The sequence below is a fragment of the Sphingomonas sp. Root710 genome (assembly GCF_001429065.1).
Lineage (GTDB): Bacteria > Pseudomonadota > Alphaproteobacteria > Sphingomonadales > Sphingomonadaceae > Rhizorhabdus.
In genome coordinates, this window is the sequence record NZ_LMIB01000012.1 from 676910 (window position 1) to 791561 (window position 114652).

104 protein-coding genes and 1 tRNA gene (2 of these 105 cut by a window edge) are annotated in these 114652 nt (G+C 66.3%); 53 read left to right on the forward strand and 52 right to left on the reverse strand.

The annotated features are described in order from the left end of the window. The 3 genes from ASE00_RS13145 to ASE00_RS13155 all read right to left on the reverse strand — a co-directional run. On the reverse strand, positions 1–112 hold the 5' end (the start) of the coding sequence (locus ASE00_RS13145; RefSeq protein WP_056381663.1) for a DsbA family protein. The gene continues 650 nt to the left of window position 1, outside the view; the window shows 112 of its 762 coding nt (coding positions 1–112); the start codon lies at positions 110–112; its stop codon lies off the left edge, out of view. Between the two features lie 5 nt (positions 113–117). Then, positions 118–1497, reverse strand: a complete 1380-nt coding sequence (locus tag ASE00_RS13150; protein WP_156405415.1) for a M48 family metalloprotease — start codon at positions 1495–1497, stop codon at positions 118–120. An 82-nt stretch (positions 1498–1579) separates the two neighbouring features. After that, positions 1580–4207 (reverse strand): Rne/Rng family ribonuclease, encoded by a 2628-nt coding sequence (locus tag ASE00_RS13155; protein ID WP_200957924.1) that lies wholly within the window; start codon positions 4205–4207, stop codon positions 1580–1582. A 467-nt stretch (positions 4208–4674) separates the two neighbouring features. Here ASE00_RS13155 and ASE00_RS13165 point away from each other — a divergent pair, with 467 nt between their 5' ends. The 8 genes from ASE00_RS13165 (at position 4675) to ASE00_RS13200 (ending at position 16697) form a co-directional block, all read left to right on the forward strand. Then, entirely contained in the window at positions 4675–5919 is a 1245-nt protein-coding gene (locus tag ASE00_RS13165) for an N-acetylmuramoyl-L-alanine amidase (protein ID WP_056380924.1), read from the forward strand. Between the two features lie 132 nt (positions 5920–6051). Further along, a complete protein-coding gene (locus tag ASE00_RS13170; RefSeq protein ID WP_056380926.1) occupies positions 6052–8526 on the forward strand; it encodes a penicillin-binding protein 1A in 2475 nt (824 codons plus the stop codon). A gap of 178 nt (positions 8527–8704) precedes the next feature. Then, the gene (gene prfB, locus ASE00_RS13175) at positions 8705–9832 is read left to right on the forward strand and encodes a peptide chain release factor 2 (protein ID WP_056380928.1); all 1128 of its coding nucleotides are present in this window, start codon (positions 8705–8707) and stop codon (positions 9830–9832) included. Positions 9833–9976: 144 nt separating this feature from the next. Then, positions 9977–10255: a hypothetical protein gene (locus ASE00_RS13180; RefSeq protein ID WP_235538659.1), complete on the forward strand. Its 279-nt coding sequence runs from the start codon at positions 9977–9979 to the stop codon at positions 10253–10255. Between the two features lie 181 nt (positions 10256–10436). Then, a complete protein-coding gene (locus tag ASE00_RS13185; protein WP_200957938.1) occupies positions 10437–11594 on the forward strand; it encodes an efflux RND transporter periplasmic adaptor subunit in 1158 nt (385 codons plus the stop codon). 10 nt (positions 11595–11604) lie between these two features. Beyond that, positions 11605–14751, forward strand: a complete 3147-nt coding sequence (locus ASE00_RS13190; protein WP_056380934.1) for an efflux RND transporter permease subunit — start codon at positions 11605–11607, stop codon at positions 14749–14751. Continuing rightward, positions 14748–16202, forward strand: coding sequence for an efflux transporter outer membrane subunit (locus tag ASE00_RS13195; RefSeq protein WP_056380936.1), 1455 nt, complete (start codon positions 14748–14750; stop codon positions 16200–16202). Before ASE00_RS13190 ends, ASE00_RS13195 begins: the two co-directional genes overlap by 4 nt. A gap of 99 nt (positions 16203–16301) precedes the next feature. Further along, on the forward strand, positions 16302–16697 hold the full coding sequence (locus ASE00_RS13200; protein ID WP_056381667.1) for an EF-hand domain-containing protein: 396 nt from the start codon (positions 16302–16304) through the stop codon (positions 16695–16697). Positions 16698–16828: 131 nt separating this feature from the next. Here the strand turns inward: ASE00_RS13200 and ASE00_RS13205 are convergent, their stop codons facing one another. The 4 genes from ASE00_RS13205 to ASE00_RS13215 form a co-directional block, all read right to left on the reverse strand. Beyond that, a complete protein-coding gene (locus ASE00_RS13205) occupies positions 16829–18916 on the reverse strand; it encodes a malate synthase G (protein ID WP_414819855.1) in 2088 nt (695 codons plus the stop codon). A gap of 237 nt (positions 18917–19153) precedes the next feature. Then, the gene (locus ASE00_RS23500) at positions 19154–19366 is read right to left on the reverse strand and encodes a hypothetical protein (protein WP_156405416.1); all 213 of its coding nucleotides are present in this window, start codon (positions 19364–19366) and stop codon (positions 19154–19156) included. Positions 19367–19470: 104 nt separating this feature from the next. Further along, positions 19471–20163 carry an anti-sigma factor family protein gene (locus ASE00_RS13210; RefSeq protein WP_056380940.1) on the reverse strand — a complete coding sequence of 231 codons (693 nt, stop codon included), beginning with the start codon at positions 20161–20163 and terminating at the stop codon, positions 19471–19473. Beyond that, positions 20160–20651: an RNA polymerase sigma factor gene (locus ASE00_RS13215; RefSeq protein ID WP_056381669.1), complete on the reverse strand. Its 492-nt coding sequence runs from the start codon at positions 20649–20651 to the stop codon at positions 20160–20162. Before ASE00_RS13215 ends, ASE00_RS13210 begins: the two co-directional genes overlap by 4 nt. Before the next feature lie 153 nt (positions 20652–20804). Here ASE00_RS13215 and ASE00_RS13220 point away from each other — a divergent pair, with 153 nt between their 5' ends. From ASE00_RS13220 to ASE00_RS13230, 3 genes are all read left to right on the forward strand, one after another. Next, complete coding sequence (locus tag ASE00_RS13220) at positions 20805–22055, forward strand: S8 family serine peptidase (protein WP_235538660.1); 1251 nt, start codon at positions 20805–20807, stop codon at positions 22053–22055. A gap of 216 nt (positions 22056–22271) precedes the next feature. Further along, complete coding sequence (locus tag ASE00_RS13225) at positions 22272–23153, forward strand: hypothetical protein (RefSeq protein WP_056380943.1); 882 nt, start codon at positions 22272–22274, stop codon at positions 23151–23153. Between the two features lie 215 nt (positions 23154–23368). Further along, positions 23369–23632: a hypothetical protein gene (locus ASE00_RS13230; protein WP_056380945.1), complete on the forward strand. Its 264-nt coding sequence runs from the start codon at positions 23369–23371 to the stop codon at positions 23630–23632. Here the strand turns inward: ASE00_RS13230 and ASE00_RS13235 are convergent. Genes ASE00_RS13235 through ASE00_RS13245 form a run of 3 tightly spaced genes read right to left on the reverse strand, consistent with a single transcriptional unit; the run spans position 23629 to position 26070 of the window. Beyond that, entirely contained in the window at positions 23629–24198 is a 570-nt protein-coding gene (locus tag ASE00_RS13235) for a Smr/MutS family protein (protein WP_056380947.1), read from the reverse strand. The two genes, ASE00_RS13230 and ASE00_RS13235, sit on opposite strands and share 4 nt — an antisense overlap. Further along, positions 24173–25423 carry a murein transglycosylase A gene (locus ASE00_RS13240; protein WP_056380949.1) on the reverse strand — a complete coding sequence of 417 codons (1251 nt, stop codon included), beginning with the start codon at positions 25421–25423 and terminating at the stop codon, positions 24173–24175. Before ASE00_RS13240 ends, ASE00_RS13235 begins: the two co-directional genes overlap by 26 nt. Further along, positions 25420–26070 (reverse strand): Tim44/TimA family putative adaptor protein, encoded by a 651-nt coding sequence (locus ASE00_RS13245; RefSeq protein ID WP_056380951.1) that lies wholly within the window; start codon positions 26068–26070, stop codon positions 25420–25422. The genes ASE00_RS13240 and ASE00_RS13245 overlap by 4 nt, the downstream gene beginning before the upstream one ends. 228 nt (positions 26071–26298) lie before the next feature. Here ASE00_RS13245 and secB point away from each other — a divergent pair, with 228 nt between their 5' ends. Together secB and murJ are read left to right on the forward strand one after the other, a co-directional pair. Next, a complete protein-coding gene (gene secB, locus ASE00_RS13250; protein ID WP_056380952.1) occupies positions 26299–26799 on the forward strand; it encodes a protein-export chaperone SecB in 501 nt (166 codons plus the stop codon). A 143-nt stretch (positions 26800–26942) separates the two neighbouring features. After that, positions 26943–28520 (forward strand): murein biosynthesis integral membrane protein MurJ, encoded by a 1578-nt coding sequence (murJ, locus tag ASE00_RS13255; RefSeq protein WP_056380954.1) that lies wholly within the window; start codon positions 26943–26945, stop codon positions 28518–28520. Between the two features lie 4 nt (positions 28521–28524). On the opposite strand, the gene ASE00_RS13260 is transcribed toward murJ, so the two are convergent. Continuing rightward, the gene (locus ASE00_RS13260) at positions 28525–28863 is read right to left on the reverse strand and encodes a hypothetical protein (protein ID WP_056380956.1); all 339 of its coding nucleotides are present in this window, start codon (positions 28861–28863) and stop codon (positions 28525–28527) included. Between the two features lie 204 nt (positions 28864–29067). On the opposite strand from ASE00_RS13260, the gene trpS reads away from it, so the two are divergent. Next, entirely contained in the window at positions 29068–30063 is a 996-nt protein-coding gene (trpS, locus tag ASE00_RS13265) for a tryptophan--tRNA ligase (RefSeq protein ID WP_056380958.1), read from the forward strand. Positions 30064–30170: 107 nt separating this feature from the next. Here trpS and ASE00_RS23505 read toward each other — a convergent pair whose 3' ends face one another. From ASE00_RS23505 to plsY, 6 genes are all read right to left on the reverse strand, one after another. Further along, complete coding sequence (locus ASE00_RS23505; RefSeq protein WP_156405417.1) at positions 30171–30311, reverse strand: hypothetical protein; 141 nt, start codon at positions 30309–30311, stop codon at positions 30171–30173. Further along, complete coding sequence (gene topA, locus ASE00_RS13270) at positions 30312–32855, reverse strand: type I DNA topoisomerase (protein WP_056380960.1); 2544 nt, start codon at positions 32853–32855, stop codon at positions 30312–30314. A 90-nt stretch (positions 32856–32945) separates the two neighbouring features. Further along, positions 32946–33719 carry a methyl-accepting chemotaxis protein gene (locus ASE00_RS13275; RefSeq protein ID WP_056380962.1) on the reverse strand — a complete coding sequence of 258 codons (774 nt, stop codon included), beginning with the start codon at positions 33717–33719 and terminating at the stop codon, positions 32946–32948. Continuing rightward, on the reverse strand, positions 33716–34135 hold the full coding sequence (locus ASE00_RS13280) for a globin family protein (RefSeq protein ID WP_235538661.1): 420 nt from the start codon (positions 34133–34135) through the stop codon (positions 33716–33718). The genes ASE00_RS13275 and ASE00_RS13280 overlap by 4 nt, the downstream gene beginning before the upstream one ends. A gap of 104 nt (positions 34136–34239) precedes the next feature. Then, on the reverse strand, positions 34240–35340 hold the full coding sequence (gene dprA / locus ASE00_RS13285) for a DNA-processing protein DprA (RefSeq protein ID WP_056380964.1): 1101 nt from the start codon (positions 35338–35340) through the stop codon (positions 34240–34242). After that, positions 35340–35927 carry a glycerol-3-phosphate 1-O-acyltransferase PlsY gene (gene plsY / locus ASE00_RS13290; RefSeq protein ID WP_056380966.1) on the reverse strand — a complete coding sequence of 196 codons (588 nt, stop codon included), beginning with the start codon at positions 35925–35927 and terminating at the stop codon, positions 35340–35342. The genes dprA and plsY overlap by 1 nt, the downstream gene beginning before the upstream one ends. A 160-nt stretch (positions 35928–36087) precedes the next feature. On the opposite strand from plsY, the gene murI reads away from it, so the two are divergent. After that, positions 36088–36882: a glutamate racemase gene (gene murI / locus ASE00_RS13295; RefSeq protein WP_056380968.1), complete on the forward strand. Its 795-nt coding sequence runs from the start codon at positions 36088–36090 to the stop codon at positions 36880–36882. A gap of 116 nt (positions 36883–36998) precedes the next feature. After that, positions 36999–38213: a 5-aminolevulinate synthase gene (gene hemA, locus ASE00_RS13300; protein WP_056380970.1), complete on the forward strand. Its 1215-nt coding sequence runs from the start codon at positions 36999–37001 to the stop codon at positions 38211–38213. A gap of 228 nt (positions 38214–38441) precedes the next feature. On the opposite strand, the gene ASE00_RS13305 is transcribed toward hemA, so the two are convergent. Together ASE00_RS13305 and ASE00_RS13310 are read right to left on the reverse strand one after the other, a co-directional pair. After that, positions 38442–39992, reverse strand: coding sequence for a methyl-accepting chemotaxis protein (locus ASE00_RS13305; protein WP_056380972.1), 1551 nt, complete (start codon positions 39990–39992; stop codon positions 38442–38444). Further along, positions 39989–40291 carry a hypothetical protein gene (locus ASE00_RS13310; protein WP_056380974.1) on the reverse strand — a complete coding sequence of 101 codons (303 nt, stop codon included), beginning with the start codon at positions 40289–40291 and terminating at the stop codon, positions 39989–39991. Before ASE00_RS13310 ends, ASE00_RS13305 begins: the two co-directional genes overlap by 4 nt. Positions 40292–40557: 266 nt before the next feature. Here ASE00_RS13310 and rimP point away from each other — a divergent pair, with 266 nt between their 5' ends. The 6 genes from rimP to rbfA are packed head-to-tail and all read left to right on the forward strand — an operon-like array spanning position 40558 to position 46682. After that, complete coding sequence (gene rimP / locus ASE00_RS13315) at positions 40558–41082, forward strand: ribosome maturation protein RimP (protein WP_056380976.1); 525 nt, start codon at positions 40558–40560, stop codon at positions 41080–41082. Positions 41083–41089: 7 nt separating this feature from the next. Continuing rightward, a complete protein-coding gene (nusA, locus tag ASE00_RS13320; RefSeq protein ID WP_056380978.1) occupies positions 41090–42688 on the forward strand; it encodes a transcription termination factor NusA in 1599 nt (532 codons plus the stop codon). Positions 42689–42693: 5 nt separating this feature from the next. Beyond that, positions 42694–42924, forward strand: a complete 231-nt coding sequence (locus ASE00_RS13325) for a tautomerase family protein (protein ID WP_056380981.1) — start codon at positions 42694–42696, stop codon at positions 42922–42924. Next, positions 42911–43651, forward strand: a complete 741-nt coding sequence (locus ASE00_RS13330; RefSeq protein WP_082594672.1) for a DUF448 domain-containing protein — start codon at positions 42911–42913, stop codon at positions 43649–43651. Before ASE00_RS13325 ends, ASE00_RS13330 begins: the two co-directional genes overlap by 14 nt. A gap of 21 nt (positions 43652–43672) precedes the next feature. Next, positions 43673–46225, forward strand: coding sequence for a translation initiation factor IF-2 (gene infB / locus ASE00_RS13335; RefSeq protein ID WP_056380985.1), 2553 nt, complete (start codon positions 43673–43675; stop codon positions 46223–46225). A 58-nt stretch (positions 46226–46283) separates the two neighbouring features. Then, positions 46284–46682 carry a 30S ribosome-binding factor RbfA gene (gene rbfA, locus ASE00_RS13340; RefSeq protein ID WP_056380986.1) on the forward strand — a complete coding sequence of 133 codons (399 nt, stop codon included), beginning with the start codon at positions 46284–46286 and terminating at the stop codon, positions 46680–46682. Between the two features lie 134 nt (positions 46683–46816). Here the strand turns inward: rbfA and ASE00_RS13345 are convergent, their stop codons facing one another. Further along, entirely contained in the window at positions 46817–47548 is a 732-nt protein-coding gene (locus ASE00_RS13345) for an HPP family protein (RefSeq protein WP_235538662.1), read from the reverse strand. A 154-nt stretch (positions 47549–47702) separates the two neighbouring features. Here ASE00_RS13345 and ASE00_RS13350 point away from each other — a divergent pair, with 154 nt between their 5' ends. After that, positions 47703–48299 carry a thymidine kinase gene (locus ASE00_RS13350; RefSeq protein ID WP_056380988.1) on the forward strand — a complete coding sequence of 199 codons (597 nt, stop codon included), beginning with the start codon at positions 47703–47705 and terminating at the stop codon, positions 48297–48299. 12 nt (positions 48300–48311) lie between these two features. Here ASE00_RS13350 and ASE00_RS13355 read toward each other — a convergent pair whose 3' ends face one another. From ASE00_RS13355 to ASE00_RS13405, 11 genes are all read right to left on the reverse strand, one after another. Further along, a complete protein-coding gene (locus ASE00_RS13355) occupies positions 48312–49334 on the reverse strand; it encodes a sensor histidine kinase (protein WP_056381674.1) in 1023 nt (340 codons plus the stop codon). A gap of 83 nt (positions 49335–49417) precedes the next feature. Further along, positions 49418–49915, reverse strand: a complete 498-nt coding sequence (locus tag ASE00_RS13360) for a CcdC protein domain-containing protein (protein WP_056380990.1) — start codon at positions 49913–49915, stop codon at positions 49418–49420. A 257-nt stretch (positions 49916–50172) separates the two neighbouring features. Further along, positions 50173–52527 (reverse strand): polyribonucleotide nucleotidyltransferase, encoded by a 2355-nt coding sequence (gene pnp, locus ASE00_RS13365; protein ID WP_056380992.1) that lies wholly within the window; start codon positions 52525–52527, stop codon positions 50173–50175. 203 nt (positions 52528–52730) lie between these two features. Then, positions 52731–53000 (reverse strand): 30S ribosomal protein S15, encoded by a 270-nt coding sequence (gene rpsO / locus ASE00_RS13370; RefSeq protein ID WP_056380993.1) that lies wholly within the window; start codon positions 52998–53000, stop codon positions 52731–52733. Next, positions 52997–53917 (reverse strand): tRNA pseudouridine(55) synthase TruB, encoded by a 921-nt coding sequence (gene truB, locus ASE00_RS13375; protein ID WP_056380994.1) that lies wholly within the window; start codon positions 53915–53917, stop codon positions 52997–52999. The genes rpsO and truB overlap by 4 nt, the downstream gene beginning before the upstream one ends. Before the next feature lie 59 nt (positions 53918–53976). Next, complete coding sequence (locus ASE00_RS13380; protein ID WP_056380996.1) at positions 53977–54942, reverse strand: MBL fold metallo-hydrolase; 966 nt, start codon at positions 54940–54942, stop codon at positions 53977–53979. Positions 54943–54956: 14 nt separating this feature from the next. Continuing rightward, entirely contained in the window at positions 54957–55292 is a 336-nt protein-coding gene (locus ASE00_RS13385) for an STAS domain-containing protein (RefSeq protein ID WP_056380998.1), read from the reverse strand. Between the two features lie 68 nt (positions 55293–55360). After that, a complete protein-coding gene (locus ASE00_RS13390) occupies positions 55361–55990 on the reverse strand; it encodes an arylesterase (RefSeq protein ID WP_056381676.1) in 630 nt (209 codons plus the stop codon). Between the two features lie 50 nt (positions 55991–56040). Further along, entirely contained in the window at positions 56041–56628 is a 588-nt protein-coding gene (locus ASE00_RS13395) for a M23 family metallopeptidase (RefSeq protein WP_056381001.1), read from the reverse strand. Between the two features lie 24 nt (positions 56629–56652). After that, positions 56653–57579 (reverse strand): L,D-transpeptidase family protein, encoded by a 927-nt coding sequence (locus ASE00_RS13400; protein ID WP_414819856.1) that lies wholly within the window; start codon positions 57577–57579, stop codon positions 56653–56655. Positions 57580–57854: 275 nt separating this feature from the next. After that, complete coding sequence (locus ASE00_RS13405; protein ID WP_056381006.1) at positions 57855–59438, reverse strand: peptide chain release factor 3; 1584 nt, start codon at positions 59436–59438, stop codon at positions 57855–57857. A gap of 30 nt (positions 59439–59468) precedes the next feature. Here ASE00_RS13405 and ASE00_RS13410 point away from each other — a divergent pair, with 30 nt between their 5' ends. Then, on the forward strand, positions 59469–60656 hold the full coding sequence (locus tag ASE00_RS13410; protein ID WP_056381007.1) for an NAD(P)/FAD-dependent oxidoreductase: 1188 nt from the start codon (positions 59469–59471) through the stop codon (positions 60654–60656). On the opposite strand, the gene ASE00_RS13415 is transcribed toward ASE00_RS13410, so the two are convergent. Continuing rightward, on the reverse strand, positions 60602–61762 hold the full coding sequence (locus ASE00_RS13415; protein ID WP_082594673.1) for an acyltransferase family protein: 1161 nt from the start codon (positions 61760–61762) through the stop codon (positions 60602–60604). The genes ASE00_RS13410 and ASE00_RS13415 overlap by 55 nt on opposite strands. Before the next feature lie 181 nt (positions 61763–61943). Between ASE00_RS13415 and ASE00_RS13420 the strand changes: the two genes are divergently transcribed. The 4 genes from ASE00_RS13420 to ASE00_RS13435 all read left to right on the forward strand — a co-directional run bounded on the left by ASE00_RS13420 (position 61944) and on the right by ASE00_RS13435 (position 65434). Next, positions 61944–63767, forward strand: coding sequence for a DEAD/DEAH box helicase (locus tag ASE00_RS13420; protein ID WP_056381012.1), 1824 nt, complete (start codon positions 61944–61946; stop codon positions 63765–63767). Between the two features lie 175 nt (positions 63768–63942). Further along, positions 63943–64494 carry a GbsR/MarR family transcriptional regulator gene (locus ASE00_RS13425; RefSeq protein WP_056381014.1) on the forward strand — a complete coding sequence of 184 codons (552 nt, stop codon included), beginning with the start codon at positions 63943–63945 and terminating at the stop codon, positions 64492–64494. Positions 64495–64577: 83 nt separating this feature from the next. Continuing rightward, positions 64578–64949, forward strand: coding sequence for a hypothetical protein (locus ASE00_RS13430; protein ID WP_056381015.1), 372 nt, complete (start codon positions 64578–64580; stop codon positions 64947–64949). 29 nt (positions 64950–64978) lie between these two features. Beyond that, entirely contained in the window at positions 64979–65434 is a 456-nt protein-coding gene (locus ASE00_RS13435; RefSeq protein ID WP_056381017.1) for a hypothetical protein, read from the forward strand. 34 nt (positions 65435–65468) lie between these two features. Here ASE00_RS13435 and ASE00_RS13440 read toward each other — a convergent pair whose 3' ends face one another. Genes ASE00_RS13440 through ASE00_RS13450 form a run of 3 tightly spaced genes read right to left on the reverse strand, consistent with a single transcriptional unit; the run spans position 65469 to position 70725 of the window. Further along, positions 65469–67259, reverse strand: coding sequence for an acyl-CoA dehydrogenase C-terminal domain-containing protein (locus ASE00_RS13440; protein WP_056381019.1), 1791 nt, complete (start codon positions 67257–67259; stop codon positions 65469–65471). Between the two features lie 17 nt (positions 67260–67276). Next, positions 67277–69583, reverse strand: a complete 2307-nt coding sequence (locus ASE00_RS13445; RefSeq protein ID WP_056381021.1) for a 3-hydroxyacyl-CoA dehydrogenase/enoyl-CoA hydratase family protein — start codon at positions 69581–69583, stop codon at positions 67277–67279. A gap of 5 nt (positions 69584–69588) precedes the next feature. Continuing rightward, the gene (locus ASE00_RS13450) at positions 69589–70725 is read right to left on the reverse strand and encodes a thiolase family protein (protein ID WP_056381023.1); all 1137 of its coding nucleotides are present in this window, start codon (positions 70723–70725) and stop codon (positions 69589–69591) included. Between the two features lie 165 nt (positions 70726–70890). Here ASE00_RS13450 and ASE00_RS13455 point away from each other — a divergent pair, with 165 nt between their 5' ends. The 8 genes from ASE00_RS13455 (at position 70891) to ASE00_RS13490 (ending at position 80517) form a co-directional block, all read left to right on the forward strand. Further along, positions 70891–71295, forward strand: coding sequence for a DUF2147 domain-containing protein (locus tag ASE00_RS13455; RefSeq protein ID WP_056381025.1), 405 nt, complete (start codon positions 70891–70893; stop codon positions 71293–71295). A 32-nt stretch (positions 71296–71327) separates the two neighbouring features. Then, entirely contained in the window at positions 71328–72638 is a 1311-nt protein-coding gene (locus ASE00_RS13460; protein ID WP_056381027.1) for an OmpP1/FadL family transporter, read from the forward strand. 22 nt (positions 72639–72660) lie between these two features. Further along, positions 72661–74388: a long-chain-fatty-acid--CoA ligase gene (locus tag ASE00_RS13465; RefSeq protein ID WP_056381029.1), complete on the forward strand. Its 1728-nt coding sequence runs from the start codon at positions 72661–72663 to the stop codon at positions 74386–74388. A 3-nt stretch (positions 74389–74391) separates the two neighbouring features. Then, positions 74392–74802: a MerR family transcriptional regulator gene (locus ASE00_RS13470; protein WP_056381031.1), complete on the forward strand. Its 411-nt coding sequence runs from the start codon at positions 74392–74394 to the stop codon at positions 74800–74802. Positions 74803–75181: 379 nt separating this feature from the next. Further along, the gene (locus ASE00_RS13475; protein ID WP_056381033.1) at positions 75182–77860 is read left to right on the forward strand and encodes a TonB-dependent receptor plug domain-containing protein; all 2679 of its coding nucleotides are present in this window, start codon (positions 75182–75184) and stop codon (positions 77858–77860) included. 91 nt (positions 77861–77951) lie between these two features. Further along, positions 77952–79562 carry a flavin monoamine oxidase family protein gene (locus tag ASE00_RS13480; RefSeq protein ID WP_056381034.1) on the forward strand — a complete coding sequence of 537 codons (1611 nt, stop codon included), beginning with the start codon at positions 77952–77954 and terminating at the stop codon, positions 79560–79562. Further along, positions 79562–79981 (forward strand): c-type cytochrome, encoded by a 420-nt coding sequence (locus ASE00_RS13485; protein WP_056381037.1) that lies wholly within the window; start codon positions 79562–79564, stop codon positions 79979–79981. Before ASE00_RS13480 ends, ASE00_RS13485 begins: the two co-directional genes overlap by 1 nt. A gap of 17 nt (positions 79982–79998) precedes the next feature. Beyond that, complete coding sequence (locus ASE00_RS13490; RefSeq protein ID WP_056381038.1) at positions 79999–80517, forward strand: RidA family protein; 519 nt, start codon at positions 79999–80001, stop codon at positions 80515–80517. 125 nt (positions 80518–80642) lie between these two features. On the opposite strand, the gene ASE00_RS13495 is transcribed toward ASE00_RS13490, so the two are convergent. From ASE00_RS13495 to ASE00_RS13505, 3 genes are read right to left on the reverse strand one after another with little or no spacing between them, the layout of a single operon-like run. Beyond that, positions 80643–81152, reverse strand: coding sequence for a L,D-transpeptidase family protein (locus ASE00_RS13495; RefSeq protein WP_056381040.1), 510 nt, complete (start codon positions 81150–81152; stop codon positions 80643–80645). Further along, complete coding sequence (ribA, locus tag ASE00_RS13500) at positions 81149–82210, reverse strand: GTP cyclohydrolase II (RefSeq protein ID WP_056381042.1); 1062 nt, start codon at positions 82208–82210, stop codon at positions 81149–81151. The genes ASE00_RS13495 and ribA overlap by 4 nt, the downstream gene beginning before the upstream one ends. After that, complete coding sequence (locus ASE00_RS13505) at positions 82207–82998, reverse strand: exodeoxyribonuclease III (protein WP_056381043.1); 792 nt, start codon at positions 82996–82998, stop codon at positions 82207–82209. Before ASE00_RS13505 ends, ribA begins: the two co-directional genes overlap by 4 nt. Positions 82999–83096: 98 nt before the next feature. Here ASE00_RS13505 and thyA point away from each other — a divergent pair, with 98 nt between their 5' ends. The 9 genes from thyA to nikE all read left to right on the forward strand — a co-directional run bounded on the left by thyA (position 83097) and on the right by nikE (position 93213). Beyond that, a complete protein-coding gene (gene thyA, locus ASE00_RS13510; RefSeq protein WP_056381044.1) occupies positions 83097–84026 on the forward strand; it encodes a thymidylate synthase in 930 nt (309 codons plus the stop codon). Continuing rightward, positions 84023–84511, forward strand: coding sequence for a dihydrofolate reductase (locus ASE00_RS13515; protein WP_056381047.1), 489 nt, complete (start codon positions 84023–84025; stop codon positions 84509–84511). The genes thyA and ASE00_RS13515 overlap by 4 nt, the downstream gene beginning before the upstream one ends. 198 nt (positions 84512–84709) lie before the next feature. Then, entirely contained in the window at positions 84710–85651 is a 942-nt protein-coding gene (locus tag ASE00_RS13520; protein ID WP_056381048.1) for a bifunctional riboflavin kinase/FAD synthetase, read from the forward strand. Between the two features lie 136 nt (positions 85652–85787). Continuing rightward, entirely contained in the window at positions 85788–88709 is a 2922-nt protein-coding gene (gene ileS, locus ASE00_RS13525; RefSeq protein ID WP_056381050.1) for an isoleucine--tRNA ligase, read from the forward strand. A gap of 135 nt (positions 88710–88844) precedes the next feature. Beyond that, positions 88845–89357: a signal peptidase II gene (gene lspA / locus ASE00_RS13530; protein WP_414819857.1), complete on the forward strand. Its 513-nt coding sequence runs from the start codon at positions 88845–88847 to the stop codon at positions 89355–89357. After that, positions 89347–89778: a DUF3035 domain-containing protein gene (locus tag ASE00_RS13535; protein ID WP_056381055.1), complete on the forward strand. Its 432-nt coding sequence runs from the start codon at positions 89347–89349 to the stop codon at positions 89776–89778. The genes lspA and ASE00_RS13535 overlap by 11 nt, the downstream gene beginning before the upstream one ends. 117 nt (positions 89779–89895) lie before the next feature. Continuing rightward, entirely contained in the window at positions 89896–90816 is a 921-nt protein-coding gene (locus ASE00_RS13540; protein WP_056381057.1) for an ABC transporter permease, read from the forward strand. A gap of 67 nt (positions 90817–90883) precedes the next feature. Further along, on the forward strand, positions 90884–91666 hold the full coding sequence (locus ASE00_RS13545; protein ID WP_056381058.1) for an ABC transporter permease: 783 nt from the start codon (positions 90884–90886) through the stop codon (positions 91664–91666). Next, positions 91663–93213 carry a nickel ABC transporter ATP-binding protein NikE gene (nikE, locus tag ASE00_RS13550; protein WP_056381060.1) on the forward strand — a complete coding sequence of 517 codons (1551 nt, stop codon included), beginning with the start codon at positions 91663–91665 and terminating at the stop codon, positions 93211–93213. The genes ASE00_RS13545 and nikE overlap by 4 nt, the downstream gene beginning before the upstream one ends. Positions 93214–93274: 61 nt before the next feature. Here nikE and ASE00_RS13555 read toward each other — a convergent pair whose 3' ends face one another. Continuing rightward, positions 93275–94027 (reverse strand): TorF family putative porin, encoded by a 753-nt coding sequence (locus tag ASE00_RS13555; protein ID WP_056381062.1) that lies wholly within the window; start codon positions 94025–94027, stop codon positions 93275–93277. Between the two features lie 315 nt (positions 94028–94342). On the opposite strand from ASE00_RS13555, the gene ASE00_RS13560 reads away from it, so the two are divergent. Further along, positions 94343–94723, forward strand: a complete 381-nt coding sequence (locus ASE00_RS13560; protein ID WP_056381064.1) for a hypothetical protein — start codon at positions 94343–94345, stop codon at positions 94721–94723. A 72-nt stretch (positions 94724–94795) separates the two neighbouring features. Here the strand turns inward: ASE00_RS13560 and metC are convergent, their stop codons facing one another. Continuing rightward, positions 94796–95992 carry a cystathionine beta-lyase gene (gene metC / locus ASE00_RS13565; protein ID WP_082594674.1) on the reverse strand — a complete coding sequence of 399 codons (1197 nt, stop codon included), beginning with the start codon at positions 95990–95992 and terminating at the stop codon, positions 94796–94798. Further along, the gene (gene sseA / locus ASE00_RS13570) at positions 95965–96828 is read right to left on the reverse strand and encodes a 3-mercaptopyruvate sulfurtransferase (RefSeq protein WP_056381679.1); all 864 of its coding nucleotides are present in this window, start codon (positions 96826–96828) and stop codon (positions 95965–95967) included. The genes metC and sseA overlap by 28 nt, the downstream gene beginning before the upstream one ends. Before the next feature lie 183 nt (positions 96829–97011). Here sseA and queF point away from each other — a divergent pair, with 183 nt between their 5' ends. Beyond that, positions 97012–97458: a preQ(1) synthase gene (gene queF, locus ASE00_RS13575; RefSeq protein WP_056381066.1), complete on the forward strand. Its 447-nt coding sequence runs from the start codon at positions 97012–97014 to the stop codon at positions 97456–97458. Next, positions 97455–98804: a chromate efflux transporter gene (chrA, locus tag ASE00_RS13580; protein WP_056381068.1), complete on the forward strand. Its 1350-nt coding sequence runs from the start codon at positions 97455–97457 to the stop codon at positions 98802–98804. Before queF ends, chrA begins: the two co-directional genes overlap by 4 nt. 5 nt (positions 98805–98809) lie before the next feature. Here the strand turns inward: chrA and ASE00_RS13585 are convergent, their stop codons facing one another. Together ASE00_RS13585 and ASE00_RS13590 are read right to left on the reverse strand one after the other, a co-directional pair. Beyond that, the gene (locus ASE00_RS13585) at positions 98810–100318 is read right to left on the reverse strand and encodes a S10 family peptidase (RefSeq protein ID WP_056381070.1); all 1509 of its coding nucleotides are present in this window, start codon (positions 100316–100318) and stop codon (positions 98810–98812) included. Positions 100319–100406: 88 nt separating this feature from the next. Beyond that, on the reverse strand, positions 100407–101357 hold the full coding sequence (locus ASE00_RS13590) for an isopenicillin N synthase family dioxygenase (RefSeq protein WP_056381073.1): 951 nt from the start codon (positions 101355–101357) through the stop codon (positions 100407–100409). 178 nt (positions 101358–101535) lie between these two features. Here ASE00_RS13590 and ASE00_RS13595 point away from each other — a divergent pair, with 178 nt between their 5' ends. Continuing rightward, complete coding sequence (locus ASE00_RS13595; RefSeq protein ID WP_056381681.1) at positions 101536–103014, forward strand: ATP-binding protein; 1479 nt, start codon at positions 101536–101538, stop codon at positions 103012–103014. Between the two features lies 1 nt (position 103015). Here the strand turns inward: ASE00_RS13595 and ASE00_RS13600 are convergent, their stop codons facing one another. The 5 genes from ASE00_RS13600 to ASE00_RS13620 form a co-directional block, all read right to left on the reverse strand. Beyond that, positions 103016–103675: a glutathione S-transferase gene (locus ASE00_RS13600; RefSeq protein WP_082594675.1), complete on the reverse strand. Its 660-nt coding sequence runs from the start codon at positions 103673–103675 to the stop codon at positions 103016–103018. Further along, positions 103638–104594 (reverse strand): rhodanese-related sulfurtransferase, encoded by a 957-nt coding sequence (locus tag ASE00_RS13605; protein WP_056381075.1) that lies wholly within the window; start codon positions 104592–104594, stop codon positions 103638–103640. Before ASE00_RS13605 ends, ASE00_RS13600 begins: the two co-directional genes overlap by 38 nt. 27 nt (positions 104595–104621) lie before the next feature. Then, the gene (locus tag ASE00_RS13610; protein ID WP_056381077.1) at positions 104622–106205 is read right to left on the reverse strand and encodes an ABC-F family ATP-binding cassette domain-containing protein; all 1584 of its coding nucleotides are present in this window, start codon (positions 106203–106205) and stop codon (positions 104622–104624) included. A gap of 126 nt (positions 106206–106331) precedes the next feature. Beyond that, the gene (locus ASE00_RS13615) at positions 106332–106595 is read right to left on the reverse strand and encodes a hypothetical protein (protein ID WP_056381079.1); all 264 of its coding nucleotides are present in this window, start codon (positions 106593–106595) and stop codon (positions 106332–106334) included. 175 nt (positions 106596–106770) lie between these two features. Beyond that, positions 106771–109143, reverse strand: a complete 2373-nt coding sequence (locus ASE00_RS13620; protein ID WP_056381081.1) for a DNA translocase FtsK — start codon at positions 109141–109143, stop codon at positions 106771–106773. Positions 109144–109412: 269 nt separating this feature from the next. Between ASE00_RS13620 and ASE00_RS13625 the strand changes: the two genes are divergently transcribed. Then, positions 109413–110633: a UbiH/UbiF/VisC/COQ6 family ubiquinone biosynthesis hydroxylase gene (locus ASE00_RS13625; protein ID WP_056381686.1), complete on the forward strand. Its 1221-nt coding sequence runs from the start codon at positions 109413–109415 to the stop codon at positions 110631–110633. Here ASE00_RS13625 and ASE00_RS22985 read toward each other — a convergent pair. From ASE00_RS22985 to ASE00_RS13635, 3 genes are read right to left on the reverse strand one after another with little or no spacing between them, the layout of a single operon-like run. Beyond that, on the reverse strand, positions 110630–110800 hold the full coding sequence (locus ASE00_RS22985) for a Trm112 family protein (protein ID WP_082594676.1): 171 nt from the start codon (positions 110798–110800) through the stop codon (positions 110630–110632). The genes ASE00_RS13625 and ASE00_RS22985 overlap by 4 nt on opposite strands. Further along, complete coding sequence (locus tag ASE00_RS13630; RefSeq protein ID WP_056381082.1) at positions 110797–111423, reverse strand: LON peptidase substrate-binding domain-containing protein; 627 nt, start codon at positions 111421–111423, stop codon at positions 110797–110799. Before ASE00_RS13630 ends, ASE00_RS22985 begins: the two co-directional genes overlap by 4 nt. A 2-nt stretch (positions 111424–111425) precedes the next feature. After that, positions 111426–112322: a tetratricopeptide repeat protein gene (locus ASE00_RS13635; RefSeq protein ID WP_056381084.1), complete on the reverse strand. Its 897-nt coding sequence runs from the start codon at positions 112320–112322 to the stop codon at positions 111426–111428. Between the two features lie 177 nt (positions 112323–112499). On the opposite strand from ASE00_RS13635, the gene ASE00_RS13640 reads away from it, so the two are divergent. The 3 genes from ASE00_RS13640 to ASE00_RS13645 all read left to right on the forward strand — a co-directional run bounded on the left by ASE00_RS13640 (position 112500) and on the right by ASE00_RS13645 (position 114384). Beyond that, positions 112500–112574 (forward strand) — tRNA-Gly (locus ASE00_RS13640). A 222-nt stretch (positions 112575–112796) separates the two neighbouring features. After that, positions 112797–113021: a helix-turn-helix transcriptional regulator gene (locus ASE00_RS22990; protein ID WP_082594677.1), complete on the forward strand. Its 225-nt coding sequence runs from the start codon at positions 112797–112799 to the stop codon at positions 113019–113021. A 388-nt stretch (positions 113022–113409) separates the two neighbouring features. Next, complete coding sequence (locus ASE00_RS13645) at positions 113410–114384, forward strand: DUF4118 domain-containing protein (RefSeq protein ID WP_056381085.1); 975 nt, start codon at positions 113410–113412, stop codon at positions 114382–114384. A 12-nt stretch (positions 114385–114396) separates the two neighbouring features. Here the strand turns inward: ASE00_RS13645 and ASE00_RS13650 are convergent, their stop codons facing one another. Then, positions 114397–114652, reverse strand: the 3' end of a protein-coding gene (locus ASE00_RS13650) for a LysR substrate-binding domain-containing protein (protein ID WP_056381086.1). Its footprint extends 623 nt past the window's final position; only the last 256 of its 879 coding nucleotides appear in the window; its start codon lies beyond the right edge, outside the window — the gene reads right to left on this strand; its stop codon occupies positions 114397–114399.

The window sequence follows — 114652 nt, forward strand, 5'->3', positions numbered from 1 at the left end:
CGGGGCGGTGCAGCGACAGCGCCGCCGCGATGCCGACCAGCGCCGCGGAACCCGCACCGATGGTCACCGCCGTGCGCCGGTGGCGCTGCATGAACGTCTTGATCTTGGTCATCGGCATCATTTGCGACGATCGCTCGCCGCACCGCGCGCCGCAAGCGCGATATCCTCGGCGCGCAGATAATCAGGCGTGCCGCGCGGGATGCGCGCCATCGCCGCCTCGGCGCTGGCCATCGCCTGACGATTGTCGCCGATCAGCGCATAGCGCTCGGCGGTCGCCAGCTGGGCGCGCGGCTCGTCACCCAGCCGCGCATAGGCCATACCGAGCGTGTACCATGCGAAGGGGTTGTCGCGATCACGCGCCACCGCGACCTTGAGGACGTCGCGCGCCTCCGCAAGATTGGCCGGATCCTCGGTCGCGACCAGCGCGTGTCCGAGCAGCGATGCGATCAGCGGAGTGCCGCGTGACCCCCGCACCGCTATGCGGAGCGGCGCGAGCGCCTCCTTAGGCTTGCCTGATTCGAGCAAAATCTGTCCCTGCAATTCGCGGAAATAGGGGTCGTTCGGCGCGGAGGCGACCAGCTTGTCGACCTCCTCGATCGCCTTGTCGGGATAGGCGCCGCGATGCCAGGCGTAGGCGCGGGCATAATGGGCCGACGGGCTCTGGTCGGTCTCGGGATATTTGCGCAGCGCCGTCGTCGGATCATCCATGAAACCGATCAGCTTGGCCTTGATCCGCTTGAACTTCACGTCGAGCGCCGGATCGGTCTTCTTGTTGTAATTGGGCGATTTGAGCACGTCCGCCGACAGCGCCGCCTCACGGTCGCCCGACAGCGGGTGGGTCTGCATGAAGGGATCGATCTCGGAATAGGAAGAGATATAACGATACTCCTCCTTGCGCATCTTCAGGAAGAAACTGAGCATCCCCTTGCCGCTGATCCCGGCACGATCGAGGAATCCGATCGCTGCGGCGTCGGCGCTCGCCTCCTGTACGCGGTTGAAGGCGAGGAATTTGCCGAGCGCGGCTTGTTGCCCCGCCATCATCACCCCCATCGCCGCCTCGCCCGCGCCCGCCGCCATCGCCGCGGCGCCAAGCAACAGTGACAGCAGTGAGATGCCGGTCGCCGCCTTCGCACCCTGGCCAGAGGTGATGACATGGCCGCCAGTGATATGGCCGAGTTCATGGGCGATCACGCCCTGGATCTCGTTGCTGTTGTCGGCGGCTTCGATCAGCCCGCTATGGATATAGACCGCCTGCCCGCCGGCGACGAAGGCGTTGATGGACTTGTCGCCGATCAGGATGATGTCGAGCTGATTGGGCTGGAGCCCAGCCGCGGCTATGATCGGCGCGGCGATTTCGTGGAGATAGGCTTCGGTTTCGGCGTCGCGGAGGATGCTCTGCGCCATCACCGGCTGCGCAGTCATGGTCAGCGCCAGCGCCGCGACGAGCAACGCGCGCGCGGCCCGGCGCAGCAATAGTGACAATGGGGCAGGACGCATGATCATCGATCCTCACCGGACCCAACTTAACCGCGCGTGAAGCGATGCGGCGGGCCGAACAACGCCGGCCCGCCCATCATTCCTATGCGCCGAAGGTCCGCTGCCACCAGCCACGGCGCGGCGGGCCGTCCTCATCTTCCGCTTCGCCCTCGGCGGGCGCGGGCTCGACAGGCGCGGCGGTCACTTCGACCGTCTCGCCGGGCGACGCCTTGGCACGGGTCCGGCGCTTCTTGGGCGCGGGCTCGGCGGCGACTTCCTCAGCGACCGGCTCGGCGGCGGCGGGGGCTTCGGCCACCGGAGCCTCGACCGGAGCCGCTTCGGCCTCGACCTTCTTGCGGCGGCCGCCACGGCGCGGCTTGGGCGCCTCTTCGGCAGGCGCTTCGGCGACCTGCTCCGCCACAGGCTCCGGCGCGGGCGCGCTTTCCTCGGCCGGAGCGGCTACCGCATCGGCCTTGCGCGCGCGGGGACGGCGGCGGGGCTTGGGCGCTTCCTCTGCGGCCGCTTCCTGGATCACCGGCGCCGGAGCAGGCAGCTCCTCCGCCATGATCGCCTCGGCCTGCTCGGCGGGAGCGTCCTCCACGGACGCGCCCTCGGCAGCACCCTCGCCGCCACGGCGGCGGCCCGAGCGGCGGCCACGGCGGCGGCCGCGGCGCGGCTCGCCTTCGCGTTCCTCCCCAGCATCATCGCCATTGGCTTCGACGGGTTCGGCGCTTTCCTCACCCTCAGCAGCGTCGGTGCCCTCGCCTTCGCCCTCGGCGGCTTCGCCATGACCTTCCTGGTCGCGGCCACGGCCGCCACGGCGGCGACGGCGACGGCGACGGCGACCACGCCCTTCGCCACGCTCGCCGTCCTCGCCCTCTTCACGGTCGCGACCACGGCCCTCGGCCTCAGCTTCCTCCTCTTCGTCCTCGATCTCATCCTCGACGATATCGTCATCGTCGTCGGCTTCGATCAGGACCGGCGCGGGCAGGCGCGGCGCATGGCTGGGCGGCGGGCCGCCGGCCTCGACGCTCATACGCGCGCCTTCGAGTGTGCCGTCCGACAGGATCTCGATGACGACGCCATAGCGGTCCTCGATCTCGGCGAGTTCGGCGCGCTTGCGGTTGAGGACGTAAAGCGCCGCTTCCTGGCTGGCGCGCAGCATGAGCCGCGAGCCACGGCCGCGCGCAGCCTCGTCTTCCAGCATGCGCAGCGCCGAGAGACCGGCCGACGATGCGGTGCGGACCAAGCCGGTGCCCTCGCAATGCGGGCACTGCCGGGTCGAAGCTTCGAGCACGCCGGTGCGCAGCCGCTGGCGGCTCATCTCGAACAGGCCGAAGCTGGAGATACGGCCAACCTGAATGCGGGCGCGATCGTTCTTCAGCGCCTCCTTCATCGCCTTCTCGACCTTCCGGATATTGGAGTTGTTCTCCATATCGATGAAGTCGATGACGACGAGGCCGGCCATGTCGCGCAGGCGCAGCTGGCGGGCGATCTCGTGCGCGGCCTCGAGGTTGGTCGCGGTTGCGGTCTGCTCGATATTATGCTCGCGGGTGGAGCGGCCCGAGTTGATGTCGATCGAGACGAGCGCCTCGGTCGGGTTGATCACCAGATAGCCGCCCGACTTGAGCTGGACCAGAGGCTGGTACATCGCCGCGAGCTGATCCTCGACGCCAAAACGCTGGAACAGCGGCACGGCGTCGGCATAGAGCTCGACCTTCTTTGCGTGGCTGGGCATCAGCAGCTTCATGAAGGCGCGCGCCTGGCGATAGCCGTCCTCGCCCTCGACGATCACCTGATCGATGTCGCGGTTATAGATGTCGCGGATCGCGCGCTTGATCAGGTCGCTGTCGCCATAGATCAGCGCGGGCGCCGAGGAGCCCAGCGTGTTCTCGCGAATCTCGTCCCAGAGCCTGGCGAGATAGTCGAAGTCGCGCTTGATCTCGGTCTTGGTGCGCTGGAGGCCCGCGGTGCGGACGATGCAGCCCATCGTCTTCGGCAGGTTCAGGTCGGCCATGATCGTCTTCAAACGCTTGCGATCGGCCGCGTTCGAGATCTTGCGGCTGATACCGCCGCCATGACTGGTGTTGGGCATGAGCACGCAATAGCGGCCGGCCAGCGACAGATAGGTGGTCAGCGCCGCGCCCTTGTTGCCGCGCTCTTCCTTGACGACCTGGACCAGCAGCACCTGCCGCCGGCGGATCACGTCCTGGATCTTGTAGCGGCGGCGCAGGTTCATCCGGCGCTGGCGCAGATTCTCGACATCGTCGGACCCGCCGACCGATTCGCGGCGCGGGCGCGGCTTTTCCTCGCCCTCCCCGTCATGGTCGTGTTCATGGTCATGATCATGCTCGTCATGATGGTCATGGCCATCATCGTCGATCTCTTGATCATGATCGTCATGTTCGGCTTCACGGGCGCGCAGCGCCTCTTCCTCGGCGGCGTGCTCGGCCTCCTCGCGGAGGAGCGCCTCGCGATCCTCCTTGGGGATCTGATAATAATCGGGGTGGATTTCCGAGAAGGCAAGAAAACCGTGGCGGTTGCCGCCATAATCCACGAACGCCGCCTGAAGCGACGGTTCGACCCTCGTTACCTTGGCGAGATAGATATTCCCCTTGAGCTGCTTCCTTTCAGCAGACTCAAAGTCAAATTCCTCGATCCGGTTCCCCTGGACGACCGCCACGCGGGTTTCCTCCCGGTGGCGTGCGTCGATAAGCATGCGGGTTGTCATTCAAAGCTCTCCAGGCGCGTGGGCCGGCGGCAAGGCCGGGCCGGCACGCGCGATATGCTGACGAAACGCCCCCCGGCGGCGCGGCAAGCCGCATCGCGCCCGGAAGCGTCATCAAAGGTGGAAAAATATGGGTGTTCGCAGCCGTCGCATCGTCACATCCGGCGCGATGCGCCGGATAACAGGCGCCAATCCAAGCGCCGCCAAGATTCTGGCAGCGTTCGAACTGGTGCGAAAAATGACTCATGCGATCGTCAACCTGTTACACCGCCGCGAAATCACGGCGGCCGGCCCGGAACGGCGCTGGCGATCCGCGCATAGGGCGCACATCGGCCGTGTTCCGGACAAGCGGTGCTAGCATCCGATGCTCGCGGGAGCAAGCATCACCACACTGGACAAGAGCGGTCCAGCTTTGGTTAAGTATCAGCGCTGTCGGCGTTTCGGGACCGGCGGGGTATCGCGGGGCCATTTTGCCAAGATCATCTTTCTGCCAGCGTCTCGCCCTTTGCCTGTGCGCGATCCTGCTGCTGTTCGCCCCCTCGATCGCCCGCGCCGCGGCGTCGATTTCGGCGATCGACATCGGCGACACCAGCGTGACGATGCGGTTCGACCAGCCAGTCGCGACCGCGTCGGCCTTCATGCTGGCGGCGCCGCAGCGCATCGCGGTCGATCTGCCCGGCGCGCGGATGGGGCGGATCGCCGCATCGGGCGGCATGATCTCCTCAACCCGCCATGGCCAGTACGACCCCAACACCGCCCGGGTGGTGTTCGAGCTCAACAAGCCCGCGGTCGTCTCCGATGCCAGCTTCTCGCCCGATCACAGAATGCTGACGCTGACCCTGAAGCCGGTCAGCGAGAATCTGTTCACCCGTGCGGTGCGCAAGGGCCGCCAGCTGTTCGGCCTCGACACCGCCGCCAGCAAGCCGGTCGACGCCCGCGCGCCGCAGCGCGGCGGGATCACCGTGCCGCTCGACCCGCCCAAGCCGCTCACTGTGCCGCCGGTCACGGGCGCGCGCGGAACCAAGCGGCCGCTGGTCGTCATCGACGCGGGCCATGGCGGACATGATCCAGGCTCGCAATCGACCGATGGCAGCCAGAAGGAAAAGAATATTGCGCTGGCGATCGCGCGGGAGATACGCGACGAACTGGTCGCATCGGGCCGGGTGCGCGTCGCGATGACCCGCAATGACGACCGTTTCCTGGTTCTCGGCGAGCGCCGCGAGATAGCGCGGCGGCTGAAGGCCGACCTGTTCATCTCGGTCCATGCCGACAGCGCGGTGAACACCACCGCGCGCGGGGCGAGCATCTACACGCTGTCCGAAGTTGCGTCCGACCGGGTCGCGGCCCAGCTAGCCGCCAAGGAAAACCGCGCCGACATCCTCAACGGCATCGATCTGGGCGGCGAGAACAACGAGGTGTCGTCGATCCTGCTCGATCTCGCCCAGCGCGAGACGATGAACATCTCCTCGCAATTCGCGACGCTGCTCCAGCGCGAGATGTCGCCGACCGTTAAGTTCAAGGACGATGCACACCGCTTCGCCGGGCTGATCGTCCTAAAGGCCCCCGACGTGCCGTCGGTGCTGCTCGAGACGGGCTATATCTCGAACAATGACGATCTCGCGCTGCTGCTGTCGAAGGAATATCGCCGCGACATCGCCGTGGGCGTGCGCAAGGCGATCGAGATACACTTCGCGCGGCGGCTGGCAGGCGAATAGCTTGTTCACCCTCTCCCCCCGTCATTCCCGCGAAAGCGGGAATCCATCGACGGCGGCCCGCAGGAGCCTCTTGTCCATCTTGTCCGTGGATTCCCGCTTTCGCGGGAATGACGGGTTGTATAGAGCCGCCCGGTGCTGAAGCTCCCCGCCATCCACAACCCCTTTCCCGGCTGGCGTGCGCATGCCCGCTATCTGAAGCAGTATCGGGTCTGGCGCTGGTCTGGCTATGTGCTGTGGTCGGCGGCGGCGTTCATGTTGCTGATGTGGGCGCTCTTCGCGCGCGGACTGCCCTCGGCAGACGCGCTGCTCGCCTATCAGCCGCCGCTTCCCACAAACGTCCGCGGCAATGACGGCGAGCCGATCGCCGACTTCGCGCGCGAGCGGCGCGTGCAGCTGTCCTATGGCGAATATCCGCCGATGCTGATCAACGCCTTCATCTCAGCGGAAGACAAGACCTTCTTCAGCCATCCCGGTATCGACATCGGCGGCCTGGCCGGCGCGATGTGGGACTATGCGACCAAGGTCGGCAGCGGGCGGCGCGCCAAGGGAGGATCGACGATCACCCAGCAGGTGGCCAAAAACCTGATCGTCGGCGACGATTATTCTATCGCGCGCAAGGTGCGCGAGGCGATCCTGGCCTTCCGGATCGAGGACGCGCTGACCAAGCACCAGATACTCGAGCTCTATCTCAACCAGATATTCCTCGGCCGGAACGCCTATGGCGTCCAGTCGGCCAGCCGCGCCTATTTCCGCAAGGATGTCGGCGACCTGACCCTGCCCGAGATCGCCTATCTGGCGATCCTGCCCAAGGCGCCGTCCAACTATACGGTCGAGCGCCACGCCGACCGGGCGATCGAGCGGCGCAACTATGTGCTGCGACAGATGCAGGAGAACGGCTTCATCACCGCGGCGCAGCGCGAGGAGGCGAGCGCCGCGCCGCTGGGCATCGTGCCACGCTATGCACCCCGGCCGAGCGTCGGCGGCTATTTCATGGAAGAGGTCCGCCGCCAGCTCATCGAGCGCTACGGACAGACCGCCACCGATGGCCCCAACGCCATCTATTCGGGCGGGCTGTGGGTGCGGACCTCTTATGACGGCAAGGTGCAGGATGCCGCCGAAGGCGCGCTGCGCGACGGACTGGTTCGCTTCGAGGCCGCCGCGGGATGGCGCGGGCGGCTCGGCAAGATCGACATCGACGACAATTGGCCGCGCAGCCTGTCGAGCATGAACATCGGCGCGGGCTATGCCAACTGGTACCCCGCCGTGGTGCTGTCGCGCGATGGATCGGCGGCGGAGATCGGCTTCGAGAACGGATCGCGCGGCATGCTGCCGAGCTGGGGCGCGACCCAGCCCAAGGCTGGTGTCGGCGGCCGCGCATTCGATTTCCTCAAGCCCGGCGACGTGATCGTCGTGCGGCGCGAGGGCGATGCGTGGCAGCTGCGCAGCATCCCCAATATCTCGGGCGGCATGGTCGTCCAGAACCCGCACACCGGGCAGGTTCTGGCGATGCAGGGCGGCTTCGATTCGCGCGGCTCGTCCTTCAACCGCGCCACCCAGGCGCAGCGCCAGCCGGGATCGACCTTCAAGCCGTTCGTCTACGCCGCCGCGCTGGACAATGGCATGACCCCGGCCTCGATCATCATCGACGGCCCCTTCTGCGTGTTCCAGTCGGCGCGGCTCGGCCAGAAATGCTTCAAGAATTTCAGCGGGGCCAATGCCGGGCAGCAGACGATGCGCTGGGGCGTCGAACAGTCGCGCAACCTGATGACGGTGCGGACCGCCAGCCAGATCGGCATGGACAAGGTCGTCCATACCGCCAAGGCGATGGGGGTCGGCGACTATCCGCCCTATCTCGCCTATTCGCTGGGCGCGGGCGAGACGACGGTACTGAAGATGGTCAACGCCTATTCGATGTTCGCCAACCAGGGTCGCGCGCTGACGCCGACGCTGATCGACTATGTCCAGGATCGCAACGGCAAGATCATCTGGCGCGCCGACAAGCGGCCCTGCGAAGGCTGCAACATGGCGAAGTGGGACGGCCGGCCAATGCCGCGCCCGCGCGTCCGCGCCAAGCAGGTGATCGACGCGATGACCGCCTATCAGATGCTGCACATCATGGAAGGCGTGGTCGAGCGCGGCACCGCGACCGTGCTGCGCGACCTGGGCAGGCCGATGTTCGGGAAGACCGGTACTTCGTCCGGGCCGACCAATGTCTGGTTCGTCGGCGGATCGGCCGACATGGTCGGCGGCCTCTACCTCGGCTACGACAATCCACGGTCGATGGGCGGCTATGCGCAGGGCGGTACGATCGCCGCCCCGATCTTCCATGCCTTCGCCGCCAAGGCGATGAAGGACATGCCGGTCGTCCCCTTCCAGGCTCCAGCCGGCATCCGCATGATCCGCATCGACCGCAAGACCGGCCGCCGCGTGTTCGGCGCCTGGCCCGATGGCAGCTATTACAGCCCAGTGATCTGGGAGGCGTTCAAGCCCGAGAGCGAGCCCCGCCGCACGATCCGCCGCGACGAGATTGCCAAGCGCGCGGCACAGGCCCCGGCGCGGGCAACCACCGACAGCGAATTCTTGCAAAGCCAGGACGGTATCTACTAGGGCAGCGCATCATGTCCCCTCCCGCTCATCCTGAGGAGGAGACTGAGCGAAGGCGAAGGCTCCGTCTCGAAGGATCCTTCGAGACGCCACTTCGACAAGCTCAGCGGCTCCTCAGGATGAGCGGGTGTTTTTGGGTTGGGCGCTACCGCCCGCATCATATGTTCGAGAGGTTCCGATTATGCGCGCCGAAGCGCAAGCCAGTGTCGATCAGATCAACCAGGCGATGGCGCTCGTCCGCCGCTTCCTGGACTGGGATCGTGCACTCCGCCGGCTCGACGAGCTGAACAACCGCGTCGAGGACCCCAAGCTGTGGGACGACGCCAAGGCCGCGCAGGAGGTGATGCGCGAGCGCCGCCGCCTCGACGAGGCGGTCGCCGCGGTCAAGTCGATCGAGCAGGAGCGCGACGACACGGTCGAGCTGATGGAGATGGCGGAGGCCGAGGGCGATGACGGCCTGGTCAATGACGGCGTCGCCGCGCTGGCCGCATTGGCGGAGCGCGCCGAGAAGGACAAGATCTCCGCGCTGCTGGCAGGCGAGGCTGACGGCAACAACAGCTATATCGAGGTCAACGCTGGCGCTGGCGGCACCGAGAGCCAGGACTGGGCCGGCATGCTGCAACGCATGTACAGCCGCTGGGCCGAGCGCCGCGGATTGAAGGTCGAGCTGGTCGATTACCATGCCGGTGAACAGGCCGGAATCAAGTCAGCCACGCTGCTGATCAAGGGCGAGAACGCCTATGGTTATGCCAAGACCGAGAGCGGCGTGCACCGACTGGTCCGGATCAGCCCCTATGATTCGGCGGCGCGCCGCCACACCAGCTTCGCGAGCGTCTGGGTCTACCCCGAGGTCGACGAGGACATCGACATCGAGGTGCTCGAAAAGGACCTGAAGATCGACACCTACCGCTCATCCGGCGCGGGCGGGCAGCACGTCAACACCACCGATTCGGCGGTGCGCATCACCCATATGCCCACCGGGATCATCGTCGCCTGCCAGAACCAGCGCTCGCAGCACAAGAACAAGGCCGAGGCGATGAAGCAGCTCAAGGCCAGGCTGTACGAACGCGAGTTGGCGATTCGCGAGGCCGAGGCGATGGCGGGCTATGCCGCCAAGACCGAGATCGGCTGGGGCCACCAGATCCGCTCCTATGTCCTGCAGCCCTATCAAATGGTGAAGGACCTGCGCACCGGGGTCACCTCGACCGCGCCTTCGGACGTGCTCGACGGCGATCTCGACAGGTTCATGGCGGCGGCACTGTCGCAGCGCGTGACCGGCGAGACCGTCGACGTCGAGGATGTGGATTAAAAAAGGGCGCGACGTCGCCCCTGTTTTTGCCGGGATGCCCAGGTGTTAACCTGTATCCCAGATGAAGGACGCGTTCAGCGGAGCGAATTCATCCGTCGCCTATTCATCTCTCACCCGTGGGGCCGGGCGAGAGGAGAATGTGTGATGAGGATGAAGACTTTGTTCGCCGCCATTGGTCTGGCCGTTGCGGCAATGGGCGTAAGCGGTGCGGCCGAGGCGCGTGACCGCTGGGACGATCGGCGCTGGGAAGATAATCGCCGCTGGGACCATGACCGGCATTGGGGCCACGATAATCGGCGTTGGGACAATGACCGGCGCTGGCATAACAGCCGGCACTGGAAGAAAGACCGCCGCTATTACCGCCACAATAATCGTTGCTGGAACGAGTGGCATTACGGGCAGCGCTATCGCGTCTGTCGCTAACGAAGCCGCCATTCCACGTTGCAATGCGTCAAAGCTCCCTCCCTTCAGCGGGAGGGAGCACCGCAAATGTTGCAATTCTGACATCGAAAAAACTTCGCAACCGCACAGTCCGACGATTGTTTAAACCGGTCGGTACGGCTAGCACCACGCTATGCCGCAAACCTTTTGCGAAGATTCCGACATGCGCAACCTGCCGACGGGCCGTCTTTCTCTGGTCGTCCTTGCCACTGCCCTGACGCTCATGGGCTGTTCGAAGGAGAAGCCCTCTCCCCCCACGCCCGAGGCGGGCTATGTGGTGGTGAAGACCGAGTCGGTACCGCTGCTCGTCGAGCTGCCGGGCCGCACCGCCGCCTTTGAGATGTCCGAAGTCCGCCCCCAGGTGAGCGGCATCGTCAAGGCGCGGCTGTTCACCGAGGGCAGCATCGTCCATGCGGGCGAGACGCTCTACCAGATCGATCCAAGCCTCTACCGCGCGGCGCTGAACCAGGCCGCCGCCAATCTGGACAATGCCCGCGCCCAGCGCGAAGCCGCCGCCGCGCGCGCCGCGCGTTTCAAGCCGCTCGCGCAGATCGAGGCGGTCAGCAAACAGGACTATACCGACGCCGCGGCCACCGCGAAGCAGGCTTCGGCCGCGGTCGCGCAGAACGCCGCCCAGCTCGAGACCGCACGGATCAACCTGCGCTTCACCCGGGTTCCCGCGCCGATCAGCGGGCGGATCGGCCGATCGCTGGTCACCACCGGAGCGCTGGTGTCCGCCGGGCAGGCCGATCCGCTGACCACCATCCAGCGGCTCGACCCGATCTATGTCGATATCCAGCAGTCGAGCGCCGACCTGCTCGCGCTGCGCCGTCAACTCGCGGGCGACCAAGCGAGCCCATCGGCGGCGACGGTGCGGCTGAAGCTGGAAGACGGCAGCGATTACGGGCTGGAAGGGCGGCTGCAATTCTCGGAAGCGATGGTCGACCCGGCGACGGGCTCGGTCACCCTGCGGGCGCGCTTCCCCAATCCGCAGGGCATGTTGCTGCCCGGCATGTATGTCCGCGCCTCGCTCTCGCAGATCACCAGACGGGATGCGATCCTGGTGCCCCAGGCCGGGGTGAGCCGGAACCCCAAGGGCGAAGCGACCGTGCTGGTCGTCGGCAAGGGCGACAAGGCCGAACTGCGCCAAGTGACCGCGGACCGCACCGTCGGCGACAAATGGCTGATCACGGCCGGGCTGAAGCCGGGCGACAAGGTGATCGTCGAGGGGCTGGGCAAGATCAGGCCCGACAAGCCAATCCGCCCGGTTCCCGCCGGATCGCCGCCGCAAGCGCCCGCCGCCCCCGCGAAGGCCGGTTGAGCGCCAGCCGATGATCTCGCGTATCTTCATCGATAGGCCCATCTTCGCATGGGTGATCGCGATCGTGATCATGCTGCTGGGCACGGGCGGGCTGCTGAGCCTGCCGGTGTCGCAATATCCGAACATCGCTCCGCCGTCGGTCAATATCCGCGCCAATTATCCCGGCGCGTCGGCCGAGACGGTCGAATCGAACATCACCCAGGTGATCGAGCAGCAGCTGTCGGGGATCGACGGGCTGCTCTATTTCTCCTCCTCGTCGACATCGGCGGGCCGCGCCGAGATCAACGTCACCTTCGAAAAGGGCGTCGACCCGGACATCGCCCAGGTCCAGGTGCAGAACAAGGTGCAGCAGGCGCTGCCGCGTCTGCCCCAGCAGGTCCAGCAACAGGGCCTGGTCGTCACCAAGTCGAACAGCGACTTCCTGATGGTCGTCGCGGTCTATGACGAAAGCAATCGGTCGACCAACCTCGACGTTGCCGATTTTCTGTCGTCCAACCTGCAGGACGGGATCAGCCGGCTGCCCGGCGTAGGCGACGTCAACGTCTTCGGTGCGCCCTATGCGATGCGCATCTGGCTCGACCCCTATAAGCTGGCCAGCGTCCGGCTGACGCCCGAGGACGTGACCGCCGCGATCCAGGCACAGAACGCGCAGATCTCCGCCGGGCAGATCGGCGGCGTGCCGTCGTCCGACGAACAGATGCTCAACGCGATCGTCACCTCGCGGTCGCGGCTGACCTCGGTCGACCAGTTCCAGAAGATCATCGTCAAGACGCAGAATGACGGATCGCAGGTGCTGCTGCGCGATGTCGCGCGGGTCGAGATGGGCAGCGAAAGCTATAATGTCGTCGGGCGCTTCAACCGCCACCCGGGCGCCGCGCTCGCCGTGCTGCTCGCCCCAGGAGCGGACGCGCTCAAGACTGCGGAACTGGTGAAGGACTATGTCACCAAGGCCGAAGACCGCTTCCCGCCCAACTACACCTATCGTTTCCTGAACGACGCGACCGCCTTCATAAAATTGTCGATCGAGGAAGTCGTCATCACCCTGTTCGAGGCGATCCTGCTGGTCGTGCTGGTGATGTTCGTCTTCCTGCAAAGCTGGCGCGCGACGCTGATCCCGGCGATCGCGGTGCCGGTGGTGATGCTCGGCACCTTCGGCATTCTTGCGGCGGCGGGCTTCTCGATCAACACGCTGACGCTGTTCAGCCTGGTGCTGGCGATCGGCCTGCTCGTCGACGACGCGATCGTCGTGGTCGAGAATGTCGAGCGGGTGATGGAGGAGGACCCCGACATCAGCCCGCGCGAAGCGACGATCAAGTCGATGGCGGAGATCAACACAGCGCTGATCGCTATCGCGCTGGTGCTGTCGGCGGTGTTTCTGCCGATGGCCTTCTTCGGCGGATCGACCGGGGTGATCTATCGCCAGTTCTCGATCACCATCGTTTCGTCGATGGCGCTGTCGGTGCTGGTCGCGCTCGTTCTGTCGCCGGCATTGGCCGCGACGCTGCTCAAGCGCACCGACAAGGAAGCCCGTGCCGCTGGAACCGGGCTGATCGGCAAGGCGCATCATTTCGGCGACCGCTTCAACATCTGGTTCAAGCGGACGACCGAGCGCTATCGCGACGCGGTCGAAAAACTGTTCGGGCGGACTCGGACCGCGATGATCGTCTTTCTGGTGGTCGTGGTCGCGCTGGGCTTCGTCTTCATGCGTCTGCCGACCGGCTTCCTGCCGAGCGAGGACCAGGGCCTCGCCCAGGTGCAATATCAGCTGCCGCCCGGCGCCACCCTGGTGCGTACCAACGCGGTGGCACAGCATATCGAACAATATGTCGGCGAGAGCCAGCCGAAGAACGTGACCTCGATGGCCGTGATCTCAGGCGTGGGCTTCGGGGGCCAAGGTCAGAATATCGGGCGTGGCTTCATCGGCTTAGCGCCATGGGACGATCGCAAGGGCAAGGAAAATAGCGCCGAAGCAATTTCAGGCGAGCTGACCAAGGGCCTTTCGTCGGTCCGTGATGCGCAGATCTTCATCCTGACGCCGCCAGCGATCCCCGGCTTCGGGCAGACGTCGGGCTTTTCCATGGAGCTGCTCAACACCGGCAATCTCAGCCGCGCCGAGTTCAAGGCACGGCGCGACCAGTTGCTCGCCGCCGCCGCCGCCGATCCCGATCTCGCCAATGTCCGCATCAATACCCTCGACGATTCCGCCACGCTGGCGGTCGATATCGATTCGGAGAAGGTCGGCGCGCTCGGCCTGAGCCAGGCGTCGGTCAACCAGACGCTTTCGGCGGCGTGGGGCGGCTTCTATGTCAACGACTTCATCGACCGGGGCCGGGTGAAACGGGTGTTCGTCCAGGGCGACGCGCCCTTCCGCAGCCGGCCCGAGGACCTCGCCTCCTGGCATGTGCGCTCCTCCACCGGCGAGATGGTGCCCTTCTCCGCCTTCGCCACGACGCGCTGGGTCCAGTCGCCCGCCGCGCTGACCCGGTTCAACGGCACACCCAATTTCTCCATTTCGGGCCAGGGCGGCCCCGGCAAAAGCTCTGGCGACGCGATGAAGCGGATATCCGAACTCGCCGCCGAGATACCCGACGTGTCGGTCGACTGGTCGGGCCTGAGCCTGCAGGAGCGGTTGTCGGGCGGCCAGGCGCCGCTGCTCTACGGCCTGTCGCTGCTCGTCGTGTTCCTGTGCCTGGCCGCGCTCTATGAAAGCTGGTCGATCCCGCTCGCGGTGATCGCGGTAATCCCGCTCGGCCTGATCGGTGCCACGCTGGCGGTGCTGCTGCGCGGGCTGGAGAATGACGTCTTTTTCCAGGTCGGCCTCGTCACCACCATGGGATTGAGCGCCAAGAACGCGATCCTGATCGTCGAGTTCGCCGAAATGGCCGAGAAGGAAGGCAAGACCCCGATCGAGGCCGCGCTGGAGGCCGCGCGCATCCGCCTGCGGCCGATCCTGATGACAAGCTTCGCCTTCATGTTCGGCGTGCTGCCGCTTGCCATATCGACCGGCGCGGGCGCCAAGGCGCGCGTCGCGATCGGCACCGCGGTGCTGGGCGGCATGGCGACCGCGACGCTGTTCGCGATCTTCTTCGTGCCGCTGTTCTTCGTGCTGGTGCGCAAATATCTGGGCCGCAAACATCGTGCGGAGGACGCGGCATGAACCGCCGCCTCGTCCTGCTGCTGATATCTGCAACGGCGCTGAGCGCGTGCAGCTTCGAGCCGGCCTATCGCCGCCCCGCGCCCGCGATCCCGGCGGCGTTGCCAGCCGAGGGCGCGCAGGCTGAAGCGCCCTATGCGACGCTCAGCTATCGCGACGTTTTCCGCGACCCGAATCTGGTCGCGCTGATCGATCAGGCGCTGGCGAACAATCAGGACCTCAAGGCCGCGCTCGCCAATGTCCAGTCGGCGCGCGCGCTGTCCACCATTGCCCGCGCCGATCTCTTCCCGCAGGTCGACGCCTCGGCGGGGCTGACCACCGGTGACAGTTCGAACCAGAACTCGTCCGGCGCGGGCAATGCCGGGCGCGGACGGCGGACCAGCTACAGCGCCGATCTGGGCGCGAGCTGGGAAATCGACCTGTTCGGGCGGCTGCGGAGCCTGAACAATGCGGCCTTCAACCAATATCTCGGCAGCGAGGCGGCGCAGCGCGGGGCGCGGCTGGCGCTGATCGCCCAGGTCGCCAATGTCTATCTGGCGCTCGCCGCCGACCGCAGCCTGCTTAAGATCGCCGGTGAGACCCGCGCCAGCGCAGCGAAGAGCGTCGACCTGACCCGCGCGCTGCTCAAGGGCGGGGTCGCGCCGCGTACCGACCTGCGCCAGGCCGAGACGGTGCTGGCCCAGGCCGAAGCCGATCAGGCGGCGCTGGAAACCGCCGTCGCACAGGACCGCAACGCGCTGCAGCTGCTGATCGGCGCACCAGTCGAAGAGGCGCTGCTGCCGGCATCGATCGAGAGCGTCGACGGGCTGCTTGCCGAAGCCCCCGCCGGGCTCGACAGTTCGGTCCTGCTGCGCCGACCCGATGTGGTGGAAGCCGAATATGGCCTGCGCGCCGCCAATGCCCGGATCGGTGCGGCGCGCGCCGCCTTCTTTCCGCGCATCGGGCTGACCGCGCTGGCAGGGTTCGCCAGCACCGCGCTGTCGAGCCTGTTCGACGGCGACGCCTTCACCTGGAGCGTGTCCCCCTCGGCGACGCTGCCGATCTTCGACGGCGGCGCGAACATCGGCAATCTGCGCTATTCGAAGGCGCAACGCGACCTCGCCCTCGCCACTTATCAGAAGGCGATCCAGTCGGCGTTCCGCGACGTGGCCGATGCGCTCGCCCGCCGTGCGACGATCGACCGCCAGCTGGGCGCGAGCCGCCAGCTCGATGCCTCGGCGCGCGACTCGCTGTTCCTTGCCACAGCGCGCTATCGCGAAGGGATCGATCCCTATCTCAACACGCTCGACGCGCAGCGCACTGCCTATTCGGCGGCGCGCACGCTGGTGAACACGCGGCTGGTGAAGGCCCAGAACCTCGTCACGCTCTATCAGTCGTTGGGCGGCGATCAGCTGGTCGATACGCTGCCGCCGGCCCGTGGCGGCAACAAGGCAAGGGCTGCAGACGCGCAATAGCCCGTCCGCGCCGCGATCGACCCGCCGCGAAACCCATTCAGCCTGTCGTCAGTTGTCCCCGGCTAGGTGCAGCCGCCTTTGTGCAATGGGACCGAATCGATGACCAGGACCATGATTTTTGCTTTGCTTTCCCTCACCGCCGCGAGCGCGGCGCAGGCCGGGCTTCAGCTCGGCGAGCGGCCGATCAGCCGCAGCGAGGTAATCGCCACCGTCAAGAAGCAGTTCGCGGTGATGGACCTCAACCATGACGGCGGCATCAGCCCCGACGAGTTCGAGGCCTATCGCGAGAAGCAGGCGGCGATGCCCGACCAGGGCCGCGGGCTGACCCGGATCGGCCGCAGCTGGTTCGAACGCAGCGACGTCGACGGCGACGGGCGGGTGACCCTGTCCGAAGCGCAGGGCCGCCCGCTCGAGCTGTTCGACATGGCCGACGCCAACCGCGACGGCGTGGCGAGCGTCGCCGAGCAGTCGGTGGCGGCGCTGTTCGTGAAGTAAATCTTAGCCCTCTCCCGCATTCGCGGGAGAGGGTTGGGTGAGGGTCTTCTTCTTTCAGAAGACCACCCGCGACTCTCTACGTCATTCCCTCACCCCGGCCCTCTCCCGCGTGCGGGAGAGGGGAAGAAGGGTTAGCCCTTCACCTTCTGGCGGAACTTGTGCAGCAGCGGCTCGGTATAGCCGTTGGGCTGCTCGATCCCCTCGAACACCAGCGCGCGGGCAGCCTGATAGGCGAGGCTCTTGTCCTCATTGCCCGCCATCGGGCGGTAGAGCGGGTCGCCCGCATTTTGCGCGTCGACCTTCACCGCCATCCGCTTGAGCGCGGCGTCGGCCTCGGCGTCCGAGCAGACGCCGTGGAGCATCCAGTTCGCCATATGCTGCGAGGAGATGCGCAGCGTGGCGCGATCCTCCATCAGGCCGACGTCATGGATGTCGGGCACCTTTGAGCAGCCGACGCCCTGATCGACCCAGCGGACGACATAGCCGAGGATGCCCTGGGCATTGTTGTCGAGCTCGGCGCGGACATCGTCGGGTGACCAGTTCTGGCCCTGCGCGACGGGGATCGTCAGCAGGCGATCAAGGCTGGCGATCGGCTCAGCCTTGCGCTCCTGCTGGCGGGCGAAGACGTCGACCTCATGATAATGGGTCGCGTGCAGCGTCGCGGCGGTCGGCGAGGGCACCCAGGCCGTGTTGGCGCCGGTCTTCGGATGGCCGATCTTCTGGACGAGCATGTCGCCCATCTTGTCGGGCGCGGCCCACATGCCCTTGCCGATCTGCGCCTTGCCGGAGAGGCCGCAGGCGAGGCCGATCTGGACGTTGCGATCCTCATAGGAGGTGATCCAGTCGCTGGTCTTCATGTCGCCCTTGCGGATCATCGGCCCGGCGCGCATCGAGGTGTGCATCTCGTCGCCGGTGCGATCGAGGAAGCCGGTGTTGATGAACATGATCCGGTCCTTCACCGCCGCGATGCAGGCGGCGAGATTGGCCGAGGTGCGGCGCTCCTCGTCCATCACGCCGACCTTGAGCGTGTGGCGCGCAAGGCCGAGCAGGTCCTCGACCGCGTCGAACAGGCTGTTGGTCAGCGCGGCTTCTTCGGGGCCGTGCATCTTCGGCTTCACGATGTACACCGAGCCGGTGAGGCTGTTGCGGTACTTGCCGAGGCCCTTGATGTCGTGGACCGCGATCAGGCTGGTGACGATGCCATCGAGGATGCCTTCGGGAGCCTCCGAGCCATCGGGCAGCAGCACCGCGGGATTGGTCATCAGATGGCCGACGTTGCGCACCAGGCAGACGCTGCGTCCCGGCAGGGTGAAGGCGCTGCCGTCGGGCGCGGTATAGGCGCGGTCGGGGTTGAGGCGGCGGGTCATCATCTTGCCGCCCTTCTCGAAGCTGTCCTCGAGATCGCCCTTCATCAGGCCGAGCCAGTTGGCATAGGCCGCAACCTTGTCCTCCGCGTCGACCGCGGCGACCGAATCCTCGAGATCGCAGATCGTGGTGAGCGCCGATTCGAGAATGACGTCGGCGATCCCGGCGGGATCGTCCTTGCCGATCACATGGGTGCGGTCGATCACCACCTCGATATGCAGGCCGTTGTGACGGAACAACAGATTGTCGCCCGCGCGGCCGACGAGCTGCGCCGGATCGGCCAGCACGGGCTCGCCGCCCTGCCAGTCCGCCCAGCTGCCCGACGCCAGCGGCACCGCCTTGTCGAGGAAATTCTTCGCCCAGGCGATCACCTGCGCGCCGCGCGCTGCGTCATAGCCCTTGCCCGCCGGAGCACCAGGGATCGCATCGGTGCCGTAGAGCGCATCATAGAGGCTGCCCCAGCGCGCATTGGCAGCATTGAGCAGGAAGCGCGCGTTGAGGATCGGCACGACGAGCTGCGGGCCCGCCGTGGTCGCGATCTCGGCGTCGACATTGGCCGATCCGACCGTGAAGGGTGCGGGCTCAGGAACGAGATAGCCGATCTCGCTCAGGAACGCCCTATACGCCGCCATGTCGAGCGGCTTGCCCGCCTGCGCGACATGCCAGGCGTCGATCTTCGCCTGGAGATCGTCGCGCTTGGCAAGCAGACGGCGATTCTCGAGGGTGAAGCGCGCGAAGATATCCGCCGCGCCCTGCCAGAAGGCCTCGGCGCCCAGGCCCGTGCCGGGGAGCGCCTTATCCTCGATGAAGCGGACGAGCACGTCCGCGACCTTGAGCCCCGCCTTGTCGATCATCGCCGTCATCGCCGCCTCGCAGAAAATGGAAGGCGGCCCGCTTAGCGCAGATGGCCATTCGACACTATAAAGATAATATTTGAAGCATCTGTTCTTTTTGGGAATAAATGCTGCGACGAGCGTTCAAAATTTCCGTCATCCCCGCGCAGGCGGGGATCCATATTCTCAAAGGCTCGAACCTCTTGCAGTTCGGAGGTTATGGATTCCCGCCTCCGCGGGAATGACGATCGGGGGAGGTCAGCCCCCCATTTGCCCGGTGCGGAACCAGCGGCGGGACGCTCCAAGCCGCATCAGTTCGCAGCCGCAATGGCGGCACACGGCGTGGACGACGCCGTCGATTTCGACTTTAGAGCGGGTGATCGCCGAGTGGCGCCCATTCTCGCATCCGACGGCGGTGAGTTTTATCGGCGTGCCTTGCGGCGTAGTCTGACGGGCCGGCTGGAGCGGCATGGCGGAATCCTTCCGCAGGGTTGGCGTACAACCCCTGTCGGCCCGCTCTTTTGCTCGAATATTTCAGTGCTGAAACCAAATGCCTTATCTGCGACAGCTTCGGTTCATCGGCGCCATCCGCGCGCCGCCGCAGACCGCTCAGCCGCAGCGTCGAGCGGGTCCCCGGCCATCATGTCCTGCGCGGCGGCAAGAATGTCCGCTGAGGCGCTGCCCGCCTGACGATAGGCTCCGCTGGACGCACCCGGCGCGCCCGCGACGAAACGCTCCAATGTCCAGCCGCCCTCGCCATGGCAGCCGATTCCGGCTCCGGCCCGCCCGGTAAAGGTGCGGCAATAGCGCTGGCCACCGTCGCGGAAGCTGACCCCGATACGGTAGGAACCGCTATTATCTGAGGCTAATTGGGTGTCGAGCGCGCGAGCGAGATCGCCCTGCGCCACGACTGCCCCGCCCTTCTCGCCAATCGGCCCGGAGGGCGCAAGCGACAGGAATTGCCCCGCGACCAGCCCGGCGACGAGCGACGCCGTGATCGCGGCATAGCGCCCGCCCTGGCCGAACCCGCCGCTCTTCCGTTTCGCCGGGAAGGCGACGACATTGCTGTCGAGCAGCGCGGTCAGCTTCGCGGGCAAGGGCTCCGCCGCGACCGGCGCGAAATGGCCGCCGACCAGCGCGCGCAGCTTGCGGTGCCGCTCGACCTGCGCGGCAAGCGCGGGATCAGCCTCCAACGCGCGTTCGAAGCGCAGCGCCTCGATCGGGCCAAGTTCGCCGTCGACATAGGCGATGATCTGTTCCTCGGTCATGCCGCTTCTCCCAGCAATTCCATCAGCGCCTGCCGCCCGCGCACCAGCCGCGAGGTTATGGTGCCCATCGGCAGGTCGAGCAGGTCGGCGGCCTCCTTATAGGCCATCCCCTCGACCAGGATCAGCGCGATCACCTCGCGCTGCTCGGGCGGCAGCGCCGCCATCGCACGGTCGACGTTGCCCAGCTCGACCCGCGCCTCGATCCGGCGGTCGTCAGCCTCGCCGACCTCGACGCCGTCCTCTTCGGCGACGAACGTCTCCGACCGGCGCTTGCGCATCCGCACCTCGTCGATCCAGCAATTGCGCATGATCCTGTACATCCACGAATCCAGTCTCGTTCCCGGCTCCCATAGCGCTTCGGCCTTCAGTGCCTTTTCCAGCGCGACCTGGCACAGATCATCGGCATCGGCCGCGTCGATCGCCAATGATCGGGCGAAGCGCCGCAGCCGGGGCAGCAGGTCCAGCAATCCGCGTTCGAATGGGGTCAAGCCGACCTCGTCCTTTCCGCTTTTTACCGCCCTTGTGGATGAAACGGGCGACACCGGGCGTTTAATCCCACGAAAAGTCATGAGATGCGATAAGCTGATCATGAAGGCCATGAAAGGATGCCGGTCCCGATGCTGAAAGGCGGCAGATATCTCTTGCTCGCAGCGCTTCTGACCCTGTCGGGAGCGACCGCCGCGCAATTGCTGCCGCCGCTCGGACGCGGGCTGGGCGAGGTGACCCAGGGCGTCGACCGGCTGGGCGACAGTGTTGGCGCGACGGTTTCCGACACAGCGGCGGGTCTGGGCGGCATCGTCGACCGGCTAGCCCGCACCCGGCTCGACCGGCTCGGCGCGCTGGTCCGCCAGAACCCGCAGGCGCTGGAATTCGATGCACGCGGCGATCCGGCGGTGAAGGGCGAATTGATCGCACTCGACGCGCCCGCCCCGGCGCTGGCAGCGGCTGCCGCAGAGGGATTCACCATCGTCGAGCAAGGCGAGATCGAAGGGCTCGGCATCGGTTCGGCGACATTGCGCGCGCCCAACGGCGTGAGTCTCGCCAAGGCCGAGAAACAGCTAGCCCGGCTGATACCCGGCGCGACGATCCAGTCCAACCCTATCTATCAGCCGAGTGGCGTTGCGGCGAAAGGCAGCGGACGGCCCGTGGCCGTCGCGGCATCGGGCCCGGGCGCGACGATCGGGCTGATCGACGGCGGCGTGGCGCAGCATCCGGCCCTGCCGGGCAACATCGTCCAGCGCGGTTTCGCGCAGGGCTCGCCCTTTCCCGGCGACCATGGCACCGCGATCGCGTCGATCCTGGTCGGCCAGGGCGCGGTGCGCGGGGTATCGCCGCAGAGCAGGCTGCTCGCCGCCGACATCTATGGCCGCGATCCGCGCGGCGGCAACGCGCTGGCGATCGCCCGCGCGCTGGGCTGGCTGGCGGGCAGCGGCGCGGCGGTGATCAATATCAGCCTCGCCGGCCCCCCCAATCCGCTGCTCGCCCGCGCGGTCGCCGCGACCGACAAGCGCGGCGTGCTGATGGTCGCCGCGGTCGGCAATGACGGCGCAGCCGCCCCGCCCGCCTTTCCCGCCTCCTATCCGCAGGTTATCGCGGTGACCGGCATCGACGAGCGCGGGCGCGCGTTGATCGAGGCCGGGTGGGCGACGCATCTCGATTTCTCCGCCCCCGGCGCGGACCTGATCGCGGCGAAAGCGGCGGGCGGCGTGGGGAAGGTGCGCGGCACATCCTTCGCCGCGCCCTTCGTGGCGGGACGGCTCGCGCGGCTGTCGGCGGGGGGGATGCTTTCCCGGGCGCGGGCGGTTGCACTGCTGTCTGGTGAGGCTGCCAAGGGTGGATCGGCGCGACTCTATGGCCGTGGGATCGTCTGCGGTCCCTGCGCGACGCGCTGATCTCCCAACCGTCATGCTGGACTTGTTTCAGCATCCACCGCGTCACAAGAGAGCGCTCTCCCGTTGAAGAGTGGATCCTGAAACAAGTTCAGGATGACGAACCTATTGAAAAATAGTCGGAATAAAAATTTTCGCACTTTCGGGATGAAAACCACATCGCCTCCCGTTGCTTCATGGAGCGGCACAAAATGCCGCCCACTGGAAAGGATGAGAGCGATGAACAAATTTCTTCTGAGCGGCGCTGCGGCGCTGGCGATCATGACCGCTCCCGCTTCGGCCCAGCTCCTGGGCGGCGGTGGCGGCCTTGGTGGTGGTCTCGGCGGCATGGTCGGCGGGATCGGCGGCGGCCTGGGCGGTAGCCTCGGCGGCGCCGGCAATCTTGGCGGTGGCCTGGGCGACAGCGTGCGCGGCACGGTGAATGGCGCCGGCTCCGCAACCGGTTCGGCGCGCGCCGACCGCCGCAGCGGCAAGGTCTCGGGCAATGGCAGCGCGACCGGCAGCGTCGGCAGCGCGGTCAATGGCGTGACCGCTGGCGCGACCGGTTCGGCGAGCGGCAATGCCGATGCGCAACTGGTCGGCACCGATGCGGTGCGCGGCGCGGTCGGCGGTGCCGCCTCCACGGCGCGCGGCGCGGTGAACGGCGCAGCTTCGGCGGCGGGATCGGCAGCAGATCAGGCGGGTTCACTCGCCGGCAGCGCGTCGGGTTCAGCCTCGGGCAACGCCAATGGCGCCGCCTCGGGCGGTCTCGGCCAGCTGGCCCTCGCCGGCAGCAGCGCGGCGAATGCCGCGGGTAGTTTCGACGTGGCGCCCGGCATGATCGTCCAGGACGCGAGCGGGCGGGCGATCGGCACCGTTCAGAGCGTCCACTCCACCGCGCGCGGCACCATCGAATCGGTGGTGATGCAGGTCGGTGACGCCACCGCCACCCTACCCGCCGCCAACTTCAACGGCTCGGGCAATGTCCTCGTCTCGGCGATGGGCAAAGGCGAGGTGAAGAAGACCGCCAAGTCGCAGGGCCAGGCAAACGGTCAGGCCCGGGGCCGCGCCTCGGGCGAGAAGCGCGCCGAAGCGCGGGCGGCCCGCCGCGACAGCAACTAACCGGTTCGGTGCGGCGCGTGCCCAACCGCCGCGCCGATACATCGGTCCCTGCTTCTGGCAGGGAAAAGGGGCCGGGGAGGCCGTGTCGTCTGGAGGCGGCACGGCCTTTCCTGTGGTCGGACCGTTGTGCGGTGCATGGCCGCCTTTTCCTCGCGTTGATCGATGTGCCGGTTTCCCGGATAAGAGCCGCATCCAGTTGATCAGCGAGGATCGTCATGGGGGCTTTTTTCCATCTCCTGTTTACCATCGGGGCGGTCGCCTTCCCCTTTGTCGCCATGGTGCTGATGTGGCGCCGGATGAAAAAGGTTCGCGAGAAGGCCTATCACGAGAGCGCCAGCCCGAATCGGGCCGAGGCCTGGGAAGACGTTACCGAACGCGACAGGGGGCTGAACCTCGTCCGTCGCAATAAGCCCAGTGCGGAGTTGATCGAGATGGGCGACAAGGCCCGCCACGCCCGGTGGCCGCTGGACAATCCCTAACCCCGATCGCGCCGCAGGATGATGTAGAGCGCGCCGTTGCCGCCATGGCGGGGGTGGGCGTTGCGGACGGCGGCGATGCGCGGGGCGTGGCGCGAGGATTCGAGCCAGGTGCCAATCGACGCGCGGATAAGCCCGCGCCGGGGGCGGCCGTCATCGCCCCGGTCATTGTCACGCGGCGGCTTGCCGGTGATCAGCAAGATGACCCGCACCCCTTCGGCCAGCGCCTGATCGAGCGCGTTGTCGAGCAGCCGCCGGGCGCTGTCGAGCGTGTGGCCATGGAGATCGATCGTCCAGTCGACCTGGGTGACACCGCGCCGCAGCCGCCGGTCCCAGCCGCCGTCAAGGCTGTCGGCAAGCGGCTTCTGCTGTGCGAGCGGGGTCGCGGCGGGGACGCGCAGCGGCGGCACGCGGCCACGAATCTTGGGCGATGGTTGCGGGGAGGACGGCGCTACAGGGTCGGTTTCGGCTTCGACCGCCTTTGCCTTCCTCCGTGCGATCGGCCGGACCGTCGCGGTCACGCGCTGCCAGAGCGCGCTTTCCTCAGGATCGAGCCGCCGGCTGCCCACCGGGTTCCGCCAGCCGCGCCGCCGAGATGCGCGGAATGAGCAACCAGGCGCGCCCGCGCCCGCTCATGCCCCCGGCGATGGTGCGCGCGTCGTCGCCAGCGCCCCAGAAGGTGTCGAAGCGATTCGATCCCTTGATCGCGCCGCCGGTGTCCTGCGCGACCCACAGACCGTTCGCTTCGGTCCGGTCGAGCTGGAGCAGCACCGGCGCGCCTAATGGCACGAAGGCGGGATCGGCGGCGACGGTGACACGGCCGGTGACGGCGACGTTCATCGCGCCGATCGGGCCGGGCCCGGTGAGTTCGCGGAAGAAGACGAAGCTCTTGTTCTCGCGCATGATCGCGTCGCCCTCGGCGGGGTTCGCGCGTAGCCAGGCCATTACCCCCTGCATCGATAGCTGACCGGGACCGAGCAGCCCGCGGTCGCGCATCAGCTTGCCGATGCCGACATAGTCGCGGCCATTCTGCCCGTCATAGCCGATCCGCATCACCGAACCGTCAGGCAGGCGCAGCCGCCCGGAGCCCTGCACCTGGAGGAAGAAGAACTCGACCGGATCGGCGGCATAGCCGATCTCCAACTTCATGTTCTTGAGCGCGCCATCCTCGATCTGGCCGCGATCGGGATAGGGGATCAGCTTGCCGCCCTGGACCTTGCCGCGAATCTTCTTGCCCTTGAGATCAGGGTAGAAGTCGCCGAGATCGCCTTCGACCAGATCGGGCGGGCGCTTGTAGACCGGCACCTCATAACCGGGCGCGGGGGTGCGCGATCCGGCGATCTCGGGCTCATAATAGCCGGTGGCGTAAGCCTTGCCGTCGCCGACCTGGACCACCGCGAGCTGATTGGCGAAGAAATTGGCGGCATCGCTTTCGGGCCAGGCGGCGGCCTGGCTGCACGGCTGCGACCAATCGCCCGCCTGGGTCAGCCCGCTCGTGTCGGTGCGGCGCTGCAGAGCGTTGCACGACAGGCGGAAGGCGGCGAGCGCGGCGCGAGCGCCATCGGGATTGACCCCGAAGCTGGCGAAGCCTGGCCCGGGTAGGACGCCCGCCTGCGCTGCGGTGGTGGGCTTGGGCGCCGGTGGTGCCTCGACGACCGGCGGCGGCGCAGGCGGCGCCGGCTTAGGCGTATGATGGCGGGGGGCAGGATGGTCGGACGCGCCGGGTGTCGGGACCACGGCGCAGGCGGAGAGCATCGCCAGCCCGGCGAGCCCCGCGACGAGACGCGTGATCACGCGGCCTCGTCGGTTTCGACCAGGGTCCAGTTGGGATCGTCAGTGCGGACGTTGCGGCTGAACGTCCAGACGTCGTGCGTCGGCACCGCGTCGGTGAGCGACCCGGCGACGACATTGCCATCGGTGTCGCGGGTGACGGCGGCGATATCGGCGTCGAAGCGGACGGTGACGCTCGCGGTCTGGCCGCTGAGCTTCGCCTGTTCGATCACCGCATTCTCGATCGAGACGAGGCGGTTATCGAGCACCTGGCCGGCGGCCTTACGCTCCTCGATCGCGCCCGAGAAAGCCTCGTAGACGTCGTCGTCGGTCAGGCGGCGCAGGCCGTCCTGATCGCCGCGCCAATAGGCTTCGAGGATCATCCGGTAGGCCGACCGCGCGCCTTCGAGGAACTGGCCCGGGTCGAAACCGCCATCGGCGGCGGCGATGGCACGGACACCGGCCTCGGCGCGCGATTCGACCAGCGCGGCGCGCGTGGGGGCGGCGGGGGTCGATGCGTCGGGCAGCGAGCGGCCCGCCCCGATCGGCGCGGGCGCGGCTTCGGCGGGACGCGCGATCGTCTGTTCATGCCCGGTACGACGGCCCAGCACGCTCCACAGCCGGAACGCGACGAAAAGGAACACCATCGCAAGAATGACAATCGTGGTCACCGGGCCTCCAAACACATGCCTAGACCGCCAACATAAGGGCAATGCGCCTGATATTCAAATGGCTGGCGGCGAAGCATGCCCGCCATCGCCCCAAAAAGATGCAATCGCCCCGCCGCGCAAGGCCGCCATTGCCCCGCTCCGCCCCGCCTGCTAGGCGCGTGGCCCATTGCCGGGAGCGGGCGGAACGCCCGATCGGCCCGGCCCCAACGGGATGATGGAACGAGACAGATGAGCGAAGAAACGGGCGCCGCCGAGACCTTGACCAACGGCGAGGACCATCTGCCCGAAGTGGCGATGATCGCCCAATATGTGAAGGACATGTCCTTCGAGAATCCCAGCGCGCCGGGCATCTACCAGGCCCCCGAGCAGCCGAAGATCGACGTCCAGTTCAACATCGGATCGCAGCAGGCGGGCGAGGATGTCTATGAAGTCGCGCTGAAGATCGAGGTGAAGGCGACTCAGGGCGACATGACCGCCTATGCCGTCGAGCTGGTCTATGCCGGCCTGTTCGGCATCCGCAACGTGCCCGAAGAGCATCTGCCGCCCTTCCTGCTGGCCGAAGCACCGCGCCTGCTCTTCCCCTATGCCCGCCGCGTCGTGGCCGACGCGATTCGCGACGGCAACTTCCCGTCGCTGGTGCTCGAACCGATCGACTTCGGCGCGCTCTACCTGCAGCAGGCCGAGCAGCAGCAACAGCTGGCCGAGGCCCAGCCGGCGGGCGAAGCCTGAGGGCAAATGCCGCATCAACATTCGTCATTCCCGCGGAGGCGAGAATCCATAACCTCCGAACCGCAAGAGGTTCGAGCTTCAGAGAATATGGATCCCCGCCTGCGCGGGGATGACGGTTGGTTGATAGATGACAGGCGACTGATATGTCCCTGATCCGCGCCAGCGCGACGATCGGCGGGCTGACGCTGGTCAGCCGCATCCTGGGTTTCGTGCGCGACATGCTGATGGCGCGCTTCGTCGGCGCGGGCTTCGCGTCGGACGCCTTCCTGATCGCCTGGCGGCTGCCGAACCTGTTCCGCGCACTGTTCGCCGAGGGTGCTTTCTCGGCCGCCTTCGTGCCGATGTTCAACCGCACCGTCGCCGAAGCCGAGGCCGACAGGCCGGGCGAGGGCCTCGCCATCGCGCTGCGCTTCGCCGAGGACGTGCTGTCGGTGCTGCTGCCCGTCCTGATCGTCTTCACGCTGATCATGATGCTGGCGGCGGGCCCGATCGTCTGGGCGATGACCGGCGGCTTTCCCGATGGCGGCCCCGAGAAATTCGCGCTCGCGACCGAATATACGCGGATCACCTTTCCCTATCTGATGCTGATCTCGATCGTGTCGCTGCTGGGCGGAATCCTCAATTCGCTCAACCGCTTCTGGGTCAACGCCGCCGCCCCCGTCCTGCTCAACATATGCCTGATCGCCGGGCTGCTGTTCTTCCGCGGGCCTAGCGACGTCGATACCGCGCGGACCCAGGCGATCGCGGTTACGGTGTCGGGGGTGATGCAGCTCGCCTGGCTGGTCCTCGCCTGTTGGCAAGCGGGGGTGCGGCTGCGCGTCCGCCTGCCCCGGCTGAGCCCCGAGGTGAAGCGGCTGCTGGCGTTGATCGGCCCCGCCGCGATCGGCGCGGGCGCGGTCCAGTTCAACCTGCTGATCTCGACCACCCTCGCCGCCCGCTTCCTCCCCGAGGGATCGGTATCCTATCTCTATTATGCCGACCGGCTGAACCAGCTTCCGCTCGGGCTGATCGGCATCGGCGTCGGCACCGCGATGCTGCCCAGCCTGTCGCGCCAGCTGGGCGGTGGCGATGCGAAGGCCGCGCTCGACACGCAGAACCGCGCGATCGAGCTCGTCCTGCTGCTCACCCTGCCCGCCACCGCCGCGCTGATGGTGTCCGCGACCCCGCTGATCCGCGGCCTGCTGCAGCACGGCGTGTTCACCGCCGAGGACACCATCGCCACCGCACGCGCGCTCGCCGCCTTCTCGCTCGGCCTGCCCGCCTATGTGCTGATCAAGGTGCTGACCCCGGGCTTTTACGCGCGCTCGGACACCAGGACGCCGGTGCGGATCGCGATGCTGGCGATGCTGGTCAATCTCGGCCTCAATCTCGCGCTGATCTGGCAGCTCGCGCATATCGGGCTGGCGCTGTCGACCGCGGTCGCCGCCTGGGTGAATGCGGGCCTGCTATATCTGACGCTGCGCCGCCGCGACCATTTCGCAATCGATGACCGGCTGAAACGAACCGGCATCCGCTTGATCGCCGCGACGCTGGCGATGGCTGCGGTGCTGTTCTTGCTCAATCCGTGGATCGACCCCTGGGCGGGCCGTAGCCTGATCGAACGCTGCGCCGCGCTATCGGCGATGATCGTCGCGGCGGCGGTCGTCTATTTCGGGCTGGTGTTCGGGCTGGGAGCCTATTCGGTGAGCGGCCTCAAGGCGCAGCTGCGGCGCAAACGCTGACGGATCAGGCGTCGCCGTCACCGAGGCTGACGAGAAGATCCTTGAGTTCGACCGGCGAGACGCGGCTATCGCGATTGGCATCGGCCTGAACGAACAGGGCTGCGCTGCGGAGGGAGCGGATGTCGCGATGCACCGCCATCCAGTCGGCGAAGGCAACCGCGTCGAGACCGGCCGCGCCGACGCCGCGGATGCGGACCTTCGCCTCACCGGCATAGGCGCGGGGGGCGGGCGAGAGTTCCTGCGCGGGAGCGCGGGTCGAGAGAGCCACCAGCGCCGCCGCGGCGGCGAACAGCAAAGCGGGCTTGAAAAGGCCCGGTCGGTTTGTGGTGTCATTCGTCGACATCGGTCTGCTCCGTGTTGATGGAACATCTATGCGCACCCGCGGCGGCGCGCTCCAGTGACGAAGATCACCTTTCTAAGCCTTTGGTCTAAGGGCGGTACCGAGTTCAACATTGTTTACACCCGCCTTAACCATGTCCGGTAAACATCGGCGGCTTTTGGTCTGCCGCTTGACCTGCCCAGCCCCCCGCCGCAAAAGCCCGGCATCATGACCCACAAGCGCACAGTCTCGGGCATCCAGCCCACCGGCAACCTGCATCTCGGCAACTATCTCGGCGCGATCCGGCGATGGGTGCAGATGCAGGACGAGGGCGAGTGCCTGTTCTTCCTGGCCGACCTGCACGCGATCACGGTGCATAACGACCCGGCCATGCTGTCCGCGAACATCCGCGAGATGGCGGCGGCGCTGGTCGCCTGCGGGGTCGATCCCGACAAGGCGGTGCTGTTCCGCCAGCGCGACGTGACCGCGCATGCCGAACTGTGCTGGCTGCTCAACGGCACCGCGCGGATCGGCTGGCTGAACCGGATGACCCAGTTCAAGGAGAAGTCTGGCAAGAATCGCGAGGGTGCGTCAATCGGCCTTTACGGCTATCCGGTGCTCCAGGCCGCTGACGTGCTGCTCTATCAGACCACCCATGTGCCGGTGGGCGAGGACCAGAAGCAGCATCTGGAGCTGGCGCGCGACATCGCGACCAAGTTCAACACCGATTTCAACGTCGATGTGTTCACCCTGCCCGAGCCGGTGATTGGCGGCCCCGCCGCGCGGGTGATGTCGTTGCGCGACGGATCGGCGAAGATGTCCAAGTCCGACCCGTCGGACATGAGCCGCATCAACCTGACCGACGATGCCGACACGATCATGTCGAAGGTCCGCAAGGCGAAGACCGATCCCGAACCGCTGCCCGATACGGTGGAAGGGCTGGAAGGCCGCCCCGAGGCGCGCAATCTGGTCGGAATCTATGCCGCGATGACCGATGCGACCCCGGCCGAGGTGCTTGCTCAGTTCGGCGGCCAGGGCTTCGGCGCGTTCAAGCCCGCGCTGGGCGAATTGCTGGCGGCCAAGCTCGGCCCGATCGCGGAGCGGCTGAAGGCGCTCAAGGCGAACCCGGACGAACTCGACGCGATCCTGGCCAAGGGCGCGGAGAAGGCCCGCACCCTGGCCGCGCCGACGCTAGCGGCAGCGTATAAGGCGATGGGGCTGTAACATCTTATGTCGTCACTCCAGCGAAAGCTGGAGTCCATGTCTGCTTTCACATCAAACGCCATCTGCCTGAAGAGAGACATGGACCCCAGCCTTCGCTGGGGTGACGGTTATTTCTTGGCTTTTGCTCTGGCTGCCGCTCGAACGTCTTCCATCGTTCCATCGTAGAAGCCGCTGGAACACGCCTCGTCGGTCAGCCGCTGCATGGCCGCTATTTTGTCCATCCGCTGCTGATCATGTGAGCGGGGCATCTACTTCTTCGCCTTCGCCGCCGCCTTCTTCGGGGCAGCCGTTTTCTTCGGGGCCGCAGCCTTCCTCGCGGGCTTCTTGCCCTTCGCAGGCCCCTTCGCCGCCCGTGCCGCCAGCAGTTCGAGCGCGGCCTCCAGCGTCATCTCATCGGGATTCGCCGTCTTCGGAAGGGTCGCGTTGGTGACGCCGTCGGTGACGTAGGGGCCGAAGCGACCGGCCATCAGCTTCACTTCCTTGGCCGTGACCGGGCTGTCGCCGAAGCGCTTGAGCGGTTCGGTGCTGCCGCGCTGCCGCCCGCCGCCCTGGGCGGCTTCGGCGAGCTTGACGACGGCGGCGTTCATGCCGGTCTCGAACACCTCGGCGGTCGATCCCAGCCGCGCATATTTGCCGTCATGGGCGAGATAGGGGCCGAAGCGGCCGATCGAGGCGGTGATCGGGTTGCCGGTCTCAGGGTGCGGGCCGATGGTGCGCGGCAGCGACAGCAGCTTCAGCGCCCAGCCGAGATCGAGATCATCGCCGGGGATATCCTTAGGGATCGACGAGCGCTTGGCATCCTTGCCGTCGCCGAGCTGGATATAAGGGCCGAAACGCCCCGAGCGCTTTGATACTTCCAGGCCGGTGTCGGGATCGGTGCCGATCACTACTGGGCCCGCATCGGCACCCGCATCCGCCGCACCGGCCTGCGCGAACCGGCGGGTATATTTGCACTCGGGATAGTTGGAGCAGGCGATGAACGCGCCGAACTTGCCGCCGCGCAGCGACAGGCTGCCTTCCTGGCATACGGGGCAAAGGCGTGGATCGGTGCCGTCGCCCTTGTCGGGGAAGAGATAGGGGGCGAGGAACTCGTCGAGCGCCTTGGTGACGTCCGACGGCTTCTGCTCCATCACCTCGACGGTCTTGGGCTTGAAGTCCTTCCAGAAGGCCTCGAGCACAGCCTGCCATCCGGCGCGGCCGCCAGAGACGTCGTCAAGGCTTTCCTCCAGCCCGGCGGTGTAATCATAGCTGACATAGCGTTCGAAGAAGCGTTCGAGGAAACTGGTGACCAGCCGCCCGCTCTCATTCGGGGTGAAGCGGTTCTTCTCGACCGTGACATAGTCGCGGTCCTTGAGCGTCTGGAGCACCGAAGCATAGGTCGAAGGACGCCCGATGCCGAGCTCTTCCATCTTCTTCACCAGGCTGGCTTCCGAATAGCGCGGCGGCGGCTGGGTGAAATGCTGTTCGGCGGTGACAGCCTTCTTGGCGGGCGTGTCGCCTTCGCGGATGCGCGGCAGCCGGCGCGATTCCTCGTCGCCCTCATCATCGCGACCTTCCTCGTACAGCGCGAGATAGCCGGGGAAGAGGACGACCTGTCCGGTCGCGCGCAGGCCATGCTGGCCGGTGCCGTCGACGAGATCGACCGTGGTCCGCTCCAGCCGCGCCGAGGCCATCTGGCTGGCAAGCGCGCGCTTGAAGATCAGGTCGTAGAGCCGGGCGTGGTCGCCGCTGCCCGCGCGATCCTTGGAGAAGTCGGTCGGGCGGATCGCCTCATGCGCTTCCTGCGCGTTTTTGGCCTTGGCGGTGTACTGGCGCGGCTTGTCGGGCACATAATGCGCGTCGTAGCGCTTGGCGATCGCGCCCCGCGCGGCGTCGATCGCGCTGCCGTCCATCTGGACGCCGTCGGTCCGCATATAGGTGATCGCGCCATCCTCGTAGAGCGCCTGGGCGATGCGCATCGTGTGGCTCGCCGAGAAGCCGAGCTTGCGCGCCGCCTCCTGCTGCAGGGTCGAGGTGGTGAAGGGCGCGGGAGGATTGCGGCTGAGCGGCTTGGTCTCGACCGTCGCGACCGAGAAGCGGCCCGCCTCGACATCGGCCTTGGCCGCGTCGGCATCCTTGCCGTTGCCGATCGACAGCCGCTCGATCTTCTGCCCCTTCCAGCGCACCAGCCGGGCGATGAACGGGATGCCGTCATGTTCCATGTCGGCGGCGACCGACCAATATTCCTGGGCCTTGAACAGTTCGATCTCGCGCTCGCGATCGACGACGAGGCGCAGCGCGACAGACTGGACGCGGCCCGCCGACTTCGCGCCGGGCAGCTTGCGCCACAGCACCGGCGACAGGGTGAAGCCGACCAGATAGTCGAGCGCGCGACGAGCGCGATAGGCGTCGATCAGATCCTCGTCGAGCCCGCGCGGATTGGCCATGGCTTCGAGCACCGCAGGCTTGGTGATCGCGTTGAAGGTGACGCGCTGGACGTCCTTGGGCAGCGCCCGGCGCTTCCTCAGCACCTCTTGGACATGCCAGCTGATCGCCTCTCCTTCGCGATCGGGATCGGTGGCGAGGATAAGCGTGTCGGCACCCTTCGCCTCGTCGGCGATCGCCTTCAGCTGTTTCGTCTTGTCGGCATAGGCCTCCCATTCCATCGCGAAGCCATTGTCGGGATCGACCGAGCCGTCCTTGGCCGGCAGATCGCGGACATGGCCGTAGGAGGCGAGGACGCGGTGGCCCGGCCCCAGATATTTTTCGATGGTTTTGGCCTTGGCGGGGGATTCGACGACAACGAGCTTCATGGAGTTTCCGGCCATCCTCTTACGCGCATGTACACGTACGAGGGTGGAGAGCCCCGGGGAGGGTCGTCAAGAGGCCGCGGTCAAGACCGCTCAGGCGGCGAGCGAGCGCGCCTGGCTAGCAAGCACGGAGGAAGACGCGACGATCTGCTGCGCGATCATGCCTGCCGCCGACGCAGCGGTGGCGAGCTTGCCGACGATCGCGGTCGCCTCCTCGGCATGCCGAACGGCTTCGGTGCTATGGCTGCACGCGCCATCCGCCGCCGCGCATTGGCTGGCGCTGGCGTCAACGACTTCCTGAACCAGCGTCCAGGCGTCGTCAGCCCGGCCGCTATTGCCCTGGAACAGGCCGATGATCTCCTCCATCTCCCGGCGCAGCGTCTCCGTCCGGCCATCGATGTCGCGAGTCGCGCCGGCCGTCTGCTCGGACAGGTCGCGTACCTCGCCAGCGACAACGGCAAAGCCGCGCCCCGCCTCGCCCGCCCGCGCCGCCTCTATCCGGGCGTTGAGCGCCAGCAGGCGGCTCTGCCGGGCGATCCCGCCGATCATCATCGAGATATTGCCGATGCTTGCTGCCGATCCTGTCAGCCGACCCAGCGCCTCGGCCCCCTCCTGCGCCGCGCCGCGCGTTGCGCTGATCACCGATTGCTGAACATGGAGATGGGCGTCGATCAGGCTCGCCTGCTCGACCATCCGTGCTGCCAGTTCGCGAGTCTGCAGCGCTTCCTCGGCCGAACGCCGGGCAAGCCGGGTCGCTTCGGCCGCCTGCTTGCCGACGTCCGCGGCGAGCGTCGCGAGCGCCTGCGCAATCGCCTCTAGCGACTGCGCGGTGTCGATCAGCTCGTCGAGGGACGGCGGCGTGGTCACGCGGCCATTCTCACGGCCTGGATCATCGCATTGGAAAGCACGCCATAAGCCGCGCCCCAGGCCGCTTCGACCGCCGGGGTGAAGCGCGCGCCGAGCGCCTGGCGGAGCGTCTCGATCAACGCGGTGGCGACCGGGGCATAATGTTCGTCGCGCACCCCATAGCCGACATGGCGACGAGCCAGTTCGGTCACCATCGGCACGAGCCGGTCGAGATTGTCGAGATCGGTGACGATGGCGGTGAGGGTGAGCATCAGCTTCTGTCGCTGCGCCGCCATGTCCTTGGCGAACATCGCGCGCAGATGCGGGCATTGAGCGAACAGCCGATCGTAAAAATCGGTCGCCACCGCGTCACTGATCGGAATGGCATAAACGAAGGTCGATTTGACGAGTGCGATCTGATCCGGCGTCACGAACATCCTCCCGACGAATTGATCCGTTTTGGAACAATGGGAAATAAGCGCCGGTTAATGTTACGGATGAGTAATCATCGGATTATTAGACAATGGTCGAACGGCCGCCGCTAAGCCGCGAGACTGACCCGTCCGCCCGCATGCCGTTCGATCCGCCCGGCCAATTCGAGTTCGAGCAGCACCGTCTGGACGATCGGCGACGCCACATCGCTTTGCCGGATCAGTTCATCGACCGGCAACGGCACGGGACCGAGCAGATCGAGGATCGCCCGCCGCGCACCATCATCGGCGTCGGCATCGGGCGCGGGTTCCTGGCGGTAGGATTCGGATCGCCCTGCCACGCCGCCGATCGGCGCCAGTGCCTCGGCGATATCGGCGGCGGACTGGACCAGCGTCGCGCCCTCGCGGATCAGCAGGTTACACCCCTGAGCGCGCGGGTCGAGCGGCGAGCCCGGCACCGCCATCACCTCGCGTCCAAACTCGGCGGCGAGGCGCGCGGTGATCAGCGAGCCCGACTTGGGCGCGGCTTCGACGACCACGGTGCCCATCGCCAATCCGGCGATGATCCGATTGCGATAGGGGAAGTGGCGGGCGTGCGGCTGGGTGCCCGGCGGCTGTTCGGCGATCAGCAGGCCGCGTCCGGCGATATCGCGCTGGAGTGCGGCGTTTTCCGGCGGATAGGTGATATCGATGCCGCCCGCGATCACCGCCGCCGTGCCCGCATCGATCGATCCGGCGTGCGCGGCGGTGTCGATTCCGCGCGCCAGACCGGAGACGACCAGCATGCCCTGCGCCGCCAGATCATGCGCGAGCATCCGCGCGAAGCGGACCGCCGCGCCGCTGGCATTGCGCGCGCCGACGATCGATACCGCCTGCCGGTCGAGCAACGTCCGATCACCCATGACGGTCAGGACGGGCGGTGCGGCCTCGATCTGGTCGAGCAGGTGCGGATAACCGTCGCTACCGCGAAACAGCATTGTCGCGCCCAGCGCCTCGACGCGCGCGAGTTCGGCCTCCGCCGCCGCGGCCGGAAACAGTGCCGGCGCGGGGCCGCCCCCGCGAAAGGCGAGGCCGGGCAGTGCCTCGATCGCATGGGACGCGCTGCCGAAGCGACGGACGAGATGGATATAGGCGACCGGCCCGATGCGCGGGGTGCGGATCAGCCGCAGCCGGGCGAGACGCTCGGCCGGGCTCGGTGCCGGCGCGGGGATTATCGCTGTCCGACCTTAGGCTCGGTGCCGTCGATGAGCCGGGCGATGTTGTCGCGATGCTTCCAGACGACCAACAGCGCCATTCCGAGCAGCACCAGCACCGTGTTCGGCTCGCCCCCCACCGCCGCCGCGACCGGCGCAGCGATCGCCCCCGACAGGCCGCCGGCGGAGGAGCGCCGGGTCAGCGCCAGCATGCCCAGCCAGACGACCGCGAAGGCGATGCCCGCCGGCCACCAAGCCGCGAGCGAAACCCCGAGCATCGTCGCCACGCCCTTACCGCCACGGAATTTGAGCCAGACCGGATAGAGATGGCCGAGAAAGGCCGCAGCGCCCGCCCACAGGGCGACATCCGGCTGCACCAGTTGCGCCAGCAGCACCGCCGCCGCGCCCTTGCCGCCATCAAGCAACAGCGTCGCCGCCGCCAGCCCCTTGCGCCCGGTCCGCAACACGTTGGTCGCGCCGATATTGCCCGAACCAATCTGGCGCAGATCGCCCGCGCCGCCTAGCCGGGTCAGCACGACCCCGAACGGTATCGACCCCAGCAGATAGGCGCCGGTCAGCAGGACAGCGGTGGTCAGCGTAACCATGACGAAAGCATGCTCCCAGACAGCGGGCGCACCATAAGCCCTGATAATCGCTTGGCAACACGCACAACCGCACAGAAAGTTACGGACACGGCACAAGTTGGCATAGCCAGCCGGGGAGGGCTGGTTGCGATCCCCGTTGCCGCGCCCTAAGTGGCATGTGATGGCCGATGATCGCCCGATCCTGATGTTCGATTCCGGGGTAGGCGGCCTGTCGGTCCTCGCGCCGACCGCCAAGCTGTTGCCGCAGGCATCCTATGTCTATGTCGCCGACAATGGCGGCTTCCCCTATGGCGTCCGCAGCGAGGCGGAGATCGCAGCGCGTGTGCCGGCATTGCTCGGGCGGCTCGTCGAGCGCCATCGTCCGCGGCTCGTGGTGATCGCCTGCAACACCGCATCCACGATCGCGCTGGGGGCGGTGCGCGCGGCGCTCGACCTGCCGGTGGTGGGCACGGTTCCCGCGATCAAGCCCGCCGCGCTGCAATCCAGGAGCCGCGCGATCGGCGTCCTCGGAACCGACGCGACGGTGCGCCAGCCCTATGTCGACGATCTTTCCGCCCGCTTCGCCGGCGACTGTATCGTGCTGCGCCACGGATCGGCGCGACTCGTCGAGCTGGCCGAAGCCAAGCTGCGCGGCGAGCCGACCGATATCGCCGATTACCGGGCGGTGCTCGATGGCCTGCTCGGCCAGCCGGGCGGCGACCGCATCGATACGATCGTGCTCGCCTGCACCCATTTCCCGCTGGTGGCGGACGAGCTGGCTGCCGCCTCGCCACGCCCGCTCGATTTCGTCGATGGCGGACCGGGCATCGCGCGCCGAATCGCTTATCTGACCGAAGGCCAGGACTGGCCCGGCGCGCCCGGCGGCGAAGCGGTCTTCACCGCACCGCTGGAGATCGCCGAGCCACTGCGCGCCGGGCTGGCGTCGCGCGGCCTCGACCGCATCTCGATTCTCTGACGGCGTTCGACCATCGTCGAATCAGCGAATCGTTCGCACTGGCTTTTGCCCGCCATTGGCCGTAAAAGGCGCCCGATTCAGCCCCTTGGCAAAGCGGGGCGGTGGGAGCAGGGCTCTTGGACTATAATCGCGTTTTTACCCAGGCGATCGATCGCCTCCATGCCGAAGGGCGTTACCGGGTCTTCATCGACATCCTGCGCAATAAGGGGATGTTCCCCAATGCGCGCTGCTTCGCGGGCCATAACGGGCCGAAGCCGGTCACCGTCTGGTGCTCGAACGACTATCTCGCCATGGGGCAGCATCCCAAGGTGATCGCGGCGATGGAGGAAGCGCTCCACGATGTCGGCGCGGGATCGGGCGGCACCCGCAATATTGGCGGCAACACCCATTATCATGTCGATCTCGAAGCCGAGCTGGCCGACCTGCACGGCAAGGAAGGCGCGCTGCTGTTCACCTCGGGCTATGTCTCGAACGAGGCGACGCTGTCGACCCTCGCCAAGGTGCTGCCCGGCTGCATCATCTTCTCGGACGAACTCAACCACGCCTCGATGATCGCGGGCATCCGCAATTCGGGTTGCGAGAAGCAGGTCTTCCGCCACAACGACCTCGAGCATCTCGAAGAGCTGCTGGCCGCGGCGGACCCGGAAGCCCCCAAGCTGATTGCCTTCGAGAGCGTCTATTCGATGGACGGCGACGTCGCGCCGCTGCACGCGATCTGCGACCTGGCCGACAAATATAATGCGCTGACCTATCTCGACGAGGTCCATGCGGTCGGCATGTACGGTCCGCGCGGCGGCGGCATTTCGGACCGCGACGAGGCCGCGAGCCGGATCACCGTTATCGAAGGCACGCTGGGCAAGGCGTTCGGCGTGATGGGCGGCTATATCGCGGCCGACCAGATGATCATCGACGTGATCCGCAGCTATGCGCCCGGTTTCATCTTCACCACCTCGCTATCACCGGTGCTTGTCGCGGGTGCGCTCGCCAGCGTGAAGCATCTCAAGGCGTCGTCGGAAGAGCGTGACGGCCAGCAGGCCGCCGCCGCGACGCTCAAGCGCATGTTCGCCGAAGCCGGCCTGCCGGTGATGGAGACCGCGACGCACATCGTGCCGCTGATGGTCGGCGATCCGGTGAAGGCCAAGAAGGTCTCGGACATCCTGCTCGCCGAATATGGCGTCTATGTCCAGCCGATCAACTATCCGACCGTGCCGCGCGGCACCGAGCGGCTGCGCTTCACCCCCGGCCCTGCGCATGACGAGGCGATGATGCGCGAGCTGACCCAGGCGCTCGTCGAAATCTGGAGCCGGATGGAGATGAAGCTGGCGGCTTGAGCCGGAGGCTCAAGCTGCTGGTTTTTGTTTTAGCCTCAGGCGCCGGCGTGCGCATCCGCGCACTTGGCTTTCCTCGCATAAGCTCGGGCGGCCGCCACAGCTCGCCTCGCGAGCCGATCTCCGCCTACGGACTGCCCCCGGCAGTCCGCGAACCGGCTACGATCCTTGCGGGACGCTACGCGTCCCGACGCTGATCTCACCGTTGGATTGGCGTAGTGTGAGCTACCTTTAACCCGTCTTGAGGCGGTTCACGAAGGTCTTGGTCACGTCTTCCAGCGTTAGCGCGTGGCTGAGCAGGTCCCCCGCGGCGCCGCGGACCTGGCTGGAGAGTTGGCCCGCCTCGTTCGCGACCGACGCGACCTTGACGATGCGGTCGGCCATGTCGTCCGCGCCCGAAGCGGTATGGCGGGCATTGTCTTCCAGGCGCTGCGCGGTGCTGCGCTGTTCGGCAAGCATGGCGCGGATGCTGCTGGCGGCATCGGCGAGTTCCTCGACCACGCGCGACACGTCGTTGAGCGAGCCTTCGGCGACCTGCGCGCCCGCATGGACGCCATCGATCAGCGCGGTGATCTCGGCGGTGGCGCGTGCGGCCTGTCCGGCGAGGCTCTTCACCTCGGTCGCGACGACGGCGAAGCCCTGTCCCGCCTCGCCCGCCCGGGCGGCTTCGATCGTCGCGTTGAGCGCGAGAAGGTTGGTGTGCGAGGCGATCGCCTGTATCCGCCCGGTGAACTCGCCAATGTCGGTCGCCCGCCCCGCCAGCGTGCGCACCGCCTGGTCGCCGGTCGCCGAATTGGTGCGCGCCCGCGCGCTGAGCTCGGCCTGTTGGTCGATCCGCGCGGCGATCCCGGCGATCGAGCGCGACAGTTCGGCGACGCTGCCCGCGACTTCCCGCGCGGCGCGGCTGGCGCCATCGGCGCGCTCGGCTACGGCGGCGCTCTGCCGGCCGCTGTCATTGGCGAGTTCCTGAAGCGCGACCGACGCGGCCTCGAGCTGGGTCGCGGCACCGCCGACTGAGCTGACCACGACATGCACCGAGCTTTCGAATTGTTCCGCCAGCGCGAGCAATTCCTTCGAGCGGGCGGCGGCGGCGATGCGTTCGCCATCCTCGCGCAGCTCACGCTCGGCAGCCGCACGCCGGTCCGCCTCTGCGGCCGATGCCAAAGCGCGCTCCGCTCGGGCCTGCGCCGCGCGCGCCTCGACCATCGCCGATTCGGCATCGCTCGCCGTCGTCTCGCTGGCGATGCGGGCCATGCCTTGCGCGATCAGCAGCAGCTTCAGCCGGCGGGTCATCAGCGCGAGCGCGGCGAATTCGAGGATGACCGCGACGGCGTGCACCATCACCCGGCCGAAATTGCCTGTGCCGGTGAACACCCATTCGGGCGCGAGATAATCCAGCAGCAGGTGGTGGAGCGCGATCAGCCCCGCCGCGAGCAGCATCGGCCGCCAGTCGCACAGCAGCGAGAGGGCCGCGAGCGAGACGAAGAAATACATGTGCATGTCCATCTGCCAGGGATGCCCCTGGAGCGCATAGACGAGCATCGCGGGTACCGCGGCGGCGAGCACGCCCATCACCATCCGGGCGACGAGGTCGTCGCGCGATCGCAGCGCCATATGCACCGGCACGACGTTCAGCAGCAGCGCCATCGCCACCAGCGGCCAGCCGCCGGCAATCAGGCCGAAGGCGACGCCGATCGACAGCTGAACCGCAACGAAGCAGCTGACGATGACGATCAGCCTGATTCCCCGGGCCCGCAATTCGCTGAGTTCGACGATCTTCATGCCCGCGATTCCTGCGCAGCCGCTCCGCCGCAAACCATCGCTGGTGCGGCCATCGGCACGATCCCCCGGCGCAGCAGTGCCGCTCCCAACCGCGTGCGTTCACCCCGCACCACCAGCGATCCAGCGACCGGGCCCTGCCCGATCAGCCGCGCCCCGCTGCGGACGGCGATGCCGGGAAGATCGGCGCGCGCCTGCGCAGTGAGCGGAAGGAGGAGAATCGCGCCGCTGGCGGGAGGTGCGAAAGCGAACGCAGCCAACCCCGCCAGCGCCAGCAAAAGCTGCGCGAAAAGCGGCATCATGTGCGATGGAGACGATGATGTTTCGCGGCTCATGGACCCGCCATCGGACTGACATGGTTAGGATTTTCCTAAAACCGATCCGAAATGGAGGGACGTTAACCGAAAATTCGACCATCGGCTTACGTCACGGCGTGATGCCGATCGCATATTGCCCTGTGCGGCAGCTTCGCCTATATCGCGGCTACTTCTCGACATTGGAAACTTTGCCGGGCTCGGGGGCGGAAGCCTCCGGGGCATGACCTGCTGCGTTTTTGGACTGGAGCATTATGGCGGACATCGCCGCCCTGACGAAGCTGATCGAACCCGAGGCAGAGGCCCTGGGCCTCGCCCTCGTGCGCGTCGCCTTCTTCGGCGGCAAGAGCGATCCGACGCTTCAGGTGATGGCCGAGCGCCCCGACACGCGGCAGCTCGACATCAGCGACTGCGAGGCGCTGTCGCGGCGGATTTCCGACAAATTCGATGAACTCGACCCGATCGAGGAAGCCTATCGGCTCGAAGTCAGCTCGCCGGGAATCGACCGGCCACTGACTCGCGTCCCCGACTGGAAGGACTGGGCGGGGTTCGATGCGCGGGTGAAGCTCGCCGCTCCCCTCGACGGCCGCAAGCAGTTCGACGGGCGGATCGTCTCCAGCGATGGCGACTCGGTCACGCTCGGTGTAAACAAACTCGGTGAGGTGGTGGTCCCGCTGGCGCAGATCGCCGGCGCGAAGCTGATCCTGACCGACGCTCTCATCAAGGCCACTGCCCCGCTCTCGACAGAGGGCGCGGATAAGATTCAACTGGAAGGATAAGTTCGTCATGGCCACCGCCATTTCCGCCAACCGCGCCGAGTTGCTCGCCATCGCCGATGCCGTCGCCCGCGAGAAGCTGATCGACCGCGAGATCGTGATCGAGGCGATGGAGGACGCGATCCAGCGCGCCGCCCGGGCACGCTATGGCGCCGAGAACGACATCCGCGCCAAGATCGACGGCAAGACCGGCGACATGCGGCTGTGGCGCGTCGTCGAGGTGGTCGAGCAGGTCGACGACTATTTCAAGCAGGTCTCGGTGGGCGACGCGCAGAAGCTCCAGAAGGGTGCGGTCGTCGGCGACTACATCGTCGATCCGCTGCCCCCGATCGAGTTCGGCCGCATCGCGGCGCAGGCCGCCAAGCAGGTGATCTTCCAGAAGGTCCGCGATGCCGAGCGCGAGCGCCAATATGACGAGTTCAAGGACCGTGCGGGCGAGATCATCACCGGCGTCGTCAAGCGCGTCGAGTTCGGCCATGTCGTCGTCGATCTGGGCCGCGCCGAGGGCGTCATCCGCCGCGACCAGCAGATCCCGCGCGAAGTCGTCCGCGTCGGGGACCGTGTCCGTTCGCTGATCCTAAACGTCCGCCGCGAGAATCGCGGGCCGCAGATCTTCCTGAGCCGCGCGCACCCCGACTTCATGAAGAAGCTGTTCGCGCAGGAAGTCCCCGAAATCTACGACGGCATCATCGAGATCAAGGCCGCCGCCCGCGACCCGGGCAGCCGCGCCAAGATCGGCGTCATCTCGCATGACGGATCGATCGATCCGGTCGGCGCCTGCGTCGGCATGAAGGGCAGCCGCGTCCAGGCGGTGGTCCAAGAGATGCAGGGCGAGAAGATCGACATCATTCCCTGGTCGCCCGACACCGCGACCTTCGTCGTCAACGCGCTGCAGCCCGCCCAGGTCGCCCGCGTCGTCATCGACGAAGAGGAAGAGCGTATCGAGGTGGTCGTCCCCGACGATCAGCTCAGCCTCGCCATCGGCCGCCGCGGCCAGAATGTCCGTCTCGCCAGCCAGCTCACCGGCAAGGCGATCGACATTCTGACCGAGGCCGACGCCAGCGAGAAGCGCCAGAAGGAATTCCTCCAGAACAGCGAGATGTTCCAGAACGAGCTCGATGTCGACGAGACGCTGGCGCAGCTGCTGGTCGCCGAAGGCTTCGGGGCGCTCGAAGAGGTCGCCTATGTCGAGCTCGACGAGCTCGCCTCGATCGAGGGCTTCGACGAGGAACTGGGCGCCGAGCTGCAGAGCCGCGCGCAGGAAGCGCTGGAGCGCCGCGAACAGGCCGCCCGCGAGGAGCGCCGTGGCCTGGGCGTCGAGGACGCGCTGGCCGAACTGCCCTATCTGACCGAAGCGATGCTGGTCACCCTCGGCAAGGCGGGCATCAAGACGCTCGACGACCTCGCCGACCTCGCCACCGACGAGCTGATCCAGAAGAAGCGCGCCGAGCAGCGCCGCCGCCCGAACAGCGACCGTCCGGACCGCCCCGAGCGCGCCGAGCGCGAGGAGAACAAGGCCGGCGTGCTGGGCGAATATGGCCTGAGCGAGGAGCAGGGCAACGAGATCATCATGGCCGCCCGCGCCCACTGGTTCACCGACGAGGCCTGATCCCGATGCCGTTCATCGACATCCGTATCGCGGGCACCGCCACGCGCGAACAGAAGGCCGCCATCGTCGCCGATGTGACGCGGTCGATGGGCGTGCATCTCGGCAAGCCCGCGGCGGCGGTGCAGGTGAACATCACCGAGCTGTCGCTCGAAAATTACGGTGCGGGGGGAATCCTGATCGCGGATCGCCCCGCACCCGCCACGCAGGAGGTCGCTCCCGCGAATGGCACACGATGAGAACCGCGCGCCGATAGCACCGGACATGGACGGGGGGGAGCGCCCTCCCCGGCCGCAGAAGCACGTCCCCGAACGCAAATGCATCCTGTCTGCCGAACATGGCGCACGGGATGACCTGATCCGCCTCGCGCTGGGGCCGGACGGCACGGTGTTGCCCGACCTGCGTGCCAAGGCGGGCGGACGCGGCGCCTGGATCGGGGTCGATCGCGCCGCGCTGGAACAGGCGATCGCCAAGGGCAAGCTCAAGGGCGCGCTTGCCCGCGCCTTCAAGAGCGGCGAATTCAGCATTCCCGCCGACTTGCCCGACCGCATCGAGGACGGCTTGCGCCGCGCTGCGCTCGACCGGCTGGGGCTGGAGGCGCGCGCGGGCGCACTGCTCACCGGATCGGACAAGATCGCCGAGGCGGCGCGGCGCGGGCAGTTGCATCTGCTGCTCCACGCCGCCGACGCCGCCGAGGACGGCAACCGCAAGCTCGATCAGGCGCTGCGCGTCGGCAGCGATGCGGAGGGAAGCGACCTGCGCGGGGTGGTAATCCCGGCGGAGCGCACCATATTGTCGATGGCGCTAGGGCGGGACAATGTGGTACATATCGGTCTGACCGTGCCGGCTTCCGCCGTGCGCGTCGCTGACGCTTTGGGCCGCTGGTGCGGCTTCATAGGACGTTCGGAAAGCGCTTCAGCCTTGCGGAGTCGATCCGCAGGGTCCATCGGCGCTACAAATTTGTGATGTGAAGGGTTCGGTTACCAGATGAGTGACAACGACAAGCCGAAACTGGGAATGCGCGCGCCACTGGGCCTGAAGCGTACGGTCGAGACCGGCCAGGTGAAGCAGAGCTTCAGCCATGGCCGCTCGAACACCGTCGTGGTCGAGGTCAAGCGGCGTCGCGTGCTCGGACGGCCCGGCGAAGCCGAACCCCATGTCGAGGAAGCCGCCCCTGCCGCTGCCGCGCCTGCGCCCGCACCGGTGAAGGCCGCGCCCGCCCCTGCGCCGGTGGCGCCGCGGCCCGCACCGACGCCGGCCCCTGCCGCCCGGCCGATGACGCCGCTCGAGCGCCGCGAGCAGCAGGAACGCCTGCTGCGCGAGGCCGAGGAAGCGCGCATGGCCGCGCTCGAAGAGACCCGCCGCCGCGAAGAGCGCGCCAAGGCCGAGGCCAGCGAGGAGGAGAAGCGCCGCGCCGAAGAGAAGCGCCGCGCCGAGGAGGAGGCCGAACGCACCGCCGTTGCCCCCGCCAGCCAGCCCGCCCCCCAGTCAGCCGCCACCCCGGCGGCCGAGACCCCGGCGGATGCTGCGCCGGCGCCCGAGGCACGCAGCGACGGTCCGCCGCCTCCGCGCCGCTTCACCCCGGTTCCGAGCCCCAAGCGCCCCGAACCGAGCCGTCCGCAGCAGCGCGACCGCAAGGGCGACGACCGCCGCCAGTCGGGCAAGCTGACCGTCACCCGTGCGCTCGACGACGACAGCGGCGCCCGCGCCCGCTCGCTCGCGGCACTGAAGCGCTCGCGCGAGAAGGATCGCCGCGCCCATCAGTCGGGCTCGGTCCAGCAGAAGCAGGTCCGCGATGTCGCGGTGCCCGAGACGATCACCGTCGCCGAACTGGCCAACCGCATGGCCGAGCGCGGCGCGGACCTGGTCAAGGCGCTGTTCAAGATGGGCATGCCCGTCACCGTCAACCAGGCGATCGACCAGGATACCGCCGAGCTGCTCGTCACCGAGTTCGGCCACAACATCAAGCGCGTCTCCGACAGCGACGTCGACCTGGTGACGACGCATGACGTCGACGCCGACGACACGCTGCAGCCGCGTCCGCCGGTCGTCACGATCATGGGGCATGTCGACCACGGCAAGACCAGCCTGCTCGACGCGTTGCGCGGCACCGACGTCGCCGCGGGCGAAGCTGGTGGCATCACCCAGCATATCGGCGCCTATCAGGTGCAGGTGAAGAGCGGCGCCAAGGTCACCTTCCTCGACACGCCGGGCCACGAAGCGTTCAGCGACATGCGCGCGCGCGGCGCGAACATCACCGACATCGTCGTGATCGTGGTGGCGGGCGACGACGGCCTGCGCCCGCAGACGATCGAGGCGATCAGCCATACCCGCGCGGCGGGTGTCCCGATGATCATCGCGATCAACAAGATGGACAAGCCCGGCTCCAACGCCCAGCGCGTCCGCGAGGCGCTGCTCCAGCACGACGTCCAGGTCGAAAGCATGGGCGGCGACGTGCAGGAGGTTGAGGTCTCGGCGCTCAAGAAGACCGGTCTCGACGAGCTGATCGAGAAGATCGAGCTGCAGGCTGAACTGCTCGAGCTCAAGGCCAATCCGGATCGCGCCGCCGAAGGCACCGTGGTCGAAGCCACGCTCGACAAGGGCCGCGGCGCGGTCGCGACCGTGCTGGTCAACCGTGGCACGCTCAGGGTCGGCGACATCTTCGTCGTCGGCGCGGAGAGCGGCAAGGTCCGCGCGCTGGTCGACGACAAGGGCCGCAACGTCAAGGAAGCGGGTCCGTCGCTGCCGGTCGAGGTGCTCGGCCTGTCGGGCGTGCCCAGCGCGGGCGACCAGCTGTCGGTCGTAGAGAATGAGGCGCGCGCCCGCGAGGTCGCCGCCTATCGCGCCGGCGTGATCCAGCAGAAACGGACCACCGCGACTCCGGCCAGCCTCGAATCGATGTTCTCGGCACTGCGCGAGAAGCAGGCGCAGCAATATCCGGTGGTGGTCAAGGCCGATGCCCAGGGCTCGGTCGAGGCGATCGTCGGCTCGCTCAACAAGATCTCGACCGATCTCATCCAGGTGCGCATCCTGCACTCGGGCGTCGGCGGCATCACCGAGAGCGACGTCAGCCTGGCCGCCGCGTCGAAGGCGCCGATCATCGGCTTCAACGTCCGCGCCAACGCCAAGGCGCGCGAGATCGCCACGCGGGACGGGGTCGCGCTCAAATATTATGACGTGATCTACGACCTGCTCGACGAGATCCGCGCCGCGATGGCGGGCCAGCTCGGTCCGGAATATCTGGAGCATGTCGTCGGCCGCGCCGAAATCCGCGAGGTCTTCTCGGCGGGCAAGCATGGCAAGGCCGCCGGTCTGCTCGTGGTCGAAGGCTATATTCGTCAGAAGCTGCGTGCCCGCATCCTGCGCGACGACGTCATCATCTATAATGGCTCGATCTCGTCGCTGCGCCGCTTCAAGGACGACGTCCCCGAGGTCCGCGCGGGCCTCGAATGCGGCATCACGCTCGAATCCACGACCGACATCAAACCCGGCGACATCGTCGAGACGTTCGAGGTCGAAGAGCGCGAACGCACGCTGTAAGGACAGGGCGTCATCCCGGCCTGTGCTGGGATGACGCGCCCTTTTGAGAGGCTGCGTCATGCGCCGTAACGAGACCCCCGAAGGCAAGTCGGTCCGCCTGCTCCGCGTCGGCGAGCAGGTACGCCATGCGCTGTCGGATATCTTGATGCGCGGCGACGTGCATGACGATACGCTCGCCAGCCATATGGTCTCGGTGACCGAAGTGCGCATGTCGCCCGATCTGAAGCACGCCACCGTGTTCGTGAAGCCGCTGCTCGGTTCCAACGAGGAAGCGGTGATCAAGGCGCTGCGCACCAACACCGCCTATCTGCAGAGCGAGGTGGCGCGGCGGGTGAACACCAAATATGCCGCGAAGCTGAAATTCCTGGCCGACGAGAGCTTCGACGAGGGCAGCCATATCGACAAGCTGCTGCGCCAGCCTGGCGTTGCCCGCGATCTGGGCGGAGATGAAGGCTAAAGCCTGTTCTCTCAAACCCGCCCATCCTGAGTAAGGGCTGAGCAAAGGCGAAGACCGCATCGAAGGACGGCTCCTTCGAGATGCCACTTCGACAAGCTCGGTGGCTCCTCAGGATGAACGGTCTTCGGCATTTTTTAGGCCTTAACCGGATATCGCCGCGCCACGGCATTATGCTCCGCGGCGTGGAGCAGTTCTTCAAGATCGGCAACATCGACATCGAGCAGGTCGGGATAATCCCCGATCGCCTTAATCAGGTCCTCGCGCGAGAAGTCGGCGGTGCTGACCGGCTCGGCGAGCGGCCTGGCAACATGCGGATAGCTGTGCCCCGAGAAGCGGTGAAAGCCCCAGGCCATGGCGAGCAGCAACACCGTGCCGATCCCGACCGGGGCCAGCACGAAGCCATAGCCCATCGCATGGATCGCGGGCCCGCCCACGACCGCGGTGAGCGCGACGGCGCCGCCCGGCGGGTGGAGGCAGCCGGCGAGCGCCATGGCGACGATGGCACCGCCGACCGCGAGCCCGGCGGCGAACATCGGATCGGCCCCGAGCCGCGCCACCGAGACGCCTACGACCGCCGAGACGATGTTGCCGCCCAGCACCGACCAGGGCTGCGCCATGGGGCTGGCGGGCACCGCGAACAGCAGCACCGCCGCCGCGCCGATCGGCGCGATCAGCAACGGCATATGCGCGCCGGCATCGACGAGGCTGCGGACCAGCAAGCCGGTCGCGGCGATGCCGATCAGCGCGCCCAGCCCCGATATCAGGCGGCCGCGCACCGCCTTGTCGGCAGGGACGGCGATCATCATCGCGTGGTAGCGCGACCAGCGGAAGCGGACGCGCGGCGTATCGTCGGATATGATCTTCATCGCGAGCGGCTATCGCCGATGCGATGATCGGCCGCCAGAAAGATGTGATTGTCCGCCGCCAATATTGTAGCGTCCGAATCGCGTCATGGTGGGGGTGGCTTTGATCGTATCGTGCACTTTGTCGGCCACGCGCCGCTCGCTAGGGTAGGCGGCGATGGCGAAGCTCTATTTCTATTATGCGGCGATGAACGCGGGCAAATCGACCACCCTGCTCCAGGCCGATTTCAACTATCGCGAGCGGGGCATGCGCACCTTGTTGTTCACCGCCGCATTCGACGACCGTTTCGAGCCGGGCAAGATCACCTCGCGCATCGGCCTCGCCAGCCATGCCAACGCGATCGATACCGAGACCGACCTGTTCGAGGAAGTCGGCATCGAGCAGGCCGAAGCGCCGATCGACTGCGTGCTGGTCGACGAGGCGCAATGGCTGACGCGCGCGCAGGTGTTCCAGCTGGCGGCGGTGTGCGACGAGCTCGACATTCCGGTGCTGGCTTACGGCCTGCGCACCGACTTCCGCGCCCAGCTCTTTCCCGGCAGCGAAGCGCTGCTGGCGATCGCCGACAATCTGATCGAACTGAAGGCGGTCTGCGCCTGCGGCCGCAAGGCGACGATGAATCTGCGCGTCGATGCGGAAGGCTTCGCGGTCAAGGAAGGCGCGCAGATCGAGGTGGGCGGCAACGAACGCTATGTCGCGCTCTGCCGCCGTCATTATGCGGAGCAGATGGGCTGGAAACACGGCGCGCATAGCTGAGCGCCGTTATCGTCAGGACGAGCTCTGGACCCCGGGCAGGCGAAGCCGCGCGACCGTGCGCTGGCCGCCGCTCAGGATGAAGCTGCCGCGCAGTTGCCTGGCGAGCATCTGGGCAAGACGCAGGCCGAGGCTGTCGGTCATGGCGAGGTCGAAGCCGGGCGGCAGGCCCGCGCCGTCGTCGCTGACGTCGATATCGAGCGAACCGTCCTTGCGCTGCCACACCTCGATCAGGATCTCACCCTTGTCGCGATCGGCGAGGCCATGCTCGATCGCGTTGGTGACCGCTTCGGCGATGATCAGCGCCATCGGCACCGCAGCCTCGGGAGCGAGGCCGATATCCTCGGGCGCCTCGACGCGATAGTCCACGCCCGTCTTGCCGCTGGCATCGATGAGATCGCCTCCCAGTTCCGTAAGAAAAGCGGCGAGATGCAATTGCTCGCCATGCGGGCTGTACAGTTGGCGATGGATCCGGCCGATCAGCGCCAGACGCCGCGCCGCGTCGTCGAGCGCGAGCCGGGCGGCCTGGTCGGTGACGCCCCGCATCTGGAGCGCCAGAAGGCCGCCGATCACCTGCAGGTTGTTCGACACGCGATGCTGAAGTTCGCGGAACAGCAATTCGCCACGTTCGGCGAGGCGTTCGCTGCGGCCGCGTTCCTCGGCGAGGCGGCGGGTGGTGCGCTGCATCCAGTCGACCAGCAATATGTCTATGATGACGACGACGGCATAGAAGCCGAGCGCGAACATGATTCCGCCCGACATCTTGAGCGCGAAGAAAGGCGGGATGAAGCAATACCAGGCGACCAGTCCGCATAGCATCGCCGCCATCGTCCCCGGACGAGGGCCGAACAGGAATGTCGACAGGATGACCGCGGGAAAGAAGCAGACGAAGGGGAAGCCCGACGGAAGCACCGGCGCCGCCAGCAGCCGGACGACGAAAGCGATCCCGCAAATGAGAAGCGTGCAGCCATAGGCCAGCAACGGCCGGTCCCGGCCGAGCGGAACCCGCTCCAGCAGTTGCGCCCAACGGCTCGTCACATTGTCCCCCAACCGGTTGCGGCTATTTAACCGTTTCGGCCAGAAAGCGGCAATATGCGTAGAAATACCATCAACAGACGGAGTTAAGGCCGCCGTGACAACCGGCGTCCGCGCAGGAAGATTTCGGCACGATAGGCGCTTAGCACGCCGGCCGCGAAGGCGATGAAAATGCCGCTCACCAACATTGCGCCGAGATGCCAGCGGGCGTCGCTCAGTTCGACAAGATAGAGGAGTACCCAGCGTATCGCGATCAGCACGCCGATGAAGAGCAATGCAGCGGGCGAACTGCGCTGGTTGAGGCGGCCCGTTTCGGAATCGACGCTGATCTCCACCAGACGACCGCGCTGCCAGCCGACCGCGCTGCCCGCGATCAGCCCCAGTCCGATCCACAGCCATCCGAGACCCGATGGCGGGAAGGCGGTGAAGATCGTGGCGGCGAGCATGAGGAAGATCGCGGGAACGATCCACAAGGTGCCGAGGCGCAGCCGCTGGGTCCGGCCGAACTGGCGGATACGGATCGCGATCGCCAGTGCGAAGCAGGCGCCGGCAAAGGCGTAATAGGGCCAGTCATGTTGCTGCATGTGGCGAGCCTTAGGCGGCGGACGGATAAAACGAAATGCCACGCGGGAGGAGTTGCGGCCGATCCCGCATCTCCCTTTTCGTCACCCCGGGCCTGACCCGGGGTCCCGCTGTTTCCTCACCCAAGCCACACAGCCGAAGAAAAGGGGAATGAAGCGGGACCCCGGGTCGGGCCCGGGGTGACGGTGTGTGAGAAACGGGTGAACAAAAAAAGGAGAGCATCGCTGCCCCCCTTCTTTCTTGTCCGGGACTGAAAGGATCAGTCGTCGTCGCGGGTCAGGAAGGCCGGCGCGAAATCGGGCGCGGGGCCGTCATCATTGCCACCTTCCGAACGCTCGCGGCGCGGGCCGCGATCGCCCCGATCACCGCGCCCTTCGCCGCGGGGACCACGATCGCCGCCGTCACGGCGCGGGCCGCGATCGCCGTCACGGCGCGGGCCACGGCCGCGATCGCCACGATCGCCGCGCGGTCCACGGTCGCCGCCTTCGCGCGGTTCACGCGGCGGGCGGGTGTCGGGCAGTTCCTCGCCGGTCTCCTGATCGACGACGCGCATCGACAGGCGGACCTTGCCGCGCTGGTCGATCTCGAGCACCTTGACCTTGACCTCCTGGCCTTCGGTCAGGGCATCGGCGACCTTCTCGACGCGCTCGTTCTTGATCTCCGAGACGTGGACGAGACCGTCCTTGCCGCCCATGAAGTTCACGAAGGCGCCGAAATCGACCAGGTTGACGACCTTGCCGACATAGACCTTGCCGACTTCCGGTTCGGCGACGATGCCGATGATCCAGTTCTTCGCGGCTTCGATCTGCGCGGGGTCGGACGACGAGATCTTGACGGTGCCGTCATCGTCGATGTCGACCTTCGCACCGGTGGTGGCGACGATCTCACGGATGATCTTGCCGCCAGTGCCGATGATGTCGCGGATCTTGTCCTTCGGAACCGACATGGATTCGATGCGCGGCGCGTGCGCCGAGAGCTCGGTCCGGGTCGAATCGAGGGCCTTGGCCATCTCGCCGAGGATGTGCGCACGGCCTTCCTTGGCCTGGTGCAGCGCGGTCGTGAAGATCTCCTCGGTGATGCCGGCGATCTTGATGTCCATCTGCATCGTGGTGATGCCTTCGGACGTGCCCGCCACCTTGAAGTCCATGTCGCCAAGATGATCCTCGTCGCCGAGGATGTCGCTGATCACCGCGAAATCCTTGCCTTCGAGGATCAGGCCCATGGCGATGCCCGAGACCGGACGCTTGATCGGCACGCCGGCGTCCATCATCGCGAGGCTGCCGCCGCACACCGTCGCCATCGACGACGAACCGTTCGACTCGGTGATGTCCGAGGTCAGACGGATGGTGTAGGGGAACTCTTCCTTGCTCGGCAGCACCGCGTGCAGCGCGCGCCATGCCAGCTTGCCATGGCCGACTTCGCGGCGGCCCGGCGCGCCGAAGCGGCCGACTTCACCGACCGAATAGGGCGGGAAGTTGTAGTGCAGCATGAAATGCTCGTAGCGCAGGCCGGTGAGGCCATCGATCATCTGCTCGCTTTCCTTGGTGCCCAAGGTGCAGGTCGAGATGCTCTGCGTCTCGCCGCGGGTGAACAGCGCCGAACCGTGCGCGCGCGGCAGGAAATGCGCCTCGGCGACGATCGGACGGACCGTCTTCGTGTCGCGGCCGTCGATGCGGCGGCCATCCTTGAGGATCGCGGTGCGGACGATTTCGGCCTCGAGCTTCTTGACGAGCTTGCTGGCGGCCATCTGGTCCTGCGGGGCGGCGTCGGCGAACGCCGCCTTCGCCTTGGCGCGGGCTTCGTTCAGCGCGCCCGAGCGGGCCGACTTGTCGGTCAGCTTGTAGGCAGCCTCGATATCCTTGCCGATCAGCTTCTTGAGCTTGGTCTTGGCGGCGGACAGGTCGGCCTGCGGGGCCATTTCCCACGGATCCTTGGCGGCCTTCTCGGCGAGCTTGATGATCGCCTTGATGACGTCCTTGCACGCCTTGTGCGCGAAGAGGACGGCGCCAAGCATGACCTCTTCCGACAGCTCCTTGGCTTCGGATTCGACCATCATCACCGCGTCATGGGTGGCGGCGACGACGAGGTCGAGCTCGCCTTCGGCAACCTGGCCGTCGGTCGGGTTCAGCTGATATTCGCCATCCTTGTAGCCGACGCGGGCAGCGCCGATCGGGCCCATGAAGGGGACGCCCGAGATGGTTAGCGCGGCCGATGCGGCGATCATCGCCAGGATGTCGGGCTCGTTCTCGCCGTCATAGCTCAGCACCTGAGCGATGACGTTGATCTCGTTGTAGAAGCCTTCGGGGAAGAGCGGGCGGATCGGGCGGTCGATCAGGCGGGAGACCAGCGTCTCCTTCTCGGTCGCGCCACGCTCACGCTTGAAGAAGCCGCCGGGAATGCGGCCCGACGAAAAATACTTCTCCTGATAATGGACGGTCAGCGGGAAGAAGTCCTGCCCTTCCTTGACGCTGCGCGCCGCCGTGACGGCGCAGAGGACGACGGTCTCACCGAGGGTCGCGAGCACCGCGCCGTCGGCCTGACGGGCAACGCGGCCCGTTTCCAGCGTGAGGGTCTGGCCGCCCCACTGGACTTCTACTTTCTTCGTATCGAACATCTGTGTTCCTTGTCTCCGGACGCCCTATGCGGCCGGGGCCTATGCGGATGGCGGGCTCCGTGCCCTTCACCATCGCGTGGGGCAGGCCGTCTTTCGGCCTGCCGTGACGGGATCTTGTGCCCGCCGTCCTGCCCGATGCCGGATTGCATCTGGCCGGAAAGTGCGAACGGCCCCGTTTTGGCGGGGCCGTTCAGAAACTTGGCTTACTTGCGCAGGCCGAGCTTTGCGATGAGTGCGGTGTAGCGCTCCGCGTCCTTCTTCTTGAGATAGTCGAGAAGGCTGCGGCGCTTGTTGACCAGCATCAGCAGACCACGGCGCGAGTGATTGTCCTTCGCATGGGTCTTGAAGTGCTCGGTCAGGTTGGTGATGCGCTCGGTGAGGATCGCGACCTGGACCTCGGGGCTGCCGGTGTCGCCGCTGGCGCGGGCGTTGTCGGCAATGATCGCGCTCTTGCGCTCTGCGGTAACGGTCATTCGTCTTCCTTCGACATCAGGTTAAAGCCCCGCACCACCCAGACCTCGCGGTTGTCAGCCTCGACCAGCGCAACGGGGGTTTCGCCCTCCATCGCAAGGTTCAGGCCGGCGGATGCGGCGATCCCGGTCAGCCTGCGTCCCTGGCGGAGCGCCCGTGCCTGATCGGGGGTGACGGAGAGAGCCGGGATGTCGTCCAGCCCCGCCGTCAACGGCAATAGCGCCGTTTCAAGCCGCCGGGCCTTAGCGAGTTCCTCCAGTTTGTCCAGCGAAATCGCGGCATCGAGGGTGAAGGGACCGGCCTTGGTGCGGCGGAGCATCGTCACATGGCCGACGCTGCCTAGCGCCCGGGCGATGTCGCGGGCGAGACTCCTTATATATGTGCCCTTCGACACCGAACAGGACAGCGTGATCTCGGCCAGTTCATCGCCCTCGCCGATCGGCAGCCCCTCGACGATGTCGAGCCGGTGCACCGTCACCGCCCGCGTCTTCATCTCAAAATCCTCGCCGGCGCGGGCACGGTCATAGGCGCGCTCGCCGTCGATCTTCAGCGCGGAATAAGCGGGGGGCACCTGATCGATCGGGCCGGTGAAGTCCGCCAGCACCGCACCGGTCGCGGCACGGGTCGGACGAATGTCCGAGGTCGCCACCGCCTTGCCCTCGGCATCGAGCGTGTCGGTCTGCACGCCGAAGCCGATGGTGAAATCATAGGCCTTGTCGGCATCGAGCATCCGCCCGCTGAGCTTGGTCGCTTCGCCCAGCGCGACCGGCAGCACCCCCGACGCCAGCGGATCGAGCGTTCCGCCATGGCCGACCTTGTACTTGCCGTAACCACCGGTGCGCAGCGCGCGCTTGACCGCCGAGACGATCTGGGTCGAGCCCGGGCCGACTGGTTTGTCGATGATGATCCAACCATGCATGGCGCGGGGCTGTAGCCGCCGCCGCCCGGTCGTGTCGAGCGGCAGCCAATCTTAGGAGATCAGACCTCCAGCTCCAGGCTGTCGTAGGAGCAGACGATCTCGAGCGGGGTGCGATCCTTGCGGTTGAGCGCTTCGTAGCGGACCGTCTCGGCAAAGAGGTTGTCGATGTCGGCGTCGCTGCTGGTCGGTTCATGGTGGAACAGCACCAGCTTCTTCGCGCCCGCGCCATGGCAGAGGTTTACCGCCATGACGTTGCTCGAATGGCCCCAATCGGCCTTCAGCGTGATGCTCTCGGCCAGCGAATACATCGTGTCGCAGATGACGACGTCCGCCTGGTGGAAGAAGCTCTCGAACGCCTCCTTGTCGGCGACATCCTCCATGCGGTGCTCGGCGTCGGTCGAAAAGACCAGCGTCTTGCCGCCCTTGCGAAATTTCCAGGCATAGGAGACGTGGCTGTGATCCTGCGGCATCAGCTCCACATCGATGCCGTCGACATGATGGGTCTCGCCGGGCTTCAGCACCTTGAACTCGATCTTCGCGCGCAGCCAGTCGAACGCGACCGGGAAGCTGATCTCCTCCTGCTGGCGGCGCAGCGCCGCTTCGCAGTCGGCATGGCCCGAATGGATCACGATATGCGCATTGGGATCGAAGGCCGGCCCGAAGAAGGGGAAGCCCATGATATGGTCCCAGTGCAGATGGGACATGAAGAAATTATAGGTGCGCGAGCGGCCCTGCTGCGCGATCCGGCGGAAGGCATCGTTGCCCAGCTCGCGCAGGCCTGATCCCATGTCGAGGATGAAAAAGCTGTCGTCGGCGCCTTCGAGCTCGAGGCAGGTGGTGGCGCCGCCATAGCTATGGCCCTCGCCAAAGCTGAGTTCCTGATTAACGAAGGCGCGGGCCGCCGCATCGTCCGCGAAGCTGCGGCCCGATGCGCGAAGCAGCGCGTTGACAAGCTTGTCCTCGATGGCGCGCGCGCGGGGAGCGACCGGCAAGGATCCCCTCGTTCCCCAGAAACGCACCAGCATCCAGTCCAGCCCCCTCAGCCGCCGTCGGTGTCAAGATCGTCGACAATGTCGAAGATCAGCTGATAGCGGCTGATCTCCAGCACCTCGCGGATGGCCGGATTGGGCCGCGCCAGGACGATCTTCACGTCACGGGTGATCGCTTCCTTGCGGGCGATCGTCAACGCCATCAATGCGCCCGCCGAGATATGCTCAACGCCGGACAGATCGACGATATAATCGCCCGGTCCCGCCGCGGCGGCCGAAACGCCTTCGCGCAGATGGCCCAGAAAGGCGTCGCGCGCGTCATCGTCAATGTCGCCCGCCGGCCGCCCCACCGGTCCTCGCGTCGAAGAAGACGCCGCCCATATCATCGAAGCCCTCCCCCGCTCCGTCCCGTAACGAGCTTAGGGCGTCTCCCTGCCCTCTGCAACGGGACTAATTACTGGCCTGTCAGCAGCTTCCTTAGCGGAGGCGCTATGCCTTTGACGATTACGGAAACCCCCTTTGCATTGGGATGGATCGCATCGCCGATGTGCAACGAGCGGTCGCCGACGATGCCGTCGAGGAAGAAGGGATAGAGGGTCGCGCGATATTTTGCGGCGAGCCGGGCATAGATCGGATTGAACCGCCGGGCATAGTCCGGCCCGAGATTGGGCGCGGCGACCATGCCCGCCAGCAACACCTTGATCCGGCGCTTCGAAAGTTCGGCGAGGATCGCGTCGAGGTTCGCCTCCGCCCGTCCCGGATCGAGCCCGCGCAGCATGTCGTTCGCGCCGAGCTCGACGATGACGACGTCGGGCTTCTGCTTGAGCGAGGCAAGCACCCAGGCGAGCCGCGCCTTGCCCTGCGCGGTGGTATCGCCAGAGACGCCGGCATTGTGCACCCGCGCGGCTATCCCGGCCTTGCGCAGTGCGGCCTCCAGCTGCGGGACGAAGCCCTGGCCGGGCGGCAGGCGATAGCCCGCGGTCAGGCTGTCACCGAAGGCGAGGACGAGCTTGTCGGCGGCCTGGGCAGCGGCGGGAAGGACGAGGAGGGCGAAAAAGGCGAAGGCGGTGCGGAGAAGGGTCATGGTCCGGATATTGGCACGGCTGCCCGGGATGTCACCCCCGGCGACGCGGGTCATTTCTGGGTCAGCAGCGGATAGGGGTTGATCGCCTTGCCCTGATACCAGCGTTCGCCCGGTGCCATCGCGTTGATCGCATAATGGAGGTGCGGAGCTTCGGGACTGGCATCGCCGGTCGAGCCCACAGTGCCGATCATATGGCCCTGCGGCACCTTCTGCCCTTCGGCGAGGCCAGGGGAATAGGTGTCGAGATGGGCATAATAGTCGACCCACTGGCCACCATCGCGGCGGATATAGATGGTTTTACCGCCGAGCTTGCTGTCGAACAATTTCTCGACCGTGCCTGTCGCGGCTGCGATCACGGGCGTGCCGCGCGGGGCCATGATGTCGATTGCGTCGTGGACGCGCCCCTCGCCGCGCGCATCGTCGAAGGTGTCGGCGAGCTGACTCGCGGCGACTCCGGTTACGGGGATGACGAGCGGGCCGGAGCGCACGATCTCGATCGTCTTAGCTGGACCAGCGGCCATCTTCGGCGCGGGCGGCGACGACGACGGGGTCTTGTTGCCCGGCAGGTTGAGCGCGACGACCCAGGCCACATAGCCCACCACGGCCAGCAGCAGCACGATCGCAATCTTGCGGATCATCGCCCTCTCCTCATTCGGCCCTCATTATTCCTGAAACGTGGCTGGCGTGCCCGGCTTGACCATCGTCGCCAGCCGCGCCGCATCCCAGTTCGTCAGGCGGATGCAGCCATGGCTTTCGGTGCGGCCGATATTCTCGGGGTGCGGCGTGCCATGGATGCCGTAATGCTTCTTGTCGAGATCGAGCCAGACGACGCCGACCGGCCCATTCGGCCCCGGCGGCAGCAGCGCCTTCTGGTCCTTGCTGTCGGCGTCCCAGAACAGCTCGGGATTATAGTGGAAGGGCGGATTGTAGGCCGCACCCTGGATCTTCCAGTCGCCGATCGGCAGCGGATCATGGCCGCTGCCCATCGTCGCCGGAAATTGCGCGACCAGCTTGCCCGCGCCGTCGAGGACGCGCAGCACCCCGTCCGACTTGTCGACGACGACCTTGGCGCCCGCGGGCTGATCCGACCCGACGTTGAGCGTCCAGAGCGTCTTGCGCCAAGCGGGGGACAGGCTGTCGGCGAAGTCCTGCTTGGGTGGAATGACATTGGGGACTTTGATGATGGCGCCGGACGTGAGCTTGGCTCCGGGCTTGTTGAGCGCGATGAGCGTGGCCTTGGTGGTGTGGTAGCGCTCGGCGATCTTCTCGGCGGCGTCGGCATAGCCGAGCGACTTCATTTTCGCCTGGTCGCTTTCCTTCTCGGGAAGCGGGCCGACAAAGGGCCCTTCGAGGATCTGATCGTTGAGCTTGATGTTGATCACCGTCGGCATTGCGCGATAGGGCGCGAAGCTCTTAACCGTCGCAGCATCGAGCTGGCCTGTGACCGACAGGCCTTTGGCCTCCTGATAGCCCCTAAGTGCCTTGGTGAAGCTCGCGCCTTTCGCGCCATCGATCACGCCGGGGCCGAAGCCAAGTCGATCGAATATCACCTGTGCGCTGAGAATACGGGGATCCGGCGGCGCGGCCATTGCCATCGCGGGCAGGACGGCACTGGCCAGAATCAGGGCTTTGAGCAGACGCACACAACACTCCTTTCGTCGTAACGAGGGGAGAACGTCCGCATTTCGAATTCTTTCCGTGCGCACTCTACCGATCATTCCGAGATCCCAGCGTCCGCTGGAATGGCGGCGGTCAGGTCCGCTGCGCCAAGCCGCCGAACAGCGCGAGCGTGGCGAGGAAGACCGAGGCCGCCAGCACCATCGCCGGCCAGGACATCGCGTCGGTCGTCGCCCGTCGCATTCGATCAGCGCCGGTCCTTCGTGGCCGAGAAATGCAGCTTCGGGAACTTGCCCTGGATATAGCTCAGTTCCCAAGCGTCCTTGGCCATAAACACCGGCGCATCGTCACGGTCGGCCGCCATGGCGGAACGATGCAGACCCATGAATTCGTCGAGCGCCTTCTCGTCGTCTGACGTTACCCAACGCGCAGTGTCATAAGGCGAGGGCTCGAAACTCGCCTCGACCTTATATTCGGCCTGGAGGCGCGAGATCAGCACGTCCAGCTGGAGCTGGCCGACAACGCCGATCACCAGCTGCGATCCGATCTGCGGGTGGAAGACCTGCATGATCCCCTCTTCCGCCATGTCGTTGAGCGCGTTGCGCAGCTGCTTGGTCTTGGTCGGATCGGCGAGCTTCACCCGGCGCAGGATTTCGGGCGCGAAATTGGGGAGGCCGGTGAAGCGGATCATCTCGCCCTCGGTCAGCGTATCGCCGACCCGCAGTGTGCCATGGTTGGGGATGCCGATGATGTCGCCGGGAAATGCCTCTTCGGCCAGCTCGCGATTCTGCGCGAAGAACAGGATCGGGCTGTGCACCGCGATGGTCTTGCCGGTGCCGACCTGCGCCAGCTTCATGCCGCGTTTGAACTTGCCCGAGCAGAGCCGCATGAAGGCGACCCGGTCGCGATGCTGCGGGTTCATGTTTGCCTGCACCTTGAAGATGAATCCGGCGACATTGGGCTCGCCCGGATCGACATCGCGCGGCTCGCCCGGCTGGGCGCGCGGGCTGGGCGCGAAATCGGCGAGCGCGTCGATCAGCTGCTCGACGCCGAAATCCTTGAGCGCCGAACCGAAATAGACCGGGGTGAGATCGCCGTTGCGATAGGCGGTCTCGTCGAAGGGCACATAGCCGATTTGCGCGAGTTCGGCCTCCTCACGCAACTGGCCCAGCGCGTCGGCGGGCAGGATATCATCAAGCTGCGAATCACCGAGCCCGGCCACGGCGACAGAATCACCCTCATAGGCGCCGGTCGCATCGGCGGCGGGGCGGTAGAGCCGGTCGCGGGCGAGATCGTAAATCCCTTCGAAGGTGCCGCCCATGCCGGCAGGCCAGCTCATCGGCGACACGTCGAGCGCGAGGGCATCGGCGATCTCGTCGAGCAGTTCGAAGGGCGGGCGGCCCTCGCGATCGACCTTGTTGATGAAGGTGATGATCGGCACCGACCGCAGGCGGCAGACCTCGAACAGCTTGCGGGTCTGCGGCTCGATACCCTTGGCGGCGTCGATCACCATCACCGCCGAATCGACCGCGGTCAGGGTGCGATAGGTGTCTTCCGAGAAATCCTCGTGGCCCGGTGTGTCGAGCAGGTTGAAGGTGATCCCGCCGCGCTCGAAGGTCATTACCGACGAGGTGACCGAGATACCGCGCTGTTGCTCGATCTTCATCCAGTCGGATCGGGCGCGCCGCGTCTGGCCGCGCGCCTTGACCTCACCGGCGAGATGAATCGCACCGCCGAAATAAAGCAGCTTCTCGGTCAGCGTGGTCTTGCCGGCGTCCGGATGCGAGATGATCGCGAAGGTGCGACGGTCGGGGCGGTTCTGCTTGTCCATGATGGCCGCGGCGGATAGCAGCGATGATCCATGCCGTCACCATCTCCCTACGACGTGATCATCATCGGCGCGGGCGCCGCCGGGCTGATGTGCGCCTTGACCGCCGGGCAGCGGGGGCGGCGCGTTCTACTGCTCGATCATCTCGACCGCGCGGGCGCGAAGATCCTGATTTCGGGCGGGGGGCGCTGCAATTTCACCAATGTCGAGGGCGGGCTGGCCGAACGCTATCTGTCAGCCAACCCGCATTTCGCCAAGTCGGCGCTGGGCCGATATACGCCGGCCGACTTCATCGCGCTCGTCGATAGCCATGGCATCGCCTGGCACGAGAAGACGCTGGGCCAGCTCTTCTGCGACGGATCGGCCAAGCAGATCGTCGCGATGCTGGAGGAGGAATGCGCCAAGGGCGGGGTCGAGACCCGGCTGCTCACCCGCATCGCCGGCATCAGCAGGGCCGATGACCGGTTCGCGGTCGAGACCCCGGCGGGGACGGTCGAGGCGGCGTCGCTGGTGATCGCGACAGGCGGGCCGTCGATCCCCAAGATGGGCGCGACCGGCTTCGCCTATGACATCGCGCGCCAGTTCGGCCTCAAGGTTGTCGAGCCGCGCCCGGCACTGGTGCCGCTGACGCTGGGCCAGGACGACCGGTTGTTCGAGAGTCTGTCGGGCGTGTCGCTCGACGTCGTCGCCAGCATCGGCAAGGCGCGCTTCCGCGAGGCGGCGCTGTTCACCCATCGCGGGTTGTCGGGCCCGGCGATCCTACAGATCAGCAGCTATTGGCGGCATGGCGACAGCCTGTCGATCGACCTGCTGCCCGGCACCGACGCGCGGCCGTTGCTGACCGACGCCAAGCGCGCCCGGCCCAACGCCGAGCCGCGCACGATCTTGCGCGAACGTTTTCCCGACCGGCTCGCCGATGTACTGGCCGACCGGTTGGGCCTGTCGGGTCCGCTGGTAACGCACAAGGACGCGGTGCTGGCGGCGGCGGGGGCGCGGCTCAACGGCTGGGCCTTTACCCCCAATGGATCGGAGGGCTTCGCCAAGGCCGAGGTGACGATCGGCGGAGTAGCGACCGATGGGCTCGACCAACGCTCCCTTATGGCGAAGCGGGTTCCGGGACTGCATTTCATCGGCGAGGCAGTCGACGTGACCGGCTGGCTCGGCGGCTATAATTTCCAATGGGCCTGGGCGAGCGGCAGGGCGGCGGGCGAAGCCGTCTGACCCCGGCCGAGCCGGCCGCCGCTGAGCAGATCGGCCAGTTTCGGCGACGCCGCGTCGACAAGCCGGGCGAGCAGAATCGCGAAGCCCAGCGCGAGCAGCGGCTGGAGCAGGAAGAAGGCGGGCCAAAGGATGCCGCCCATCGTTCCCGTCGCCAGCCCGATCTTCGGCGCAACCAGCCACATGAACAGCAGGTGCGAACAGAACAGGAAGAAGGCGTAGCGTTCCAGCCGCAGCAAACGCACGGCGGCGGGGCGCGCCGCAAGTGCATTCGCCACGCGCCAGACCAGCAGCGCCGCCGCGGTCCGCATCAGCAGATCGACCGCCGCTGTCGCATGGAGATGGAAGCCGGCGGCCCCGCCATTTTCAACCGACAGCCATATCTTCACCGGCACTATCAACAGGAAGGGCAAGGCCGCCTGCCAAGGCTTCACCAGCGCGGAGCGCTCGGCGAGACCGTGGCGGCGCGCGAGGATGCCGCCGACGAAGAATGCGAGGATCGAGGGACGCAGCAGCAGCGGGAATTGCCACAGGCTGACCCACCAGATCACCGCCAGCGCAGCGATGGCGACCAGCCAGCCGGTGCGCAGACGCACCAGCAGCGGCGCCGCGAGCATGCACAGGAACAGGTCGCGCAGAAAGGCGGTCTGGACGTTGATGTCGCCTGCCCGCGTCAGGTTGAGCAGATTGTCGGCCATCCAGATGGCATCGCCGAACAGAGGCGCGCGCACCCAGCCGACCGCGCCCGCGCCGACCACGAGAACGATCGCGATCGCGTTCCACATGACCATCGGCAGCAGCACGGTTCGTGCCTTGCTGCGCAGGAAGTCGCCCGATCCGCGCTTAGCCAGCGATCCGGCAACCAGCCAGCCCGACACCAGGCTGAGCAGGGGCACCGCGCCGCGCCCGAACAGATCGACCACGGTCCAGCGCAGCACGTCCTGCGCCGATCCCATCTGCGCCGCCATCTCGTCGCCGCCAAGGCCGGTCCAGGCGTGGACATAGACTATGCCGAGGATGCAGATCAGCCGGGCGAGCCCGATCGCCTTCGACACCGGGGGCGCCGGCGGATCGGCCATGTGCCGTACCTGCGCGTCGGGAGGAAGCATGCGACTCATCTTCTTCCCAACTGGCATCATGAGGAGCTTTACGCACCCGCCCGCAGCTTATTCCGCCCCGAAGCCGCCACGGCCCATCCCGGACTGGCAATTTCCGGCGACGGTGCCTATAGGGAGCGCCGACATAGCCGCGCGCAGAGAGGCGCCGGCCCCCTTTGCTATCGGATATCAGATGCCCTTTTCCTCCTTGCCGCGGCCGGTCGCCGAGGCAATCGCCGAGCGTGGTTACGAGACCCCAACCCCGGTCCAGGCCCAGGTGATCGCCGCCGAGGCGCATGACCGCGACCTGCTCGTCTCGGCGCAGACCGGCTCGGGCAAGACCGTCGCCTATGGCCTTGCCATCGCCGACACGCTCCTGCAGGGTTCGGAGACGCTGCCCCGTCCGGGCGAGCCTCTGGCTCTGATCATCGCGCCCACCCGCGAGCTGGCGTTGCAGGTGCAGCGCGAGTTGCAATGGCTCTACGCCAAGCTCGGCGCGCGCGTCGCGAGCTGCGTCGGCGGCATGAACGTCCGCGTCGAGCAGCGCGCGCTGTCCTATGGCTGCCACATCGTCGTCGGCACGCCGGGCCGGCTGAAAGACCATCTCGAGCGCGGGAACCTCCAGCCCGGATCGCTGCGCGCGGTGATCCTCGACGAGGCCGACGAGATGCTCGACCTCGGCTTCCGCGAAGATCTCGAGGAAATCCTCGATCTCACCCCGCCCGAGCGCCGCACGCTGCTCTTCTCGGCGACGATGCCCAAGCCGATCGCGATGCTCGCCAAGCGCTATCAGCGCGACGCGCTGCGGATCGAGACGACCAGCGCGCGCGAGGCGCATGCCGATATCGACTATCGCGCAATGGCGGTCGCCCCCGCCGACATCCAGCATGCCGTGGTCAATGTCCTGCGGTTCCATGAAGCCAAGGGCGCAATGGTGTTCTGCGCGACGCGCGAGAATGTCCGCCGTCTGTCGGCGACGCTCACCGAGCGCGGCTTCGCGGCGGTGACGCTGTCGGGCGAGCTGAGCCAGAACGAGCGCAACCACGCGCTGCAGGCGCTGCGCGACCGCCGCGCGCGGGTCTGCGTGGCGACCGACGTCGCGGCGCGCGGCATCGATCTGCCCGGCCTCGAGCTGGTCATCCATGCCGAGCTGCCGGTCGGCCCCGAAGTCCTCCAGCACCGCTCGGGCCGCACTGGCCGCGCCGGCAAGAAGGGCACCTGCGTCCTCATCACCCCCTATCAGCGCCGCCGCCACGCCGAGCGGCTGCTGCGCGCCGCAAACGTCAACGCGACCTGGGAAAATGTGCCCAGCCCCGACGACATCTATGCGCGCGACCAGGAACGGCTGGTCGAGAGCCTGAGCGTCGGCGAGGTGAGCGAAGAGGATCTGGAAGTCGCCCGCAAACTGCTGGAAACCCGCAGCGCCGAGGAGATCGCCGCCGCCTTCGTCCGCACCCAGCGCCAGAGCCTGCCCGCGCCCGAAGACCTGATCGACGCCTCGCCTATGGCGCGCGGCGACCGTGAACAGCAGGCCAATCGCGATCAGGGGCCACGTCCCGGCTTCGAGGACACGGTGTGGTTCCGGATGAATGTCGGGCGGCAGGCCAATGCCGATGCCCGCTGGCTGCTGCCGCTGCTGTGCCGCCGCGGCCACATCACCAAGCGCGAGATCGGCGCGATCCGCATCTTCCAGACCGAGACCCGCTTCGAAGTGCCGCGCGCCGTCGCCGCCAAGTTCCTCGATGCGCTGAAGCGCACCGAAGGCGAAGAGGACGGCGTGGTGATCGAACCCGCCGGCGACGCCCCGGCCCCGCCCCCCGCCCAGCTCCGCGACCGCCGCGGCCCGCCGCCGCGCGCACAACTCTCGCCGCGCGGCCCCGGCCGTCCGGATGGTCCGCCGCGCGGGCCACGCGGTCCGGGCGGTCCCGGCCGTGGCCCAGGCGGCCCAGGCGGCCCAGGCGGTCCGAAGCGCTATGGCGCTAAGCCGTTCAAGGGCGGCGGACGCAAGCCGAGCTGAAGCAAAGCCCCTCTCCCTTCAGGAGAAAGGGTAGAAAGCGTCAAAAAGCCTTTTCGGGCGGGCCGATCATCGAAGCCTTGCCCGCTTCGAGCGCCGTGCGGCAGGTGCCGACTCAAATCGGCGCTTGTCATGAACCTTTCCGTCTGTTATTTCTGTTTTTACAGAAAGGACGGACATGCCATTAATGGACAACCCGGACGCCAAGGCGTTCATTCTCCACTGGGGAGAAATGGGTACCCAATGGGGCGTGAACCGTTCGGTCTCCCAAATCCACGGCCTGCTCTATCTTTCGAGCCGCCCGCTCGCCGCCGACGAGATCGTCGATGAGCTGACTTTGGCACGATCCAACGTATCGAACGGGCTGAAGGAACTTCAGAGTTACGGGATCGTCAAACGCGTTCATATCGAAGGCGACCGGCGCGATCATTTCATCGCCGAGGACGACCTTTGGGAGGTGCTGCTGCGTATCGCCGCCGAGCGCAAGCGGCGTGAGATCGACCCGACGATCGCCCTCCTCGCCGAACTTGCCGATCGGCTCGCGAAGGACAACGCCGCCCCGGCGCATATCCGCCAACGGATCACTCGGATGCATGAGTTCATCTCAACGCTGGGTGACTGGTACGATCAGATCCGCAAACTGCCCAAGTCGACCCTCATCACCCTGATGAAGTTAGGCGGCAAGGTCGCCCGCTTCATACCGACCGGAAAGAACAACACCTCTCATTGATCGGGCCTCCCAGCCCATCTGTGGTTAATTTGTGTGCCATAATTTCTCTTTTTACAGAAATTACCGAATGAAAGGATAGAAAGATGGTCGAGACCGCTTATGCCCTGTATCTGCTAATCACGATCGCGATCACCGTCTGGGTGGCGCGCACATTGTCCCACAATGGCGAGGTATTCCTCACCCAGTGCTTCGGTCAGGACGCCGAACTGGCGCGGTCCACCAACCATTTGCTGGTGGTGGGCTTCTACCTCGTCAATATCGGCTTCATCACGCTGACGCTGAGCCTTGGCGCCGAACCACGCACCTATGCCGATGCCATCCGCTTCCTGAGCGGCAAGGTTGGCCTCGCGGTGATCATGTTGGGCGGCATGCACTTCTTCAACATGGGGGCGATCGCACATTTCGGCCGGAAGGTGAACGGCTGGCTCGCCGATCAGGCCGCTGTCCAAGCCTGATATCTGGTGATCAGAAGGGGCATATAGCCATGAAGATAAGGACTGGATCACTAAGCAAGGGTGTGCAGGCCGCCCTGTTTTCCGCTGGTCCGATCTTCCTGCTGATGTGGGGCCTTGCTACGCTCTATGCGCTGATCCCCCACCCTATCCCCGTCACGATTGCGGCATTGGATCAACTTTATCCGATGATGCAGCTTGTCGTGCTGTCCGTGCCCGGCGGTGCCATAGTCTCTCTGCCAGGGATATTGAGTGGTAGCTTCGTGCTCAGCCGCCTCGCCGATCGCGTCGCATGGTTCAGGCAAAAATGGGTCTGGACGATTTCCGGCCTGATCATGGGCCTCGCCATCGCCTCGCTCAGCAGGAACTATATCCCGGTAGCTTTCGCCCTGACAGTCACGTCGGTGATATGTGCAACATTATGTCGTCACTGGATCGACTGGGTCGACGAGGATATTTTTATTTCCCCTTGGGCCCGGCAAAATTGAAGCCGCCGGGGCGAGGCCCCGGCGGCTTCAAAGACTAAAAAGCCTCTTCGGGCAGGTCCATCATCGAGGCCTTGCCCGCCTTGATCGCGGTGAACAGGGTCGCGACTTGGGGGAGCAGGCGTTCGTAGAAGAAGCGGACGGTGACCAGCTTGGCGGCGTAGAAGCCGTCGGGGTCCTGGCCCATCATCTTCTTCATGCCTGCGATCTTGGCCGATCTCGCGAACAGATAGGCGATCGCGACGAGGCCGAGCAGGCGGAGATAATCGGACGAGGCGGCGCCCGCTTCCTCCGGATCGGCCATGCCTTTCTGGGCGATGGTTGCGGTCGAGAGCTGGAGCGCGCCGAACGCCTTTTCGAGCGCTTCGATCATCTTCTCCATCCCCGGCACCGCCTTGTGCTGCTCGATGAACTCCGACACCGGGTGGAAGAAGGCGCGCAGATAGCGGCCGCCATAGGCGGGCAGCTTGCGGCCGACAAGGTCGAGCGCCTGGACGCCGTTGGTGCCCTCGTAGATCATCGCGATGCGGGCATCGCGGGCATATTGCTCGACGCCATGTTCGCGGATGTAGCCATGGCCGCCATAGACCTGGACCGCGATCTGCGCCGCCTCATGGCCGAGGTCGGTAAGCAGCGCCTTCACCACCGGAGTCATCAGCGCGGTCATGTCCTCGGCGCGCCGGCGGATCTCGGGATCTTCCGAATGGCGTTCGGCATCGAGCGCGCGGGCGACCCACATGCTGAGCGCACGGCACCCCTCGCTATAGGCGCGCATCGTCATCAGCATCCGGCGGACGTCGGGGTGGACGATGATCGGATCGGCGGCTAGATCGGGCCGCTTGGGGCCAGACAGGGCGCGGCCCTGGATGCGGTCCTTCGCATAGGCGACCGCGCTTTGATAAGCAGCGGTGGCGACGCCGAGGCCCTGGACGCCGACCGAGACGCGCTCGGTGTTCATCATCGTGAACATCGCGTTGAGGCCGTCATTGGGCTCGCCGACCAGCCAGCCGGTCGAATCGTCGAAGCTCATCTGGCAGGTCGCGGAGGCCTTGAGCCCCATCTTGTGCTCGATGCCCGTGCACAGCACGCCGTTGGACGGACCGACCGAACCATCTTCCTTCGGCAGATATTTGGGGACGACGAAGAGGCTGATCCCCTTCACCCCCTTGGGCGCGTCGGGCAGGCGAGCGAGGACGAGATGGATGATGTTCTCGGTCAGGTCATGGTCGCCCGCCGAGATGAAGATCTTGTTGCCGGTGATCTTGTAGCTGCCGTCCGCCTGCGGCACCGCCTTGGTGCGCAGCAGGCCAAGATCGGTGCCGCAATGCGGCTCGGTCAGGCACATCGTGCCAGACCATTGGCCCGACACCATCTTGGGCAGGAAGCGTTCCTGAAGATCGGGGCTGGCATGCGCCTTGAGTGCGGTTGCGCCGCCATGGGTCAGGCCAGGATAAAGACCGAAGCTGAGATTCGCCGAGCTGATCATCTCCTCGACCAGCTTGTTGACCGTCTCGGGCAGACCCTGCCCGCCCCATTTCGGATCGCTGGCGAGCGCGCACCAGCCGCCGTCGCGGAATTGGGCATAGGCTTCCTTAAACCCCGCCGGGGTGCGGACCACCCCATTTTCCCAGGTGCAGCCCTCGACATCGCCGCTGGCGTTAAGCGGCAGCAGCACGTCCTGGGCGAGCTTGGCCGCCTCCTCGATCACCGCGTCGATCAGGTCGGGGGTGAATTCCTCATGCGCCGGGAAGGTGCCGAAGCCATCATCCCGGAACAGTTCGTGGACGAGGAAGCGCATGTCGCGCAGCGGGGCCTCATAGACTTGCATCGTCTTGCTCCTGACGCTCAGTTTCTCAGCGGTTTGCCGGTTTCGAGCATCGTCTCGATCCGGGCTTGGGTGCGCGGGTCGCGGATCAGCTTAACGAAGGCCGCGCGTTCGAGGTCGAGCAGCGCCTGTTCGCTCACCACGTCGATCAGATCGGCGTCACCACCGGTCAGCACCGTCGCCAGCGCATCGGAGACGACCATGTCATAATCGGTGGCGAGGCCGCGCTTGCGGAAGCCCTCCGCCGCCATGGCGAGGCCGACCCGGCCGCTTTCGCCGGGCAGGCGGAACTCGGGCGGGTTGGGCGGCGCATAGCCGTCGACCAATGCCAGCGCGCGCGACTTGGCGTCGGCGAGGAGGCGGTCGCGGTTCATCGTGATTCCATCGTCCTTGCGCAGGAATTGCAGCTCTTTCGCTTCAGCCGCCGACTTGGCGACGGTCGCGGTGGAGATGGTTTCGAACGCCTTGGCGACAGCGGGCATCGGCCCGCGCGGCAGCAGGCCCGATTTCACCCAGCGATCGATATATTCGCCGCAGCCGCCCCAGCCCGGAACGAGGCCGACACCGCATTCGACCAGCCCGATATAGGTTTCGGCATGCGCCTGGACCGCATCGGCATGCATCACGATCTCACAGCCGCCGCCGAGCGCGAGGCCGGCGGGCGCGGCGACCACCGGAAAGGGCGCATATTTCAGCGCCTTGTATGCCTGCTGCCCGCCCGCGACGAGCTTCTCGATCTCGCCCCAGGCGGCGATATTCACCGCGAAGAGCGCGAGCCCCAGATTGGCGCCCGCCGAGAAGTTGCTGCCTTCGTTATAGACGACCAGCGCCTTCATCGATTGCGCGACATGCTCGGTCGCCTGACCGAGCAGCTTGAGCGTCTCGCCGTCGAGCGCGTTCATCTTCGAAGTGAACTCGAGACAGGCGACGCCGTCACCGATATCCCACAGCGCCGCCGACCCGTTCTTCATGATCGGCTTGGCGGTGCGCTTGATATCTTCGAGCAGCAGCACGCCATCGGGGCGGACGATGTCATGATAGTCGCCGTCGAGGCCGAGATATTGGCGTTTGCCACCTTCGATCCGGTAGAAACTGCGGTCGCCCAGCGTGGTCAGGATCGCGGGAGCCGGCCTGCCCTCGTCGGCGAGCCGCTTCGCAAAAGCCGCCGCGCCGATCTGGTCGATCAGTTCGAAGGGGCCATATTTCCAGTTATAGCCGAGCTTCATCGCGTCATCGATCGCGACGATGTCGTCGGCGATCGTGCCGACGAGGTTCGCGGCATAGGCGAGCGTCTGGCCTAGCACCGCCCAGGCGAAGTCACCGGTCTTGCCGGGCAGCGCAATCAGCTGATCGAGCTTTGCGCGCGGCGCATCTGCCTTGAGCGTCGGGCGATAATCGCCGGTGGCGAGATCGAGGCTTTCCTTGCGCTTCCCCGCCTCGCGGTTGATCCGGTAGAAGCCGCCCTTCCCCTTGCGCCCGGTATAGCCGTCGGCGATCATCCTATCGATCAGCGGCATCGGCCGGACCGTCGCGAAATAAGCGTCGCCTTCGGGTAGGGTCGCGGTCAGGCTCTTTTGGAGCAGCGGCATCAGGTCGATGCCGACCAGATCGATCAGCCCGAAGATGCCGGTCTTGGGAACGCCCATCGGCTTGCCGCCGATCGCGTCGGCCTGCTCGACAGTGAGCCCCAGGTCCATTGCGGCGTTGACCGCGACCTGCAGCCAATAGGTGCCGATGCGGTTGGCGATGAAGCCCGGCGTGTCGTTGGTCCGCACGATCGTCTTGCCCATCGCGCGGTCTGCGAAATCGGCAACCTTCGCGGCGGTGTCCTGGCTGGTCTTCGGCCCGGTGACGATTTCGAGCAGCCGCATATAGCGCGGCGGATTGAAGAAATGGGTGATCAGGAAATCGGCGGCGAATGCGTCGGACCGGCCCTCGATCAGCTTGCCGAGCGGGATGGTCGAGGTGTTCGAGGAGACCGCCGTACCGGCTTTGCGCACCTCCTCCAGCTTCGCATAGAGGCTCTGCTTGATGTCGAGCCGCTCGATCACCGCCTCGACGATCCAGTCGCAGTCGGCGACCTTGGCGAGGTCGTCTTCGATATTGCCGGTCTCGATCAGCTTCGCCGCCGCCTTCGACATGAAGGGGGCGGGATCGGCCTTGAGCATCTTCGCAACCGCGCCCTCGGCGATCGCGTTACGGTTGGCGCCGTCCTTGGGGACGATGTCGAGCAGCAGCACGGGCACGCCAGCATTGGCGGCCTGCGCGGCGATCCCCGCACCCATCGTGCCCGCGCCGATGACGCAGACTTGTTTGATCGCATCCATGGCCGTCACACCGCCTCGAGGATGGTGGCGATGCCCTGACCGCCGCCGATGCACTGGGTGGCGAGCGCATATTTGCCGCCCTCACGCTTGAGCAGCGACGCCGCCTTGCCGACGATCCGCGCCCCGGTCGCACCGAGCGGATGGCCGATCGCGATCGCGCCACCGTCGAGGTTGATCGTCTCGGGCTTGAGACCCAGTTCGGTGCTGCACGCCAGCGCCTGGCTGGCGAAGGCCTCGTTGAGCTCGACGACGTGGAGGTCGCCGACCGCGAGACCCGCGCGTTCGAGCGCCTTGCGGGTCGCCGAGACCGGCCCGACGCCCATGATCTCGGGCTCGCAGCCCGAAACGGCGACGCTCTTGATACGCGCCAGGATGGTCAGGCCGTTGGCCTCTGCGTAATCCTCGCTGGTCACCAGCACGGCGGCCGCGCCATCGGTCAGCGGCGAGGACGTTCCCGCCGTCACCGAGCCGTTGGCATCGAAGGCTGGCTTGAGCGCGGCAAGTCCCTCGGCGGTGGTATCGGGGCGCAGCACGCCGTCCACCTCGACGACGCCCTTCCTGGTCTTGATAGGGACGATCTCGTCCTTGAGCTTGCCGCCATCGCGCGCCGCCGCCGCCTTCTTCTGGCTCTCGACCGCGAAGGCCTCCTGCGCGGCGCGGCCGACCTGAAACTGAGTGGCGACATTCTCGGCGGTGTCGCCCATGCCGATATAGGCGCCGGGACGCTTCTTCGCGAGTTCGGGGCTGGGCAGCGGGTTGTAGCCCATCATCGGCACCCGGCTCATGCTCTCGACGCCCGCGCAGATGAACACATCGCCCGCGCCGATCGCGATCTGACCGGCGGCGATGTGCACCGAGCTCATCGACGAGCCGCAGAAACGGTTCACGGTCATCCCGCCGACCTTGAGCGGAAGATCGGCAAGCAACCCGATCAGCCTTGCGACGTTCAAACCCTGTTCGCCCTCGGGAAAGGCGCAGCCGAGAATGATGTCCTCGATATCCTCGACCTTGACGCCACTCCTGTCGATCAGCCCGCGAATCACCTGTGCGGCGAGATCATCGGGGCGGACGCGGGCCAGCTCTCCCTTGCCCGCGAGGTGGAAGGGCGAGCGCGCATAGCCCGCGATAACGGCGTTCGGCATGGGGTTCCGTCTCCTTCGACGCGACCTTTATGCAACAGCCGCGACCAATTTCCTTAAAGGTAGGAAGATTACCCTATACGTCAACCAAAAATTGTGCAATCGATGCTGCATGGAAGAGCACGACCCGGGCGCAGCATCGGGCGGCTGACAGGAGGATGTAAGGCGATGAGCATCATGCTGATGGCCCTGGCAATGGCAGCGACCGCGAGCCCCGATGCCGTCGTTGGCCGATGGAAGACCGAAACCCGCAACGGCATAGTAGAGATCACACGTTGTGGCAGCTCGCTATGCGGAAAACTCCTGAGTTCGGATGCGATCAACGCCAATCCGGCCGCGCGCGACACGAACAACAAGGACGAGAAACTGCGCGGCCGCCCGCTCAAGGGGCTGCCGATATTGGGCGGCTTCGCCTTCAAGGATGGCGTCTGGAATGGCGGAACCATTTATAATGGCGAAGACGGCAAGACCTATGACGCGCGCATCACGCCCGTCGACGCCAACACGCTGAAGCTCAGGGGGTGCATCTTCGTGCCGCTTTGCAAGAATCAGACCTGGACCCGCGTGCGCTGAGACGCACGGATTAGAAGAGAGGAACGATCCCGATGACCTATTTCAATTTCCGGCGCATCGCCCTGGCGGGCGCAGCATCGACGGTCGCGCTGGTCAGCGCGGGCGCGGCACAGGCTTCGGCCTTCTACCTTCAGGAACAATCGGTGCGCGGCGCGGGCCGCGCTTATTCGGGCGAAGCCGCCGACCAGGGTGCGGCGTCGCTGTGGTGGAACCCGGCCGCGATCGCGGGCAACGAGAAGAGCAGCGTCTATGGCGGCATCGCGGCGATCCTGCCGAAGGGCAATGTCACCAACGTCAACACCCGCATCATCCGCCCCGGCCAGGCGCCGGCCCCGGTCGGCGGCGAGCAGGTGTCGAAGGACCCGCTGAACAAGGGCTATCTCCCCTCGGGCGCGGTAGGCTGGAAGATCAACGACCAGTGGGCGGTCGGCATGGCGGTGACGGCGCCCTACAGCTTCGCCACCAATTACAAGGGCACGAGCTGGGCGCGCTACACCGCCGACAAGACCAAGCTGACCACCTTCGACTTGCAGCCGTCGATCGCCTTTGCGCCGTCGCCGCTGATCGGTATCGGCATCGCGCTCAACGCCGAGCACAGCAAGGCATCGCTCTCCAACTCGCTGCCCAACCTTTCGCCGCTGCTGCCCGACGGGCACCAGACGCTGCGCGGCAAGGGCTGGGACTTCGGCTGGTCGGCCGGTGTCCAGCTCCACCCGAGCGAGATGATCGACCTGGGCTTCAGCTATAAATCGTCGATCAAGCACAAGCTGAAGGGCAGCATCACCACCGCCGGCCTGCTCGGCCCGCTCGCCGGATCGAACGGCACGATCAGCGACGTGACCGCCAGCTTCCGCACGCCTTGGCAGGCGATCGCCAGCGCCCGCTTCCACGCGACCGACGCGTTGACGCTGAACGCCCAGGTCGTCCGCGCCGGATGGAACAAGTTCGACGCGATCAGCCTCGGCGCGCCGGTCAACGCCGCGCTGCCCCAGAACTACAAGAACAGCTGGAGCTATGCGATTGGCGCCGATTATGACATCAGCCCGACGGTAACGGTGCGTGGCGGCGTCCAGATCGACAAGACGCCTACACGCGACGGTTCGCGCGATGCCCGCGTGCCCGACGCCTCGCGCGTCAATTTCTCGCTCGGCACCTCCTTCGCGGTCACCGAGTCGATCACCCTCGACGCGGCAGCAAGCTACCTGAACCTTAAGGACTCGACGATCGATCGTCCGGGCGGCTTCTACCTGGGCACCCCGGCGCAGACGATCATCCTTCCCGACGGCCGGCTCGACAAGGCCAGCGTGGTCATCCTCGCCATCGGCGGGCGGATGAGCTTCTGATCGAGAAAGGAAACCGACGACGATGTCTCCAGGCGGCGACGTGACCACCCCATATTCCCCCGGTCGCGGCGCCGCATCCCCGGACGGCGGGAGCGTGCCAGCGCTCCCGCCGATTCCGAAGCGGCTCATCACCGATATGCTCAATGCGGCGGTGCGCGATCATGGCGCGCGTGACGCTGTCGACTTCCTCGGACGGCGCTGGACCTATGCGGAGATCGGCGCGCAGGTCGACCGGGTCGCCGCCGGATTGCAGGCGATGGGCGTCGGCCCCGGCGTCCGCCTCGGCCTCTGCCTGCCCAACACGCCCTATTTCGTCATCCTCTATTTCGCGGCGCTGCGCTGCGGGGCAACGATCGTCAATTTCAACCCGCTCTATGTCGAACATGAATTGCGGCACCAGATCCGCGATTCGGGCACGACGGTGATGGCGGTGATCGACGTCGCCGGCATCCATGCCAAGGTCGCGGCGGTGGCCGAGGAGTGCGGGCTTCAGAAGATCATCGTCTGTCCGCTGGCCGATGTCCTTCCGCCGCTGCTGTCGATCGCCTACCGGCTGTTCAAGCGCGGCGAGATCGCCCGTTGGCCGCGTGATGCGCGCCATGTCGCCTTCCGCAGCCTGGCCGAAAACGGCGAAAGCTTCCGTCCGGTGGCGATGTCGCCCGACGATGTCGCGGTGCTGCAATATACCGGCGGCACCACCGGCGTGCCCAAGGCGGCGATGCTGAGCCACGCCAATCTGACCGCCAATTGCCGGCAGATGATCCTGCATGTCGGCCATGTCGGCAGCGGCCCCGAAGAAGCGCAGGACCGGATCATGGGCGTGCTGCCGATGTTCCACGTCTTCGCACTGACGACGGTGCTGAACTTCTCGGTCGACACCGCCGCGCTGATGATCCTGCTGCCGCGCTTTGAGCTCGGCCAGTTCCTGAAGACCGTGAAGCGGACGCGGCCGACCAAGCTGCTCGCAGTGCCGACGATGCTGACCGCGATCAACAAGGCCGCGGCGACGCGCGAGATCCATTTCGAGGATCTCGACTATTGCGTTTCGGGCGGCGCGCCGCTGCCCTATGATGTGCGGGCCGAATTCGAACGGCTGACCGGCGCCCGGGTGGTCGAAGGCTATGGCCTGTCTGAAACCTCGCCGATCCTGACCTGCAATCCGACCGAAGGCGGCATCGTCAAGGACAACAGCGCCGGCATCGCCTTCCCCGGCACGACGATTGAAATCCACAGCCTCGACGACCCGCACCAGCTGATGCCCGTCGGCGAACGCGGCGAGGTCTGCGCGCGCGGGCCGCAGGTGATGCAGGGTTACTGGAACAAACCCGAGGAGACCGCCAAGATATTCATCGACGGCGCGATCCGGACCGGCGACGTCGGCTATCTCGACGCCGACGGCTATCTGTTCCTGGTCGACCGGATCAAGGACGTGATCATCTGCGGCGGCTATAATGTTTATCCGCGGATGATCGAGGAAGCCCTGTACGAGCATCCCGCGATCCTGGAGGCGGTGGTGATCGGGGTGCCCGACGAATATCGCGGCCAGGCGCCCAAGGCGTTCGTGGTGCTGCGCCCCGGCCAGCCAGCGACGCCGGAGGGCTTGCATGATTTCCTCGCCACCCGCATTTCCAAGATCGAGATGCCACGCGAGATCGAGATTCGGGACAGCCTGCCCAAGACGCTGATCGGCAAGCTGTCGAAAAAGGAGCTCGTTGCCGAGGAAGCCGCCAAGGCCAAGGCGGCCGCCTGAGCGATGGCAAAGCGCGCTCCGTCCGATGGCGACGAACGCCAGCCCCTGCGCGGCATCCAGGATGTCGCGACCGAACTGGGCGTGACCACCCGGACGATCCGCTTCTATGAGGACAAGGGCCTGCTCGACCCGCAGCGGGTTGGGACGATGCGGGTCTATTCGCGGCGCGAGGTCGGCCGGCTCCAGCTGATCCTGCGCGGCAAGCGGCTAGGGTTCAGCCTGCGGCAGATCAAGGAGTTCCTCGACCTCTACGACGCCGACCAGCTGCACCTGTCACAGACGCGGCGGCTGCTCGAGCGCGTCACCGAACGGGTCGAGGCGCTCGAAGCACAGCGCGCGGCGCTCGACCAGACGCTCGACGAATTGCGCGACATCGCCCGGCAGTGCCGCGAACGGATCGCAATCGCCGGCTGAGCGCACGCCGCGCATCAATATTTCGTTTCAGGAAAAAATTTTGCCCGAGAGGATGGCGGCTTTTCGCACGCCGTTCGTCTCTATGACCGCGCGAGGTGTAGCTTCGTGGGGTGAAGCCGAACGTGGCATAAAAGTCACAATCTCTTCATTTTAACAATTATGAAAGAAAACATGCATTGCCGACTCGGATTCAGATCTTAGTCTGAAAATATCAAAAGACGGACGGGAGCATCGATTCGGGTCAAATGGCGTAAGTTGATTGGGATTATTCTGCGATTCGTAGAATAATGACTTATGCCATGTATCCTTGATTATCCTTGATACTGTCGAATATGGGCAGGTGTCCTGAAAGATTTTCATGAATCTTTTGGGGGCTCACATGAAGCATCTGAAAATTGTGTCCTGGGCGGCGCTGGCCGCCGCCAGCCTTTCCGCTTCCGCCGCGATGGCGCAAACCGAACCGCAAGCCGCGGGTGCGGAGGAAGACGGCAGCCAGGTCATCATCGTCACCGGCACGCGGCGAACCGACCGCACAGTTGCCGAATCGCCGACGCCGATCGACGTCTATGCGGGCGAAGAGCTCACCAAGCAGGGCACCGCCGACATGAACCAGGTACTTCAGAGCCTGGTCCCCTCCTTCTCGGTCGCGCGCTACGCGATCGGCGACGGATCGAGCTTCGTCCGGCCGCCCAACCTGCGCGGCCTTCCGCCGGACGAGACGCTGGTGCTGCTCAACGGCAAGCGCCTGCACCGCTCGGCGCTCGTCCAGATCGGCGCGAACGCGCTCAGCGCGGGCGCCCATTCGGCCGATCTCGCCCAGATTCCGGCGGTCGCGGTCAAGAGCGTCGAAGTGCTGCGCGACGGCGCATCAGCGCAATATGGTTCGGACGCGATCGCGGGCGTCATCGCGATGACGCTGAAGACCGACGACAGCGGCATCAGCGGCTATGCGCGCTACGGCCAATATTATGAGGGCGACGGCAAGGACTATCAGGTCGCGTTGAACGCGGGCTTCAAGCTCGGCGACACCGGCTTCATCAACGTCAGCGGCGAATATGTGAACTCGGGCAAGACCAGCCGCGGCGTCACCCGCCCGGGCGCGTTGCAGCTGTCGATCGAGCAACCCAATATCGGCGTTCCGAAGCTCGCCCAGCGCTATGGCAATCCAGCGCTGGAATCGGAGCGCTTCTTCGTCAACGGCGGCTTCGAGTTCGAGGACAGCAGCCTCTATTTCTTCGGCAACTACGGCCACAGCTTCCAGGAGGAGAGCTTCAACTACCGTCAATCGGTGAACGCCACCGGCTTCGGCAAGAACGGCATCTTCAACGACATCTTCACCGATTTCGACAATACCCTGCCCGGCATCCAGACCGGCGCGGCGGGCGGCAACGTCTATGCGCCGAACAGCTACGAGGTTTTGCCCGAATTCAGCGCCACACCGCGAGATTATACCCAGGTCAGCACGTGCGCCGATCCGCTCGTGCAGAACTTCAGCTGCGTATATCCGGGCGGCTTTACGCCGATCTTCTTTGGTAAGATCGACGATATATCGGGCACGGTCGGTTATAAGGGGACGCTCGGCTTCGGGCTGAACTATGACATCAGCGCAGGTTATGGCCAGAACACGCTGGCCTATTCGCTGACCAACTCGATGAACCCATCGCTCGGCGTCAACTCGCCGAACGAGTTCTACCTCGGCAAGCTGGAGCAGCGTGAAACCCTGTTCAACGCCGACTTCAGCTATCCATGGGAAGTCGGGCTTGCGAGCCCTATCACGATCGCCTTCGGCGGGCAGTTCCACCGCGAGTCCTATGAACTCGGGCTGGGCGATCCCGCCTCCTATGCGGTCGGTCCTTACACCGGCAACCTCGTGTTCCACCAGGATGGAACTCCTGTCCTCACGCGAGACTCCAACGGTAATTTGGTACAGCTCTCGACCGGCCAGCCGGTCGGCGCGAACGGCTTCCCCGGCTATGGTCCGGCGATTGCCGGCTCGAGCAGCCGGACATCCAAAGGCGTGTATATCGACATCGAAGGCGACATCACCGACGCCTTCTCGCTGGGCCTTGCCGGCCGCTACGAAAAGCTGAGCGATTTCGGCAGCACGACCACCGGCAAGATCTCTGCGCGCTATGCCATTGCGGACTTCGTCGCGATCCGCGGCACGGCGAGCACCGGCTTCCGCGCCCCGACCCCCGGCCAGGTCAACACCAGCAGCATCGCGACCGTGTTCAATCCGGGCAATCCGAACGCCATCGAGTCGATGACGTTGCCCGTGTCGAGCCCGGTTGCCCAGTTCCTTGGCGCCGTACCGCTGACGCCGGAGAAATCGACCAACTTCAGCGGCGGCTTCGTGTTCACGCCGGCACCCGGAGCGACCCTCACCATCGATTATTACAACATCGAGGTGCGCGATCGTATCGGCACGTCGGGGACGTTCACCGTCGTCGACGCGCAGCGCCCCACGCTGCAGGCGCTCGGTCTCGCCAACTACGCGACCGTCAACGAGGTCCAGTTCCTGACCAACGCATTCAACACGCGCACCCAAGGCATCGACATCGTTGGCAGCTACCGGATGCCCACCGGCATGGGCACGTTCAACACGACCTTCGCCTTCAATTACAACAAGAGCGAAGTCACCAAGCGCGACGCCACGATCATCACCAACACCAAGGTCTACCAGATCGAGAAAACGCTGCCGAAATATCGCGCCATCCTGACCGAGAACTTCACCAGCGGTCCGCTCTCCGTCCTCGGGCGGGTCAACTGGTACAGCAAATACTCCACGGCTGACGACGGCCCCGGCCCTAATGGCTATATCTCGGAGACGTTCAGCAGCGAGTTCGTGTTCGACATCGAGGCGAGCTACGAGGTGACCGAGAATTTCACCCTCTCGATCGGCGCCCAGAACCTGTTCGACAATTATCCCGACAAGATCACGCTCGGCGGAACCTTCCCCTCCACCGGCGGCCGTTTCACCGGCGACGTCTATCCGGACACTTCGCCCTTCGGGTTCAACGGCGGCTTCTATTACGCCAAGGTCGGCTTCAAGTTCTGATCCGGCGCTACGGGCCGGGGGCGATTCACGTCGCTCCCGGCCTTTCTTTTCTATAAATAATGTTTCCTGATAGCATCGCGAAGGAGCGATAATGGGCGAATCTGACATGGGATCGGCAGCGGACGGCCTGTCCCGGCGCATCTTCCTCGAAAAGCTGGCCAAGATCGGCGGGACCGCGGCGCTGCTGGCGGGCATGGACGCGCTCGGCTTCGGTATCGGATCGGCGATGGCTGCGCCGCCCAAGCTGGGCGGCACGCCGAAGCAGAAGAAGGTCATCGTGCTCGGGGCGGGCAATGCCGGTCTCGCCTCGGCCTATGAGCTCACCCAGTCCGGCTATGACGTGGCCGTGATCGAGGCGCGCAGCTTTCCCGGCGGACGCGCGCAGACCGCGCGCAAGGGCTTCACCCTGACCGAGCTGGGTGGCGCCACCCAGACCTGCGATTTCGACGAGGGGCTCTATATCAACCATGGCCCTTGGCGGATTCCCTATCACCATCATTCGACGCTGCACTACACCCGCAAATTCGGGGTTCCGCTGGAGCTTTTCAACAACGACAACGACGCCTCCTTCCTCTATTTCGAACGCGGGACCGGCCCGCTCGCGGGCAAGCGCGTCCGCAAGGCCGAGGTCGCCGCCGACATGCTCGGCTATAGTTCGGAAATCCTCGCCAAGCTGTCGCGGCAGGGCGCGCTCGACGCCCGCTTCGGCATCGAGGACAAGGAGAAGTTCATCGAGTTCCTGGTCGACTTTGGCGCACTGTCGAAAAAGGATCTAAATTACACGGGCGCGGAGGGACGCGGATATCTCGTCGAACCCGGCGCGGGGGTCGATCCCGGGCCCGGCAAGCCGTCGGTTCCCTACAAGATGAACGATCTGCTCGACAGCGGCCTGGGCCATATGCTGTCCAGCGTCGCGCGCGAATGGACGCAGCAGCGCACGATGTTCCAGCCGGTGCAGGGCATGGAACAGATTCCCAAGGCGATCGCCCGTAACCTTCCCAAGGGGATGATCCGCTACAAGACCGAGGTGCAGCGCATCCGCCAATCGCCCGACGGCGTGACGGTGGACGTCCTCCGCAACGGCAAGCCCGAGACGATCAGCGCCGACTGGTGCATCTGCACCATCCCGCTGTCGGTGCTGAAGGGGATCGACCATGGCCTGTCGCCGGCCTTCGCGGCGGCGCTGGCCAAGTGCGCCTATGCGCCGGTCGGCAAGATCGGCCTCCAGATGAAGCGCCGCTTCTGGGAGGAGGATCATGGCATCTATGGCGGGCACGTCTTCTGCGACAATCCCGACGTCAATAACATCGCCTTTCCGTCGACCGGCTGGCAGGGGCAGAAGGGCGTGCTGCTCGGCTATTACAACTTCATCGCCAACGCCGCGAAGGTATCGGCGAAGACGCCCGCCGAACGCGCCGAGATGGCCGTCGCCTATGGCGAGAAGATCTTCCCCGGCGCCTATCGCGACAGCTATGAAAACAGCTTCTCGGTCGCATGGCACCGGGTGAAATATAATCTCGGCGGCTGGGGGATGTGGAGCGACGAGGCGCGCGCCACCGCTTATCCGGTGCTCACCGAACCCGATGGCCGCATCTATCTGGCGGGAGAACATATGAGCTATATTGGCGGCTGGCAGGCGGGCGCGTTCGAAAGCGCCTGGCAACAGATCGAACGGCTGCATGCCCGGGCGATGAAGGGCTGATGGCGATGCGCACGATGTTTTGCACCATCGCGCTGACCGGGCTGGCGGCGGCGAGCGCCATCGCCCTGCCCGCGCAGGAGCCCGCCGCCGCGCCCGACCCCGCCAAGGTCTTCAGCGACAATTGCGCCGCCTGTCACCAGGAGGACGGCAAGGGCATCGAGGGCGCATTCCCGGCGCTGGCCGGCGACGCCTTCGTAAAGGGGTCGCCGGGCCCGGCGATCCACGTCGTGCTCGAGGGCCGCGCGGGCATGCCGACCTTCAAGGGCGACCTTACCGACGCCCAGATCGCCGCCGCGCTCACCCATGTCCGCACCAGCTGGGGCAATGCCGAAACGCCGGTCACGACCGCGCAGGTCGCCCGCATGCGTAGCGGCGAGGCCCCTGATCCGACCGACACCAAAGTCATTTCCGCCCACTGACCCCTGAGGAGTTCACCATGAAGACGATGAAGATCGCGGCCGCCGCGCTCGCCCTGACCATGCTTGCGGGTCCCCTGTTCGCCGTCCCGCCAGCGCCGGTCGAGAAGCTCACCAGCACCGGCCCCGACGGCAAGCCCGGCGCAATCCTGAAGGGGGCGATCGTGCCTCCGGGCTATGACACCTTCTACCTGTCGGGCCAGCTCGCCGATCCGATCGACCCCGCCAAGAAAGCGACCGTGGAGGATTTCGGCGACACCAAGACCCAGACGATCAGCACCCTCACCAAGATCAAGGCGTTGCTCGAGGAAAAGGGCTACAAGCTGTCCGATGTCGTGAAGATGACCGCTTTCCTCGCCGCCGATCCCAAGCTCGGCAAGATGGACTTCAAGGGCTACATGGAAGGCTTTCTGCAGTTCTTCAACACCGCCGAGAACCCGAGCACCGTCGCCCGTTCGACGGTGATGGTCGCCGCGCTGGTGCAGCCGATGTATCTCGTGGAGCTGGAAGTGACGGCGGTGAAACCGGCCAAGAAGTGACGGTCCTCCCCTCCCTGCCAAGGGAGGGGATCGAGGGGTGGGTCTGGCCGACTGGGGTGGCAGGCTGATTTGCCATCGCGCGGGGTAACCCACCCCCTACCCCTCCCTTGGCAGGGAGGGGAGTTTTAGAAAATCTCCACCGCATCCCCGGGCGCGAGTTGCGCCAGCAGCGCCAGCAGATCCGGCTTCTCGACCGCGACGCAGCCCGCGGTCGGGCGCCCCTCGCTGCAATGGAGGAAGATCGCACTGCCCATGCCGTCGACGGGCGGCGCGTCATTGTGGCCGAGGATGACGATCACGTCATAGGCTCCGTCATCGCGGACCAGCCGCTCGGCAGAGAAACCATGCGGGTGGCGCACCGGGCGGTTATAATCAGGATCGCCCGCGCCGTCCGACCAGCCGTCATCGTCGCGTATCCAGCGCCAGGGCAACCGAAACCCCGGCGGCGGCGCGGCCCTGCCGGGCCGGAACAATACGGTGCGGATCGGCCAGCAGCCGAGCGGGGTCATCCCGTCGCCCTCGCGCTTGTCGGCGGCGGGGCCCGCGCCCGAACGCCCGATCGCGCAGGGGATCGTCGTTCCATCGGGGCCGGTCAGGGTCAGCGCCGCGCTGTCGACGCGGACCGCGCGGTTCATAGCTGGTGGCCGGTACGGTCGCGCTTGGTGGCGAGATAGGCGCTGTTGTGCGGATTCTCGCCCATCTTGTGCGGGACCCTTTCGACCACCGCGATACCGGCACCTTCGAGCCCGGCGACCTTCTGCGGATTGTTGGTCATCAACCGGACGCTGAGCTGGCCGAGCAGCGCCAGCATCCGCGCCGCCACCCGGAAGTCGCGCTCGTCGACCCCGAAGCCCAGCCGGAGATTGGCGTCGACCGTGTCGAAGCCCTGATCCTGCAAGGCATAGGCGCGCAGCTTGTTGATCAGGCCGATGCCGCGCCCTTCCTGCCGCAGATAGAGGAGGATGCCCCAGTTGGCATGGGTCATAGCGTCGAGTGCCCCGGCGAGCTGGGGCCCGCAATCGCATTTGAGCGAGCCGAGCACGTCGCCGGTCAGGCATTCGCTGTGCAGCCGGACGAGCGGCGGGGTGCCGTCGGGGGTGCCGATGATCAGCGCGACATGCTCGGCGGCGTCGGCGACATGGCGAAAGGCGACGATCTCGGCCTTCTCGCTGACCGCAACAGGCAGGCGCGCCTGCGAGGCGATGACAAGGTGCGCGGGATCCTCATAATCGTCGAGCGCACCTGCCTCGACCTCGGTCTCGGCGGGACCGCCCGGCGTCACGAACAGTGCGGGGAGCAGGCCCGCCAGCCGCGCGAGGCGGAGCGCCGCCGCCGCCGCCTCGGGCATGGCGACCGGCTTGGCGCGAAACGGCCCCTTCAAAGGCGTCGCCATATCGCGAACCGGATCGGCGAGTGCGATCGCGGTCGGCAGGTCGAGCCACGGCACGCGCTCGATCAGCGCCGGGCTAGCCGGGCTCGCCGCTTCGCGCTGGTTGGCAAGGTTGAGTGTCGCGGCGCGCGCGGCCGAGAGCAGCACGTCGGCGGGCTGCGCGGCATCGAACTGCGCGAGCGTCACATCGTTCGCGGTTTCCACCGCGAGGAGCACCAGCCGCCCCGCACCGACGGTCACCGCAACCGGCCAGCCGCGCTTGAGCGCGTCGATGGCGCGCGCGGTGTCGCGGGCGCCGCTCACACGTCGAGCTCTGTGATCAGCGGGATATGGTCCGACGGCTTGATCCACGAGCGGCACGGCTCGCAGACATAATGGTTGGTCGCCTTCGGCGCGAGGCTTGGGCTTGCCCACATATGGTCGAGCCGCCGCCCGCGATCGGATTCGGCCCAGTCCTGTGCGCGGTAGCTCCACCAGGTGTAGAGCCGTTCGGGCGCGGGGATGAAGTGGCGGCCGAGATCGACCCAGTCATGGCTCGCCTGGAGCCGGTTGAGCGTCTCGACCTCGATCGGGGTGTGGCTAACCACGTTGAGCAGCTGCTTGTGGCTCCACACATCGCATTCGAGCGGGGCGATGTTGAAGTCGCCGACGAGCAGGGTGGGCTCCTTGAGCTCTTCGGACCAGCGGATCATCCGTCCGAGGAAGTCGAGCTTCTGGCCGAATTTCGGGTTGAGATCGCGATCGGGGATGTCACCACCGGCGGGGACATAGACATTCTCCAGCCTGATCCCGCAATCGAGCCGCACACCGACATGGCGCGCCTCGCCATTGTCCTGCCAGTCATGCTTGCCATGATCGTATAGCGGCAGTTTCGAGATGATTCCGACGCCGTGGTGCATCGGCTGGCCGTTGATCTCGAAATGCGTGTAACCGATGTCACGGAACATCTGGAACGGGAAGGTGTCGTCGCGGACCTTGGTCTCTTGCAGGCAGAGGATATCGACCTGCTGCTCCTCCAGGAACTGCTTGACGATATCGATGCGGGCGCGGACCGAATTGATGTTCCAGGACGCGATCTTGAGCTTTGCCATGAGGGGGCGATGTAGCGAGGCCGTTGGGCGATTGCCAGTGCTTCGACAGATATCCCCGTCCCTTGAAGGGAGGGGGGAAATGCGGCTACCCACCTCCCATGACCGAGCATCCCGAACAGCAATATCTCGATGCCATGGCGCGGGCCTGGTATGGCGGTGACGAGCGGGTCGACCGGACCGGCGTGGGCACCCGCGCGCTGTTCGGCGTGCAGATGCGCTTCGATCTCTCCGACGGTACGGTCCCGCTGATCACCACCAAGAAGATCTTCTGGAAGTCGGCGATCAAGGAACTGATCTGGTTCCTGTCGGGCGACACCAACATCCGCCCGCTGGTGATGCAGAAGGTCCATATCTGGACCGACTGGCCGCTCGACGAATATCGCAAGGCGACCGGCGAGGATATCGACCGCGACGATTTCGAACGCCGCATCATCGAGGACGCGGAATTCGCGAAGCAATGGGGCGATCTCGGTCCGGTCTATGGCAAGCAATGGGTCGACTGGCCGCGCTACACGCCGACCGGCAAGGACGGGCTCTACAAGCGCGAGGACAAGGGCATCAACCAGATCGCCGAGCTGGTCGAGATGATCCGCACCAATCCGGGGTCGCGGCGGCTGATCTTCACCGGCTGGAACGTGCCCGAACTGCCCGGCATGGCGCTGCCCCCCTGCCACATGACCTATCAATATCATGTCGCCAACGGGCGGCTGTCGGGCATCCTCTACCAGCGGTCGTGCGACCTTGGCCTCGGCTTTCCGTTCAACATTTTCGAAGCAGCGGTGCTGATCCGCATGCTGGCGCAGCAGACCGATCTGGAGCCCGGCGAGCTGGTCTGGATGGGCGCGGACACCCATGTCTATTCGAACCACGGCCATCTGGTGGAAGAACAGCTGTCGCGCACGCCGCGCAATTTTCCGAAGCTGAGCTTCGCGCGCAGGCCGTCGAGCATGTTTGCCTATGCGCTCGACGACTTCGTGATCGAGGGTTACGACCCGCACCCGCACATCAAGGCCGAGGTGGCGGTGTGACCAGGCCCGAAGTGGTGTTCGTCCTTGCCCGCGCGCGCAATGGCGTGATCGGGCGCGACGGCGACCTGCCCTGGCGGCTTCCGGCGGACCTGAAGCACTTCAAGGCGCTGACGCAGGGCGCGCCGATGCTGATGGGCCGCAAGACCTTCGAGAGCCTGCCCGGCCTGCTGCCCGGCCGCCGCCATATCGTGCTGACCCGTGATACGGGGTGGAGTGCGGAAGGGGCTGAGGTGGTCCACGACGCAGACGCCGCGATCGCCGCGGCGGAGGACGAACGGCTGTCGGTGGTCGGGGGCGCGGAGATCTATGCGCTGCTGCTGCCCCGCGCCGACCGGATCGAAATGACCGAGGTCGACGACGCACCCGAAGGCGACACGGTGGTGCCGCCCTTCGATCCCGCCGTCTGGCGCGAAGATGCGCGCGAGGAGCACGCGGCGGCGGATGAGCGACCCGGATTCGCTTTCGTGACGCTGCGGCGGCGTTGACCAAAAAAACCCACCCGTCATGCTGAACTCGTTTCAGCATCCACCCGGTGGCAGGAGCGGCGAAGAGGCTTCTGCGGCGACCCATCGCACATCTTCCTGCTTTGCTCGAATGGATGAGTGGATGCTGAAACAAGTTCAGCATGACGGGAAAGTGGGACCGCAATTGCGCCATCCTCCGCGACTTCCTATAGGCGCGGCATGGAGCGGCTGACGTGCGACCGCCCCGTTCCCGATCATCTGCGTGGGGGCGTGGTGGCACTGGGGAATTTCGACGGCTTCCATCGGGGCCATCAGGCGGTCGTCGGCGCGGCGGTCGCCCATGGCCGCGCGACCGGACGGCCGGTGCTCGTCGCCAGCTTCGATCCCCACCCCGTCCGCTATTTCCGGCCCGACGCCCCGCCCTTCCGGCTGACCTCGCTCGAACAGCGCGCCGAACTGTTCGCGGCGGCGGGGGCCGATGCGATGCTGGTGTTCGACTTCAACGAGACCCTCGCCAACGTCTCGGCGGAGGCGTTCGTGTCCGACTGGCTGGTCGGCCGGGCGGGTGCGGCGCATATCGTGACGGGCGAGGACTTCACCTTCGGCAAGGGCCGCACCGGCAATGTCGCGGTGCTGAAGGAGCTGGGCGCGGCGCTGGGGCTGACCGCGCAGGCGATCGGCCCGGTGAGCGACGATGGCGGCCCGATCTCGTCGAGCCGCATCCGCGCGGCGCTGATCGCGGGCGATCCGGTCGAAGCGGCGCGGCTGCTCACCCGGCCTTATCGCATCCAGGGCAAGGTCCAGCATGGCGACAAGCTGGGCCGGACGATCGGCTATCCCACCGCGAACATCGACATGGACCGCTATCTGCGACCGAAATACGGCATCTATGCGGTGCGCGGGCTGCTGCCCGATGGACGGGTGATCGACGGGGCGGCCAATATCGGCATCCGCCCGACCTTCGATCCGCCCAAGGAACTGCTCGAAACCCATTTCTTCGATTTCGCCGAGAGCCTGTACGACCAGTGCGTCGAGATCGAGCTGATCGCCTATATCCGCCCCGAGGCGAAGTTCGACAGCCTCGACGCGCTGACCGCGCAGATGGACAAGGATTGCGCCGAGGCGAAGCGCATACTTGCCGCATACAGCCCGGTCGCGTAGGGCCTCGTCAACTTTAAACCCGCTCATCCTGAGGAGCCATTGAGCGCAGTCGAAATGGCGTCTCGAAGGATCCTTCGAGACGGGTCTTCGCCAGGCTCAGCCCCTCCTCAGGATGAGCGGATGTGAGATTGATCAGATGACCGACGCACCCGATTTCCGCGACACCGTCTTCCTGCCGAAGACCGACTTTCCGATGAAGGCCGGTCTCGCCCAGAAGGAACCCGCGATTCTCGCGAAATGGGCGGAGACCGATCTCTACGGCCAGCTGCGCCAGGAGCGCGCGGGCAAGCCGCGCTTCATCCTGCATGACGGCCCGCCCTACGCCAATGGCGACATCCATATGGGCCATGCGATGAACAAGGTGCTGAAGGACATCATCGTCCGCAGCCAGTCGCTGACCGGCAAGGACGCGCCCTATGTGCCGGGCTGGGACTGTCACGGTCTTCCGATCGAATGGAAGGTCGAGGAAGCCTATCGCGCCAAGAAGCTGAACAAGGACGAGGTCGACCCCGTCCAGTTCCGCGCCGAATGCCGCGCCTATGCCGAGAAATGGGTGGGCGTGCAGCGCGAGCAGTTCAAGCGACTGGGCGTCCAGGGCGACTGGGACGATCCCTATCTGACGATGAACTATGCATCGGAGGCGGCGATCGTCGGCGAGCTGCTCAAGTTCGCCGAGAGCGGCCAGCTCTATCGCGGTGCGAAGCCGGTGATGTGGTCTCCGGTCGAGAAGACCGCGCTGGCCGAAGCCGAAGTCGAATATGAGGACATCACCTCGACCCAGATCGACGTGGCGTTCGAGATCGTCGAGAGCAAGGTGCCCGAGCTGGTCGGAGCAAAAGCCGTAATCTGGACAACGACGCCGTGGACGATCCCGGTCAACCAGGCTTTGGCTTACGGACCGGAGGTCGATTATGTCCGGGTCAATGTTCTGTGGGGTACGGGTGGAGAATATCCCCCGTTCGGCGATTTCTACGTCGTCGCAGAACCATTGCTGGATGCGTTCATCGCTCGACTGAAAGCCAATGGCAGCTCCGATGGCAAGCCGCTCGAGCAAGTTTCTTTCGACATCTGTGATCACTTCAAAGGTTCCGACCTCGCCGGCACGATCGCCCGTCACCCTATGCACAAGCTCGGTGGTTTCTTCGCCAAGCCGCGTCCGCTGCTCGCCGGGGACTTCGTCACCACCGACGCGGGTACCGGCCTCGTCCATATGGCACCCGACCATGGCGAGGACGACTTCTTCCTGTGCAAGGCGAACGGCATCGACCCGGTCTTCGCGGTCGAGGGCGACGGCAAGTATCGCGCCGACTGGGCGTGGCTGCCCGGCCAGGGATCGGTGATCAACCCCAAGTTCAATGGGCCCGAAGGCCCAATCCTGACCGACCTTACCGAAGCCGGGGCGTTGCTCGCGCATGGCAGCTTCCAGCACAGCTATCCCCATAGCTGGCGCTCCAAGGCCAAGGTGATCTTCCGTTGCACCCCGCAATGGTTCATCCCGATGGATAAGCCGATCGAGGACAATCTCGCCGCGCGCTGCGCCGAAGAGGAATCGATCCGCGCCGCGCAGGGCAATGGCGCGACGCTGCGCGGCATCGCGCTCGATGCGATCGCCAACACCCGCTGGGTGCCCGAAAAGGGCCAGAACCGCATCACCGCGATGGTCGAGGGCCGTCCCGATTGGGTGATCAGCCGCCAGCGCGCCTGGGGCGTGCCGATCGCGGTCTATGTCCACCGCAAGACCGGCGACTATCTGCGCGATCCGGCGGTCAACGCGCGCATCGTCGCGGCGTTCGAGGCGGGCGGCGCGGACGCATGGTTCACCGCCGACCATCAGGACTTCCTCGGCGCGGACCACAGCGCCGCCGATTATGAGCCGGTCAACGACATCCTCGACGTCTGGTTCGATTCGGGCTGCACCCATGCCTTCACCGTCGAGGCGCGCTATGGCGTCGGCACCCGCGCCGACCTCTATCTCGAAGGGTCGGACCAGCATCGCGGCTGGTTCCAGTCGTCGCTGCTCGAAAGCTGCGGCACGCGCGGTCGCGCGCCCTATGACGCGGTGCTGACCCACGGCTTCGCGCTCGACGGGCAGGGGCGCAAGATGTCCAAGAGCCAGGGCAATGTCGTCGATCCGCTCAAGATCATTAACGAGAGCGGCGCCGACATCCTCCGCCTCTGGGTCGCCTCGACCGACTATTTCGAGGATGTCCGCATCGGCAAGGAAATCCTGGCAGGTACGTCGGATGCCTATCGCAAGCTGCGCAACACCTTCCGCTATCTGCTCGGCGCGCTCGACGGCTTCAGCGATGCCGAAAAGCTCCCCGTCGCGGAGATGCCCGAGCTCGAACGCTATGTTCTCAACCTGCTCGCAACGCTCGATGCCGAGCTGACGGACGCGACAGCGGCATTCGAGTTCAACCGCTATGCCCGCGCGCTGACCGACTTCGCCAATAACGACCTGTCGGCCTTCTTCTTCGATATCCGCAAGGACTCGCTCTATTGCGACGCGCCGAGCGATCCAAAGCGCCGGGCCTACCGCACCGTGCTCGACACGCTGTTCCATGCGCTGGTCCGCTATGCGGCGCCGATCCTCTGCTTCACCGCCGAGGAAGTGTGGGGCACGCGCTTCCCCAACGCCGGGTCGGTCCATCTGCTGACCTGGCCCGAGGTCGATGCGGGATGGGCCAATGACGATCTGCGGATGCGCTGGGAATTGCTGCGCCGCTACCGCACCAAGCTGACCGGCGAGATCGAGCCGCTGCGCCGCGAGAAGGTGATCGGTTCCAGCCTCGAAGTCGACGTCACCGCGCTGAGCTATTCGCCGGCCGAGGCCGCATTGCTGCGCGCCGCCGACATGGCCGAGATCGGCATCGTCGCGAAGGTGACGGTGGCCGATGGCGATCCCGCGGTGGCCGAACTCGCGAACGGCAGCGATCCGATCGCCTTCGAGGTCGCCAAGACCGAATATGAAAAATGCGGCCGTTGCTGGCGCCACCTGCCCGAAGTGAAGAGCGACGGCGCGCTGTGCGATCGTTGCGAGACGGTGGTGCATGGCTGACGTGAAGCTTGCCGTTTACGCTGATCATCCGTCGTCATTCCCGCGAAAGCGGGAATCCATGGACGGCGGCACTTTCAGTTTCTTGCGGGCCGTGTCCGTGGATTCCCGCTTTCGCGGGAATGACGGGTTATGAATATGATCCGCGCCAATCATCGCCCGCTGGGCTATGGGCTCGCCGCCCTGATCCTCATCCTCGACCAGCTCAGCAAATGGGCGATCATGGGGCCGATCGCCTTGCGCGAGCGCGGGCTGATCACCATCACCAGCTTTTTCGACCTGCGCTGGGTGGAAAATTATGGCGTGTCGATGGGCTTCCTGATCGCCGGGTCGGACCGCGAACGCTGGATGCTGGTCGCGATGACGGCGGCGATCGCCACCGGCGTCAGCATCTGGATCTGGCGGGAAAAGGCGCGTTTCGACGTCGTGGCGCTAGGCCTGGTGCTCGGCGGTGCGATCGGCAACATCACCGATCGGACGCGGTTGGGGTATGTTGCCGACTTCCTCGATCTGCATATCGGGGACTGGCATCCTTTTTTGGTCTTCAATGTCGCGGACGCCGCGATTACCATTGGTGTATTGCTTCTGGTCGCACGCGCCCTCCTGGTGCGTGAGCCCAAGGCTCCTGCGGAGAATATCGATGCGGTCTAAGTTGCTTCTCGGTTCGGCGCTGGTCGCCATGGCCCTGCTCGCCGGTTGCAGCAGCCGAGGCGACAGGCCGGGCGTGATGGCGGGCCGTTCGAGCCTCGACGCCTTCGCGGTATCGAAGCGCGCGCCGCTCACCATTCCGCCCGATTTCGTCCTGGTCCCGCCGAAGCCCGGCGCGCCCCGTCCGCAGGAGGCCGATTCGGGCCAGCAGGCGCTGTCGGCGATGTTCGGCAACACTCAGCCGGCGAAGAGCCAGACCGAAAAGGACATCATCGGCCTGACCAAGACGGTGCCCGAGCCCGGCATCCGCTCCTCGGTCGCCGAAGTCCGTCAGGTGACCGTCGACAAGGGTCCGACCACCCGCACCATCCTCGCCGCTGCTGCGACGAACAGCGCGGACGCCAGCGTCACGCTCGGCAACTGAGGGCCAGGACTCCTTCTTTTCTCGTCATCCCAGCGAAAGCTGGGATCTCCCTTCCTTCTTGCTGCGGTGAGAAAAAAGAGATTCCAGCTTTCGCTGGAATGACGATGCGTGGTGGTCATGTTTGACCTGATCCGCCGCCGCCTGCTCACTGCGCTGCCGACGCTTGCGGCGGTGGTGATCCTCTCCTTCCTGTTGATGCGCATCGCGCCCGGCGGGCCGTTCGATGGCGAGCGCCCGCTCGATCCGCAGACCCGCGCCGCGCTGATGTCCGCCTATGGGCTCGACCAGCCGCTGCCCGAACAGATCGCCCGCTATGTCGGGCGGCTGGCGCGGGGCGATTTCGGGCCATCGCTGGTCTATCGCGACTTCACCGTTACCGACCTGATCGCGCGCGGCCTGCCGGTTTCGCTGACGCTCGGCGCGCTGGCGCTGATGCTCGCGCTACTCCTCGGCCTCGCCACTGGGCTGACCGCCGCTGCGCGCGCGAACGGGCGGACCGATCATATGCTGATGCTCGGCGCGACGCTGCTGACCGCGCTGCCCAGCTTCGTGGTCGGTCCGCTGCTCGCGCTGGTCTTCGGGCTGTGGGCCGGCTGGCTGCCCGTCTCGGGCTGGGGCGACGGCGACGCGGCGCATATCCTGCTGCCGGTGATCGCGCTCGCCCTGCCCGCCGCCGGCGCGATCGCCAAGCTGGCGCGCGCGGGTCTCGCCGAAGTGCTGGGCCAGGACCATATCCGCATGGCGCGGGCGCGCGGCCTCAGCAGCCCCCGTATCCTGATCGTCCATGCGCTGCGCCCCGCGCTGGTGCCGATAGCCTCCTATCTCGGCCCCGCAGCGGCGGGCATGCTGACCGGCGCGGTGGTGATCGAGACGGTGTTCGCGCTGCCCGGGCTGGGCCGCTATTTCGTGCAGGGGGCGCTCAACCGCGACTATCCGCTCGTCCTCGGCGTGGTCACGCTCTACGCGGGGCTGATCATTCTGTTCAACCTGCTCGCCGACCTAGCCTATGGCTGGCTCGACCCTAGGGCGCGACGGTGAGTCTTCGGAAACCAACAAAAACCGCTCATCCTGAGGAAGGGCTGAGCGGATGGGAGGTGGGGCGGTCATGAGAACATCCCTGATCCTGATCGGCTTGATCATCGTCGCGGCGCTGCTCGGCCCGCTGGCGATCGAGTGGCGCTATGACGCGATCGACTGGAGCATGGTGCGCGGGCCGCCCTTCACTGGCGATCATCTGATGGGCACCGACAGCGTCGGCCGCGACCTGCTCGCGCGCACGCTGGTCGGCACGCGGGTGACGCTGGGCGTCGCCGCCGCCGCCGCGCTCGTCTCGCTGGTCGTCGGGATTGCCTGGGGCGCGATCGCGGGCTGGCGGGGCGGGCGGGTCGACGAGGCGATGATGCGGATCGTCGATGCGCTCTATGCGCTGCCCTTCATGTTCGTCGTCATCCTGCTGATGGTGGTTTTCGGCCGCTCGATCCTGCTCGTCTTCCTGGGCATCGGCGCGGTCGAATGGCTGACGATGGCGCGGGTGGTGCGCGGCCAGATGATCGCGCTGCGCGAACGTCCCTTCGTCACCGCCGCCGAGGCGGCAGGCACCCGCCCGGCGATGATCGTGATCCGCCACATGCTGCCCAACCTCGCCGGGGTGGCGATCGCCTATCTGCTGCTCACCATCCCACAGGTGGTGATGATCGAGAGCTTCCTGTCCTTCCTCGGCCTGGGCGTACAGGAGCCGATGACCTCGCTCGGCATCCTGCTCAAGGACGGTGCCGACGACATGGATATCGCGCCCCACGCGCTGCTGCTGCCGGGGCTGGTGCTGGTTACGATCCTGCTCTGCCTGACCCGCGCGGGCGAGAAGCTGCGCGACCGGTTCACGCTGTGACGCTGATCGCCGCCGAGGGCCTGCGCATTGCGATCGGCGGTCGGACGATCGTCCACGACATCGGCTTTTCGATCGACGCGGGCCGCTCGCTGGCGCTGGTCGGCGCATCGGGATCGGGCAAGAGCCAGACCTGCTTCGCGCCCTTCGGCCTGTCTCCCGCCACGGTCACAGGCAGCTTCCGCTTCGATGGCGCGGAGCTGGTCGGCGCGGGTGAGGACCGGCTGCGTGCGATCCGGGGCCGCGATGTCGGCTTCGTCTTCCAGCAGCCGCTGACCGCGCTGACCCCGCATCTGACGATCGGCGCGCAGCTGCGCGAAGCCTGGACCCAGGCGGGCGCGCCGCGCCCGTCCCGCGACGAGATGGCTGCGGCGCTCGAGCGGGTCGGGCTCGACCGCACACGGGAACGGCTCGACCAATATCCGCACCGGCTGTCGGGCGGTCAGCGGCAACGTACGCTGATCGCCATGGCGATCGCCCATCGCCCCAGACTGCTGGTCGCCGACGAGCCGACTACTGCGCTCGACGCGATGCTGCGGACTGAGATCATGCAGTTGCTGGGACGGCTGTGCCGCGAGCGGGGCATGGCGATGCTGCTGGTCAGCCACGACCTCGCCTCGGTCGCCGACCACGCCGACGACGTCGCGGTGCTCCACGACGGCCATATCGTCGAGACCGGCCCCGCGCCGATGCTGCTGCGCAACCCGCGCAGCGATTATGCCCGCGCCCTGATCGCGGCCAGCCCGCGGCTCGATGGTCCTGCGCCACCGCTCGGCCCGGTCGGCGCGCCGTTGATCGAGGCGCGCGGCGTATCGGTCAGCTTCGCGCGGCCCGGCTGGCGGCGCGGGCAGCTGCAGGCGGTGGCCGACGCCGACCTGTCCGTCGCCGAAGGCGAGGCGGTGGCGATCGTCGGCGGGTCGGGATCGGGCAAGTCGACGCTGGCGCGCGCGATCGCGCGGCTCGGCCCCATCGATTGCGGCACGGTCGACTGGCGCGGCGCGCCGCTGCCGCCGCGCAAGGCGATGCGCCCGCGCCACCGGGCGGGGATGCAGCCGGTGTTCCAAGACCCGGTCGCCAGCCTCGATCCGCTGTGGAAGGTCGCCGACATCGTCGCCGAGCCGCTCCGCCAGCTCCGCCCCGATCTCGACGCGGCAACGATCGCCGCGCGCGTCGATGACGTGCTGGCGGAAGTCGGCCTCGATCCCGCGTTGGCCGCGCGCAGGCCCGCCGGCCTTTCGGGCGGTCAGGCGCAGCGCGTCGCCATCGCCCGCGCGCTTGGCCCTGATCCGGCATTGCTGCTGCTCGACGAGGCGACATCGGCGCTCGACGTGCTGGTGGCGGGGACGATCCTCGACCTGCTCGCCGAGCTTCAGAACCAGCGCGGCCTTGCGATATTGATGATCACCCACGACCTCGCCGTCGCGCGGCGGCTGTGCCACCGGATCGTCGTGATGGACGGGGGGCATATCGTCGAGGAAGGTTCGACCGACCGGCTGATCATGTCACCCAATCATGCGGTAACGCGGCGATTGGTCGAGGCGAGCCGCTGACCCAACGAAAAGGGGCCGCGGATTGCTCCGCAGCCCCTCTCGAACATCGTTGAAGCGATGCTTAGAAGGCGTAGGTCGCCGACAGGACGACACCGGCCTTCGCCATGTCCTTGCCCGAAGCCGGGTTGACGATGTAGCCCTTCGGGAAGTCGGTATCGACATAGGAAACGCCGAAGGTCGCCGCGCCCCAGGTGTAGGTCGCGCCCAGGTTCCAATCGAGATACTTCTTGCCGCCGGTGAGGAAGCTCTGATCCTTCGAGTAGCCGAGGTGCGCCGAAACCGCGAAGGGCGTTTCCGGAACCGCGAACGACGCGTCGGTGTAGAGATAAAGGTTGTCGAGCTTCGGGCCGGTCAGGGTCAAAGCCTTCTGCTTCGGTGCATAGGCGAAACCAGCCTTCAGCGTGGCCGGGCCGACCGGAGCCTTGACCGAGCCATAGAGCTCGAAGAAGTCGGTGTTCACGCCCTTCGCTGCCGAAGGATAGACATAATAGAGAACGCCGCCGTCGAGGGTCAGGCCGCTCAGCGTGGTCGAGTAACCGGCGATCAGGTCGAGCTCGGCATCGGCGCCGGCGGCGACATAATCGTCGATCGAGCTGGCCCAGAAGCTGCCATAGAAGCCCGAGCTGTGGGTCAGCGTGGCGCTCGCCTGGGCGGCGATGCGCTTGCCCGACTGCGAGATGCCGCGGAAGCGATAGTCGCTCACGAGAGCGGCGCTGCCGGTCAGCGTGAATTCCTTGGTTTCTTCCTGCGCGAGGGCAGGCGCGGCCGAAGCGACCAACGCGAGGGCCGAAAGACCGATCATGGATGCGCGCATAGGTGTAATCCCCTTATTAGAAAACTCGATCCGTTCCCCTGTATCGCCCGCGCCAGACTTCTTTATCCCCCCGTAAATTGGGACGAGCCGGCTGCTGTGCGAACGCCGCGTTTGTGCAGTAGCGCCTTGCATCGCACAATGACATTTGTGACAAATCGTCCTTTCTTGGCCGGACCTGTTGCTAAGCGGCAACAGTCGAAAGAACTAGGCTACGGCCATTTTTCGTGGCTTCGCCTGCCTTGGGCCATTGACCGAATATTAAGCATTTCGGGGCATGATTTGCTGATTATTTAGGCTGGGCGAAAGTAGCTTCGCATGTTTGATCGCCGTATCTCGACCGCCGACGCCACCGCGCTGCCGCCCGGCGACCATCTTGCCACCGTCCGGGACCTGCTTTCCTCGCTCGAGGACTTCGCGGCTGCAGGACGATCCCACGCCGCATCGCAACAAGACATTTTGGCCCCGGCTCCGCAGTTGATCGCCGCGCGCTACGCAGCCGCGAACTCGATAACCCGCCGTCGCTTCGACGCCCTGCTCAGCGAAGCGGAGACGGTCGCGCGCATGGGCTTTGGGCTGATCGCGAGCCGGCAGGGGCGCGGCGATCCAGGCACGATCGCCGCCGCCCGTTTTTTAGGCAAAAGCATCGCCGCGACGCTCCAGCGGCTCGAAAATCTGCTGGCGCCACGCGCAATCTGACTTGGCGAGGGTCAATGCGGGATGACGGCCGCGCCGGAAAAATTTCGCCGGTCAGCCCCGTTCATCTCCGCTTCAGCCTCGGACGGCCTCGAATCGCGCAAGTCCGGCAGTCAGGTCGGCGATCAGGTCGCCGGGATCCTCTATGCCGATATGAAGACGCACCACCGGCCCCTCCGCCGTCCACGCCGTAGCAGAGCGCAGACCTGCCGGATCGACCGGCAGCGCCAGGCTTTCGAAGCCGCCCCAGGAAAAACCTATCCCGAAAAGCGCTAGCCCGTCGATCAGCGCCGCGCGCGCCGCATCGTGGCCGCCGTTCAACACGAAACTGAATAGCCCCGAAGCCCCTGAGAAATCGCGCCGCCAGAGATCATGTCCCGGACAGGCTTCCAGCGCCGGATGCAGCACCCGCGCGATCTGTGGTTGGTCCGCGAGCCAGCGGGCGACCGCGAGCCCGCCTTCCTCATGCTGGCGCAGGCGCACGCCCAGCGTCCGCAACCCGCGCAGCGCGAGATAGGCATCGTCGGCGCTGATACACTGGCCGAGCGAGAGGCTGGCCTTGCGGAGCCTGGCGAAATGGCCGGGCGCGGCGGTGGCCGACCCCATCATCACATCCGAATGGCCGACGATATATTTGGTGCAGGCGAGGATCGAGATATCGACACCATGTGCGATTGCCGGGAACAGCAGCGGCGTGGCCCAGGTATTGTCGAGCACCGTCGTGATGCCGCGTGCCCGGGCGATCGCCGTGATTGCGGGTATGTCCTGAACGTCGAAGGTCAGGCTGCCCGGACTTTCAAGGAAGATCGCCCTGGTCCGCTCCCCGATCAGGGCCTCGATCCCCGCACCGATCATCGGATCATAATAGCGGGTGACCACGCCCATCCGCTTGAGCAGCCCGTTGCAGATCGCCCGGGTCGGCTCATAGGCGCTGTCGACCATCAGAAGTTCGTCGCCCGGCGACAGCAGCGACAGCAGCACCGCGCTGATCGCCGCCACGCCCGACGGATAGAGCATGGTGCCCTCGGCACCCGGCTCCAGTTCGGTCAGCGCATCGGCGAGGGCCCATTGGGTGGGCGTGCCGCGCCGGCCATAATAGAGCCCGGCATCGGGCTTGCGGACCGCCGCGCGCAGTTCCGCGACGCTGTCGAACAATATCGTCGAAGCGCGCCACACCGGGGGATTGACGATCCCCCGGGCGGCCTTTTCATGGCGTCCGGCCGTTACCAGCCGGGTGCCTGCTTTCAGGCGGTTGCTGTCGTCTTGGTCCACGCCGGACCGATCGCCTTTTCGGTGTCGGGACGCAAGCCCCACTCGCTCCACGAACCGTCATAGAGCGCGATATCCTCGCGCCCAAGCAGCGCCGCGCCGAACAGCAGCACCGAGGCGGTGACCCCCGAGCCGCAGGTCGTGACCAACGGCTTGGCCGGATCGACGCCCGCGGCATCGAAGGCGGCGCGGATCTCGTCCTTGCTTTTGAAGGTGCCGTCGGCGTTGAGCAACGCGTCGAAGGGCAGATTCTTCGAATTGGGGATATGGCCGGCGGCCAGGCCGCGCGGATCGGCCTCGTCGCCGGTGAAGCGCGCCGCGCCGCGCGCGTCGACCACCTCTTCGGCGCCGCTCGCGACATTGGCCTTCATCTGATCGAGGTCGCGCACCGCCGCCGGATCGCGCCAGACGGTGAAGTGGCGATGGCGCAGCGCCACCTTGCCTTGTTCGAGCGGGCGGCCTTCTTCGACCCATTTGTGCAGGCCGCCATCGAGGATCGCGACCTGGTTCGCCCCGAACATGCGGAACATGTACCAGGCACGGGCCGCCGTGCGGTGCGGGCTGTTGTCATAGATTACGATGCGGCTGCCGTCGCCGAGACCCAGCGACTGCATGCGGCTGGCGAACTTCTCCGCCGGCGGCAGCATGCCGGGCAACGGATTATTGTCGTCCTTGAGGTTGGCGAGATCGAGATAGACCGCGCCCGGGATGTGCCCTGCTTCATATTCGGCCTGCGCGTCGCGCGCGGGATCGAGCGCGAAATAGGTCGCGTCGACGACGCGGAGATCATTGGCCCCGAGTTCGTTCGCGAGCCATTCGGTCGAAACCAGCAATTCCATCATTACCTCCTGTAACGGGCACACTCCACCATCGCGCCGATGCGATAGCGAATCAATTACCTGGGGAGGTGAGGTTTAATTACCAACATAAACCTCACATTGCAAGTATGTTACCAAAATAATAGCAGAGATGTAATTTTAGTACCCAGTGGCAAGGCGGCGGCGCCTCGGCTAAGAGGCGGCATGAGCATGATCCATCTCGGCCAGACCAGCAGCCTGCCCGCCTCTCCCGAACAGGCGGTGCTCGACTATGTTCCCAACCCGCGCGATGGCGCGCTGTATCTTGTGCGGTTCGCAGCACCCGAGTTCACCTCGCTCTGCCCCGTGACCGGCCAGCCCGACTTCGCCCATCTGGTGATCGATTATGCGCCTGCGGCGACGATCGTCGAGTCCAAATCGCTCAAGCTGTTCCTGGGATCGTTTCGTAACCATGCCGCCTTCCACGAGGATTGCACCGTCGGCATCGGCCAGCGCCTGTTCGACGAGATGAAACCCCGCTGGCTCCGCATCGGCGGCTATTGGTATCCGCGCGGCGGCATACCTATCGACGTGTTCTGGCAATCGGGCGCGCCGCCCGAGGGGCTGTGGGTGCCCGACCAGGGCGTCGCGGGCTATCGCGGCCGCGGGTGAGCGAACCGCACGGCATAGGTTTCGGCGAAGCGCTGCGCGTCTGGACGCGGATCGCGCTGCTCAGCTTCGGCGGCCCCGCCGGACAGATCGCGGTGATGCACCGCATCCTCGTCGACGAAAAGAAGTGGATCGGCGAGGAGCGTTTCCTCCACGCGCTCAACTTCTGCATGATGCTGCCGGGCCCCGAAGCGCAGCAGCTCGCCACCTATATCGGCTGGCTGCTCCACCGGATCAAAGGCGGGCTGGCGGCGGGGATATTGTTCGTCCTGCCGGGCATGATCGCGATCATGGCGCTGTCCTGGCTCTATATCCTGGCGGCAGACGCGCCCCCGGTCGCGGCGATGCTGTTCGGGATCAAGGCGGCGGTGGTCGCGATCGTCTTCCAGGCGGTGTTCCGCATCGGCAGGCGCGCGCTGGGCAACAGCCCGCGCCGCGCCGTCGCCGCCGCAGCCTTCCTCGCGCTGTTCCTGTTCCAGCTGCCCTTTCCGCTTGTCGTTCTGACGGCCGGCCTCGGCGGCTGGCTGGCGGAGCGGGCAGGCGTCACCGCCTTCGCGGGGGGCGGCCATGGCGCGCACCACGCCGATGCGCTGCGCGATGCCGATAGCGCACTGGGCGCCGAGATGCCCGATCATGCGCGGCAGGGGCCTGGCAATCTCGCCGCCACCGCACTCATTCTGCTCGCGCTGTGGCTGGCGCCGGTCGCGCTGCTGATCGCCTTCGCGCCCGCGGATAGCGCCTTCGCGCCGATCGCGACCTTCTTCTCGAAGATGGCGATGCTCACCTTCGGCGGAGCCTATGCGGTGCTCGCCTGGGTCGGACAGGCCGCGGTCGAGCAATATCACTGGATGACCCCGGGCGAGATGCTCGACGGCCTCGGCCTCGCCGAAAGCACGCCGGGCCCGCTGATCATCGTCACCCAATATGTCGGCTTCCTCGCCGCCTATCGCCATCCGGGAGGGCTCGATCCGCTGCTAGCAGGGACGCTCGGCGGGCTGCTCACCACCTGGGTCACCTTCGTGCCCTGCTTTCTGTGGATCTTCCTAGGTGCGCCGTTCATCGAGCGGCTGCGCCACAATGCCGCGCTCGCCTCGGCGCTGGCCACGATCAGCGCGGCGGTGGTCGGCGTGATCCTTAACCTCGCCTGCTGGTTCGCACTCCATTACTGGTTCGCGCAGGTTCAGGACCGGCGCTGGGGCCCGTTCCATCTGCCGCTGCCGGACCCGGCATCGATCGACTGGCCCGCCGCGATCCTGTCCGCCGCCGCGCTGATCGCGATGATCCGCTTTGGCCGTGGCGTACTGACGACGCTGGCGGGATGCGCACTGGCGGGGCTGGCCGTGCGGTAGGCCCTTCAGTTCCCCCGAATGAAGGCGCGCAGGTCAGCGCTAAGCTTGTGCAGATCCTCGGGTCGCACATACATCATGTGGCCAGCGTCATAATAATGGAAGCGAATGCGGGCGGGATCGAAGCCGGGGCGACTCAGTGAATATTCGGCGCCGAAGAAGGGCGTGGCGAAATCATACCATCCTTGGCCAACGAACACCCGCAGGCCGCTATTCTCGCGTAGCGCCTTGCCGAGATAGGGCGCGACATTCACATAGACCTCGCCGTCGCGGCCGCGCTGATCGGCGAGTTTCCAGTCCCAGTCGCCAACGCCGCCGATCGTGACATAGCTGCGGTCATCCATCTTCAGCTTCAGATCGTCGCGCAGATAGCTGTTGATCGCCGCGCTATAGGCGCCATCGATCGCGTAGAAGCTGGGATCATTGTCGGGCTCTTCGCCCGCCTGATCATAGTCGACCCCGGTATAGCGGGTGTCGAGCCGGCCGATGCTCAGCCCCCGGTCGCGCAGAAGTTCCTTGTAGAAACGGCCTGGCAGGACGCGGAGGTTGGCTTTGTCGAGAAAGGCTTCGGACAAGCCGGTCAGCCGGGCGAGCGCCGTGCGGACCGACGCGCGCTCCTCCGCCCCCAGCTGATTGCCCTTGAGCAGCGCCGCCGCATAGGGCCCGATCGCGAAGGCGCGGGCCTCGGCGGCGATCTCGGCGGCGCTGGCGGGCGGGTTGGGGATCTTCTTGTGATACCAGGCGGTCGTCGCCATCGAGGGCAGGTTGAGGATATAGGGCATCTCATTGCCCTGCACCTCTGCCGGCGCGCCGAAATCGAGAATCGTCGAGATCAGGATGATGCCGTTGAGCGCGACGTCGTTATAGCTGCCTTCCAATTCTTTCAGCACTGCCACCGAGCGGGTCGTGCCATAGCTTTCGCCGCCGAGATATTTAGGCGCGTTCCAGCGGCCGTTGCGGTTGAGCCAGAGCCGGATGAACTCCGCGATCGACTTCGCATCGGCCGAGACGCCCCAATAGTCCTTCGCCTCCTTCTTGCCGAGCGCGCGGGCGAAGCCGGTGCCGACCGGATCGATGAAGACGATGTCGGTGACGTCGAGCAGGCTGTCGGGATTGTCGACCAGCGGATAAGGCGGCGCACCGTCGTCCAGCGCATTGGGGATCGCCACCCGCTTCGGGCCGAAGGCGCCCATATGCAGCCACAGCGAGCCCGAGCCAGGCCCGCCGTTGAACAGGAAGGTGACGGGCCGGCTCTTCGGATCACCACCGTCCTTCACATAGGACGTCGCAAAGATCGCCGCGACGGGCTTGCCGTCCTTGTCGGTAAGATAGGTTTCGCCGGTTGTGGCGGTGTAGCCGATGGCCTGCCCACCGAAATTGCCCTTGTGCTTCGTGACGGACATGATCGGGGCCGGAATGGCGATATCATCCGGTTTCTTTTCATCGGCGGCGAAGGCGGAAACGGGAACGGAAAGAGCGGCCAACGCGATGGCGGCTGGGATGGTCGAAAAGCGCATGTGGTGATCCCTTTGATTAGGACCAGGCTAGCGCAGGTGCTGACAGGAGTGAAAGCCCCCCCACCTTCGCTCGGATGACGGACTGAGGCTAGATCAGCTTTATCTCGCGCAGCCGCTGCAACAGGAAGTCATTCGCCGTGATCGGCTCGGGAAACTGGTTCGGCCTATCCGCGCTGATCGTCTGCGGCAGCGTCTCGATCAGATAGTCGGGGCGGAAGTGCAGGAAGAAGGGCATCGAATAACGCGCGAAGCCGCGCCGTTCGGGGGGCGGGTTCATAACCCGGTGGCTGGTCGACGGCAGGCGCTTGTTGGTCAGCCGCTGGAGCATGTCGCCGATGTTCACGACCAGCTCGCCCGGCGCGATGTTCACTGCCAGCCAGCGCCCATCCTTGTCGAGCAGCTGCAGCCCGCCCTCCTCCGCCCCGAGCAGCAGGGTGATCGCGTTGATATCTTCGTGCGCACCCGCGCGGATGCCGGGGGCGTCGGGACCGATCGGCGGATAATGGAGCAACCGCAGGATCGAATTGCCGTCCTGCACCGTGTCGTCGAAAAAGTGCGGATCGAGGCCGAGATAGCGCGCGATCGCCGACAGGATGCGCAAGCCCGCCCGGTCGAACGCCGCGAACAGCGCGAGATAAGTCTCGCGGAAATCGGCTATCTCGGCGGGCCAGATATTGGCAGGCATCTGCCCGGCATAGCGATGGCCGGCGGGCAGTTCGCGGCCGATATGCCAGAACTCCTTGAGGTCGGCTTCGCTGGCATCCTTGGCGGTCTCGACACTGAAGGGGGTGTAGCCGCGCTGGCCGGCCCCGCCTTCGACGAAATAGGCGCGCTTGGCCTCTTCGGGCAGCGCGAAGAAGGCCTTCGCGGTCGTCTCTGCGCGGGCGATCAGGCCAGCCGGAATGCCGTGATCGGCAACGACGGCGAAGCCGAAGCGCTCGAACGAGCGGCCGATGGCCTGCGCGAAGCCATCGGGATCGGTGTCGGACGTCGCCAGCGAAACGCTGGGGACGGTGGTGAGCTCGGCGCTGTCGGTCATGGCCGCGAATATAGGTGGCCGGTTATTTCAACGAAAGCCGTGATCTCATTGTCTTCGCGCAACAAAGGGGAAGAGAGATTGCGGCTTTTGCCTGAATGATGGTGAATGGGGCGAGTCATCCACAGTTTTCTCGCCGAAGTGCTTGAATCTGCCCTCCCCCATCCGCCAAGACGGCGACGTGACCGCACGAATCGACATCGGCACCAGCGGCCCCGGGCAATCGGTTTTCTTCGACGTCGAGGAGCTTCTCGCCACCCGTCTGCTCGTCCAGGGCAATTCGGGCTCGGGCAAGTCGCATCTGCTGCGCCGCCTGCTCGAGGGGTCGGCGGGTGTTGTGCAGCAGGTCGTCATCGATCCCGAGGGCGACTTCGTGACGCTGGGCGACCGCTTCGGCCATGTCGCGATCCAGGCCGCCGACCATAGCGAGGCCGAGATCGCCCGCCTCGCCGCGCGCATCCGCGAGCATCGCGTCTCGGTCGTCCTTGCGCTCGACGAGCTGGAGATAGAGGCGCAGATGCGCTGCGCGGCGACCTTCCTGTCGGCGATGTTCGATGCCCCGCGCGACCATTGGTATCCGGCGCTGGTCGTCGTCGACGAAGCGCAGCTTTTCGCTCCCGCCGCCGCAGGCGAAGTGTCCGACGAGGCCAGACGCACCTCGCTCGGCGCGATGACCAACCTGATGTGCCGCGGGCGCAAGCGCGGACTGGCCGGGGTGATCGCGACCCAGCGGCTCGCCAAGCTCGCCAAGAATGTCGCCGCCGAAGCCTCCAACTTCATGATGGGGCGCACCTTCCTCGACATCGACATGGCGCGCGCCGCCGACCTGCTGGGCATGGACCGCCGCCAGGCCGAACAGATTCGCGATCTTCCGCGCGGCCATTTCCTGGCACTCGGCCCCGCCGTGTCGCGCCGGCCCATCGCGGTGACCGTAGGCTCGGTCGAGACATCGGCGAGGAGCGGCAGTCCCAAGCTGGTGCCGCTGCCGTCCGCCAGCGCGCCCGAAGACCTCCAGGGCCTGCTGTTTGCCCCGGGCGACGACACGCCACCCCCGCCGCCGCCCGTGCGCGCACCCGCGCCGACCAGTGACGACCTGCTCCGCACGATCAGCCGGGGCGGGCCCGAACTCACCCCAACCGCAGCCCCCAGCGCCCACCCCGCCATGCCCGACGAAGAGCGCGAGGGGGTAATCGACGCGGTGCTGCGCGAGATCGTCGAGGATCCCGACGCGACCTATCGCGCGCCAGCGGTGCTGTTCCAGGATTTCGGCGTCCGCTGCCGCATGCACCGGCTGGCAGGCCACGGCCTCGACCTCACCGCCTTCCGCCGCCGCCTCGCCATGGCCCGCGCGGGACTGTACGGTGAGCTCGACGACGGCTGGCTCGACGCGATGGCGCTCGGCGCGTCGCTGCCCGAGGACATGCTCGCCCCCTTCCTGCTCGTCGCCCGCGCCGCGCGCGAGGGCATGGAGGCCCCTGCCGACGCGATGCTCGCGCAAGTCTACGGCACGCACTCACAGGGCCGCGTCCGCCGGCTGATCGCCTATATGGAGGAGCAGGGCATCTTCGTCCTGCGCACCGACCTGTCGGGCAAAAGATCGATCACGATCCCGCGGCTGGGATGGACGACGGCGGCAGCGCTCCCCGAAGCGGCGGAATAGCTCAACTCGGAAAGAATAACGGCGCGTCGCCGGACGCCCACGGATCAAGCCGGACCATTGCCCGTTCGAACAGCGGCCAGGCAAGATGATCGGCGAGCCAGGCGTGCAGGCCCGGCAGCGGCTGCGCGGCAAACCAGCCGGGGTCGGTCGCGGCGAATTGGCGGATGAAGGGGAAGATCGCGGCGTCGGTCAGGCTGCGCGCCGCGCCGCCCAGATAGGGCGCCACCATCAGCCGGGCTTCGAGGCCTTCGAGCAGCGCCAGCGCGGCGGCGCGATGCTCGGCGGGGTCGCTGTTGTAGCGCTGGGGATATTTGTAGCGGTCGAGGTGGTGCTTGAACGGGCCGTCATTGGTGGCGATCAGCACGTCGTCGGCGCGGGTCAGCCAGCCGCCGGGGTCGTTGCGGCCGAGCGCCCAGCGCATGATGTCGAGGCTCTGGTCGATAACCGCACCATTGGGCAGCAAGAGCACCGGCACGGTTGCCTTGGGCGACGCGGCGATCAGTTCGGCGGGCTTGGCTGACAGCTTGACCTCACGAATCTCGCAGACCGTGCCGCTGGCGAGCAGCGCCAGCCGCGCCCGCATCGCATAGGGGCAGCGGCGGAAGCTGTAGAGGATCGGCCGGCTATCGCCCATCATCGCGCGGCAGCGTCGCGCCGACATGCGCCACGCCGCGCTGCGCCGCGAGCAATTCCTGACGATGGCGCTCGGCATAGCCCGCGCGCTGTTCGTCGCTGCGTTCGGCATGGCAGGCGGGGCAACTCTCGCCTTCGACATAGAGCGGCGAGGCGCGGTCGGCTGGGCTGACCGGCCGGCGGCAGCCGCGGCACAGGCCGTGCGTGCCGGGGGCCAGACCATGGCCGACCGCGACCCGCTCGTCGAAGACGAAGCATTCGCCTTCCCAGCGGCTTTCCTCCGCCGGTACGGTCTCAAGATATTTCAGGATACCGCCCTTGAGATGATAGACCTCGCCGACCCCCTCGGCCTTGAGGAAGGCGGTCGACTTTTCGCAGCGTATCCCGCCCGTGCAGAACATCGCGACCTTCGGCGGCGCTGCGCCCTGCCCAAGCAATTCGTCGCGATGCTCGCGGAACCAAGCTGGGAAATCGCGGAAGCTCTTCGTCTTCGGGTCGATCGCGCCGGCGAAGCTGCCCACCGCGACCTCATAGTCATTGCGCGTGTCGATCAGGATCGTGCCCGGCTCGGCGATCAGCGCGTTCCACTCGGTGGGTTCGACATAATGGCCGACGCCGGAGAGCGGGTCGATGTCGGGCTGCCCCATCGTCACGATCTCGCGCTTGATGCGGACCTTCATGCGGTGGAAGGGCATCGCGGCGGCGCGCGACAGCTTGATCTCGGCATCGGCGCAGCCCGGCAGCGCGCGGACATGGGACAGCACCCGCTCGATCGCATCGTCGCTCCCAGCGATCGTGCCGTTGATCCCCTCGGGCGCGATCAGCAGCGTGCCCTTGACGCCCAGCCCACAGCACAGTTTCGCCAATGGCGCGCGCACCGCCTCGCAATCGGCGAAGCGGATGAACTGGTAGAGCGCAGCGACGCAGATCGGGAGCGGGTCCGTCATGCGCGCCGCTCTATGCCGCGTACCGCCTCAAGGCAAACCTAACGCGATCGTCCGGCCGATGCCGAGCGCGTCCGCGAAGGCTTCGTCATGGCTGACGACGATCAGCGCGCCGTCATAACCCGCCAGCGCATGCTCCAATATCTCGATGCTGGCGATGTCGAGATGGTTGGTCGGCTCGTCGAGCAGCAACAATTGTGGCGGGGCAGCCCCGGACATGGTGCAGGCGAGCCCCGCGCGGAGCCGCTCGCCGCCCGACAATCCGTCCGCGATCCGCAGCGCATCGGTGTTGCGGAAGGCGAAGCTGGCGAGCGCGGCATGGGCCTCATTGTCGGTGAGACCCGGCTGGTGGCGGCGCAGATTGTCGAGCAACGACAGGCCATCGTCGAGCAGGCCGACATGCTGGTCGAGATAGGCGGTGGCCGCGATCCGGCGGATCGCACCGGCGCTGGGTTCGAGCTCTCCGGAAATGAGCTTGAGAAGACTGCTCTTGCCTGCGCCGTTCGGGCCGGTCACCCGGATGCGCTCGGGGCCCTGCACGGTCAGATCGAGCGGACCGAACAGGCGGCGCCCGCCAAGATCGAGCGCGACCGCCTCCAGCGCGAGGACGGTGCGTCCGGCGGGAAGGCCGGTGGCGGGCAGCTCGATCGACAGCGGCGTCACCCGCTCGACCTTGCGCGCCGCCTCCGCCAGTGCCTCGTCCGCCGCGCCGATCCGCTCAGCGGCCATGCGGTCGCCGCGGCCTGCCGTCGCCTCGGCGCGGCGCTTCATGCCGCCGAGCAGAATCTTCGGCGCGCTGCCCGATGCTGCATAGGCGCGCCCGGCGGAGTCGCGGCGTGCCTGCCGCTCGCGCGCCGCCTGCGCCTCGCGCTTCGCCCCGCGCGCATCCTGCTGGGCCAGATCGAACGCCTGTGCCGCCCGCGCCCGTTCGGCATCGCGCGCTTCCGCGAAGGCCGACCAGCCGCCGCCATGGTACATCACGCGGACCGGCGACAACTCGACGATATGGTCGACCTGTTCGAGCAGGTCCCTATCATGGCTGGCGATCAGGACCCCGCCGCGCCAGCCGGCGACCAGCTTCGCGACCATGGCGCGCCCGGCCCGATCGAGATCGTTGGTCGGCTCGTCGAGCAGGAGCAGGTCGGGCGCATCGATCAACAGCCCGGCGATCGCCAGCCGCATCCGTTCGCCACCGCTGAAGGTCGCGAGCGGGCGATACAGATCATCGACATCGAAGGCGACATCGGCGAGTGCGGCATCGATCCGCGCCGGCAACAGCCAGTCGGCAGCGTCGAAATCCGCCTCCGTCCCCTCGCCGCGATCGATGCGATCGAGCAGCGCCAGGGCCGGAGCGACGCCGAGCAGATCAGCGGCCGATCCTGCCACGGCCCCGCCCGTCTGGCGCAAGGCGCCCGCCGTGCCCGCCAGCGATATGCTGCCGGCGACGGGACGCACCTCGCCCAGCACGGCGCGCAGCAGGGTGGACTTGCCTGCGCCGTTGCGCCCGACGACTCCGACGCGTTGGCGTCCAATGGACAGGGTCAGATCGGAAAAGAGACGCCGGCCGTCAGTCGCGGCGAGCGACAGGCTGTCGAGAGTGAGAAGCGAGGACATGATTCATCCGGACCGTGAGGGAAGAGCTGGGCTTGCCGTTCCGGTCCTGGTTCATGTCCGCCTCCTTGGGTTGGGGAGCGATAGATAGGGCGTCGCCTCAGCCGCGACAACGCCCCTTATGATTCGTCAGCGCCCGTTGGCAGGCAACCGCCGCATGTCGAGTTCCGCAGACATCGGCGACGTCCCGTTGACCATGCGCACCGCACCCTGCGCGTAGCGGACCGCGCGCGGGCGTGCCGCGACGGCACTGTCCTGCGCGGGCTGTGTGGGCTGAGCAACCGCCGGCGCCTCTACGGCGATGGGTTCGGGATCATATTCGGCGGAGAAACGCTGCGCCCAGCCGCTCGCCGGAACCAGCAACAGACCCGCCAGGATGGATAGCTTTATCATGCCATGCCCTCGTCCGGAGCCCGATCATGTCGGACCCGCGACGATCATGTCGGGCGGCGGTATAGGCTTTGTTGACGGGCGGGGTTAAGGCGCGGGAAACCCTTTTTCAGCCATTGTGATATATGTCACAAATTTCCTAACAAATGATGAGCGCGCCGGCGGGTCTTCATCGGGATCAGTTCAGGAAGCGACCGAGATCGGCGACGTCGATCATCACTTCGCGGCGGCCGACATGGTCTGGTGCGGAGACGATGCCGTCCTTTTCCAGCCGCTCGATCAGCCGCGCCGCCGAATTATATCCGACCCGCAACTGCCGCTGCAGCCAGCTGGTCGAGGCCTTGCGGTTCTCGACGACGAGCTGGATCGCGCGGCGATAGGTCTGCGTCTCGGGATCGTCGGGGCCGGACGGGCCGCCCTCCATCGCGAAGCCGCCGTCCTCGGGCTCTTCGGTGACGGCATTGATATAGTCGGGCGTGCCCTGCCCGCGCCAATGGTCGGCGACCGCGCGAACCTCGTCATCCGACACGAAGGGGCCGTGGACGCGGACGATCTGCTTGCCGCCGGGCATGTACAGCATGTCGCCCTTGCCGAGGAGTTGCTCGGCCCCCTGCTCGCCCAGGATGGTGCGGCTGTCGATCTTGCTCGTCACCTGGAAACTGATCCGGGTCGGCAGATTGGCCTTGATCACGCCGGTGATGACGTCGACCGAGGGCCGCTGCGTCGCCATGATCAGGTGGATGCCCGCCGCGCGCGCCTTCTGCGCGAGCCGCTGGATCAGGAATTCGACCTCCTTGCCCGCGGTCATCATCAGATCGGCAAGCTCGTCGACGATCACCACGATCTGCGGCAGCGGCTCGAATTCGAGCTTCTCTTCCTCATAGATCGGCTGCCCCGTGTCGGCGTCATAGCCGGTCTGGACCCGCCGGCCGAGCGGCTGGCCCTTCGCCTTGGCGGCGCGCACCTTCTCATTGAAGCTGGCGAGGCCGCGCACGCCCACCGACGACATCATGCGGTAGCGGTCCTCCATCTGCTCCACCGCCCATTTGAGCGCGCGCACCGCCTTGGGCGGATCGGTAACGACCGGCGAGAGGAGATGGGGGATATCGTCATAGATGCTGAGTTCGAGCATCTTCGGATCGATCATGATCATCCGGCACTGGTCCGGCGTCAGCCGGTAGAGCAGCGACAGGATCATCGAGTTGAGGCCGACCGACTTGCCCGAGCCGGTGGTGCCCGCGACGAGCAGGTGCGGCATCGGCGCGAGGTCGGCGATCACCGGATCGCCGCCGATATTCTTGCCGAGGACGAGGCCGAGCCCGCCGATATCCTCGAAGGTCTCGCTGCCGATCAGTTCGGACAGCGACACCGATTCACGCTTGGCGTTGGGCAGTTCGATGCCGATCACGGTGCGCCCCGGGATCACCGCGATGCGCGCCGACATGGCGGACATGTTGCGGGCGATGTCATCGGCCAGCGCGATCACGCGGCTCGCCTTGATCCCCGAGGCGGGCTCAAGTTCGTACATGGTGACGACCGGCCCGGGACGAATCTCGACAATGCGGCCCTTGACATTGAAGTCGTCGAGCACGGTTTCGAGCAGCCGGGCGTTGCGCTCCAGCGCAGCCTTGTCGATCACCTTATTGGCGGCGGGCGGCGGCGTGCTGAGCAGCGACAGGCTAGGCAACTTGTAGGTGTCGCCGAGCGCCAGGCTGGTCTGCCGCTCGCGTGCAGCAACCTTGGCAGAAGGCGCTGCAGCCTTCTTGCGGTCGGCGATGACGGGCGGAGGCGCTTCCGCGACGGTCTCGTCGATCGGCGCGTGGCGCGGCGGGCGCGCGGGGACAGGAACGCGGTCGATCGTCTCGATATCGGTCTCGCCGATATCGTCGTCGGCGTCGAAGGGTTCGGCCGGATGGCGCGCATAGACGCCACGGCGCAGCAGCCAGTCTCGCTCGTCGGACAGAAGGCCGAGACCCCACACCCACAGCGATATGCCGAGCACCGCGAGCAACGCCGCCACGCCCAGCCGCGCCCCGTTTGCGAGGGCAGGATCGGCGATCTGGTCGAGCCCCAGCGCGATCAGCGCCGCGCCGCCGAGGCCGAGGCTGCCGCCGAATCCCGCGGGCAAGCCCGCGACCGAGCCGCCCCGAAACAGCGCCAGGCCGACCCCGATCAGCAGCACCGCGCACAAGGCGATCAGCGTCGAGCGGCCCCATCGGCCGACCGGATGGGCGCGCCACATCCGCAGGCCCCAGACGAGGCCGAGCGGCAACAGCAGCGCGATGCCCGGGCCGAACAGGCTCAGCGCGATATCGGCGATCCAGGCCCCGAACGCGCCGAAGATATTCTGCGGCGGCCCGCCCGCGGCGGTGTTCAGCGACGGATCGGTGACATGATAGCTGGCAAGGATGAAGCCGAGCGCGATCGTCGCGCCGATCAGCGCGACCGCGGCGAGGATCGACCCCGCGCGGCGGCCGAGCCCCGCCATCGCTCCGCGCCAGCCGCCCGGCTCCGCGTCCTGCCCAGCAATGACGATGCTGCGACTTGCCATATCGATACGCCTCGAGATTCCCGCTTCGTTCCAGAATCCCACAGCGCGGAGTCGCGGTCAAGCGACGGGCGGTGAGCGGAAAGATCCTCTCCGGCAGCCATCCAATTCCTCCCCGTAACGGGGAGGGGGACCGTGGTGGAGGGGCCGCGTCTCCCCACAGCGCTGCGTACAGCCGCACTCCCCCTCCACCATCCTTTGGATGGTCCCCCTCCCCGTCCCGGGGAGGAATTGCCGTAGCGCCTGACCGCATGAGCCCCTATGACGCCCCCATGGATCGCTATGACGTCATCATCCTCGGCGGCGGCCTGGTCGGGCTGACGCTCGGTATCGCGCTCGCCCGTCATCAGATCAGCGTGGCGGTGATCGACCCGGCGGACCCGGAGAAAACGCTGGCGGCAAGCTTCGACGGCCGCGCCTCCGCCGTCGCCAGCGCGCCGTGGCGGATGCTCGAGGCTATCGGCGTCGGCGAACGGCTTGCGGGCCGGGGATGTCCGATCGCGACGATCCGGGTCCAGGACGGGCTGAGCCCCGAAAGCCTGATGTTCGAGCCCGCGGCCGAGGACGGCGCGCTCGGCTATATGTTCGAGAATCGCGACCTGCGCCTGGCGCTCGACGCGACCGCGCGCGACATCGAAGGGCTGACACTGCTCCGCCCCGCCCGCCCGGCCGAGGTCCACCGCGACCTCGACGGCGTGCGCGTCACGCTGGCGGATGGACAAACGGTCGAGGGCGCGCTGCTGATCGGCGCGGAAGGCCGCCAGTCGCCGACCCGTGAAGCCGCCGGAATCACCATCGCGCGGTGGAGCTACGACCATGTCGCGATGATTGCCTCGATCGCGCATGAGAAGCCGCATGGCGGCACCGCCTATGAGATATTCTACCCGGCGGGGCCCTTCGCGATCCTGCCGTTGATCGACGGAGCCGATGGTGAACACCGCTCGGCGCTGGTGTGGACCGTCGATGCAAAGCATGCGCCCGCGATGCTGGGCCTGCCCGACCGCGCCTATCAGGCCGAGGCCGAGAAGCGGATGGGCGGAATGCTGGGCGCGGTGCGGATCATCTCGCCGCGCTCCTCCTATCCGCTCGGTTTCCACCATGCCGCGCGGATCACCGACACCCGCCTCGCGCTGGTCGGCGACGCCGCACACGGCATCCATCCGATCGCTGGCCAGGGCGTCAATCTGGGTTATCGCGACGTCGCGGCGCTGACCGAAGTGCTCGTCGAGGGGATGAGGCTGGGCATGGATCCCGGCGATGCGCAGTTGCTTGCCCGCTATCAGCGCTGGCGCAGCCTCGACAGCTTCATGGTCGCCGCCTCGACCGACGGACTCACCCGCCTGTTCGGCCTGCCCGGCCGCGCCCCGCGCGCGATCCGCCGCTTCGGGCTGGGCGCAGTGCAGCGGCTAGGACCATTGAAGCAGCGCTTCATGGCCGAAGCGCGGGGTGAGACGGGGAAGCTCCCACGCCTGCTGCAGGGGCTGGCGATCTAGGCCAGCCGCCGCGCCTCTTCGACCAGCATCACCGGAACGCCATCACGGATCGGATAGGCCAGCCCGGCCGCGTCCGACACCAGCTCCTCCGCCGCTTTGTCATAACGCAGCGGGGTGCGCGTCACCGGGCAGACCAGCACCGCGAGCAATGCGGGATCGATGCTCATTGGAGGGTCGCCGGCTCGTCGTCGCCGCGGCGGAAGAAGCCGAGGAACTGGGCGAGCAGATCGGCCCGCTCGGCCAGCGTCACGGCTTCGAGCAGCGCCTGCTTCGCCGCCGAGTCGAACGGCGCGATCGACGAGATGGCGTTGACCAGCGTTTCGTCATCGAGGCGGCTGACGCCGGTCCAGTCGACCGCGACGCCGCGGCTGTCGGCGAAGCGCCGCGCCTCGCGTTCGATCTCGGCGCGGACGATGCTGGGCAGCGCGTCAGGGGCATCGGCATCGGGAAAACCGGCTAGGTCGGCTTCGATCTGCCGGAAGGGCGTGGTCACCGCAAGCTCGCGCACGAGCCGGAAGCGGGTGATGCCGTCGAGGACGATGTTGAAGCGGCCGTCGTCGAGCCGTTCGACCTCGCGGATATGGCCGATGCAGCCGACCTCGAACAAGGGCGGCGGCTCGCCTTCGCCGCGCGGCTGGATCATCGAGATCCGCCGGTCGCGCGCCAGTGCATCGGTGACGAGCGCGCGATAGCGAGGCTCGAAGATGTGCAGCGGCAATTGCGAACGCGGGAAGAGCAGAGCGCCCGCCAGCGGAAAGATCGACAGGCGCTGGATCGTCCCCCGTCCCATGATCAGGTGAACAGGATCGCCGACAGGCGGCGGCGCTGATCGCGGACCCAGCCGTCCTCCAGCCCGACCACTTCGAGCAGCTTCAGCAACCGCTGCCGCGCCGCGCCCTCATTCCAGTCGCGGTCGCGCGCAATGATCTCGAGCAGGTTGTCGGCCGCGCCGTCGCGGTCCCCCGCCGCCATCAGCCCGCCCGCCAGTTCGAAGCGGGCGTCATGATCATCGGGATTGGCGGCGACTTTTGCACGCAGCGGGCCGAGATCGTCGACCGGCTGCGCCTCGCGGGCGAGCGCCACCGCCGCCTGCGCCCGCGCGATCGGCGCTTCCTTGGCCTTCTCGGGCGGCAGCACGGCGAGCAGCGCGTCGGCCTCGTCGAGCTGCCCGGTGCGGACCAGCGTGCGCGCCATGCCCGACACGACCTCGACATCCTCGGGGGCCATGTCGATCAGCTGGCCGAAGATCGACAGCGCCCGTTCGGTGTCCCCGGCTTCGAGCACCTCTTCGCCCATTGCGATCAGCGGCGCGATGTCCTCATGCAGTTTGCCGGCGTCGCTCTGGATCGGCAGCTGGCGGAGGATCTGGTCGAGCATCTGCTTGAGCTGCCCTTCGGTCCGCGCCGGGGTCAGATCGGCGACGAGCTGGCCCTGGAACAGCGCATAGACGGTGGGGATCGACTGGACGCGGAACTGTGCCGCGATCATCTTCTGCTCGTCGACGTTGATCTTGACCAAGACCACGCCCTTGTCGGCATAATCGGCGGCGACCTTTTCGAGCACCGGGGTCAGCTGCTTGCACGGCCCGCACCATTCGGCCCAGAAATCGAGAATGACGAGGCTGGTCATCGACGGCTCGACCACGTCGCGACGGAACGCCTCGATCGCTTCCTTGTCCGCCGCGCTCATCCCCAAAGTCGCCACCTATGATTCTCCAACCGGCTCGTTTCCCGCCCCTTATGTGGGAGCGGCCGGGCATATGCCAAGTCCTGTAAGATTTATGCAGATTCAGGCTTGCGGACCGAACACCCCCAAGCTAATAGCCGCGCCTCGACCGCAGGGAAGCCCCTGCGGATCGACGCCAGAGCGGGCGTAGCTCAGGGGTAGAGCACAACCTTGCCAAGGTTGGGGTCGAGGGTTCGAATCCCTTCGCCCGCTCCAGTCTTTCCGGACTTTTTTAGAAACAATTTTGCTTACCCGGCCCAGTCGGGCCCATCAGGTAAGCAATGGGTAAGCAGCTTGTTTCCAGCCGAGGAGTAATTCGCGGCCATTTCGTAATCGGCTGCTGTCAGCTGATTTGCCTCCAGACGCCCCCTGGGTTCCCCAGTTAGGCCATGCCGCTGCCGACGCATTCCGGATATTTGTAGCGTCGGAGGATATGCGATGATCGATTCAGTGACGACGCCTCGATTTCTGTCCAATGAGCAGGCCGCGAAATATCTCAACCTGTCGCCGCGCACACTCGAGAAACTTCGGGTAGTGGGCGGAGGCCCGTTGTACAGAAAGCTCGGTCGGCGGGTCATATATGCGTTCTCAGATCTCAATGCTTGGGCTGACGCACGCGCGTGCGCGTCTACTACTGAAGCGGCCCACAAATTGCGCAGATAAGGCCTTGGCCAATGCCGTGGCAGGCACGCGCGGCTTTCGAGGCTGCAAATGGTTTCGAACGGAGACGCAAGGCCTGTCTGCTCGCGATGCGCTTGGGGCAGGCAGTCGCCTGGCAGCTTGTAAGCTTGCAAGCGGGCGTATGAACATGGGCCCGCGACCGACGCGCATTACCGCCCCGACCTTACTCGTCTAACTGCCGCTTTCAGTGCCCCAGGGGCCCCACGTAGCAAAGCCGGCTATAGAGCTTGGCCGTTGCGGATGCGCGCCGGCCTTGGTGACCTCTGGGCAATGTAATGCGCATGTGTATATTGCGCACCTCCCTGCCCATCTTTGCCGAACCATTTCGATGTTGAACCGAAAAATTCTGCGACGTGCGAGCGCTTATGGCATGGCGCTGTCGCTCGTTGGGGCCGGTTTTGCCACGCGCAGCGCCCTTGATCCGGTTTTCCGCCACAATAGTTTCGTTTTCTCGATCTTTTATCTGACCGTTGTTCTAGCCGCCTTTTTTTGCGGCTCCGGCCCGGCGATTGTCGCCAGCATCCTATCGGCACTGTTGGCTTACTGGGCTTTTGCCGACCCGGTCTACTCGATGAAGCTAAATGTCGAGGCCCTTACCGGCATGGCTTTTTTCGCGCTCACCTGCGCGATCGACATCTATTTCATCATGGGGATGCAGCGCGCGGTACAAAAATACCGCCTAGAGCACTTGCGCGCCGAAGGGCTAGCCGAGGGCAATGCTATCCTGTTCAAGGAGTTGAACGAGCGCACCACGCATCACCTGCAGCTCGTTTCGGCCCTGCTTCAGGCCCGCGCTGGGGAGGGTGGCGACGCAGTCTACCGCACTGCACTGGCAGAGGCATCACGACGAACGATGGGAATTGTGCGGGCACACCGCGCGATCGCTGACGAAGCAATCGCTCCGATCGATTTTGCCGGCTTCGCTCGACAGCTCATTCAAGCAAGCATCGAGACCTCGGGCCAAAGAGCTCGTCCGGTTACCATCTCGGGCGACCGCGTCATGTTCGGGGCTGAGCAGGCAACGTCGACCGGAGTCATTCTCCTTGAGTGGCTCGGCGCGGTGGCCGCCAGCCCGCCGCGCGATATGCTTGCACCGATCGACCTAAGAATTGACAGCGATGAGCTTTGCTGCACTATGACGCTTACCGCGCAGATGGGCCACGTCGCCTCCGGCATCGACGATATTTCCAGGCAGCTTATGAACGCAGCCGTCGAGCAGATGAATGGCCGGTTCTCATGGCACAGCGAAGGCGCGAATGTGACTTTCAGCCTGTCGGTCCCATTAGCGCCCCCTGTCGGCGACTTAGCGACTCCCATCGACCCGCCCTCCACCCTGCTGCATTGAGACGCGGGTGGATCAGCGCAGAGGCATCTCGCTGCGCAGCCAGGTCATAAACCGGTCGACCGTCTGGCGGGAACCAGGACGCCCGCGCCAGGAAGCGAACAATTGTACGCCCGCAGAGGCCGGGATCGGGACCGGACAGAGGAGCGCTCCCGCGACGAGATAGGGTTGAGAGAGCAGTCGCGGCGACAGGGCGAGACCCTCACCCCGCTGTGCCGCGTCGAGCAGCATCGAACTGTCGTCGAAGATGTGACCTGACCGGGGAGCCGGG

Bases quoted from the DNA above. Each gene is read 5' to 3' on its own strand.
- ASE00_RS13150 (WP_156405415.1), bottom strand. From the start codon at position 1,497: ATGCGTCCTGCCCCATTGTCACTATTGCTGCGCCGGGCCGCGCGCGCG.
- ASE00_RS13155 (WP_200957924.1), bottom strand. From the start codon at position 4,207: ATGACAACCCGCATGCTTATCGACGCACGCCACCGGGAGGAAACCCGC.
- prfB (WP_056380928.1), top strand. From the start codon at position 8,705: ATGCGCGCCGAAGCGCAAGCCAGTGTCGATCAGATCAACCAGGCGATG.
- ASE00_RS13180 (WP_235538659.1), top strand. From the start codon at position 9,977: ATGAGGATGAAGACTTTGTTCGCCGCCATTGGTCTGGCCGTTGCGGCA.
- ASE00_RS13185 (WP_200957938.1), top strand. From the start codon at position 10,437: ATGCGCAACCTGCCGACGGGCCGTCTTTCTCTGGTCGTCCTTGCCACT.
- ASE00_RS13190 (WP_056380934.1), top strand. From the start codon at position 11,605: ATGATCTCGCGTATCTTCATCGATAGGCCCATCTTCGCATGGGTGATC.
- ASE00_RS13195 (WP_056380936.1), top strand. From the start codon at position 14,748: ATGAACCGCCGCCTCGTCCTGCTGCTGATATCTGCAACGGCGCTGAGC.
- ASE00_RS13200 (WP_056381667.1), top strand. From the start codon at position 16,302: ATGACCAGGACCATGATTTTTGCTTTGCTTTCCCTCACCGCCGCGAGC.
- ASE00_RS13205 (WP_414819855.1), bottom strand. From the start codon at position 18,916: ATGATCGACAAGGCGGGGCTCAAGGTCGCGGACGTGCTCGTCCGCTTC.
- ASE00_RS23500 (WP_156405416.1), bottom strand. From the start codon at position 19,366: ATGCCGCTCCAGCCGGCCCGTCAGACTACGCCGCAAGGCACGCCGATA.
- ASE00_RS13210 (WP_056380940.1), bottom strand. From the start codon at position 20,163: ATGACCGAGGAACAGATCATCGCCTATGTCGACGGCGAACTTGGCCCG.
- ASE00_RS13225 (WP_056380943.1), top strand. From the start codon at position 22,272: ATGAACAAATTTCTTCTGAGCGGCGCTGCGGCGCTGGCGATCATGACC.
- ASE00_RS13230 (WP_056380945.1), top strand. From the start codon at position 23,369: ATGGGGGCTTTTTTCCATCTCCTGTTTACCATCGGGGCGGTCGCCTTC.
- secB (WP_056380952.1), top strand. From the start codon at position 26,299: ATGAGCGAAGAAACGGGCGCCGCCGAGACCTTGACCAACGGCGAGGAC.
- murJ (WP_056380954.1), top strand. From the start codon at position 26,943: ATGTCCCTGATCCGCGCCAGCGCGACGATCGGCGGGCTGACGCTGGTC.
- ASE00_RS13260 (WP_056380956.1), bottom strand. From the start codon at position 28,863: ATGTCGACGAATGACACCACAAACCGACCGGGCCTTTTCAAGCCCGCT.
- trpS (WP_056380958.1), top strand. From the start codon at position 29,068: ATGACCCACAAGCGCACAGTCTCGGGCATCCAGCCCACCGGCAACCTG.
- ASE00_RS23505 (WP_156405417.1), bottom strand. From the start codon at position 30,311: ATGCCCCGCTCACATGATCAGCAGCGGATGGACAAAATAGCGGCCATG.
- topA (WP_056380960.1), bottom strand. From the start codon at position 32,855: ATGAAGCTCGTTGTCGTCGAATCCCCCGCCAAGGCCAAAACCATCGAA.
- ASE00_RS13280 (WP_235538661.1), bottom strand. From the start codon at position 34,135: ATGTTCGTGACGCCGGATCAGATCGCACTCGTCAAATCGACCTTCGTT.
- plsY (WP_056380966.1), bottom strand. From the start codon at position 35,927: ATGGTTACGCTGACCACCGCTGTCCTGCTGACCGGCGCCTATCTGCTG.
- murI (WP_056380968.1), top strand. From the start codon at position 36,088: ATGGCCGATGATCGCCCGATCCTGATGTTCGATTCCGGGGTAGGCGGC.
- ASE00_RS13305 (WP_056380972.1), bottom strand. From the start codon at position 39,992: ATGAAGATCGTCGAACTCAGCGAATTGCGGGCCCGGGGAATCAGGCTG.
- ASE00_RS13310 (WP_056380974.1), bottom strand. From the start codon at position 40,291: ATGATGCCGCTTTTCGCGCAGCTTTTGCTGGCGCTGGCGGGGTTGGCT.
- rimP (WP_056380976.1), top strand. From the start codon at position 40,558: ATGGCGGACATCGCCGCCCTGACGAAGCTGATCGAACCCGAGGCAGAG.
- nusA (WP_056380978.1), top strand. From the start codon at position 41,090: ATGGCCACCGCCATTTCCGCCAACCGCGCCGAGTTGCTCGCCATCGCC.
- ASE00_RS13325 (WP_056380981.1), top strand. From the start codon at position 42,694: ATGCCGTTCATCGACATCCGTATCGCGGGCACCGCCACGCGCGAACAG.
- ASE00_RS13330 (WP_082594672.1), top strand. From the start codon at position 42,911: ATGGCACACGATGAGAACCGCGCGCCGATAGCACCGGACATGGACGGG.
- infB (WP_056380985.1), top strand. From the start codon at position 43,673: ATGAGTGACAACGACAAGCCGAAACTGGGAATGCGCGCGCCACTGGGC.
- rbfA (WP_056380986.1), top strand. From the start codon at position 46,284: ATGCGCCGTAACGAGACCCCCGAAGGCAAGTCGGTCCGCCTGCTCCGC.
- ASE00_RS13345 (WP_235538662.1), bottom strand. From the start codon at position 47,548: ATGAAGATCATATCCGACGATACGCCGCGCGTCCGCTTCCGCTGGTCG.
- ASE00_RS13350 (WP_056380988.1), top strand. From the start codon at position 47,703: ATGGCGAAGCTCTATTTCTATTATGCGGCGATGAACGCGGGCAAATCG.
- ASE00_RS13360 (WP_056380990.1), bottom strand. From the start codon at position 49,915: ATGCAGCAACATGACTGGCCCTATTACGCCTTTGCCGGCGCCTGCTTC.
- pnp (WP_056380992.1), bottom strand. From the start codon at position 52,527: ATGTTCGATACGAAGAAAGTAGAAGTCCAGTGGGGCGGCCAGACCCTC.
- rpsO (WP_056380993.1), bottom strand. From the start codon at position 53,000: ATGACCGTTACCGCAGAGCGCAAGAGCGCGATCATTGCCGACAACGCC.
- truB (WP_056380994.1), bottom strand. From the start codon at position 53,917: ATGCATGGTTGGATCATCATCGACAAACCAGTCGGCCCGGGCTCGACC.
- ASE00_RS13380 (WP_056380996.1), bottom strand. From the start codon at position 54,942: ATGCTGGTGCGTTTCTGGGGAACGAGGGGATCCTTGCCGGTCGCTCCC.
- ASE00_RS13385 (WP_056380998.1), bottom strand. From the start codon at position 55,292: ATGATATGGGCGGCGTCTTCTTCGACGCGAGGACCGGTGGGGCGGCCG.
- ASE00_RS13390 (WP_056381676.1), bottom strand. From the start codon at position 55,990: ATGACCCTTCTCCGCACCGCCTTCGCCTTTTTCGCCCTCCTCGTCCTT.
- ASE00_RS13395 (WP_056381001.1), bottom strand. From the start codon at position 56,628: ATGATCCGCAAGATTGCGATCGTGCTGCTGCTGGCCGTGGTGGGCTAT.
- ASE00_RS13400 (WP_414819856.1), bottom strand. From the start codon at position 57,579: ATGGCCGCGCCGCCGGATCCCCGTATTCTCAGCGCACAGGTGATATTC.
- ASE00_RS13405 (WP_056381006.1), bottom strand. From the start codon at position 59,438: ATGGACAAGCAGAACCGCCCCGACCGTCGCACCTTCGCGATCATCTCG.
- ASE00_RS13410 (WP_056381007.1), top strand. From the start codon at position 59,469: ATGCCGTCACCATCTCCCTACGACGTGATCATCATCGGCGCGGGCGCC.
- ASE00_RS13415 (WP_082594673.1), bottom strand. From the start codon at position 61,762: ATGCTTCCTCCCGACGCGCAGGTACGGCACATGGCCGATCCGCCGGCG.
- ASE00_RS13420 (WP_056381012.1), top strand. From the start codon at position 61,944: ATGCCCTTTTCCTCCTTGCCGCGGCCGGTCGCCGAGGCAATCGCCGAG.
- ASE00_RS13425 (WP_056381014.1), top strand. From the start codon at position 63,943: ATGCCATTAATGGACAACCCGGACGCCAAGGCGTTCATTCTCCACTGG.
- ASE00_RS13430 (WP_056381015.1), top strand. From the start codon at position 64,578: ATGGTCGAGACCGCTTATGCCCTGTATCTGCTAATCACGATCGCGATC.
- ASE00_RS13435 (WP_056381017.1), top strand. From the start codon at position 64,979: ATGAAGATAAGGACTGGATCACTAAGCAAGGGTGTGCAGGCCGCCCTG.
- ASE00_RS13440 (WP_056381019.1), bottom strand. From the start codon at position 67,259: ATGCAAGTCTATGAGGCCCCGCTGCGCGACATGCGCTTCCTCGTCCAC.
- ASE00_RS13445 (WP_056381021.1), bottom strand. From the start codon at position 69,583: ATGGATGCGATCAAACAAGTCTGCGTCATCGGCGCGGGCACGATGGGT.
- ASE00_RS13450 (WP_056381023.1), bottom strand. From the start codon at position 70,725: ATGCCGAACGCCGTTATCGCGGGCTATGCGCGCTCGCCCTTCCACCTC.
- ASE00_RS13455 (WP_056381025.1), top strand. From the start codon at position 70,891: ATGAGCATCATGCTGATGGCCCTGGCAATGGCAGCGACCGCGAGCCCC.
- ASE00_RS13460 (WP_056381027.1), top strand. From the start codon at position 71,328: ATGACCTATTTCAATTTCCGGCGCATCGCCCTGGCGGGCGCAGCATCG.
- ASE00_RS13465 (WP_056381029.1), top strand. From the start codon at position 72,661: ATGTCTCCAGGCGGCGACGTGACCACCCCATATTCCCCCGGTCGCGGC.
- ASE00_RS13470 (WP_056381031.1), top strand. From the start codon at position 74,392: ATGGCAAAGCGCGCTCCGTCCGATGGCGACGAACGCCAGCCCCTGCGC.
- ASE00_RS13475 (WP_056381033.1), top strand. From the start codon at position 75,182: ATGAAGCATCTGAAAATTGTGTCCTGGGCGGCGCTGGCCGCCGCCAGC.
- ASE00_RS13480 (WP_056381034.1), top strand. From the start codon at position 77,952: ATGGGCGAATCTGACATGGGATCGGCAGCGGACGGCCTGTCCCGGCGC.
- ASE00_RS13485 (WP_056381037.1), top strand. From the start codon at position 79,562: ATGGCGATGCGCACGATGTTTTGCACCATCGCGCTGACCGGGCTGGCG.
- ASE00_RS13490 (WP_056381038.1), top strand. From the start codon at position 79,999: ATGAAGACGATGAAGATCGCGGCCGCCGCGCTCGCCCTGACCATGCTT.
- ASE00_RS13495 (WP_056381040.1), bottom strand. From the start codon at position 81,152: ATGAACCGCGCGGTCCGCGTCGACAGCGCGGCGCTGACCCTGACCGGC.
- ASE00_RS13505 (WP_056381043.1), bottom strand. From the start codon at position 82,998: ATGGCAAAGCTCAAGATCGCGTCCTGGAACATCAATTCGGTCCGCGCC.
- thyA (WP_056381044.1), top strand. From the start codon at position 83,097: ATGACCGAGCATCCCGAACAGCAATATCTCGATGCCATGGCGCGGGCC.
- ASE00_RS13520 (WP_056381048.1), top strand. From the start codon at position 84,710: ATGGAGCGGCTGACGTGCGACCGCCCCGTTCCCGATCATCTGCGTGGG.
- ileS (WP_056381050.1), top strand. From the start codon at position 85,788: ATGACCGACGCACCCGATTTCCGCGACACCGTCTTCCTGCCGAAGACC.
- lspA (WP_414819857.1), top strand. From the start codon at position 88,845: ATGATCCGCGCCAATCATCGCCCGCTGGGCTATGGGCTCGCCGCCCTG.
- ASE00_RS13535 (WP_056381055.1), top strand. From the start codon at position 89,347: ATGCGGTCTAAGTTGCTTCTCGGTTCGGCGCTGGTCGCCATGGCCCTG.
- ASE00_RS13540 (WP_056381057.1), top strand. From the start codon at position 89,896: ATGTTTGACCTGATCCGCCGCCGCCTGCTCACTGCGCTGCCGACGCTT.
- ASE00_RS13545 (WP_056381058.1), top strand. From the start codon at position 90,884: ATGAGAACATCCCTGATCCTGATCGGCTTGATCATCGTCGCGGCGCTG.
- ASE00_RS13555 (WP_056381062.1), bottom strand. From the start codon at position 94,027: ATGCGCGCATCCATGATCGGTCTTTCGGCCCTCGCGTTGGTCGCTTCG.
- ASE00_RS13560 (WP_056381064.1), top strand. From the start codon at position 94,343: ATGTTTGATCGCCGTATCTCGACCGCCGACGCCACCGCGCTGCCGCCC.
- sseA (WP_056381679.1), bottom strand. From the start codon at position 96,828: ATGGAATTGCTGGTTTCGACCGAATGGCTCGCGAACGAACTCGGGGCC.
- queF (WP_056381066.1), top strand. From the start codon at position 97,012: ATGAGCATGATCCATCTCGGCCAGACCAGCAGCCTGCCCGCCTCTCCC.
- ASE00_RS13585 (WP_056381070.1), bottom strand. From the start codon at position 100,318: ATGCGCTTTTCGACCATCCCAGCCGCCATCGCGTTGGCCGCTCTTTCC.
- ASE00_RS13590 (WP_056381073.1), bottom strand. From the start codon at position 101,357: ATGACCGACAGCGCCGAGCTCACCACCGTCCCCAGCGTTTCGCTGGCG.
- ASE00_RS13600 (WP_082594675.1), bottom strand. From the start codon at position 103,675: ATGTCGGCGCGACGCTGCCGCGCGATGATGGGCGATAGCCGGCCGATC.
- ASE00_RS13605 (WP_056381075.1), bottom strand. From the start codon at position 104,594: ATGACGGACCCGCTCCCGATCTGCGTCGCTGCGCTCTACCAGTTCATC.
- ASE00_RS13610 (WP_056381077.1), bottom strand. From the start codon at position 106,205: ATGTCCTCGCTTCTCACTCTCGACAGCCTGTCGCTCGCCGCGACTGAC.
- ASE00_RS13615 (WP_056381079.1), bottom strand. From the start codon at position 106,595: ATGATAAAGCTATCCATCCTGGCGGGTCTGTTGCTGGTTCCGGCGAGC.
- ASE00_RS13620 (WP_056381081.1), bottom strand. From the start codon at position 109,143: ATGGCAAGTCGCAGCATCGTCATTGCTGGGCAGGACGCGGAGCCGGGC.
- ASE00_RS13625 (WP_056381686.1), top strand. From the start codon at position 109,413: ATGGATCGCTATGACGTCATCATCCTCGGCGGCGGCCTGGTCGGGCTG.
- ASE00_RS22985 (WP_082594676.1), bottom strand. From the start codon at position 110,800: ATGAGCATCGATCCCGCATTGCTCGCGGTGCTGGTCTGCCCGGTGACG.
- ASE00_RS13630 (WP_056381082.1), bottom strand. From the start codon at position 111,423: ATGGGACGGGGGACGATCCAGCGCCTGTCGATCTTTCCGCTGGCGGGC.
- ASE00_RS13635 (WP_056381084.1), bottom strand. From the start codon at position 112,322: ATGAGCGCGGCGGACAAGGAAGCGATCGAGGCGTTCCGTCGCGACGTG.
- ASE00_RS22990 (WP_082594677.1), top strand. From the start codon at position 112,797: ATGATCGATTCAGTGACGACGCCTCGATTTCTGTCCAATGAGCAGGCC.
- ASE00_RS13645 (WP_056381085.1), top strand. From the start codon at position 113,410: ATGGCGCTGTCGCTCGTTGGGGCCGGTTTTGCCACGCGCAGCGCCCTT.